Origin of the sequence: Dyadobacter sp. CY326 (assembly GCF_021390515.1) — a bacterium.
Classification (GTDB): Bacteria; Bacteroidota; Bacteroidia; order Cytophagales; family Spirosomataceae; genus Dyadobacter.
The window spans coordinates 230,686-346,028 of record NZ_JAJUXI010000002.1 but is presented as its reverse complement, the minus strand read 5'-3'; the positions used below and the strand labels follow the sequence as shown (position 1 = coordinate 346,028).

The window sequence follows — 115,343 nt, the reverse complement described above, 5'->3', positions numbered from 1 at the left end:
ACCGAAATCCATGGCATCATAATACCCGGGAACCATCCTGGGTATTATGTATTTACCCTCTTTTAAGTTGTTCTGAGGGGGCGTAAATGTTACAAGAACCTTATCATCCTTGACGTTTAACAAATCTATTTTATAATGATAGTTAGCGGTTTGCGGCTGTGCCGCTAGTTTGATAGATACAGCCAGTAGGACAATAATGTGTCTAAATTTTTTCATGTATTCGCTTTCAATAATGGTTAAGAAGCGCAGTCATTGTTTTAAATTCCCAAATAAGCTGTTATTATAGTCCTTAATAGATTGCTGCACATCTATTGAACTTAAATTCTTTATTTCCGAATGTTGACATTTCTCTGCCGCATTCTCTTTCGGGCAACTATTTTCTGTGACGGCCGGGGATTCATCAACATTTTCCTCCGAAGGTGCCCGACAATCTTTTTTTAAGTCTTTCATAACGAATTAGCTAAGCATCATATCGAAGATTATGGTTTTTCATGACTAGATATTTGCAGACCTAAAATTCAAATCCCAGCCGCAGCGTCACCTTGGGCGATTGCTCAACGATCCGGTCCGCACCAGCTGATGGATTTTTCGTTTGTGTATGTGATCCTAAACTGATCAATATGGATGGGAGTAGGTGTTTGGGATTATTGCGCCGGTACAGGTGTATTGAGTAATTGCTGTTCCCATGCATAAGCTACGCCAGTTGCTCCAAGTATGCTCGATCATCAGACCGGCCAGCTGGGCAGCTGTATCCAGCCGCGCCCAATCCCTCTGCCATTCAGATGTGACTGCTATCCAGTTAATGGGTGTAATGCCATGCTGTACCATACGCCGAACCGCCATGTCGTGCGCTTCCGCTGTAACCGCCCCGCAGGCATCTGTTACAACAAATACATCATAGCCTTCGGCGGCAGCCTGGATGGCGGGCATCGCCACGCATACCTCTGTCCATAAACCGGCAATGATCAGCTGCTTGCGGCCACTTTTTGCCACAAGGTCTGTTACGGCTGGGTCCTGCCAGGTATTGATCCAGGTACGGTTGATGGGTTTTTGCTCTGGAAATACATCCTGGATCTGTTTGATCAGGAACCCGCCGCGTTCTTCAACAACTGTGGTCAAAATGGTTGGCACGTTAAAGACCTTTGCAGCTTTTGCTAGGCCTGCAACAGCGTTGATAATCATAGTAGGCTCGTGGCTGTGCAGGTTAGCGAACTGGAATGGCTGGTGATCGATCAGCACAACGATACTGTCCTCAGGACGCAAAAGTGCATCAAGACCTTTTTTCTGAATGTTTGACATAATTTGATAGTTTATAAATGGATACTCTATCTGTGTTAGGCAAATGTCACATACTCGTTTGCTCGGAACGATGATATTTGTTTAATAAACTGGTAGACATTCGTCTATTAAATTTTTGTAGACATTTGATCCTACTGAGCCGACATTTTGTAAAGCCCTATTTATTAGACTCTTAGGGATTATCTCAATATTCCTGATTGATTTAAAAATTCATTTTAATTTATCTTTACACGACCATCCACAATGTTTAATACGTAATAAAACCGGGGCTGCCGATGTATAATGCATTTTTTGATTATCTGAAAAAATACAGCTCCAAACCACTTTCGGGCGAGGACAAGGCGATGATCAGGCGAAACTTTACGCCGTTACGATTGAAGAGAAAAGAATACTTTTTGCAGGCCGGCGATATCTGCATGGACTACGGGTTTATTGTCAAAGGGTCCATGCGTATGTACTCAGTAGATGATAAGGGAGTGGAACATGTCGTCAGACTGGGCCTGGAGGAATGGTGGATGGGCGATCGGGAGAGTTTTTTTAACCGTACCCCGAGCCGGTACCATATCGACGCCCTGGAACCTTGCGAATTGCTTATTGTCAAAAGGGAAGGGGATGCAGAGCTGATCAGTAATATTCCTGCGTATACTGAAATGGAAATGAAGCTGTATCAGGCTGCGGAAATGGCAATTAACAGGCGCCTTACTTCGGCCTTAACGGGCAATGCCGGCAAGCGTTATACTGACCTTATGGAACGTTACCCGGCCTTTGCCGTTCGTTTTCCGCAACACATTATTGCCTCTTATCTTGGCATTAATAAAGATACACTAAGCCGTGTCATCCGCAGTAATAAGCTTACATAACACCACGGTTACTTGCTCCTCTCTCAGATAAAATAGACTTTTATCTACTTCATTTTTCAACAAATGTCATCTTTTTGATTGCTGCCCGCTGCGGAGATTTGCATACCAATTATTAGAACGATCTGCATGCGGGGCTATACCGGCCATGCTTTGCCTCTTCGCTCTTTTAATAAAGTGGAAACAATCAAAATTATGGATGTCTACGAATATGCTAACGGGGAAGTAACCATCCTCTGGAAACCCAAAATATGTATTCACTCGGGCGTTTGCGTTCGGACGCTTCCGAATGTTTATGACCCGAAGGCGCGTCCCTGGATAAAGCCGGAGAATGCTGCCAGCGATGAATTGACGGCGCAAATCGCCAAATGCCCCTCAGGTGCACTCAGTATCAAAGGAGAATCTTAAATGATTTATCAGCAAGAAAATGGAAAGTACAAAAGTTGTTTTTACAGGGCACGCCCGTGGCGAGGTGCAGCTATTTTCGGACGAGGCTCAGATAGGTAAAATGGATCTTGCCATGATGGAAGGTAGGCTAACAGTGTTTCATACCGAGGTTGACAAGGCGTTCGAAGGCCGGGGTTTTGCAAAACTCCTGCTGACCGAGCTGGTCGGCTACGCCAGAGAAAAAGATCTGAAAATCATTCCACTTTGCCCGTACGTGAATGCGCAGTTTCATCGCCATCCCGGGGAATATGAAGACGTGTGGTTCAAAGACTGGCATCAATGAAATACTTATTGGACCATCCTGTTAAGGGGATTATTGGCAGCAAGAAATTCCTCGCCAAAATACATTGGCGAAACGGTGTACTGATCACCGACGAGCCTGAAAAAGTTGGCGGTCAGGACCTTGGTCCCGATCCTTATACGCTGCTGCTCTCCGCTCTGGTGTCATGTACGCTGGCGACATTAAGGATGTACATTGACCTTAAAGATCTGAACATCCCGGAGATCAGTGTTGAAGCGAACATGTTTCAGAAGATTTCGAATACAAGGACGGTTATCCATATTATACGCCACATAGCCGTTCCGGGAGCCGCAGATGAGGCTCTGCAGCAGCGACTAATCCGGGTAGCAGAGAATTGCCCAGTCTCTAAGATCTTAAAAGGAAGTATCGAAATCAATTCAGAATTCGGGACATCGGCATTGGTAATCACAGAAACGCCTTAAAAATACAGATCCGGAGATCAACCATTCAACGACGTGATCCCGCAGCACAAAGATGGGTTTTTTATCAGTTCACTTTTAGCATATCAATTTTGACCGGAAATGCATGACAACCTGCTTTTTATCCTGGCACTTCTTTTCGCAGCTATGCTGCTGGTCATGCTCGCACAAAAGTTACGTATAGCTTATCCGATCTTTTTGGTGTTGGCCGGATTAGGCATTGGCTTTATTCCTGGCATACCGTTGTTAAAGTTGGAGCCCGAACTGATTTTTCTCGTTTTTTTGCCCCCATTGCTGTATGAAGCTGCGTGGTATACCTCTTGGAAAGAATTTAAAAAGTGGAGCGGCGGCATTGCCATGCTGGCTTTTGGATTGGTATTCATCACTTCGTTCGTCGTCGCGTATGCCGCCCATTCCTTTATTCCCGGATTTACATTGGCCTTGGGGTTTTTGCTCGGCGGCATCATTTCCCCGCCGGATGCGGTAGCTGCTACTACGGTCTTAGAGGGACTTAAAGTACCGCGCCGGACTATTACAATACTAGAAGGCGAAAGCCTGGTGAATGACGCATCCTCCCTCATAGTTTTCCGATTTGCACTAGCGGCCATACTCACCGGAGCCTTTTCCATGCAGCAGGCAACCGGGCAATTCTTTTTGGTTGCGGGCATGGGGATCGTTGTCGGCCTGGCTGGTGCGCATGTCATGTATGTAATCCATCGTTTTATGCCCACGTCGCCTGCCATTGATGCCACGTTAACAGTAATGACGCCTTACATCCTGTTTCTATCGGCAGAGCATTTCCATTTTTCCGGCGTGATGGCCGTCGTGAGCGGAGGCTTGTTCATGTCTTTCCGTGCGCATGAAATGTTTAAGACTGGTAGGACAAGGGTGAATATGACGGGGGTATGGCACACGCTTATTTTTGCACTGAATACCCTGGTGTTTATCTTGATAGGGTTGGATTTGCCGGAGATCGTGCGTGGCCTTGGCGATGTATCCATGGCAGAGGCCATCAAATACGGCATTTTTATCAGTTTCATTGCAATTGGGATCAGGCTTTTGTGGGTATTCTGTAGCGTGCATATTCTGCGCTGGTTCAGCGAAAAGGAAAAGTTAAAGCCATCGCCGGGCTGGAAAAATCCACTCATCATTGGCTGGGCAGGCATGCGCGGTGTGGTATCACTGGCAACGGCCTTATCCATACCGCTATACATGAGTGACGGAAAAGCCTTCGCTCATCGCGATCTGATCATCTTCATCACCTTCGTGGTGATCTTTGTTACCCTTGTTTTTCAGGGACTGACCCTTCCAGCAGTTATCAAATTAACCGACATTGGTGAGCTTGACCCGATACTTCCTGATCATGAACAACATGCTGGCATCAAGCTAAGGCTGGATACCGTGGCGCTGCAGCGGCTGAACGCGCGACACACCTTGGCTAGCGGCAATAGCCTATTGAAAGGTTATGCAAAAAAACTTGAACGCGAAATTGAAGGACAACAGGAGTACCTGAGGTCTGTCGAAGTATGTATCAACAGGAACATTGAAAGGGAGGAATTTCAGCAGGTAATGGCCGATATCCACGATCATCAGCGAAAAGAACTATCTAAAATGAAAAACGAAAAAGTCTATACAGACGAAGCGATACGCAAGGCGGAACAAATGCTGGACATCAATGATTTGCGTGTATCTGAAAGTCCGCTTTGATCGGAATATCATTTTAAATTATAAACGATGAGCAAAAAGAAAGAACAGGTCAAATTCCTTAAAAAAGGTTTCGCAGCCGTCGTTAAGGCTTTGCGAAGGAGAAAAATAAGAAAACGCTTACATGGTATTCATTGGCGGCCTTGCGATCTTAATTGTAGCCTTTTTTATTGCGATGAGTTGAACTTGTCACGGTAGACAATTGTCGACGTCATTTTTTATCATATCTCATCGTCTTCCGACGTTTTTCGATAGCATTTTTACATGGTGAATCAATACAACAGTTAGCTCTGCTGACCAGAGATAACTTATAGCATTTTAATGTCAAACCCGAGAATTTAACAAAATACATTATGAAAGCAGCAGTATTAAACGAGTTCGGGTCGGTTGAAAAGTTTGAAATATTAGATGTCACAACCCCAAAGCCAGGATCTGATGAAGTACTTGTAAAAGTGCTGGCAACATCAGTGAATCCGCTGGATTTTCAGGTCCGCCGGGGGGATTACATCAATGAATTGCAGCTTCCGGTCATTACCGGGCACGATGTGTCCGGGGTGATCACTGAGATTGGAGCAGGTGTTAAAAATTTTAAGATTGGTGATGAGGTGTATTATACTCCCGAAATTTTCAACGGGCATGGAAGTTATGCAGAATATCATGTGGCTAAGGAATCCATAATCGGTATCAAACCGAAAAACGTAAGCCATTTAGAAGCTGCAACATTTCCTTTGGCAGCCGGTACTGCCTGGGAAATGCTTTATACCAGGGCCCAACTTAAGATCAATCAAACGATCTTGATACATGGTGGTGCAGGCGGCGTCGGAATACCCACCATTCAAATAGCCAAGGCTATGGGCGCGACCGTTTACACGACAGCGAGAACAGTGCACCATGCGTTTCTCAAAGGGTTGGGAGCGGATCATACCATTGACTATGAAAAGGAAAATTATATCGATACGATCTTAGATCTGACAGATAACAAAGGCGTGGACGTTGTGATCGATACTATTGGCGGTAACACGCTTTCAGACAGCGGTAAGATTTTAAGTCAAATGGGACAGGTTATAACATTAGTTGACATTGAACAGCCGCAAAACCTGATACACGCGTGGGGGAAAAATGCAACTTACCATTTTGTATTTACTAGGCAGAGCAGAAATAAATTGGACGAACTTACAAAGCTGATAGAGGCCGGGAAGCTGAAACCTGTATTAAACAAAGTTTTCCCATTATCGGAAATAGGCAATGCGCACAGCTTGCTTGAGTTTAGGGACAGTGATAAAGATTTTTATGGAAAGATCGGTGTAGAAATAGGCAATTAAACAGTTATTGCGTAAGTATCAGATATGATCAATCAAGATATTTTTATAATGGCGAACAAAGCTTTGGCGGAAGGAAACTACGTCGAATTTCTCACGTACTTGAATTTATAAAGGCCATCCAAACATAGGTTGGTCATAACAAGCTTGATATAATCCTGTTTCAATATGAATGTAGATAATAAGGCCGTATTATTAAAAGCAAATGATGCTGTGGCCAAAGGAGATAATGAAGGATTTTTGTCGTTTTGTGCCGAGGATATTCAGTTTGAATTCGTCGGTGATAAAACTCTCCAAGGAAAGGATGCCGTCCGGGCATATATGAAAATAGCATATGTGGAGCCGCCAGAGTTTAATGTTGAACATTTAATCGCCGAAGGTGATTTCGTTTCAGCAATTGGAGAAATCAGCATGAAGGACGAAGATGGAAAAAAAATTAACTACTCCTACTGCGACGTCTGGCGTTTTCAGGATGGCAAGATGGCTCAGCTGAAAGCATTCGTCATCGAAATTCCATAGACATTTCACAAAAGCACCCCGTTTTATCTTCCTGAATTGTTCTCGCTACACGTTCATTACAGCACAGCGACCAGCTAGTTTAGGTTTACCTTGGTATTGATACCTCCCCTCGCAATTGAAACAGCATATATTTTCCCGATTTGCATATACAAAATGCCTGTTCGAATAATATATTTTTTCTCGTTTGCCCGCCGAATTACTTTTGTTTCAAATAATAAACATTTAAAATGAAAGTATTAATTCACTTACTCGTCATCCTGTTCATTGCGTTATTAGCAGCATGCTCCAAGCCATCTTATTTTGGAAAAACCTTTTCACCAACTGAAAACGTAGATATCTATCTCGATAAGACAGATGTAAAAAGAAATCACATTACGATGGGTTCTACTAAGCTTGCAAAAGGGTTCGGTTCAATAGACGCTGCGCAGCAAAAAGTGATTGAGCTGGGTAAGAGCAAAGGTGCGGACGGCGTAATTATGAATCTTACCGAAGAAGTGGTATCTACCCAGCAGAACGGCACAGCAGTGGCGTCCAAAACGAAAAAAGAGAAAATTATGGCTACCAATTCCTCATCAACAACGGATATTAAGCAAAAAAGCATTGTAGCCACATTCATTAAATACGAATAGGATGTTAAAAGCGGCCTTGAACTTTTTTAAAGTGAATTACAGGCGGTTAGCATTCTTAGCCTTGTTCTCTCTACTGGTTTATGGTTCGTTTTTTTTGCTTTCGTACGTCGTAAATCCTGCGCAGACCGCACGGAACTTTGCTGGTCGCACTGGTTTGCTTTTCAATACACTGATCTTTGTTATTGAATCGGTAATTACCCATTATATTTTAATTTTCGTAGTGATCCTTCCTGCGATGCGTCATCAGCGTAGAATTCGCGTCGCTGTGATTATTGGGCTGGTGTTCTTTATAGTCAAGTTTGCTTATGACTACATTTTCTTTTTGATGGAGCGAGCAGAGCAAGCCCGCAGCATGACCGATTCTTCTCCGGCTGGTTTGCCCGAAGATAGCATGAGATGGGTGCTAGTTATATCTTATGTATTTGTCCTGGTTACGAGCTTTTCTGTGGCATTATTGGTTGAATGGGTTCATAAAGACAAAGAGCGAATTATGCTGGAAAAAGAAAAGACCGAGGCAGAACTCAAAGCCTTAAAGCACCAGATTAATCCTCATTTTTTGTTCAACTCATTGAGCTTTATTTATGGAAAGGTCATCAAACTCGATAAAGAAACTGCGGATTCAATTCTGATGCTGGCTAACATTATGAGATACGCGTTGGGAAAAAGTGCCAATATCGATGGAACCGTCAATATTGTCGATGAATTGGAACATTTGAAAAATGTAATTGAGATCAATCAGCGTCGTCATAATCACGGGTTAAATATTCACTACGATGAACAAATTGACGACCAGTCTATTAGCATTGTTCCACTGGTATTGATCACACTCGTTGAAAATGCTTTCAAACACGGTGATCTGCATGACCCCGCCAATCCCTTACGGATCAGAATTAACACATCCGTAGATGAATTAACATTTGAAATCAACAACAAAAAGGGAAAAGGAGTGAAAGCACTTTCAAATGGGATTGGCCTTCATAATATCCGTCAGCAGCTTAGCTTGACTTACGGAAATCGGTCCAAGTTCTTAATAGACGAAAGTGAAACGCATTTTAATGTGTCATTAAAGATAACACTTCCAGCATGATAGATTGCATTATCATTGACGATGAACAGCATGCCATCGATTTGTTGAAAGAGCATATCAGTCATGTGCATTTTTTGAGATTAGTCGGCACGGCAACAAATCCTATTAAGGGTTTAGCAATGATTGGTGATCTCAAACCAGGGCTTGTTTTTCTGGATGTTCAAATGCCAAATCTGACGGGCATTGAAATATTGAAGCTGATCAGTAATAATTGCCATGTGATTATGACTACTGCTTACAAGGAATATGCTCTTGAAGGATTTGAGCATGCCGTAGTAGACTATCTATTAAAACCAATCCCTTTTTTAAGGTTTCTAAAAGCGGTCAATCGTTTATGGATCATTCAAAATAACGTTCGCCCGATTAGTGATCAGGATCATTATGTATTTGTAAAAACTGAACAAAAAGGCAAGCTTCTAAAAATTGACTCCCGCAGAATTACCTATATCGAAGGCCAGGGTAATTATGCCACAATCCACATGAATGATCAGCGCAAGATTACGGCCTATTTGAGATTAAAGGAGCTTGCTGAACAACTTTCTTCAATGGGATTTGTACGGATACACAAATCATTTATTATTTCTCTAAGCCATTTAACTGCCATTGAAGGCAACATGGTCCGCATCATAGATGAAGAACAGCCTATTACAATTGGCGAAGCCTATCGAAAGGAGTTTTTTGAAATGATCAATGCGAAGTTACTTTCCATGCCTCCGAATAATTCAATCGAGTAATTTAATCAAATAAGTATTTAATGAAACGAAGTAATCTTTTTGCGGTAATTTTTACCGTCTCATTTGTGCTGCTTTTTAGTTGCAAAGAGATCATGGATCATCCGGTTAATCCGGATTTACCAGAAGTGATTCCCACGCCTTGTGAAGGCATTAGTCCTTCAAATCTTTGGCTTTTAAAGCAAATCAGTGGTTGGAGTAAAGGGGCCATAAGCATACTTAGTAATGAGGAGGCTGGGAAGCTGGGCATTTTCGTTGCCATGTTCAGTGAGGAAGATTCTGAAAAACAATATTTTGGTGTGAAAGGGGAGTATACTGCTCAATTAAAAAAGACCTTTAAAAATCTGCAAGGTTTCTGGGACATTAATTCAGACAACATCCTTATGGTTGCAGCACATGGCACCATGTTGCAGGACCGGGATAAAGTGATAAACGTGTATCAAGCAGAATATGGATATAGTTTGGAAAAGGCCAATAAATATGCTGACTCGCTGGCTACCTTGTTCAAGACTTATCCTGAATATCTCAACGGAAATCATCCTTTTTTCACTTTTAATGCATACGCCCATCAGCAGAAAAATTATCCTGTTGTTGGTCAGGTTAAGGATAAAATCGTTTTTGGAGATGCGCTTTTGCAGCCTTTTGATGCGCTTGGCTACGGAGATATTGCGCCCCAGGCTATTCTGGCCCATGAATATGCGCATCACATCCAGTATGATTTGGGAATAAAAGATTATAGTATCCCACTAACCCCGGCAGGTAACCGCCGCACCGAATTAATGGCCGATGCATACGCAGCTTACTTCCTCTCGCACTCTCGGGGAGCAGCTATGGAGTGGAAAAGCGTGCAAAGAGTCGCGGAGGTGTTTTCGAATCTTGGCGATTGTGATTTTGAAAGCGAGCTGCACCATGGCACTCCTGTTCAGCGAAAAGCTGCGACCGAGTGGGGATATGACCTGGCCAAAAATGCAGAGAAAACAGACCACATTATAGGCAGCCGGGAATTTGCGAAATTGTTTGATGCAGAATTAAATAATATAGTAAAAAAATAATCTTCATCTCCCTTTCTTTCACTACTGCATTTCCACCCGAAGTACATCACTTTTTAACATTTTTATCAATTTCAATTCAATTTATTTTAAACAAATATCCACATGAAAAATATAATGATTGCCCTGTATATGTTTACAATTAGCTACGCGGCAAGTGCACAATACGACCCTGCTTTTAGATTCGGAATCAAAGCAGGTGCTAACTTATCCAATATCAATGGCAGTAACGATTTAAGTCTTTCACCAGGTGGTAATGCATTCGATTTTAGGGACAACGATAACCGTTCACTTGGGTTCGCGGGAGGAGTTTTCTTCCGCTTTGGTAAAACGTTCTATATCCAGCCAGAGATCTTATTGTCCCAAAAGGGAGGCAAATTCAATGTATATGAGGATGGTGTATTAAATGATGGGAAAGTGGACGTGCGTTTTTCCAACTTTGATGTTCCTGTCCTTTTCGGGGTGCGCATTGCAAGGTTTGTTCGCATCAATGTTGGTCCAATGGCATCGCTACGATTAAATAAGAATGGTAAAATCAGCGATTCATTTGATGATATAACAGGGGAGAACTCAAAAGCTGAATTTAAAAACCGATTAGCATTTGGTTACCAGGCTGGCGTTGGTCTTGACCTTGGAAGATTGAGTTTAGATGTACGTTATGAAGGCAATTTCACTAATATTATGAAAATTCATTTTGCTAATGCAACAACCGCCTCGCAATTTGGTAAAAAGAGCAACCTGTTTCAGGCAACACTAGGCTTTACCATTCTTTGATTTACGATTTTTGAAATTAGGCGGCAATGTGTGATAAAGGTTGGAGACACTTGCTAGAATTTAGCCTGAAAATATTGAGATTGGATGAAAAGCGTATATAGCGTACAGTGATTTTTAGTTAAATTCGTATGACATAACAGCGATTAAATGTTTCAGAAACTGATTAGTTACATTGAGGGATATTCAGGTTTACAAGTAAATTGCTTGGAATTCGAATTGATCAAAAGTAAATTCCAAGCAAAAACCCTACGCAAAAGGCAATACTTGTTACGAGCAGGTGATGTAGCAAAGTACTCTGCGTTCATCACAACGGGAGCGATGCGCCAGTTTTGCATTGATGAAAAAGGAAACGAGAAAATCGTACAGCTTTATATTGAAAATTACTGGGCAGACGACCGCGCAAGTTTAACTTCACTTGATCCATCGGAGTACAATATTCAAGCATGGGAAGACACTGAAATGTTGATTATCTCACCCAAAGATATCTATGAGCTTAAAGATAATATCCCTGCGATAGCACAAATGCTAAGAGTAATGGATGATAGGCACGTTATTGCTTTGAACAAAAGAATAAATTCAATGATATGCACCACAGCAGAGATGCGGTACCAGGAATTTGAAAGAAACTATCCGCATTTTTTACAGCGGTTCCCACAGCATTTCATCGCGTCGTATTTGGGAGTTACAAAAGAATCATTAAGCAGGCTAAGAAGACAAAGCTACGTTTAGTATCCGGTCGGCCTTTAAAAAAACAGCATATTTACCTACAATGTTTTAAGTGGCATTTTTGGCGTTCCATATGACTGCGAAGTTGCTGATGCCTTCGGCCCGCGTAATTTCACAATTTTAATTTTTGATCGGGACTGTCAAGATGTCGGTTTTCTTCAAGCTTTTATTAGTTTATTTTGCCAATTTGTACCTGGCATTTAAGCCTGTTCAGTTCTGTAACTATTGTCAAACATGCTAATTAAAGTAATGGAAATTCACATGTTTTGCGCGGTCTTGCCACCGTTAACTTTTATGCGACTGGCCATGCAGCAGCAAAAAAATGGTATAGCGAATTGTTAGGTGTTCTAATCACTATCTCCGCCAAGCCAACAATGCGCTTCCCATAATGAGCGGATAAAGCTCAATATCCGCGCTATTTACTAAAGAAGATATCTATCCTGGCCTAAGAGCGCTTGTTTTAAGTCACTATATTAGCGGACGATGATAACAATGGGCACCTTATAGGCGCCGAAAATTTAAAAATTTTGTGCGAGCTTTCAGGCACAGTCGATAGGGGACACATCTTTTTGCAGGAGAATGGAGCTTATGTTTTCTTTCAAAACATGAGATCAACATATTAAAAGTTATGCAAAACAGACGCGAATTTTTAAAGAAAGCCGCAGCCGGTTCGCTTGGTATGGCAATAGGAGGGTCCGCTTTTGGTTTTAGTGCCAAAAGTTATAACCGTATCATTGGCGCCAATGAGCTCATAAGGGTTGCCACAATTGGTGTCAACAGCCGCGGAAAAAGCATGGGGGCTACTATTGCCGGACAGAAAGGCGCGGAAGTCGGGGTCGTTTGTGATGTGGATGAACGTGCCATTCCGAAGGCTATTCAAGCCATTATGGATGCTAAACAGATACAAACACCGAAATCGGAGAAAGACTGCCGTAAAGTGCTGGAAGATAAATCTATCGACGCGATCTACATTGCCACACCTGATCACTGGCACGCTCCATTGACAATTATGAGTTGCCAGGCTGGAAAGCACGTGTATGTGGAAAAACCATTAAGCCATAACCCCAGAGAGGGCGAATTGGCGGTTGAGGCTGCGCGCAAATACAAGCGGGTGGTTCAAATGGGCGCTCAGCGCCGTTCGGCTCCCATCCTGACGCAAGGGATCGAAGAATTGCACAAAGGGATTATCGGCAGGGTGTATCTGGCCAAAACCTGGTATACCAACAAACGCAAGGCTACTATATTAAAACCGGGTCCTGTGCCTTCCTGGCTTGATTACGATCTCTGGCAGGGCCCAGCCCCAAGAATGGCTTACAAAGAAGGTCTGATCCACTACGACTGGCACTGGTTCTGGCACTGGGGAACGGGCGAGGCGCTCAACAATGGCACGCATGAAGTGGATGTAGCACGTTGGGGACTCGGCGTTGACTTTCCAACCCGTGTAAGCTCTATCGGCGGAAGATATGAATTCAAAGACGACTGGGAAACGCCTGATACGCAAGTAATTGCTATGGACTTTCCGGGCCGCATATCGCTGATTTGGGAGTCAAGAAGTTCTAATGGACGAAAAATCGAAGGGCTTGACCGTGGTATCATATTCTATGGGGAGAACGGAAGCCTTGATACGGGCGGTGACGAATATGCAGTATACGACCTGGACGGAAAGCTGGTAAAAGAAGTGAAATCACAGGAGAAAGCTGATGTGCAGGGACGTAACCTGGCAAGTCCGAGCCTGGGTATGGACAGTCTGCACGTGGCCGATTTCCTGGATGCGATCAAGAACGACCGCCGTCCAAACTGTGATGTGGAACTGGGATACAAAAGCGTTGTCTCTATGCAGCTCGGCAACATTGCCTGGCGGGTAGGCCGAGACCTGAAAATAGATCCACAAAACGGCCATATCGTGGGTGACAAAGATGCACAAAAACTGTGGTCACGAGAATATGAAAATGGCTGGAAACCAACTATTTAATTCTAACTTCTAATGTGACATTTGTGGCCGGAGAGGCAGAAGTCTTTGCGGAAGCTGAGGCAATTTTGAGGAAATTCGCAGCAAACACAGTGTTAACTGATGAGGATAGCGGATGGGCAGTAGCCTCAACCATAAAACGGTGTTGAAACTGATGAAGGGAATGAAACTTAAATCGTTGATTCGTGCCAAAAAGTACAGCTTTTACAAAGGCCAGACAGGCAATAATCATTCATTATAATTCACGTGTGGATTCAGTGACGAATTCTCTGCACAATATGCATTGTGCAGAGAATTTTGTCATTACCTAAATAGACATTAAGGCTGATCTTCTGAATTGACGGCTGAAATATCGGTTACGTCGCCCCAGCCACCAGAAATAGGTTTGGTAACGCCTGTTTCATCTACGCTGTATAACGTGGCCTGGCTAACAACCAGCAGGGTTTTGCCCGTGCATGTTATTTGCGCGTTGGACGAAAAAGTCGTTGTTCCGTGTTGGACAATGTCGCCATTCGTTGGGTTCACTTTGTAGAGTTTCCCATTCGGCTTGATGACGTAAAGCCAAGCTTTCCAGCCTACCATTTCGGTAACACCGCTGTATCCGTAACCCATAATGCTGTTGTTTTTACCATCAGCTGAAATAATGTGCAGCCGGTCTCCCACAACCGCATAAGGAAGGCCAAATGCGTAAGCCAATGCGGTTCCGCCGGTGAAAAAAGGTCCGGTAAACTGCTGTTTAATACAATTCGTAGCTTCCGTTTTCCATACGATCCCGTCTTGCAAAGTGAAGACATTTCCTTTATAGTAAGTCATGCCGATCACCGGTCCCGTTCCGGAAGACACGTTGTAACCCCAACCGGATTTCGACTTAATCTGCGTCACCTTATTGCCTTGTGATAAAAAGAATTGCGCTCCCAGCGCATATATTTCACTCGCACCGGTATAAAGTGTTGCCAAGGGCGCATTTTTACCCGTTATCGCGTCTCCCGCCAGGATGCCGTTGGGTGTAACAGCAAACACATTGGAATACATGGCAGTAATACATTTGGCATCGCTGATCGACAGGTGGCTCCGCTGTACGGTGAAAGGCTTATTATCCAGCGTTGTCATGACAGGCTGCCCGTTTTGCGAGTATGCGTATGAGTCGAGCATCATGATGGAGCCAAAATCGAATGGGCCGTATTTCCTGTTATCGTATCCCTCATCGTCCAGGATTGTGAAGTTTGGTTTTGCGGCTTCGGCAACATTGTTGAGGTTAACCTTCACATTGGCATCCCGGTCGTAGCGGGTATGCTCGTGCAGCAAGCCTGCTGTGTGGCCGATCTCATGCAGAATTGCACCCTTGGTTGGGAAAAAAGGAACGCCTATGAATTGCTGACCACCGATGCGGCCGATGGAAGAAGAGTAGCCCCGGCTGCGTGTAAATGTCACATAACTGGTCTGCACAAATTGATATCCCGGAATGTCAGCAAGTGAACGGCGGCGTATAAAGCGCAATGGCGTAGCAGCTTCCACATCAGAAATCGCTGCAAGAATGGCGCTGTCGTCTGAAATGCTTGGATCTACCGTGTACTGGATTACGTTGTTGGGCCAAAGGGAATGGATCTTGGTAAAGGCCTCAGTCCGTGCGCCAGCACTTTGGCCGAGTTGCTCCGGAGTCAGAATGATGTCGCCTTCAAACACAGCCTTACCATCGATTTCGGAATAGGTTATTTCTTTGCCAAAAAGCATTCCGCGTTTTGTCATGCCGGTTTCCCCAGGATAAGCGGCTTCCGGTGCTAGGGCATTTACTTTTGCGTGGGCCGCCGTGCCGACTGCATTTTCAGGCTCCGTTTCCCGGCAAGAAGTGAGATAAAGTGTCGCACACAATGCGATTGTTGTTTTGACTAATAGATGTTTTGTTTTCATGATTACCTGCTTTTTTAAAATGATTTAGTTTCAAAGAATGTCACCCACATTCGAATGATCAAATCTAAATCGAGCACGTGGAGTAAGCCGGAGATAATCGGTGAACGGAGGGTTAAAATCGCTAAACGTAAGGCATCGCTTTGATAAAACCCGTTTTTTGGCTTATTGGACTTCAGAAAATACTGTAATCCATATTGTTACAAATTAATGTCAAGCTATATTAGGGCAATTCCATTTGTTGCGAAAACAGGCCTTATGTTGAACGCGATCCAATGCTCAGATTGGTGCGAGACGTAGATTAGAATATTGATCGGAGACAGAAATTTATAATAAAGCAGATCCGCAGGCCGCAGCAAAGCAGACGGCACATAAGCAAAGGAAGAATGGGCAGTAAACGCTAAAACTTAGGTAACCACCCTTTCAGTCGCCCCTGAAAAGCAAAACACCTGATAATCAATCGATTATCAGGTGTTCGTACCCAGAGCCGGGGTGGAACTTACTTAACTTATAAACTTGAAGAATGGTCATAAAATGAAAGTAACTTTTTAATTTTAAGTTAGTTATGAGATTTTGGTTTGATGTAGCCATTAAACTATATTAAGATGAACATGGTACTTATTAAGAAAAAGTGTTAACCATAGTGTTAACCGATTATCTTTGTAAGGTTTAACCCCAACATTGATATGGCTATCAGTAAAAACGTTAGATTTTACATTCGTAACAAAAAGGCGACTACCCAACAACCTATTTATTTATCCTATTTTTTAGCTAAAAAGAGCCGTCTATTTTATGCAACAGGCATTAAGGTTCATCCTAAACATTGGGATAATAAACTAGATAAGGTTAAAAATATCGCCGTGCCTATCTTGACGGTAGACAACAAACACGCTCATGAAATAGCACAATGCCAACAGGCTACAAAAGACAATGTAAATCTTTATTTAAGTTATCTTAGAGACGTAGTTGATAAAGCTTTGTCCGATGCAATGGTGAAACACATCTCACCGACAAAAGAATATCTTGAGCATTGCTTGAACGTTTACATCAACCCGCCAAAGGTTGAGGAGGCTATTGGCTTTTTTCCTTTCGTCGAAAAGTTTATTAATGATCTTGAAACCGGTAAGCGGTTACTGGATGGAAACAAGATTGCAGATCCTAAAACGGTGCAGCGCTACAAAACAGCAAAGAACAGCCTGTTTGAGTTTCAGGGACAAATTGAGAGAGTGTTAGTTTTTGACGATTGGACTGAGGAGCTTTGGAATGAGTATACCTCCTACCTGACTTTCATAAAGAAATTCAAGATTAACAATATCGGTTTTTATCAAAAGCAATTAAAAATACTTCTTAAAACAGCCCGAAAGGCTAGGCTTTATACCGTTGGGGAATGGTTGGATGATGCCAAGATTTTGGCGGAAAGTCCTATTGATGTTTATCTCAACAAGAAAGAACTTGAATTGATTGAGAATTATGACCTTGCCGGAAATGACAGGTTAGACCGGGTAAGAGATTTATTTTTGATTGGCTGCAATACCGGGTTTAGGATTTCCGATTGGAAGCAGGTGAAGCAAGAGAATATCAAAACTACATTGGCGGGCAATGATTACTTAGAGATCATGCCAGAGAAAGCCCACGCCACATCGCCGTCTACACCATTACTACCCATTGTAACACGCATACTCGAGAAGTATAGCGGTGTGCTCCCGGTGATCAGTGAGCAGAAGTTTAATGATTATATCAAAGAGCTTTGTAAACTGGTTGGCATTGTTGAACTAGTTACTACTAGGCATAATATAGCCGGGAGGATTAAGATTGAAACATTTCCTAAACATACTCAGATCAGCTCCCATACAGCCCGGAGGAGCTTTGCAACCAACATGTATTTAGATGGTATGCGTTCACAATTGATAATGAAAGCAACCGGACACACTACCGAAAAGAATTTTATAAAATATTTAAAGCTGAACAATTCCGAAGCGGTTGACGCAATGGTGGAACATAAACTAAAAGGCTGATGGAAAAACGACTTGTGTTGGAAAGTCATTTAGAACCTTGCTACCCCTTTTTTGGGAATAACGGTGAGGTAGTTTTTTATAATGTTAAGGAGAATAAGGCTTTCAGGTTAGAGAATTTAGAATTTAAGCAAGGCGGCGAAGTCGTTTATCCTGAGTTAATCACTTTTGGGGTTGGCACTTTAAAGTATGCTATTTATTGGTGGGGAAAGCCTAGCGCTTTTGAAGAAGTATTTGATGAGCATCATCAATGGTATGAAAATAAGATGTCAGAGCTGCAAAAGAAGTATAGAGAAATAAAAGAATCGAAATTTAAAGAATCAGGAGTATTCTTTGAAAAGAAGGGTATGATTTCTTATCCAAACATCAATGATGCTGATTTTTTGCAGTTTTTAATTCGTAAAAATCCGCCATCCTTGCAGATTAAGTTAGAGGGTATCGAAGTAAAAAGTATTGGTGCCCAATTGTTGAAAAGTCTAACAATTATTTTTAGTGATACTTTTTTTGGTGAATCCTTGAACCTGAAAATGTTTGCAGAATACTCTATATACAAGGAAAATCAATTTAATGAAATGTTGAAGGATATGGAGGTTGAGCAAAAGCCGCCAATGTCAGCAGAACCAAAGCGAAAAGCACAGGCAAAACACTATGTATTATCCTACCTATTTGAATGTCACGCAACCGGCGAGGTACCTATTAACTTTGGGAATAAAAAAGATCTGGAGCGGATTGGAAACAGAAAAATGGGCGCGGGCAAAGGGAATACATTTTATAAAAACTACAATATAGTTGCCAATGTAGACTTAAATTCAGAACGTAAACTGATTGACCTTGCGGGGGTGGATTGGCGTACAATTATCTTATCAATTTCAACCAATCCCGAAGAGGTAGAAAAATACCTAAAAGTCAAAGGTTTATAAATAGGGGGAAAATAGGGGGAATCCCGTAAGCGCCCCGAAAAATGCCCCCTGAATTTTGTGCATATTCTAATCAACAAAGATTATGCACAACCTAGTATTAAGTCCGATTGATCCTGAAAAACTTATTGGTAGTATTTCGGATCGTGTAACCGCCAATGTCATTAAAGCCCTTGTTCGCCTAATACCTCCCACCACCGACCCGGAGCAGTATATAGACACGAAGCGAGTATCCGCGCTGCTTGGCGTATCCAGTGTCACCATTTGGGATTGGGAAAAGAAGGGAATTTTGAAGTCCTACAGGATCGGAAACCTCAAAAGGTTCAAGCTATCCGAAATTATGGCAGCTCCAACACCTATCAAGAGAAAGGGGGGAGGAAATGGATTTTAAACCGCAATTCGATCAACTGGATAAGGCCAAGACGTTTATTCGTCACCGTCAGGAACTCGTCGCAACCTTTGAGCCAGTCAAACATGGAGATATTTTGAAACAGTTATTAGAGCAACTAAAGCATTTAGACTTTGAACTACTGGCATTTCCAGAAATGAAGAGCTTGTTAGAGCAGATTACAGAAATTGAGCAAAAACTTTTAAGTCAGGACGGCAGTATCAAAATAGATGCGGCGTTAGACGCTGACCGCGAGCAATTGAAAAAACTACAAAAAATTGTCAACAGCTATAAGCTCAATACAAAACACTATCAAATATTATCCATTGAGAATTTACTGTTGGTCGCTGACGGAAATAAATGGGGAATCTGTAGGAACCATAACTTTATTTATCTGTTTAACGGTGCTTATTGGTCAGAAATCGATAAAGAAGCGATCCAGGAGTTTTTAGGGCAGGCAGCGGAGAAGATGGGGGTAACAAAGTTTTCCGCGCGGTATTTTCAATTCAAAGAACAGCTTTTTAAACAGTTTATAGGGGCTGCATACTTGCCAACTCCTCAACCCCCAAAGGATCTGGTTTTGATTAATCTTAAAAATGGGACTTTTGAGATTAGCCCAAAACGGAACCTTCTGAGACAGTTTAACCGGGCTGACTTCATTACTTATCAGTTGCCGTTCGATTATGATCCAGATGCGAAAGCTCCGCAATTTGCGAAGTACTTGGATCATGTATTGCCAGACAAGGAAAGGCAACTAATACTTGCCGAATATCTAGGTTATATATTTATCCAGCCTTCCACGTTGAAACTGGAAAAGGTACTATTGCTATATGGAACCGGAGCAAATGGTAAATCAGTTTTCTTTGAAGTAGTCACTGCTTTACTGGGATCAAAAAACGTCAGCAATTTCACTCTGCCAAGTTTGACCAATGATAACGGTTACTATCGTGCGAAAATTTCCAACATGCTTTTAAACTACGTAACGGAAATTAACGGAAAGTTGGAGGCAGCCATGTTTAAACAGCTTGCGTCAGGGGAGCCGGTTGAAGCTAGATTACCATACGGAGAGCCATTTACAGTGGATAAGTATGCAAAGTTAATGTTCAATTGCAATGAATTGCCCAGAGACGTAGAACAGACAAACGCATTTTTTCGGCGGTTCCTGATAGTACCTTTTGACGTAACTATACCAGAAAGTGAACAGGATAGGGAATTGCCGTCTAAGATAATAGCAAATGAAATGTCAGGCGTGTTTAATTGGGTGCTTTCGGGACTCGAGAGGTTGCTAAAACAAAAAAGGTTTTCTGACTGTGAAGCAGCTCGCCTCGCCGGGGAAAACTATAAGCTCCAGTCAGACAGCGTAAAGTTGTTTCTTGATGAGACAGGATACCAAAAAAGTAGCGACACGCAAACGCTTATCAAAGAGCTATTCGCGGAATACCGGAGTTTTTGCATAGAGGACGGATATTTGCCAGTAGGAAAACCAAACTTCATCAAGAGATTGCAAAGTTCCGGGGTGTTGGTTGAGCGGAAAATGATTGGGAATGTTGCGTACTTGAAGAGGTGATAACATCCTTTTTGATTAATAAAGTTTTTTCTACTGCTACATACTTTGCATGTTTTTCATAGCTCGTGAACACATAAAGATTGGATTACCCAAAATACAATATTATCCGAAAATTATGGGACAGTACAGATACAGCCTTGAAAAAGGCAGCAGGAAATTTATTTGCCCTGAATGTAACAAAAAGCGGTTTGTCCGCTATCTTGATAACTCAACTGGTGATTACATGCCAGATCAATACGGCAAGTGCGACCGTGCGGACAGTTGTGGATATCACTTAAAGCCGTCGATCATTAGTGAGTGGAGATCGCCTAGACCGAAGCCGCGTAGAAAGCAAGAACTAGTATTCATTCCAGTTGAAGTTTTGGAGAAGACTTTGAAGGGGTACGAGCAAAACGCATTCCTTCAAAATCTAATAACGAGAGTCCCTTTCACTTTTCAATCGGGAGACGTAGAGCGGGTAACCGGACTTTACTATTTAGGAACTGTTTGTAAAGGATACAGAGCCGGCGCAATAACTTTTCCATTTATCGACGGGGATCATAATGTAAGAGCTATTCAAGTAAAGCAATTCGACAAAGAGAACCATACGACTAGCACCGACTTTATCCATTCTATTATCGAGCGGTACTTTCAGCAGATAGGGAAGGCATTGCCTAATTGGTTAAAAGCCTACCGAGATAATGATCTAAAGGTATCTTGCTTGTTTGGCGCTCACTTGCTGGAAAAGTTTCCCTCTAATCCGGTTGCCCTGGTGGAAGCTCCAAAAACTGCTATTTATGGTAGTTTGTACTTTGGATTACCGGATAATCCTAAAAACTTCCTTTGGTTGGCAGTGTATAACCTTAGTAGCATTAATTACGCAAAATGTAAGGAGCTGCAAGGCAGAAACGTTTATTTGTTTCCTGATTTATCCAGAAACGGGAAATCCTTTGCGCTTTGGAGACGTAAAGCAGAGGAACTGTCTCAGCAAATGAGCGGAACTACCTTTGTCGTTTCTGACCTACTAGAAAAAAACGCGACAGAGGAACAGCGGTGTAAGGGGCAAGATCTGGCCGACTATTTGATAGAGTTAGACTGGCGTGAATTTCGACGCGGCTATGAAAAATATGAAAATGATGTAGCTCCTGAGACATCTTTTTTTATCGCCGATAGTAAGGTGGGCGGTGTCTCTTTAGATAGAATCGATGAACACCAAGAAAACCATGAACGGTTAGAATCATCTCTTTTTTCGGCTGATCCGTTGCTCACTTCTGTGCGTGAGAGATTTAGTGTTAATGATTATCGCCTCTGGTTTAATTCGATACAGGGAGTTTCAAACGAAATTAATCTTATGCCGGGAATTAAAGTTTATGACGCAGCAGCCTTTGTAACCGGCAGGCTTAACCATATTAAGGCGTTTGAAGGATGTAGAGAACAAGGAAACCGAAATTTATTTATTTATCAATTACAGCTTCTCAAAGACAAACTTTTAGAAGGTGACATGGTCTTTGGTTGATTACTTTTGCTGTGAAATATCAGTGAAGATAAGTCGATCGATTGCTCAGTGCCATAAGAAAACAACAGAGAAATACAGGAGATATGAGGGGAAAGACGAATAATCCAAACGGCAGGCCGAAAGGCGTACCCAACAAAAAAAATGCAGAACTACGGGAAAGAGTAACCGCGTTGATTGAAAATAATTGGCCGAAGGTTCAATCTGATTTAGATCTACTTGAGCCAAAGGATAGATTGGCATTTTTAGAAAAGCTGTTTAGCTATACTTTACCGAAGCTGCAAAGTGTTCAAATGGAAATTGATAATCAGCGCGAACAGCAAGAAAGTGTCGTTGTATTTGCTATACCAGATAATGGTAGGAACGTCGACTTTAAATCTTTGTCAGATCAAGAACTCAGAAATATTGTCGCCGCGGGAGAGAAACACCTGAAAATTGGAGAAGGTGAAAGTCATTAACCATGTCGGGGAATTTCGTTGCAATTTTGACATAATACATGGATAGCCGGGGCGATGGTTGCCGGAAAGTAGGCATTACACTTTTCGTCCTCCCCTCCGCCGTAATCGAGTGTCCTTTACAATTACTTTTGACGCGAAGCTCGTCCAATACCATTCCGAGTCAGTAAAAATAGTAACATTTTAAGCACTTATCTTAGGCAGGTTGACGGTGATCTCCCGACGTTCATTCGAATTGTCTCACGACCGTTTGCGCCGGTAGCTTTTAATAAGCAATTACCGGCAAGTAAATAGTCTTCACCAAATAATAAATGGATTACCTTGATTGGGCGTAGTGGACTTTCTTTGCAGATCTTTTATTATTCGGCTAAACTAAGTTGAAATTGGCGCAATGATGTATGCAAACCTCTTATTCCTTCTAATACTTGGAGCAGCCTTATTGATCGCAGCCGAAAAGATTAGCCGTTACCTAACAATATCTATTCCCATTACATCATGGCAGTATGCGGAAGCTTCAATCGTAGAAACCGAGCGGGACCTTTCTTGTGATGGGTGGATTAGTGTTAGCATAGTTCTTCTTGTCCGCCCGGAATCAGCGCGGCATTTCGTTGCAGAAGCTTCTTATCGCTACCCTAATGATATCAACCTTGCCATTAAGCCCGGTGAGATAATCTTTGTCAAATTCAATCCACAAAACAGGAAGGAGGTGATTTTAGAAATGAATATCACTTCTTTCCTAGCAGTCTCTCAACCTCATAGCGATCAATGTTAGCCCGATTTTTCTTTTGTCCCTGGATGCGACTTTGGATGAACGAAGTTAAGTCTAGGGTTTTGTCTGGGAACAAATCGCTGTAAAGATTTTGAAGCTCGTGAATATACTCCAAACCGACTTCTGTGAATTTCTCAGCGAAGGGCAGGCGAACGGACTTGACACGGAGTAAGTAATCGCCGGTAGTAGCATGTCGAACTTCAAAACCTAATTTGGTATCCCCATTTGACACTTCCTTGAGATCAACTACGCCATTTGTAAGAAGGTGGTCCATCCTTTGGCCCACTACCTTGAATCCAGAATTTTCAGGATCAAACAAAGTTGGAGTAAGGTTTGATAAGGGCAGCTCGTCTAGTTCTCCGGTTTCGAGATTTCGGAACAACATATGTTGTCGGTCATTTGGCGACTCAAATGCCAAAAGTTGATAAAGATATGAACTGCTATTGCCATTATATATAATAGACCGTCGTAGCAAGTTGCCCACGCGCGGTTCGCTAAAGTTTGTGTATCCGAAAGTTGCCATATCAAAATTAGCTTTTCTCATTGTAATGATTTTAGGGTAAGCGCAATCTATCCCATTTTGTACCATACATTCTAAATACCATTTTAGGGGTCTTGGCGTCGCTAAATTCAATATAGGCTTTCTGCCGATTTAAAACAAAGGGAATGATCCCTGAGATACAAAATTGATGGGCAATATGTAACAGTCCCGATAAGAGATCGTAGTGGCATGATTTTAGCACAAATGGCGGCATCATCATCGTCAATTTACTGTTATGAACAAAAATGGAGAAGTCATTATTATTGAAGACAATCAAGACGATCAGTTTTTGTTCGAGACAGTATTTGATACACTAGACTACCCAAATAAGCGGGTTTACTTTAAAGACGGAGAGGCGGCATTAGAATATCTACATAAACCGGGTGTAATTCCCTTCCTGATTCTTTCTGATATAAACCTTCCGAAACTAACCGGGCTTGAATTAAGGGAAAAGCTAAAAACGGACGAAGATTTGAATTTAAAGTGTATTCCCTATCTTTTCTTTTCGAGTGAAGCCAATCAACAAATGGTTATGGACGCGTACAGTCTTTCAGCACAGGGTTTTTTCGTAAAGCCCAAGGCAATTGTTGAGCTAACAGATGTAATAAGATCCATGATGAACTATTGGGGACGTTGCGCTGCGCCAAATAACTTTCGCTAGCGTATCTTTGAAAAAACCAGCGTTTGGCATTCTTAAAACAGCGACATTTGAGCTGGCTGAACGCCTCCTGGATTGTTAAGATCTTCAAGCTCTGGATAGAATACATGGTATGGGTCTTCGCCGGTGAATTGGAACTTCTGATTGATTGAAAAAGCGTCCATGTGCTCCTCCGGAAATTGGAAGCTAGCCAATTCAGTGATTCTATCTTGGGGCAGATTCTCCATCATCCACTCCCACGCAAGTTGGTCAGGCAAGATAGTTGGCATTCGCTTTTTTGAATTGTGGATCTTCGCTGTCAAGGGATTCGCGTCGGTGGTAACCATTGCCAAAGTATCCATCGTTTCTCCTGTATCTTTATCAGTCCAAGTATTCCAAATTCCCGCCATGTAAAAGTATTCCCGGCCCTTAACCTTTATAGCAAATGGAAACTTGTCTGGTGTCTTTAATAGCTCACCGGTGCGCTTGTTAGTCCGGTAGATATGATGCCATTCGTAGTATTGATTCGAAATAATCAGGCATCGTCTTTCCAGGGCCGCATCACGGAAAATTTTTGGCTTGTTGGTTTTCGGATTAATCCAAAACAGTTCTTCTCCGCGCGCATTTTCGGTGTCATAACCAGTTTGATACGTACCGTCCTCCTTCTTATATCCGTTTTCAAACTTTTTGAGCTGTTCTTGGGTTTCAATGCCTTTCGGGACAAAACCCCAGCGCATCTTTGCAATATCAAAGTCTGTATTATCAAGATTCGGTTTCAATACAACCATCTGCGGAGACTCAGGCCCAAGAACAGTCGGACGTTTCAGCTCCGGGATATTCGCGATATATTTTTCGAGCTGCATCAGCTCGATATACTCCGCTTTGGTTACCTTTTGACCGTTGTAGTAGCACATATTATTCCTGTTTTTGCTGCTTCTGAAAGTACTCAACAATTAATCGACCGATTGGCAATGCTTCCTCCTGCCTCCCTTCCGGGATCGACATCCAAACTTTCTTGCCACTATAAACAACCGACCTGCTCATAAAGAGCCTCGGCCTTCCGTCGGAAAAGCTTACTTCAAAGACTTTTCTTTCTTGCTTTGAATGAATTTTGACGGCTAGCTTCAACTCGCCCCAATTAATCTCAAAGTCGTCCGGTAAAACTATCATACCTTAAAGGTTTGCACCTAAAGTATAAAATAATTTTATACGCTGAAATTTTCGGGATCTTTAATAACCCGCAGTCGTTCGATGTTCGTTTCGTGTGAGATGCCTTGATGAAAACGTACGTTAAATTTTGGCCGATGCTCGCTCGGTTTGTAGGTCGTACAGGTTATAACGTGGCCGCGAAGATACTTACTCATGCCGCTAACGATGTATAGGCCCTGGGGAACGGAAAACGGCGACTCGTCGAATTCTGGAATCTGATATCTAATATATCGTCTTGCAAGATCTTCGTCCAATCGAATCAGGAAGAAATCAAACGATGCTTTAATAGAAGTAAATATCGTATTCCTGATCACTTCCAGCTTGACTTGTCGGTCATAGGTTGCTCCAATCTTTACGCGGCGCGTCGTCTTCGCAGTGGAATATGGATTTGTATATTGCTGTACATAAGTCGGACAGTCCAGGCAATCAACCGTCATTCCATTTTCAAGAAATACCACATCGTCAAGCCGTATCTCACTGTCTCCAAAATAATTTCTTTCCCAATGTCCCATCTCACCTCATCCATTTAACGCATGTATTGATTTCCCATTTGTCTGTATATCGGAAGGTGATGGCATAGCTCGCACCATCGATGTACATAAGATAAAACGTCCCCAAATATTGCCGGTTTGCTGGCGCGACTTGGTTCAAATACGCTTGCGCCTGAGACAAAAAGAAGTCTTTTTTTTGATGATCTGACATATGCATTTTTAGTTTGATGATGTTATTAGTATCTCGAATTTGACATCAATAGTATCAAATTATTGCTCATATGTCAAGTAGCCCGAATATCTAAAGGTTGCGAATCTGCCTTCATGTCTCAAATTCATGGATGTTTCGGCGAAATTATTTTCAGTCGCGCTGCTCGCAAAATTCCTTTCTTTTACGGAACTTACAGTGCGAATTGAGGTTAAGAATTTCATTATGAATGTCTTAAAACAAGATTCTTATGGCACCAAAGATTTTCGTCGGAGTCGATATCTCAAAAGTCACGATGGACTTGGCAATCTTAACGCCAAACCAGCCAATCCGGTCATTGAAGATTGACAACACGGAAGATTCGGTTCGCAGATGCCTTAAAATGCTTAGGGAGGAATATGGGTTTAAATCCCACGAAATAATCTTTTGTGCTGAAAACATGGGCATTTACTGTGACTTCCTAATTAAGGCACTGAAAAACATTCCAATATGTTTGGAATCTCCTTTGCAAATCAAGCGCTCTCTGGGCATCACCAGGGGCAAGAGCGACAAGTTAGATGCGGTAAGGATCGCAGAATACGCAAAAAAGCACTATTCAGCGTTGAAGTTTTGGGAACCTCCTAGGGAGTGCATTCAGCGGCTGCAAAGGCTCGAAGCGCTCAGGAAGAGGTTAGTCAAGATTCGACCGATGTTAACAAATGGAAATAAGATTCGATCGCATTTCCTTGGAGCAGACGAACGATATGCATTTGATAAGCTTTTTGAGAAAAGTCTGTCAGCAATAAACGAAGACCTCATCGCGCTCCGTCGTGAGATGGAATTGATAATTGAGGGTGATGAGAGGCTTAGTTCTCTTGTATTGATTATTACTTCAGTGCCATGTGTGGGTAACGTCATCGCTACTCAAATTATCATCCATACCAACGAATTTAAAAACATAAGTTCGGCCAAGAAATTTGCTAGCTACTGCGGAATTGCCCCATTTGACTGGTCATCAGGCACCAGTTTGAAAGGTAGATCCAAGGTTTCCCACATTGCCAACAAAGAGATTAAAGCAAGCCTGCATTTGGCAGCAATGAGATGTATTCGTCAGAAGGGAAGCGAACTAAGCAATTATTACATACGAAAGCAGAAAGAGGGGAAAAATAACATGGCGATTATCAACGCAATGCGAAATAAGTTGATCCATCGCATTTTCGCATGCGTCAACAATTACAGCGTTTATAAACCATTATGAGATGGGCGGCTGATGTTCGAGAGTACTTTTTTGCGATAAGGAAAGACCTCTGGTACGTTGCAGTTTACTTGGGCAGCGCAACGAAGATGTGATTTACTAAGATCTACAAAAGGAATGACCTAACGAAGGTTCTAGTAGTTACGGAGTTGCCGGCCGACCATCAATTATTTAATGTATAGTGCGTGACTATTCACAATGTATACCACGTTGAAGTTCTTGAAAGATATGGGCGGCCAATGTTCAAAAATACTACAGAAAGTAATAGGTTAATGACCCATCGTATTTAGAAGTTTACTTGAACAGCGCAATGAAGATGTAATGTATCATCAGCCAAAAAAGGACTGACCTATTTTCCTTACTGATAATTATGGAGTTGCGGGCCGCCTTTATTAAACAGGTTTTTGGCGTGATTTTTTAAAGATGCAGAAACCGTCGGATTTCTCTTAAGTTGGCAATTGACATCGTTCTGTTACGAATGATGCTCTACGGTGTAGGTCTACCCTTCCGTTGCCGTTATTGATCAGTCAATGTTCTTTGATACTTCCAAATAGCATGATCCAATTCGCGAATTGTCAAATCTTGATGACCATACTGATTTTTTAATATAGTCACCAAAGACGCAATAAGAATAATAGCATGCTTGACTTGAATAGTTTCATAAGAGAAATGGTGCCTCAGAAATCGCATAATCATCCGATCCGGTTTGACGAGGTTGTCTCTGCCAGCTAACATTAAGAAGTATCCCAAGGAAATTCCTGATCGTTGTCCAGGGATACCCGCGTTATCTCGCTCAAGAAGGCCAAACCAATTTACACTACTTTCATTGTTGCGATCCATAGTTAAGCTTTGAAATCTTAGGTCGAGATCTTGGAACGTATCAATGCTATGATTACCAAGTATTTTCAACCAAAGCTGTACAGCCTCAGCCTTTAATATTCCTCCTCTGCTTGAAGTCCTTTGCCTACTTTGAAAAACTTCCTCTGCGAGTTTCTGCGGCTCTATCTTGCCGTAGCTGCTATTAAAGGTACTGACCATGTACTGGTCAGCCGGTTTCGGGAAAGGAGAACCATATTCTCGATAAGTGGCAATTTTGGATTGAGCACAAAATCTGTCCACTACGCGGATAACACCAGTATACTTTACTCCAATTGAAAAAACAGAATCAATAACACATAACGGAAGGCTTTGATAGAAATAGCTGGTACTCAGGATTGGCGCTACTAAGTCTAACTTGTCATTGCAGGCTTTTGCAACCTTTTGAATTTGTTATTCTGATAATAGCATAAACTATTTACCAATTTTGTTTTTGAGGGTAGATACATTCATGAAGTCAAGTTAGGCGAAACACTACTGAATAGAATTTATTTTAATACCAGTTTGAACAAATTCAGTATTCACCTAAGGCGCTCTCGTTCAGTATCGTTGCAATCCAGTATAAAATAATTCCGGTGACCAATAGAATTATTAATAAATTGGGTCCTTTATTTATTTCTCCCCTATGTCTGAAAGTCAAAAACGAATACTAGAACAAAAACTCTGGAGTATTGCCAATATCCTGCGTGGAAAGATGAACGCGAGTCAGTTTCAGGATTATATATTGGGTTTTATCTTCTACAAATACTTGTCTGATAAGCTTGTTAATGAAGTAAACGAACTGTTGAAGCCGGACGGGATCACTTACTTTGATATCGATGAGAATACGGAAGAGGGGCAGGCGGATCTTGAACACATCAAAGAAATTGCGATTGAAAAATTGGGGTTTTTTCTGAAACCTTCTGAATTATTTGAATCTCTTGCCCAAAAAGGAAGTGCTACCCATGTCACACAAGATGAAGGGCACGATGTCTTTATCCTGGATGATCTGGAACGTGTTCTGAAAAACATTGAACGAAGTACACTTGGAACGGATTCGCAGGATGACTTTGATAATCTTTTCTATGATATTGACCTCAATTCAACCAAGATAGGCAAGTCTGTTGATGAGCGTAATAAGGTCATTGTAAGGATTCTTACGGCTCTTGGGAAGATTGATTTTGATTTGGGCAGTACTGATTCCGATGTACTGGGTGATGCGTATGAATACTTGATCGGGCAGTTTGCAGCCGGAGCCGGACAAAAGGCCGGGGAGTTTTATACGCCTCAGCAGGTATCAACGGTTTTGGCTAGGATCGTAACAACAGGTAAGAAACAACTGAGATCGGTTTATGATCCTACTTGTGGTTCGGGTTCGTTGTTGTTGCGTGTAGCGAAGCAGGTCGATGAAGTAGGGCATTTTTACGGGCAGGAAATGAACCGTACTACCTATAACCTTGCGCGGATGAATATGATATTACACGGTGTATCGTATTTACAATTTGATATCAAAAATGAGGATACGCTGGAACGTCCTCAGCACCGTGATCTGAAATTTGAAGCGGTAGTTGCCAATCCGCCGTTTTCCGCTGATTGGAGTGCAAGCCCACTGTTGATGAACGACGACCGTTACAGCCAGTTTGGAAAGCTTGCACCAAAGGGAACCGCTGATTTTGCCTTTGTACAGCATATGTATTATCAGTTGACCGACAATGGTATTATGGCTACCGTATTGCCTCATGGGGTCTTATTCCGGGGCGCCGCTGAGGAACATATCCGTAAACATTTTATTGAGGAACTTAACGCCATTGACGCTGTAATTGGCCTGCCTGCCAATTTGTTTTATGGAACGTCAATTGCAACCTGTATACTGGTATTGAAAAAATGCAGGGAAGACAACGAACATATTCTGTTCATCGATGGCAGTAAGGATTTTGACAAGCAGAAAACACAAAACTACCTGTTGCCTGAACATATAGACCGGATTGTCACTACGTACCAGCAACGCAAGGCAGACGACAAATATGCACATCTGGCGACGCTGGAAGAGGTGCGCGGTAACAATTACAACCTCAATATTCCAAGGTATGTAAACACCTTTGCGGAACAGGACATTTTAGACTTGGATGTTATTGCTGATGAACTGGTACAGATCAATAACGAATTAGCTGAGACGGAAACCAGCATATTGCCTTTTTGTAAAGAACTTAACATTAAAGCCCCTTTTTAAGCAATGGAGAATTTAGTACCGAAGTTGAGATTTCCTGAGTTTGAGAGTCCTTGGGAGCAAAAAAAATTGGGAGAAGTTCTTCAAAGAATGCAAAGTGGGATTTCCCGAAGGTTAAGTGATACTGACATTGGATATGCTATATTGAGATCTAATAACATTTTTGAGAATAAAATTGTTTTTGATGATTTGAAATACTGGTACCTAATTGATGATCAAGGTGTTGATCTTAATAAGTTTATTTTGCAAGAAAATGACATTCTTGTAAACTTTATAAATAGTCTAGCTCAAATAGGGAAAGCTGCATTGTTCAAAAACAGAATTAATCGTGATGTAATCTATACCACTAATCTGCTGCGATTAACTTTTAAGAATGAAATATTTCCAGAATTTATAATATCGTTGTTTTATACAAAAGTTTATCGGGATTTTGTGACTTCAATTACCAAGCCTGCTGTGAATCAAGCTAGCTTTACCACAAAAGAATTTCAAGGATATACAATCAACTTTCCCTCCCTCCCCGAACAAACCAAAATAGCCGAATTCCTAACCGCCATTGACAAGCGGATTGAACTGCTTACCGCCAAAAAGGAAAAGCTAACCCTTTACAAGAAAGGAGCAATGCAAAAGATTTTTAATCAGAAGATTAGGTTTAAGCAGGATGATTGTAGGGATTTTCCAGAGTGGACGCCTTGCAACGCGGGAGATTTATTTGCAAGTGTTACCAACAAAAATCATAATTCAGATTTGCCAATTCTCGCAATCACGCAAGAACACGGAGCCATTCCGCGAAATTTGATTGATTATAATATTAGCGTTTCAGAAAAGAGTGTTGATTCGTATAAAGTGGTGGAAAAGGGAGACTTCATTATTAGTCTTAGATCCTTTCAAGGAGGTATTGAATATTCCAACTACTTAGGTATTTGTAGCCCCGCATATATTATTTTGAAGCCCAAGGTAGCAATTGTAGATCAGTGGTTTAAATACTTTTTCAAAACAGATAGCTATATTGTTCAACTCAATGAGAAATTAGAGGGAATCAGAGATGGAAAAATGATCAGTTACAAATATTTTTCTGAAACAAGAATCAATCTACCCTCTTTGAAAGAACAGACAAAAATATCTGAGTTCATTTTGTCTATTGACGCCCAAATCCAAAAAGTAGAGCAACAAATTATCCTCAACCAAAACTATAAAAAAGGCTTGTTACAGCAGATGTTTGTGTAAGGTCTTGAAAGTAACATTATGCGAACCCAATCGGAATTAGCCCTCGAGGAAAGTCTTGTTGCTCAGTTGGTCGAGAACGGTTACAGCCGCGTGACGATCCGTGATGAGGATGAAATGATAGCCAACCTCAAAACACAGCTTGAAAAATACAACAACCGGACTTTTACCGATGCGGAATTCAAACTGATATTCAACCACCTCACCAAAACGACCAACGTTTTTGAAAAGGCCAAAATCCTGAGGGATAAGTTTTCTTTCAAGAATGCAGATAATGAAACCGTGTACGTCAGTTTCCTCAACATGGAACACTGGTGCCAGAATGAATATCAGATAACAAACCAGATCGCCGTTGACGGCAAATATAAAACTAGGTTTGACGTAACGATACTGGTAAATGGCTTGCCACTTGTACAGGTTGAACTCAAAAAACGAGGTTTGGAACTTCGCGAAGCATTCAACCAGATAGACCGCTACAAAAAACATGCGTATAGTTTCGGAGCAGGGTTGTTTCAATACATTCAAATTTTTGTAATAAGTAATGGAGTAAACACCAAATATTTTGCACCGTCCAAAACACCAGATTTTAAATTTACCTTTTACTGGACAGACGAGAAGAATAGGCGAATTTCTGACCTGCAAGCTTTCGCAAAGGAGTTTCTGGACAAATGCCACATGTCCAAGATGATCACCCGTTACACGATCCTGCATGAGGGCGACAAGGCTTTAATGATCATGCGTCCATATCAGTACTTTGGAGTGGAGCGGATTATTGAACGTATCAAGAACTCCACAAAGAACGGCTATATCTGGCACACAACCGGATCAGGAAAAACGATCACCTCCTTTAAAGCCAGTCAGATTTTGTCACGGATGCCAAAGGTTGACAAGGTGGTTTTCTGTGTAGACCGCGTTGACCTGGATTATAAAACCTCATTGGAATTCAATGCATTCAGTCCCGGTTCGGTAGACAGTACCGACAATACGAAAAAACTGGTAGAGCAGTTTGCTGATCCGAATGTAAAACTGATCGTTACGACAATTCAAAAACTCAATACCGCCATTACCCGCGAGCACCACCAAAAGACAATGGAGGTGCTGAAAGATAAAAAAGTGGTATTCATTTTTGACGAATGCCACAGGAGTCAGTTTGGCGACACACACAAGCGGATCAAGGCGTATTTTACCAATCACCAGATGTTCGGCTTCACGGGAACGCCGATCTTTGAAAAGAATTCAACCAGCCACGCAGGGAAACGGGAAACAACCGCCATGCTTTTTGATGAGCGTTTGCACGATTATGTAATCACGGACGCCATCAAGGATCAGAACGTATTGCCGTTTTCAGTGGAATATACAGGCCGTTATCAATACAAAGATACCAGCCGCGCCAATTTGGATATTGATGTGCATGCAATTGATACAACGGAGCTTTTAGAGAGCGAGGAGCGGCTCAATAAGATTGCCAACTACATTATTGATATCCACAATTCAAAGACCTACAACCGCGCTTTTACGGGAATGTTCTGTATCAGTAATGTAAAAACTCTGATCAAATATTACGACATATTCAGGAAACTGAAAAGTGAAGGCAGGCATGATCTGAGAATGGCAACGATTTTCAGCTATACCGCCAACGAAACACCGAACGAGGACAGCGGAGAAATTCCGGAGGATGATCTGGATTTCAGCAATGCGAAAGCGGACATCCATACGCGGGAAGTACTGGATAAATACATAGCGGAATACAATAAGGAGTTTAATACATCATACTCCACCAAAGACAGCAAATCCTTTAACGATTATTACAAGAACGTTGCAAAGCGGGTGATCGAAAAGGAGATCGATATTCTTTTTGTGGTGAATATGTTCCTGACGGGTTTCGACAGCAAGAAACTGAATACCCTGTATGTTGACAAGAATTTAAAGTACCACGGCCTGATTCAGGCATATTCTAGAACGAACCGGATCACCGGGGAAAAGAAGTCACATGGGAACATTATTGTTTTCCGTAACCTGAAACAAGCCACGGACGACGCCATAGAATTGTTCTCTACACTGGACGCAAAAGAAACGATCCTGATTGAGCCTTATGAAGATTACGTCATTAGGTTCAATGTGGCGGTCTCGGCACTGTTGAATATTGTTCCTACTGTTAGTTCCGTCGATTCGCTTATTACGGAAGAAGACGAACTTGCATTTGTGAGAGCTTACCGGGAACTGCTACGTATTAAGAACAGCATGAGCACATTTGTTGATTTCTCCTTTGATGATTTATCAATGGATGCACAAACATTCGCTGACTACGGTTCCAAGTACCTCGACCTCTATCAGAAGACAAAAACCGAGACAAAAAAGGAATCAATCCTGGATGAGGTCGATTTTCAGTTGGAACTGATTCGAAGAGACGAAATCAATGTTTTATACATCCTGCGATTGCTGGCTCAGAATCGGACAGGCGACGAACAGTCCAGAAAGAAACGCGAAACTGAAATTTTAAACCTTGTCTCATCCGATCCGATACTGAGCACCAAACGCGAGCTGATAGAGAAATTTATACTGGAAAACTTGCCAACTGCATCGGAAGAAGATCTGGAAAAGGAATATGACGAATTCCTCAATGCAGAGAAACGTATTGCTTTCGAACAGATTACCGAAGAGGAGAACGTCAATCCTGAGCTCTTGCAAAGGGCAATCGATTCAATCGAGTTCTCGGGTCGTTTCCCGACTAAGACGGAACTGGTAGATACTTTGAACGAAAAACCGTCATTCCGTCAGCGGGCTTCAATTGGAGAGCGGTTGTTAGTGAAGTTGAGGGATTTTGTTGGGAAGTTCTTGGAAAGATAGAGAAACACGTTGCGGACTAATTGTGAGACTATAAATCCTTGGCTTCAAAATTTTTCAAATTTAATTCTGATATACAGACATTTGAAGAACCGTACTATGATTTCTATGATTGTGGGTCACTGGGTTCCTGCCATTCGAAGTAGTCTTTTGGGAAACCTTCTGTGATGTCAATTTCGTTTTCTGGATCAAAGAAATCCTGTGGGATATTTTTTACCAGTCGATATCTTCGGATCAAAGCTTGGTCTTCCCATGCTTTACCTATCGGGTTCTGGCTGTTGATGAAAAGTAAGGCTTGTTCATGGGTACTGAGTTGTGCTCTGATAGTTTTTACATATTCATACTTATCAATGTCTATCTTTTGATTGTCTACATAAGCAATGGCCTGTAGTAGGTGACGGAAGTAGTGTCCCAGCCTTGACTGATGCCCCTCAAAAGGGGTGTATTCTAATTTGCGTTCGCTTTTGTTCTCAGCCTTTACCTCATGGCTGCTAAACCTATCAATAAGCGCTTCCGCAAATTCATTGCCATATTTGACCAAAGCCTTCCTCAGCATTCTTGAAGAATTTGGGCCGACACCAATAAAAAGGACGTAGTAGGATATAGCAAATACTTCCTTACTAGAAAATTCCAGCGATAGTGTCTCCGCGATCTGTTTAACAATTTTTTGAATCAATCGGAATTCTCTAATCATCAAAACAAACAGTTTTTTACCCGAATATTTTTCTGCTCCAAATTCTGTGACATTATCCCTGTGCATTTTTATAAGCTCGAAATATTTGTTTTCGAATTTTTCAATGTGCGAGGATTCTCTTTGATCCCTTAGTGTCGAATAAAGTAAAACCACGCTTATCAGAGTGAAAATTGTACCGATGAAGCCACCAACAAAGTCTCCCAAGTGAGCCGCATTCTCAGCATTTACCGTGTTAGTTTCCCGGTATACGTCAGCGATAAAAATCAAATTGATGGCTAACAGGCCGCCAATGATAATCACGGTTTCGATGACGTGTCTTCTCAACCAATTAGGTTTCTCATAGACTTCATAAACTTTCTCATTTATAGAATCCATTTTCCTGAGTATTATGGGGAAGATTAGTTTACACTGATTATAAGACCTTTTGCAGAAAAATGTTAACGCTAGTGTTAACACTACAAAACAAAAAAGGTGCAAGCAATTGATATACAACTACTTGCACCTTCAAAATGTACCCAGAGCCGGAGTCGAACCGGCACGAGTGTAACCTCATTGGTGTTTGAGACCAACGCGTCTACCAATTCCGCCATCTGGGCATTGATCTTCTCTTGTTGGGAGTGCAAAAGTAGGGAGAAAAATATATTAAGCAAGCTAATGTTTGAAAAAATTAAAAGGAAAAGTATGGCTCCTTTTGATCTTCACTCTAACGTGCTTATTCATAGCGTAATGCTTCTATCGGGTCCAGTCGGGATGCCTTGATGGCCGGATAAATTCCCGAAAGCACGCCTACGACGATGCAAACAATAATGCCCATCGCCATCCAGATCCAGGGAATAACAAATGAGCCGCCTGAACTGATTAGGCCGGAAATGACATTGCCAATGATAATGCCTAAAATTAACCCGGCAATGCCTCCCAATATACAAACGACGATTGCTTCGGTTAGAAACTGAAAGCGGATAACGCTTGGCGTTGCACCCAATGATTTGCGGATGCCGATTTCGCGGGTGCGTTCGGTTACTGAAACGAGCATAATGTTCATTAACGCAATGGAAGCGCCGAGCAGCGTGATAATGCCAATCCCGAATCCGCCAATGCGCAGATAACCGGTGACATTTTCAAAATCTTTGGCAATGGCATCTGCGCGATCGATGGTGAATGAATCTTCCTTGCCCAACGCATCGTTGCGAATCCTGCGCATGATACCGCGCGCTTCTTCTACAATAAAATCGCCATCTGAAATGTTTGGCGCGGAAGCGGTGATGCTGTAAGTCAATGCGCGGTTTGCGGCAAGTCCGCGGCCATTTTCAAGCGGGATTATAATGATCCGGTCAGCATCATTTTGTCCGCCCAGCGAACCTTTTTTTTGCAGAACACCCACAACTTTATATCTGCTGCCCATGAACGTAACGTCCTTATTAATTGGGTCAATGCGTTCAAAAAGCTTCTTTGCAATTTCCTGGCCCAACACAGCAACATTAAGCGAATTTTCCATGTCGTTTTTATCAAGATTCCTGCCAAAATCAATCTTATAGCCGTTAATGCCCAGATATTGCTCGTCAGACCCAACCACGCTGCTGTTTGGATTTGTTTTTTTGGAAAGATAATTGATTTGAACTGCTCCGCCTATATCAGCTGAAAGTGAAGCAGTTGCATTGTAGGATGCTTTGAATTTATCCGCGAAAGTGAGTGCTTGTCTGTAAGTTACTGCCGGATATTGCTTGCTTCGCCGTCCGCCGTTTCTGAAATTATCGTCCTCTTTATTTTTGACTGTAAATGTGTTGGCTCCAAGATCGGCAAAACTGCTGTTTACCGAACTTTGAATGCCTTCAATGGCGGTCAGGATGCCTACGAGAGATGTAATGCCGATGGCGATTATGAGCGCGGTGAGCACGGTTCTGAGTAAATTGCTCTGGATGGAGCGGAGGCCTTCGTCAATATTTTCCCGGATGTCCATTGCTGTAAAGATTGTGCACCATAATATGCATTCTGTCGTTATGACAGTTGCCTGCTGATAATTCAGGCCAGTCGGTGCCTGGTTTAATTTCGGATACTTTTAAATTCTTTATATATTTAATAAATCCGGCTGCAAAGGACCTGACAGACATTAATATACATACTTTTTGTAAAGCTGCGCATGAAACGTGAAAGAATCAAACCAGTGATACGCTTGTTTATCCCGCTTATCATTTTTTTAACAATATCATTTCAAGGAGTTTCCAACAAGCTCTTGATCCCCATGGATGAGGGCCAGAAGAACCATTTGAAGGCCTATGGAATCTCTTACTGGATTCTGAATAATTTTGAAATGGAAATGGATTGGCTGCTAAATTATCGGGGCGGCAGTTTCATGATCGCTTATAATCAACAATTTGCTTCCGAAATGACCGTACGCGGGGTAAGTTTTGAGGTGATTTCGGACGGGCAGGCGGGGCAAATATTGAATCAAATTAGTGCGCCGGACGTGAATATGGACGCGGTTAAGCTGCAAAAAGCGCCCAAAATTGCTGTTTATTCGCCAAAATCTAAACTTCCGTGGGATGATGCCGTTACATTGGTCCTTACTTATGCCGAAATTCCTTATGATGTTATTTATGATGATGAGGTTTTGAATGCCAAGCTGCCTGAATATGACTGGCTGCATTTGCATCATGAGGATTTTACGGGCCAGTTTGGAAAGTTTTATCAATACAAAGATTTTCCCTGGTATCGCGAGCAGAAAAGGGAAGCCGAAGAAACGGCCAATAAATATCAGTTTGCCAATGTGCCGCAAATGAAGCTGGCCGTTGCGAAAAGGATTTCAGAGTTTGTTTCAGGTGGCGGCTACATGTTCGCCATGTGCAATGCAACGGACACGTTTGACATTACACTTGCCGCGGAAGGACTGGATATTGTAGAAGCGATTTATGACGGAACGCCTGCTGATCCAACTGCCAATGGTAAACTTAATTTTGATAACACATTCGCATTCAAGGACTTCAAGACGATCACTTATCCTTACGAAGTTGAATTTTCAGACATTGATAACCAGCCCGAAGAGCGCAATTTGACCGAGAATAATGATTTCTTCTCATTGTTTCAGTTTTCCGCCAAGTGGGACCCGGTTCCAAGCATGCTGACACAAAATCACCAGACGATTATTAAAGGATTTTTGGGACAAACCACTGCTTTTAAAAACCGAGTTATCAAGCCTGAGGTGATCATTTTAGCAGAGAATAAATCTGCAAAAGAGGCGCGTTACATCCATAGCACGCATGGAAAAGGATTTTTCACATTCTACGGCGGCCACGACCCGGAAGATTATCAGCACCGCGTAGGAGAGGAGCCAACGGACCTTAATCTGCATCCGAATTCGGCCGGTTACCGGCTAATTTTGAATAACATCTTATTCCCGGCTGCAAAGAAAAAGAAGTTGAAAACTTAGTTTTTGTGGGTTCAATTTGGGGCGATTAAATGGACAGCGTTTACCGCAGAATATTTAATCTCTAGCTTTAAATAAATGTAACTGGCTTTGCGATTCGGAATGTGTTTATTGAAGTCAAACACATGCACGCGCAAACCCATGCAAAGCAAAATTACAGGCGGAGGAACGAAACCTTAGTTTTCTGCAAAAGTGCTTAAATTCTGCCAGAACCTGTTCGCCGAGTATTTTGATCTGGCTGAACTGTCGTTGAAGACCGAATTTGAGATTGTAACGGCATTCGAAGTCTTTGAGCATTTAGCCGATCCACTTAGCGAAATTGAGCAGATTCTGAGGCTTTCCGACAATGTTCTTTTTACAACGGAGATTGTCCCTGATGATATAGAATCGTTTAAAAATTGGTATTACTTGTCTGCGGAGACAGGGCAACACATCTCATTTTACAGCCTCGATTCTCTCAAATATTTGGCAAGGAAATTTGGCCGTAGGTTTTACTCAAATGGAACGACGACCCACGTATTCACCAATAGAACATTGCAATCTGATCCTTTCGTTGCCCCGGTCATTCGAGAGCCTTTCTTCCTGCGCAAGGCGCGGAAATATGTGAGACGACATGATCAAAAGGGAGAAATTCAGATGGACAGCTTGATAGGCCAGGATTGGCAATTTGTGAAGGACAAGCTTAATCAACGTTAATCTGCGCTAGATTTTTCGAATTTTGATAGCGAATGCGTTTGCAGGATTGGTGACGATCAATTGTTTAATTTCTTCATAGCTGAATCCCTTTGATTTCAAAAGCGGCAGCAGCTTGTCAGGAATTGTCGTATAGCCTCTGAAATCGCCGCCGTTCGGTTCGCCGGGGCGAAACCAGCCCGCGTCGTGCGAGATGAGAACTTGCTTTAAGAGATTCTGACTTTTTAAAAATAGTATTAACTCCGCATTTTTCTCCACATTCTCATCACTGATCCCATCCAGACTGATCCAGCAACCCTTTTTGCCCAATTTAACAAATTCTTCATTCGACCCGTTTGCATGGACCCAGACGAAAGCGGTCGGGCTGACGCCATTCGCTTTTAATATTTCAAGCTCCTGTTCCGCTGGAAGCGCAGGGCCAGTATGAGAGCAAATTGTGAGTCCGGTTTTGAGATGTGTTAGGGCAGCTGCGTGAATTAGTTTTTGATGGATTTCCGACAACGGACCGCCATTGACGCCTGTTTTGATAAAGCCCGGCTTTATGGAAGTTCCGTCAATGCCATTTTCAAATTCAGCAATCCAGCGTTTCGAAAGTTGCTCGGCGGTTTCGGTGAATGCGAATGCTGGTAAATATTTGTTGTCGGAAGCACCGTAATAGCCGGTGTTCGTTAATAGATTCAAACCCGATTTTTCAGAAAGCTTTGTTAGCAAAGCCACATCCCGACCAATGTATGCAGGCGTACATTCAACGATGCTTTGAAATCCTCTCTTCTTGATCTCAAGGAGATAAGGAAGCACTTTTTTGATCACCTCATCATGATTCCAACGATTAGGTGAAATCTTATCAGCACCAATAAAATCAACCAGGACATGCTCATGAATCAGCGTTTTTCCAAGGTCAGCAGTGTTGATCTTACCATTGACAGAATTTGTAAAAGGCGCTTCAAAGGAAAAATTTGTCAAAAAAGGCAAACCCGCGCAGGCAGCAACGAATTGTCGACGGGAGAATGTCGAGGCGGATGGCTCAAAGTTGGCTACTTCCATCTTCATGACTTTGCAGCTTCAACTTTTTCTCCGTAATCGCGCGACTGCCCATCTTTTGGCAAAACCGGAAAAATGAGTCATTATCAGTCATCATTTGGCGGAGCCTTTCGCCAGGAGTCTTCAATAACCACAACTGAGTTTGAAGCCCTTTAATGTGTTCAGGAGTGTCAGTCATTGCTCAAAAGATTGAATGTTTTCAGATTAAGCGTATAAATCCACCTTTTAATATATGACCAGTCAAGGGTTTTCAGTTCAGATAAGTTCCGGATATCTTCGGCTTGAATTCCAGATTGAAGATCTTGTATCCAAATTAACTTAGAAAGGAGCAGATCCTCAGGGGTAACTACATAAATGCTTTTTCCGAAATAATCTAGCTGTATTTTCCTTTCGAACTCATGCTTACGAAAAGTTTCGTTTTTAAACTATAAAGTCAGCCTTATAGCCCGATTCATGATCAATAATGTTAAACATGCCATGATTTAGAGCTGCTTCCATTACTGATTCCCTGTTGCGATAATAGCCATTTGCGAAACTGCTGACAAAGAAGTCGACGTCCTTTGGCAATAAATGTATTACAAAATCGAAATCTCTCGTAGCCCTCGGGACAATATACAAACTCATGGCAACACTGCCTGAAAGCATATACGGGATGTTCTTACTATTAACAACATCAATGATTTTGTCAAAAAAATCAATCATAGGCTTTCTACTCTACCAACACAAATGGCGTTGGACTGAAAGAAATGATGAAGATAATCAATGCGCAGATGCCGAGGATGATGCGAGGGGTGTCTAGCGGTTCGTTTTCGTCCGTATCGGGGTGACGGATGCCCAGGAAACGGCCCAGAATGAAAACAAATGGCAGAAAACCTGTTGACCCTTCCCATTCGGGGCGAAGGTAGGAAACGGCAAATTGGCCGACAACCACAATAAGGGCTAACATCAAGCCGGTTGCCGGATTGTCGCTGGCCCTTTTGAAACAGATGTACAAAAAGTAAATGTACATCGCCAGATAAAACAATTGTTCGTAAAAAAGCTCGTTACTGCCTGTTGCAAATGAGTCGGCGGTGAATAAACCAAGGCCGGCATAAAAAGCAAATAATCCGAAAAGGATAGGCGCAACAATATCAAATTTCTTCTTGCCGATTAAACCGTAAAGAATGTGCCCGCCATCCAATTGGCCAATGGGAATAAGATTCAATGAGGTGAAAAAGAGCGCCAGATATCCTGCGAAAATGTATGGATAATGGATCATTTCGTATTCGTGCGGCAGGCGAGCAGGATCTGCAATGTAGGTTTTGAACAACCAAAAAAGAATGTTATCGCCCAATGCGATGTTTCCTGCGGCATTTTCGTAAGCAAATTGCGGGTAACTCAGTCCAAATCGTGCATATTCTGGGTGAACAGAAAAAATATATTCGGGAGGTGGCAAGTGTGTAAAGCCATACCATAAAACGACCAGCGCCGCAATAAAACCAGCCAATGGTCCGGCAATTCCTATATCAAAGAATTTAAGTCGCGAGCGAACAACAGATTTAATGCGAATAAATGCACCCATTGTTCCAATGCTGTTGGAAATCCCGAACCAAAGTGGAATGTAAAAGGGAAGCGTAACTTTAACCTGATGTGCCCGAGCCACAAAATAGTGGCCGAACTCATGGATTGTCAGGATCGCAAGAAAAGGAATTGAAAATTGAAAACCCTGCAAAAACTGCGGCCAGCCCAGCAATTTAACACTTTCATCCGTTACAGGTTTTTCGGCGCCGGCACCCGCTAGCATGTAAGCGAAATCATAAACGAAAGCGAATATGTTGCCAAACATCCACTCAGCCCCGGCCATCGTTGTTGTGATGACTGTAAGAATAAAAAGGACGGCCTGAATGATGTAAGTGCGTGTGCTAGACTGCATATTCTTTGAGATATTCCAAAATTGTTGTTGGCTTTTGGACGTGGATCGTGTCGATTCCGAGTTTCGCAGCTGCCTCGATATTATCTCGATTGTCGTCCAAAAACAGGGTTTCTTCCGCTGCCAGACCTGCTTGTTCCAGCACTGATAAATAAATTTGCGGGTCAGGTTTCATCAAACCCATTTCATAGGAAAGGAAAACTTTTTCAAAAAGGTCGTCCAGCTTTTCTACACCGGTGGACGCTTCCAGGATTTTGTTGACTTGCGTAATGTGAATGGAGCTGGTGTTGCTCAGTAAAAACAAACGATAATTTTCGGAAAGCTTTTTGAGCAGCTCAACCCTTTCAGGAGGCAGATCGAGCAGCAGACTGTTCCAGGCCGTGTCAATGGCCTCATCAGAAAGATCAGAAAAGTCCAGAATCTTTCTTACATAATTCCGAAAGCCCGCCTCATCCAGTTGACCCGTTTCAAATTGTCTGAAAAGTGCATTCTCGCTAAAAATCGAAAGTATTTCAGCCTGTTCCCTGCCACTTAGCTCAGCAAATGATTTGGACGCAACCGGCACATCAATGTTGAGAATTACATCGCCAAGATCGAAAATGATGTTTTTTATCTTACTGTTCTTCATTGCTTCCGTTTATTCAACAACCACACCCATTGCACAGAACTTCTCAATACGCTGGTCTATTCTGTCCTGATTGTCAATCGCAGTCAATTCATTGATATTTTCAAGAATCACTTCTTTCAGCTTTTCGGCCATCCAGTGATGATCTAAATGCGCGCCACCAAGTGGTTCCGGGATAATGCCGTCGATCAGTTTATTCTTTTTCATATCCTTGGCTGTGATTTTCATCGCCTCGGCCGCCTGCTCTTTAAAATCCCAGCTTCTCCAAAGGATCGCTGAACAGTTTTCAGGAGAAATTACTGAATACCAGGTGTTTTCCAACATCAAAACCCGGTCGCCAATTGCTATGCCCAATGCCCCGCCGGATGCTCCTTCACCGATTACGATGCAGATAACTGGCACTTTCAGCATAAACATTTCTTTCAGGTTTCTTGCAATCGCTTCACCCTGTCCGCGCTCCTCTGCCTCCATGCCTGGAAATGCTCCCGGCGTGTCGATAAGGGTGACAATGGGTTTGTTAAATTTCTCCGCAAGCTTCATCAAGCGCAAAGCTTTGCGATAACCTTCCGGATTCGGCATTCCGAAATTCCGGTGCTGTCTTTGTTTGGTATTCCTGCCTTTTTGCTGTCCTATGAGCATAAATGATTGTCCGCCTACATTCGCAAGTCCGCCAATAATAGCCGGATCGTCCCGCACTTGGCGATCTCCGTGCAATTCAATAAACTCATCACAGATCAGCTCAATGTAATCGAGCGTGTACGGACGGTCGGGGTGCCGCGAGAGCTGCACGCGCTGCCAGCGGGTAAGATTTTCAAATATGTCCTTTCGAAGATCTGTAATATTGTTTTCCAATAAGGAAATGGCTCCGGAGAAGTCAACGTTATTTCCTTTTGCCAATGTTTTCATTTCTTCGAGCTTGCGTTCGAGCTCGGCCATAGGCTTTTCAAAATCCAGGTATGTTCTCATGTTCAGGTTCTCGTTGGTGTTGGCTTAGGACAGCTTAAAGTTCGTAAGTGCGTCCGCGTAAGGGTATTTCTACCGTTTTATAGCCATTTTCATGAATTTTGCTTTGGAAGTCAGCCATGCTTTGCTGCTCTCCGTGCACCAGAAAAATGCCTTTCAGCTTTTCCGGATCTTGTAATTTGATAAATTTCAATAAATCATTCTGGTCTCCGTGGCCGCTAAATACGTCAATTTTTTCAATATTAGCCAAGACCGGCAATTGCTTTCCACGAATTGAAATTGTATCCTGACCATTCAAAAGCCGCCATCCAAGCGTGCCTTCCGATGCATAGCCCACCATCAGAATGGTTGCATAAGGATTTCCTATATTGGCCTCCACGTGCTGTTCAACACGCCCACCCTGCACCATTCCCGAAGATGATATAATAATGCAAGGTTCGTTGTAATTGGAAACGGCCTTACTGGCATCCGAGCTTTCGAGATAAATCAGGTTATCAAAGTCGAAAAGCATGTCATTATCATCCTGAAAAGTCCGTGCTTCTTTATTAAGCATTCTCACATGACGCTGGTAAACTTTGGTGCTGCTGTGCGCCAGAGGGCTATCCGAGAAAACCTTTAATGATGGAAATGAATGATCCATGTAGATTTTGTTCAGCGTATAAAGCAAAGCTTGCGTCCTGCCCACGCTGAACGACGGAATAATTAACCGGCCCGGAATGTCAATGCAAGTCCGCTTGATCACATCAGCCAATGCATCAACGGGCGATCCCTGATCCTCATGAAGTCTGTTGCCGTATGTCGACTCGCATACCAAATAATCCACTTGCGGAATTTCCTGCGGATCGATCAGAAGCGGATAATTGCTTCGGCCAATGTCACCAGAGAAGCAAATTCTTTTTTTCTGGCCGTCTTCGTAAACTTCCAAAACAATGTGCGCTGCACCGAGCAAGTGGCCCGCTGCGTAAAACACGATCGTCACATTATCGGCAATGCGATAGCGCTGCCCGAACGCCACAGGAACGAAGTTGTCCAATGCTTCGGTTACGTTTTTCTCAACGAAATAGTCCATCGGAACTTCGCGTTTTTTCTTGCCACGCTTCTTGGATGATGTGCTGGCGCGAGCATTAAGGCGTTTTTGGTGCAGATTGGCAGCATCTTTCAGTAAAAGCGAAGTAAGCGCTAATGTCGGTTCGGTACAAACCACCCGTCCCTCAAAACCATATTTATAAAGGTTAGGGATATTACCCGAGTGGTCAATGTGAGCATGTGTTAAAAGTACAGTATTGATTAAACTTGCATCAAAAGGAAATACACTTTTCTGCTCCTCATACCTGGTTTTCTTACCGATCTCATCTAAGTCAAAGTCAGAGCCGCAGTCAATTAAAATTCGGTAATCGTCTGTCTCTAAAAGAAACATGCTACCTGTAACCTGCTGCGCAGCTCCCCAAAATGTCAATTTCATACGTTGGAAATGGGGTGTATCTTACAAAAGTACCAAAAAAGCGGCTGAGAATTGGAGATTACTTACTAGTTTAGATTTGGTATCTACACTTTGCGGGAAAGCCACACTTCTAAATTTAGCATGAAATTCTGTCCGTTTTTCTTTTTTCTTTTTTTCTGTTGTTGTGCCAATGCGCAATCGATTGACAGTGTTGCATTAAATAATTTTCAGGATGCTGTGCTGGAACTTGAAAACAGCGAATTGATGCGCAGCGGTTCCTTATCTGTCAGTGTAAAAAAGGTGAAGGAGGGCAGCAATGTTTTCGCTTTAAAAGCCGAGCGCTCGTTGCCATCTGCGTCCACATTGAAGCTTGTCTCCACTGCAACAGTTCTCGCGCTTTTCGGCGGTGACTTCAAGTTTCAAACATTTCTGGAACACGACGGCGTCGTCCGGAACGACACATTATTAGGCAATTTATACATTCACGGCACGGGTGATCCGTCATTGGGAAGCGATCGTTTTAAAGGTTATCCCGCAGCAAATGAGCTCATTATCCGCTGGGTTGCCGCCGTAAAAAAAGCAGGCATTCGTTACATAAAAGGGAAAGTTATTGCAGACGCTTCCTTTTTTGACACGGAAACCATCGCCAGCACGTGGATTTGGGGCGATATCGGCAATTATTATGGAGCCGGTGTGCAGGGACTTAATTTCAATGAGAATTTATACAAAATCAAATTCAAACCCGGTGTTGAACCTGGCGATCCGACAACATTTCTGGGCATCGAGCCCGCCATTCCCTATCTGACTTTTACAAATCAGGTTACGACGGCAGAAAAAGGCTCGGGCGATCAAACGATTGTTTACAGCAGTCCGCTGGGCAATGCAGTCGTGCTCACCGGCACGATTCCGGCTGGTCCAGCTGTGTTCTCGGTTAAAGGTTCAATTCCCAATCCGGCAGAATATGCGGCATTTGCATTGAAAACAAACTTGCTTGCATCGGCCGTTAGCGTTGGCGAAAACCCGATTCCCGAGTCGGGATCACCAGTTGCAAATCCAAATCCAAAGATTGTTTTAGACAAATATGACTCTCCGCCATTGCGCGATTTATGTCAGCAAACTAATTTTTGGAGCATTAATCTTTATGCAGACACATTCCTCAAACAAGCAGGAAAAAGACTAGTGGGAAAATCCGCATTTGATGATGCTGCGAATGCAGTAACCGGCTATTGGTCGGGACGAGGAGCGGATCTGAGAGGTTTTTACATCAAAGACGGGAGCGGACTTTCACCATCGGCCTCCATTACAACGCATAGCCTGACGGACATTTTGAATGTTGCCAATAAAGACGTCAGTTTCAATGATTTTTACAAAAGCATTGGCGTTCTTGGCGTAAATGGCACTGTGCGCAACCTGGCAAAAGGCTCCAAAGCAGCAGGAAACATGCATGTAAAAAGCGGGTCCATTGAAGGGACCCGCGCTTATGCTGGCTATGTGACGTCCAAATCAGGCTCGCTTTTGAGCTTCTCGATCATAGCGCACAAATATCTTCCGGGCAGCAACCGCGTCATCACCGACGCGTTGGTCAAGATCATGGCGCTGATGGCGGAATTGTAGTTTTAAGCCACTTTTTCAATCACCAGATTGTGATTCGTGTAAATGCAAAGGTCAGCCGCAACGGTTAATCCTTCACGCACAATTTCTTCCGCAGTCAGGTGCCCGGCATGTTTTTTCAAAGCCTGCGCAGCCGATAATGCATAGTTTCCTCCAGACCCAATGGCCGCAATGCCGTTTTCAGGTTCAAGCACGTCGCCTGTTCCCGAAATAACCAGGATTTCTTCCTTGTTGGCAGTGATCATCATTGCTTCTAACTTTCGCAGATAACGGTCTGTCCGCCAGTCTTTTGCAAGTTCAATGGCCGCGCGTTTCATATTGCCGCCATATGCATTCAATTTCTCCTCAAACTTTTCAAGCAATGTAAATGCATCCGCGGTTGACCCTGCAAAACCCACCAGTATTTTTCCGCCCATCAAGGTCCGGATCTTTTTGACATTGCTTTTTGCTACGGTGTTGCCCATTGTAGCCTGCCCATCAGCCCCCAGTGACACAGTTCCGTTGTGAAGCACACCCAGGACGGTCGTAGCGTGTATTTTTTCCATAATGCTTAAATATATTCAATGTAAGTCCGCCTAGAAGTGGGCAGTATTTTATTTGATCCGTTTAAAACAAAAGTGCCAGGTCGCAAAACCTGACACTTTGTACATTTATTATTTCTGCGATGTTACACCAACATACTCATCGGCTCTTCAAGCAATTTTTTGACAGTTAAAAGGAACTGTGCGCCCAATGCGCCGTCCACTACGCGGTGGTCTGCCGAAAGCGTCACTTTCATGATGTTTTGCGGATAGACCGTTCCATCTTCTTTGAAAGCAGCTACTTTTTTAATCGCACCAATGGCAAGGATACAGGAATCTGGCGGGTTGATGATCGCCGTAAATTCATCCACGCCGAACATTCCTAGATTGGAAATCGAAAATGTATTTCCTTCCCAATCCTTTGGCTGCAATTTCTTGTCTTTCGCTTTTCCGGCCAGGTCTTTTACTTCGCTGGAAATGGTTGAAAGCGTCTTCTTGTCAGCATCGCGGATTACTGGCACAAGCAAACCTTCGTCCACTGCCACAGCAACACCCACATTTACATAATTGTATCTTCTGATCTTATCTCCCAACCAGGCGGAGTTCACTGCCGGATGTTGTTTCAATGCAACCGCACAAGCTTTGATCACCATATCGTTGAATGAGATCTTCGCCGGGCTCACTTCGTTCAGCTGCGGACGCAATGCTATCGCTTTGTCCATCACAATTTCCATTGTAACATAGAAGTGCGGCGCTGTGAACAAGCTGTCGCTCAGCCTGCGTGCAATCGTTTTACGCATTTGTGAGATCGGCAGATCTGTAAAGTCGCCGGTTGCGGGCGCCGCAGGAGCATTGGATGCGGGAGCGGGCTGTTCAGTTTTCGCAGCAGTGGCCGCAGGAGCTGGCGCAGCGGTTGCAGGAGTTTCGGTCTTGGCAGCCGGCTTGAATTCGTCCACATCGCGCTTCACGATGCGACCGTAATCGCCGCTTCCTTCAATCTGGCTTAAATTGATTCCTTTTTCGTCTGCAAGGCGTTTTGCCAATGGAGAAGCTTTGATCCGTTCGTTTGAGTCAGCAACCGAAACAGATTTGTCTTCGCCATTTGAAGATGCTTGCGGTGCAGCTTTACCTTCGCTCGACGCGTCAGTGCTTGGCGCTTCTGCTCCGCCGTTTTCACGCGCAAGTAACGCTTCCACATTCGCGCCTTCCTCGCCGATTACAGCAATGATGCCATCCACAGGAACAGCCTCACCGTCTTTAATGCCTATATATAGAAGCGTTCCTTCTTCGTAAGCTTCCAGCTCCATAGTGGCTTTGTCTGTTTCAACCTCCGCCAATATATCGCCTGATTTCACTTTATCACCAACCTTTTTCTGCCAGCCAACCAATGTTCCTTCTTCCATTGTGTCGCTCATTTTGGGCATTCTGACAACAACGGCATTGATTTTTTCAGCTGAGGCAGCCGGAGCAGCGGGCTTTTGAGCTGGTTCCGGAGTAGCCGTTTCAACAGCGGCTGCCGGAGCGGGTGCAGGCTTGGCTTCCTCATTTGCAGGCGCATCAGCGCTCGCTGTTTTTGCAGCGCCGTTTGTGCTTCCACCTTCAAGCAATGATTTATAATCTTCGCCCTCAGAGCCAACAACAGCCATAATGCCGTCTATTGGAACTGCATCGCCTTTGTTAACACCAATGTATAGAAGAGTGCCGTCATAATAAGATTCAAGATCCATCGTCGCTTTGTCGGTTTCAACTTCCGCAATGATTTCGCCTGATTTTATTGTATCGCCTACTTTTTTGTGCCATTCTGCGATAACACCTTCTTCCATGGTGTCGCTCATCTTGGGCATACGAATTACTTCTGCCATATCGCTTGTTAAGGTATTTTAGTTTCTTGGTCTACAAACTGGATTTTAGTCAAAATTACAATAAAACGCGGATAGGTTAGACCTTTCACTTCATAAAAATGACCGGAACAGCCCAGGGCTGAACATTTGGGAATTAATCAATTGATTTTCAACACGGCCATAAATGCCTCTTGCGGAATTTCAACGTTACCGACCTGGCGCATGCGTTTTTTACCCTTTTTCTGTTTTTCGAGCAGCTTCCTTTTACGGGAAATATCGCCACCATAACATTTTGCCAAAACGTCTTTCCGCATTGCCTTAACGGTTTCGCGGGCAATGATTTTTTGACCAATGGCAGCCTGAATCGCAATTTCAAACATCTGACGCGGGATCAGTTCTCTGAGTTTTTCACAAAGTTTCTTGCCCCATTCGTAAGATTTGGTCCTATGCACAATTGCAGAAAGTGCGTCAACGGGCTCGCCGTTCAACATCACGTCCAGTTTCACCATTTCCGATTCCTGGTAACCTGCAAGTTCGTAATCCAGCGAAGCGTAGCCGCGGGAAATGGTTTTTAATTTATCAAAAAAGTCAAAAACAACCTCCGCCAACGGGATAAGGAATTGCAGCTCAACCCTTTCAGAGGTCAAATAAACCTGATTTTTCAAGATTCCCCTCTTATCCATACACAAGTTCAGGATTGGTCCAATGTAATCGGACTTTGTAATGATCTGTGCATTAATATAAGGCTCTTCGATCCACTTAATGTGGTTAGGTTCAGGCATTTCGGAAGGAGCGCTAATGTTTAGCAACTGATCTTTGGTGTTAATCACGCGGAATTGAACTGAAGGAACGGTCGTAATCACCGTCATGTCAAATTCACGCTCTAACCTTTCCTGAACGATTTCCATATGCAGCATTCCCAGGAAGCCGCAGCGGAAACCAAAGCCCAGTGCGGCAGAAGTTTCAGGCTCCCAAACGAGGGCCGCATCATTCAATTGCAGCTTTTCCATCGCCTCGCGCAGCTCTTCAAATTCGCTGGTGTCGACAGGATAAATTCCTGCAAAAACCATGGGTTTTACCTCCGAAAATCCGACGATTCCTTCACTTGCCGGCCTGTCTATATGCGTAAAAGTGTCGCCAACTTTCACTTCCTTGGCAACTTTGATCCCAGAAATCAGGTAACCTACATCGCCGCATTCCACCACTTGCTTGGGAATTTGCTGTAAACCAAGTGTTCCGATCTCGTCGGCAATATATTCTTTGCCCGTCGCCATAAATTTGACGCGGTCGCCTTTCCTGACACTGCCGTTTTTAACGCGGAAAATAACCTCGATTCCACGATAAGAATTGAAAACAGAGTCAAAAATCAATGCTTGCAAAGGTGCCGCTGGATCACCAACCGGTGCAGGAATTCTTTCAACAATGGCATTCAGAATCGCCTCGATGCCGATTCCTTCTTTTCCGCTGGCGGGAATAATGTCCTCCCGGTTGCAGCCAAGCAGGTCCACCATTTCATCTTTGATTTCCTCAGGCATTGCACCCGGCAAATCGATTTTATTTAAAACCGGAATGATAACCAGGTCATGGTTAATCGCCAGATAAAGATTGGAAATTGTCTGGGCTTCTGTTCCCTGAGATGCGTCCACAAGCAGCAATGCACCTTCGCAAGCCGCAATGGAGCGGGAAACTTCATAAGAAAAATCGACGTGGCCGGGCGTATCGATCAGGTTAAAAGTATATTCTTCTCCTTTATATGGATAAGTCATTTGAATCGCGTGGCTCTTGATCGTGATGCCGCGTTCCCTTTCCAGATCCATGTTATCAAGCAGCTGAGCCTGCATTTCCCGCTTGCTTACTGTATTTGTAAATTCCAGCAATCGGTCTGCCAACGTGCTTTTCCCGTGGTCAATATGGGCAATAATGCAAAAATTACGGATTTTCTTCATGAAAGTAGTTACTGTTCCAATGCGCCGCTCGTAAAAATCTGAGGCAAAGCATCTGCAAAATTACGAGGGTAATTAATATTTCAACAGCTTTTCTCATTGAAGTTCAAACTTAAAGCGAAGGTGCAAGGGAATTCCATCGCATCGAAACGGCTAGTCCATCGAAACCATTGCTTTAATCACACCATTCGCCGGATCAAGCCAGCCTTCGAATTCGTCCTTAACCTGTCCAAAAGCGACTCGGTGCGTGATATAAGTCGTGGGATCAATGCTGCCGTTTTTCATGCTGCTGATAACGTGCTCGAAGTCAACGCGCGTGGCATTTCGGCTGCTCATTAGTGTGGCTTCCCGCTTGTGAAACTCGGGGTGACTGAAACTAATATCGCCTTTTTGAAGCCCTACAAGCACATAACGACCGCCATGCGCGAGATATGTGAAAGCATTGTTAATGGCCCTCAAATTCCCCGTTGCATCCACGATCACCGCCGGCATATCGCCATTTGTAATGTCATTTAGTTTTTCCAAAACATTGTCCGCCAACGCATTAACGGTGTGCGAAACGCCTAGCTTTTCATGGCAAAAGGCCAATCTTGCATCATTCACATCAAGGGCGATCACATTTGCGCCTGCGATTTTAGCAAATTCAATTGTCCCCAATCCAATGGGTCCTGCGCCTACAACCAGCACATTCTCTCCCGGCTCAACATTGGCCCGACGAATCCCATGCGCACCAATCGAAAGCATTTCAACAAGCGCCAGTTCGTCAAAGCTCAACCCGTTTCCGTGCACAAGCGAGTAGGAGGGGACAGACAAATATTCGGACATTCCGCCATCGATATGCACGCCGGAAACGCGAATGCTCGTACAGCAGTTTGGTTTGTTGTTGCGACATGCAATGCATTTTCCACAATTGAAATAAGGAATGAATGTCACGGCTTCGCCCACATTAAAACCCTCAGCTCCATCTGTTTCAACAATTTCGCCCGCCAATTCGTGACCTAGAATGCGGGGATAATTGAAGAAAGGCTGCGTTCCTTCAAATGCATGCAGATCCGTTCCGCAAATGCCGATCCTTTTTATTTTTAAAATGGTGTGACCCGTCGAAAGAACCGGCTTTTCTGCTTGTTTGTAGGCAAATTCGCCCGGCGTTGTGCAAACTAAAACTTCCATGAATGAAAGGAATTAACGGAATTTATTCGTTGAGAAAATCAGGAATTGGCCAATGCGCGATCAAGATGCACATAACCGCCATCCACATAAATGAGCTGTCCCGTGGTGTGACTAGAACGTTGCGACAACAGAAAAACGGTCATATTGGCGATTTCTTCGGCCGTTGTCATCCGGTTTTCCAATGGAATGTGCGCTGTGATGGAAGCCAGTTTTTCTTTTGGATTGGGCAAAGTTTCAATCCATCTTTCATACAGCGGCGTCCAGCATTCGGCCACAATAACCGAATTGACGCGGATGCCGTATTTTAATAGCTCCACAGCCCATTCACGCGTAAGTCCGTTGCGCCCGCCATTGGCCGCGGCATAGGCAGATGTGCCTCCCTGGCCCGTGTCGGCCGTTTTTGAACTGATATTGACAATGGCTCCCTTGGAAGCTTTCAATGCGGGCAGTGCATGATGCGCCATCAAATAATAATGGACAACATTCTTATGCAATGATGCCATGAAGCGCTCATAATCACCACTTTCCAAGCCTACGCCATCGTTGACTCCAGCATTGTTGACAAGCCCGTCAATGCGTCCGTATTTTTCAATCACCGCCTTGACGGCCGCTTCACACGCGGCTGGTTCGGTGAGCTCCGCAACCACATGAGAAGACGCAAAGCCCTGACCAGCAAGCTCGTCCACCACTTTTTGATTGTCTTCCGCATTGCGGCCAATAATCACGGGGATCGCGCCTTCGCTCGCCAGAACGTGCACAATTCCTTCGCCAATTCCTTTGGCTCCACCCGTTACGACGACGACCTTATCTTTTAATTGTAAATCCATAATTGAAATGACTGACATTGCAACGGTTAATGGGAAGCACCCAGCGTCACATTTTTGATTGAATTATTTTTTATTGCAAAATAAAGAACAACAAGGAAACAGATCGCAGGAACAATGTAGGCAGTCTGAATCGATGAAACGTCGGAAACCTGTCCCATAATCACCGGAAAAACGGCTCCGCCCACAATGGACATGATCACCAGTGACGACCCGATCTTGGTTTTTTCCCCTAATCCGCGAATGCTTAATGCAAAAATGGTCGGGAACATGATGGACATGAAAAACTGAACGCCTACCAACGCGTAAACTGCAACCATGCCTTCGGTGAGGACGGCGAGGATCAGCAAGGCCACATTAATAACACTGTAAAGTGCCAGCAAACGTGGTGGAGCCACAAAACGCATCAGATATGTGCCAATGAAACGGCCTATCATAAAGCTCAGAAATGCGCCAGATAAAACGTAAGCGGCTGTTTTTTCATCAATTCCGGCAACTTTGTCTGAAAAACGGATGAAGAAACTGCTGATACAAACCTGTGCGCCGACGTAAAAAAATTGCGCTATAACGCCCAAAATCAGGTTTTTTTCATCCCAAATAGAACCGCTAACCTTTTCAGGCGAATCCACTTCGTCCTGGATTTCGGGAAGCGACGTGCGCCAGATCATTAATGCGACAAACAATACAACAATGCCAATCACCAGAAAAGGCAGCTGCACCGAAGAAGCTTCTGCATTCAGATAACCATTGAGCTGCTCCGGCGACATGGCCTGTTGTTCCTGCTCGGTCAATGTTTTGCCCGAAAGAATGAAAGTCCCGCCCATCAACGGCGCAAGAAATGCGGCAAGACCATTAAATGATTGTGCAAAATTGAGCCGCTGCGTTGCCGATTCGCTGTCTCCCAGCACCGTAATGTATGGATTCGCGGCCGTTTCCAACAATGTTAACCCACTCGCAATGACAAAAAGCGCAAATAGAAAGAATCCGAAATGCCTTAATTCAGCAGCCGGATAAAACAGGAATGTTCCGAAGGCAAACAGCAACAAACCCAATGTAATCCCTGCTTTATAGCCAAACCGTTTCATGAAAAGCCCCGCGGGCAATGCAATCAGAAAATAGGCAATGTAGGAAGCGGAGTCAATGAGTGCTGATTGGAAGTCGCTGAGCTGACAGGCTTTCTTTAAATGCGGGATCAGGATTGGGTTTAAATTCAGGGCAAAGCCCCATAGGAAAAACAAAGAAGTGATCAGAATAATAGCCAGCCGCGTTTTACGATCGGTCATAGAGGTCAGGAGTTAGTTATCAGTAACAAGATATAGTAACACCTTTTTTCGGCTTATCTACTTAAACCGCGCCGATTTTCTCCTCCGACCTTGATGCGTCAGCGGACCTTTAATGTATGCAGCACAAATTCTTTTTTTCTCCTTGAAATCTCCACACGCGAGCCATCACTGAGCATCATGTATTGATAATCATGGCTTACACTAATAATATGAACCCGGTTAACAAGGTGCGATTTATGCGTCCGGATGAATTTATAGGGCGTGAGCATGTCCTCAAAAATTTTGAGTGTTTTACTGGCAATCAAAACTCTTTTGTTGATCAGATGAATTTCCGTGTAATTGCGGTCTGCATGCAAACGGATCACCTGCCGAAGCGGAAACAACTTAACGCCTTCCAGGGTCGGAAGGGGCAGCCTGAATTCCGTGACGTTTTTTTTGCCGATCATGGTGACCGTATTTTGGACGAGCAGTCTCTTTGGGCGATCTGAGGCGCGATTGACCAAATGCCTTTGAATGGCTTCGCTCAACTCACCCGCATCGACAGGTTTGAGCAGATAATCCAATGCATTGAAGCGAAGTGCCTTAATGGCATACTGATTGTCGGCTGTGATGAAAATGATGTCAAAAGCTGGATTTTTAAATGTCAGCAGCAATTCAAAACCACTCTGACAGGGCATTTCAATGTCCATTAACACAATGTCCGGCTCGTAAGTCAGCAAAATCTCCTTCGCTTCTCGTCCCGAAGCTGCAAACAGGACCTCCGATATTTCGGGAACGGAATTCATGATCATGTCGTGCAGCTCAATCCGCGCGCTCAATTCATCATCAATAACCAAAACTCTTATCATAACAGGTGGCGGGGCGTTTCTAACGCTTGGGCCTCAGCGTGCATCCCAAACCAAAATATTGGTTATTGGAAAAACAGCTCCTGTCTGATGAATAATCGGTTGGGGTGGTTGATTTTAAGGTTAATGCTCGGCAGGATAGCCTAGTGGTTTCTTTTGAAAACTATAAATTAAATAAAACAAAGCTGGCAGGATAAAAACGCTCCCGATCAGCAAGGCAAGACCAAGGGCTTCCATGGTTTTTTCCTGTCCGCGATGTTCAAGCAGCGACAAATAACCGCCGCCTTTCAGAATGACAATGTTGGGAAAATGTTTGTAAGTCGTTGTCAGCAAGATCATCGTAACTTGAAATCCTGCCAAAGGACGAAGCAGCGCCAGTTTTCCCTGATAAAGCAGTGACCACATCCAAACGAGCGAGAGTGTGGCAGAAATGATGGCAATGCGTCCGACCCAATTGCCAAAAACCCATTCGAGTAAGGGAATATGTTCAATATAAGCGGCTATAAAAACCAGAATGCCGCAAAGCACAGCTGCGATATTGAAAAACTGCGCCTTATGCGCGAACCGGAGCCGATCCTGGTCATTTTTGGTTTCACCAATGAGATAAACCGACGCCAGAAAACCACAGATCGCAACCGTAAACAAGCCAACCGAAACGGAAAACCAATGTAGCCAGCTAAAAATATAGGCGGACAAGAATGTGTCCGCAGCCGGATCGATGTGCCCCGAAACGGCGCTTCCGGCAATGATGCCTAAGAATAACGGCGTAATAAAGCTTGAAACCGCGAAAATCGTGTTGTAGAGATATTGCATATCATCTACCACCGCATCGTAATGCCTGAAAGTGAAGGCGGTCCCGCGCGCAATGATGCCCAAAAGCATGATTGTCAGCGGGATATGCAGGTGTATGGACATGGTGGAATAAATTACGGGAAAGCCAACAAACAGGATCACAATGGCAATGATCAGCCACATGTGATTGGCTTCCCAGATGGGTCCGATGGCTCCATATAATGTTTGCCGCGTAACGTCTTTGTTCTTGCGCGAAGTAAAAAGCTCAATAATGCCAGCCCCATAATCTGCTCCGCCGAGGAGGAGATAGAGGAGGATTGAAGCCCAGAGGAAGGTTATGACGATGTAGAGCATGCAATTTTGAATGACTGAATGATTGAATGATTGAATGATTTAATGAGTGAATGAGTGAATGACTGAATGAGTGAATGAGTGAATGAGTGAATTTGCGGGGGCTTGTGCTGAATTATTTTATTCTGCTTTGTCGTAGAGAGTTCCTACCATTTTGATTTGTCGGTAAAGCATGAATGCTACTATGATGGCTAGGGAAATGTAGACGGCGCTGAAAAGGTAAAACGAGTAGGCGATGCCGGGCATTGGCGTGACGGCATCGGCTGTGCGCATTACATTATAAATGATCCATGGCTGTCTGCCGACTTCGGTTACTGTCCAGCCCGCTTCGACGGCTATAAAACCCAATGGCGTTGCGGCGACGAACAATTTTAAGAGCCAGGGACTGGTCAGCCATTGTTTCTTTTTCCATAAAGCCAGAAAGTAAATCAATGCAATAAGCATCATGGCCATGCCCATGCCGACCATGATTTGGAATGCAAAATGCGTGACCGTCACAGGCGGGTGGTTTTCTTCGGGAATCTTATCAAGTCCCGTCACTTCCGATTTGAAATCGCCGTGGGCCAGAAAACTCAAAAAACCGGGCAGCTTAATCGCATAATCGACTTTTTTATTCTCTTCATCGGGGATGCCGCCGATGATTAGCGAGGCCGAAGATTCTGTTTTGAAATGTGCTTCCATGGCAGCAAGTTTGGCAGGCTGACGAATAGCAACATCTTTGGCAGAAATGTCTCCGCTCAGTGGTTGTAAGATGGCTGCGACGCATCCAAATATGGCCGCGATTTTGAAAGATTTTGTATGAAAATGAATGTTTTTACCTTTCAGAATCATCAATGCATGCACACCGGCAACCGCAAATCCTGTTGCGACAAAAGCTGCAAGAGTCATGTGTAATGCTTGCGAAAACCAAGCATCATTCAGCATTGCCTGGATCGGGTCGATGTTGAGATATTTTCCGTCAACGAAATCGAAACCGGCCGGGCTGTTCATCCACGCATTGGCCGCCACAACGAGAATGCCGGAGAGCAATCCGCTCACGCCGACGATGACGCCGGTGAACCAGTGAAACCATTTATTGAATCTGTCCCAGCCATAAAGGAAAAATCCCAGTGCGATTGCTTCAATAAAAAATGCCGTTCCTTCCAACGAGAACGGCATTCCGAAAATGGGGCCAGCGTGTTTCATGAATTCGGGCCATAAGAGGCCGAGCTCGAAGGAAAGCACGGTTCCGGAAACTGCGCCCGTTGCAAAGAAGATCGCAACGCCTTTGCTCCAAGCTTTTGTGACATTTTTGAAAACAACATTATCGGTTTTGAGCCAGTAATAATGCGCTACGGCCATAAAAAACGGCATCACCATGCCAATGCAGGAAAATATAATGTGGAAGCCCAGCGACAGGGCCATTTGTGATCTGGCAGCTAAAAAATCGTCCATCTGGAATTATTTTACTAAAAAATAGGAAGCATTCAGAGCCTCCGGCAACCCAAAAAAGAAGCCATCCAAAGCTAGCGAAGGAATGTTTGACTAACCAGTTTTTGTTGGAAAAAGGATCACGGATTTATCAACTGGATCTTGAAGAATAAGTGATTGTGATAAATAAAAATTAGTAATTTTACTAATAATATAAATTTAAGGTTTGCGATATGCTGGGAATAATTGAAGACTATAAAAATTTGCGAAGTCATTTAGGAGTCCTGATTGACAAGTCGGGCTATAAAAATGCTTACATCGCTGAAAAAGCGGGCATTCCTGCTCCTAATTTCTCACAAAAGAAAAAGCGTGGAAACTGGTCTGTGGAGGAGATTGAAAAAGTATTAACGGTGATTGAGAACCAGGAGCTTGAAGATATTTTTTTATTAGAAATATTGAAGGATCGTGATAAAGGAGACACCATCACTTTCGAGCAGTTCCAAAAAGAAATGGGATGGAACTAGTCGTTGAAAAAGCATTTGTTAAAGAACTAAAACGTTGTCCGGATTACATTCAAAGGCAGGTTTCAGTTGTTCTAAATAACATCAAAGCCGTCCAGAATATCATGGACATTCCCGATTGTTCATTGATTCAGGGAAAGGGAAATAAGGAATATTACCGCATCCGTGTCGGTGGTTACCGAATCGGCCTGAAACATCAAGAAGGCACCATTAAGATCGTCTCTATCATTACAATCCAGTCTCGCGGAGATATTTATAAAAAATTTCCTCCAAAATAATCACTTCCGTTGCTTCTCAGCCAAACGTCTTTTCACAATGTCAGCCGGATATTTCAGGGCCAGCTGGCGGATTTCGTAGGTAAATTCTTTGAATGTTTCTTCCCAAACTTCGGCTTCGCCGGGTTCGTATTCGTAAAAACCGTGGGAATTGGCGACGCCGCGGCCGCCTTCGCGGACGACTTTGTCGATAAGCTCGGGGACTTCTGTGCTGTTATTTAATGTGGGAAGCAGGTTTTTCATCACGGTGTGATAAGCCGGAACGCCTGTCAGATCCATCCAGCGAAAAACGCCGACCATGGTCATAAAGTAACCCGCATTATTCCGGCACGAGCGGTCGATGTCTTCGATGGTCGCATAACCGTTCTCCACCAGGCTTATGGCCTCGCGATACATTGCGTACATGAGGCGGTTGGTGATAAATCCGGCAATGTCTTTTCTAACCAGGATAGGCTCTTTGCCCCATTTGTACGAAAGTTCGTATAAATATTCCCCATTCTTAATGTCGGTGTCGTCCCCGCAAATCACTTCCAAAAACCGGGTCGTATGCGCAGGCTCGGTCCAGTGTAAGCCCAGAAAACGTTGTGGATGAAGCGTCAATTTTTGCAACTGACTGATCGGGATCGCAGATGTGTTGCTCGAAAGCAATGCATCCGGCGTAATCACGGCTTCTACTTTTTTATAGACCGATTCCTTAATGTTAATGTCCTCAATCGTGCATTCGTTAACCAGTTTGCAAGGTTTCAATGCTGCGTAGTCTTCCGTGATGATCAGGTTTTTGAAATAGTGATCTGCATTCTCGGTAATAAGCCCTTTTTCCAAAGAATTTTCCAAATGTTCCCGAATCCGCCTCTCCGCGTGAAGCAAATCCGCACTGATAGGGGCGATTGCAATCACGGGATGCCCTGCAATCAGCAAGCACGTGACAATGCTGCAACCCATTAAGCCCAACCCAACTATGCCGACCGGTATTTCATTTGGATTCATTGCAAAAACATTTTGTGAATGGAAGATGCTGATAAAAGGGCAAGGCGTGCGCTTCCTACTACAAACAAAAAACCCCGAAAACTCAATTCCGGGGCTTTTAACCATATTTATCGTTCTAGTAAACTAAGTCAATCTGACCAAGTCCATCAGACTTTGGCCTATCGCGACCAGCTGTCTACTTCACTTTCCACTTCTTCACGGGTCTTACCTAGTTTCTTTTGAAGTTTACCAAGAAGCTCGTCTTCTTTTCCATCTTCATATAACAGGTCATCATCAGTTAAATCTGCATATTGTTGTTTGAACTTACCTTTTAGCTCATTCCAATTGCCTTTTACTTGTTGCGTGAAAGCACTCATGACTTTTTCTATTTAAATTTAAAAAGTTGCTTCGTTTGAAGCATTGAACTGAAAACAACAGAGCAAAGACCGTACCAAACTGTTTTCAGCGTCCAGAAAGGGCCTTTTCATTGATCTGTCCAAAGTTTTGCTTGGAAAATCTTACACAGATTGTGCAATGAGCTTATCAAGTCGGACAATGCCCTGCACCATTGAGCGCACAGAATGGTAATTTACTTTCCACGAATGGCTCATGTGTTTCCAGATCGGCTCGCCCTGACGCGTCAGCAATGGCAGCCATTCGCCCACTTCATGGTGGATCATTTTATCAAAAACGAAACGGTGGGTTGCATCATAAGCCTTCAAATATTTTTCATCACCATAAACACGATAAGCGTCCAGCATCCCGATAATCACCTCTGCCTGCTGCCAAAACTCTTTTTCACGGTCATAAACCTCGCCAGCGTGCGAGCCTTCCACATACACGCCGCCAAATTCCCAATCGATGCCGTGCTCAACCGCGTGGTCATAGGAGGCCAAAAGCTGATCTTGATAAGCATTATATGGCACACCCGCAATGTCGAGCGCGTGCATGAGCAACCATGCAAATTCCACATTATGCCCGTAACTCGTGTTGTCTTCGGCCGAACTTTTCATCCCGTCTTCCGGAAAACGGTCCCAGCCCCAGATAATGTCAAATTTGATCTGCGGCGCCACTGTCCAGTCTGCCCAAAACTGCGGAATGCCCGTTTTATATTGCGGATGCATGATTTTGTGCAAAAGCAACTCGATAATTTCCATTAGTTTACGCTTATGCACTTGTTTTTGGCTCGCTTCATATAATGTAGTGAAAGCCTCCATCAAATGCATGTGTGCATCCAAAGTTTTGCGGTCACCTCCTGCGGGGCCATTGCCTTTCAGCTCCCAATTGCGGTGAAACATTTCAAAATAACCGCCATAATAAGTGTCTGCACCATGAATTTGTAATAAATCAAAAACCTTCTCGGCATATTCCAACCCGCGCGGATCGCCCGTAGCCAATGTGTATTCTGCAAGGCTATAAATTGCAAAACTGTGTCCATAAACGATTTTTTCGTCAATCTTCACATTGCCTTTCCGGTCCATAAGCCAGTAAAAACCGCCGTGTTCCTCGTCCCACATTTTATTGATCAGGAAATCGACACCGTGGCTTGCAATGGCAGCATAACGGCCGTCGCCATAACCCGCTCGGTGCGCCGAAGAGAATGTAAAAACCGTCCTGGTTTGTGCAATAAGTGATTTTTCGTCTTCTCCCGAATCGTTTCCTGCATTGTCAAAATGCGTGATGAAACCGCCGTTTTCTTTGTCGACGCACCGACTTTCCCAAAAAGGAAGCAGCTCGGTTGTTAAGTGGTTGTGGATTTCGTTTCGGTAACTTTTTAATTGGTCAAGGCTCATTTCGGTCACTTTATTTATGTCCCGCGAAGGGTTGTTTTGTTTAAATTTCTCCTATTTAAGGCTGGTCGTTACTATAACTACTTAAAGGAAAAAATGGACTACTTGCCCGATATTTGCAAATGCTGAGACATACTTCGTTATTCGCAAAGAATTCAATCATCTGAAAATATTATGAGCAATCCTGAAATTGTAGAGATCCTGGAATTAACCGCCAAATTGATGGAACTGCATGGTGTGGACCCTTTCAAGATCAAGGGATATTCCATCGCGGCGTTTTATCTGGATAAATATAAGGATGGTGAGCTTCAAAATATGACCGAGCAGGAGCTCGTCAAATTGCAGGGAATTGGCAAAAGCACGGCCGGCAAGATCATTCAGATTGCCAAAACGGGCACATTTCCCGAGTTGGAAGAACTGCTCCGCAACACGCCGCTGGGTGTGATGGAAATGTTCAATATCAAAGGAATTGGGCCCAAGAAAATCGCCGTGCTCTGGCAGGAATTGGGCATTGATAACCTCCACGAACTCGAACTGGCCTGCCTGAACGGCTCGGTTGCGAAGCTCAAAGGTTTCGGTGGAAGCATCCAGCAGAAAATCCTTGATTCACTCGCTTTTCTGAAAGATCAGGCTGGCAAGTTACGCATGGACAAAGCCGAAGTGATTGCTGATATGATCATTAAGGAGCTGAAAAAGAGCTTTGACCAGGTGGAAGTCGCAGGCGACATTCGGCGCAGGGCAGAAATTGTAGATAATATTAAAATCCTTGTTGGAACGGATTCACCTGCTTTGCTGCAAACATTTATCAGTGAAATTGAACTGCTTGTGCAGGACGAAAAGCGCTCGTCGCCATTCGTGTGGCGTGGCAATGTGCAGGATGTTGCGGTGGACATCGAAATCGTTGCGGCGAAGCCGGAACGTGTTGTTAATGAGTTGTTTATCGAAACCTCTAATGCGTGGCATTTAGGACGTCAAACCTCATCGGGCGGCACAATTTGGCGACAAGCCCATTATGAACCGGCTGAAAATGAGGAGGCGATTTACCAAAAGGCGGGCTTGCCTTACATTGTCCCTGAAATGCGCGAAGGCGCAGACGAGTTCACCTGGGCCGAAACACATTCTTCTGACGACCTCATTACATGGGATGATCTGAAAGGGATTCTGCACAATCACAGCACTTATTCCGACGGCCAGCATACATTGGAACAAATGGCGCTTTATTGCCGGGAGCTTGGTTTTGAATATTTGGGTATTGCCGATCACTCACAAACGGCGACTTACGCGCAAGGTTTGAAGATTGAGGACGTCATTCGCCAGCATGAAGAAATCGCAAGGCTGAATGCGAGGTTTGCCGCAGAAAATCCGGATAAACCATTCAAAATTTTGAAAGGAATTGAGTCCGACATTTTAGGCGACGGCTCACTGGATTATCCGACCGAAATCCTTGCTTCCTTTGATTACATTGTCGCTTCCGTGCACAGCAACCTGACTATGACGCAGGAAAAGGCAACAACGCGCTTGCTCAAAGCCATTGAAAACCCATACACGACCATCCTGGGCCATCCAACCGGCCGCTTGTTGCTTTCAAGAGAAGGTTATCCAATAGACCACAAAACCATCATCGACGCTTGCGCCGAGCACAAAGTCGTCATCGAAATCAACGCCTCCCCCTGGCGCCTCGACCTCGACTGGCGCTGGATTTCCTACTGCATCGAAAAAGGCGTTCTTCTGAGCATTAACCCCGACGCCCACTCCAAAGAAGGTTATTTCGACATGCACTACGGCGTAGCAGTCGCCAGAAAAGGAGGTTTGACGAAGGATATGACTTTCAATGCTTTCGGATTGGAGCGGATGGAGGAATATCTGAGAGAGAGGCCGGTTAAATTATAGTAATTATTAAATAAGTTATAATCAAATCGCTTAGTTATACTATTTTAATGTTTGTTATGTAAAATAGTATAACCAAACAGCTTTTCAGGTTTAAGTTTTCATCCAGACGTTCTTGCTAATTTCACGCTGATAAAAATATCTGATAAGCGACATTTTGAGCTCTTTTCATACATTCTCCCCAATTTTATCTCTCACAAAATCTTAATCTCACTTTTCGCCTCAAAAATTTCCTGCGGTAAATAAGCGGTGATTCCCGTTTTTAAGGCATCGATCAGCCTTGTTTTCATTTGTTCGCGGTTTACGAGGAGGCAGACTTCGCGGGCGGGTTCGGGGAACTGGAAGCTTCGAATGTGCTTTTTGCGTTCTTCGGAGAGCTCCATGACGGCCATTTCGGGCAGAATGGTGATGCCGCCATTTTTTTCTACCATCCTGATCAATGTCTCAATGCTCCCTGAACGGTAACTGAAACTGCTGCCAAACTGGCTATTGCGGCTCAGTTCACAGAGTCGCTGGATTTGCGTGCGGAAACAATGTCCTTCTTCCAAAAGCCAAAGTTCATTGGGCTCAATGTCAGCGGGTAAAATGTATTTTTTAGCATATAAATCCGTGCGCTCCGAGACATATGCGTAAAAGCGCTCCTTATACAATGGAATCTCCTGCAAACTGCTCTCTTCCGATAATGAAGCGATCACCCCAACGTCCAGATTGCCCAGTTTGAGCTCGGAAATGATGCGTTCGGTGATCATTTCCGAAACATGCAGTTTAATGTCGGGATAATTGGAAATGAAGGGATTAACAAAATGTGGAAGCAAATAAGGCGCAATGGTTGGGATAATCCCGATCCGCAATTCGCCCGATAAATCACCATTATAGTGCTTGGCAATCTCATTCATACGCGACGCTTCGCGCAAAATCGTTTTAGCCTGATCAATAATATTGCGTCCAATGGCTGTCGGCACTATGGGCTGCTTGGTGCGATCAAAAATCTTGACCGATAATTCTTCTTCCAGTTTACGGATCATCATGGACAGGGTTGGCTGCGTAACATTGCAATGCTCAGCTGCGTGCACAAAATGCCGGTAATTGTCAACGGCAACAATGTATTCCAATTGCTGAATATTCATCGAGAGGAAATTTCGTCAATAGATAATGTCTATGCAAATTTAAACATTATCATCTAGATCGATTCTTTTTCTAATTCAAACGGCTCACTTTCTCTTACTTACTAAATCCTAATTGCATTAAATTGTTATTAAACTAAGTTTTATGATGACGAACCGGCATGATATTTGGACATTATATTCACATTAGTCAATTATTCTATCGCTCACATTAATCAAGAAGGCAATGAAAAACTTGAAAGCATTGATTCTGGTTGCTTTTATGGCTGTAACCGCGCCTGTGTTTGCCCAAACTGCAACACCTGCAAAACCGGGAACAACCAAAACGACCGTGTCGACCAAGCAAACCGGAAATGACAAAACGACCATTAAGGTGAAAGCCGACGGCACACCGGACAAGCGTTATGCGGAGAACAAGAAACTCAAAGCAGATGGCACGCCGGACAAACGTTACAGCGATAACAAAAAATTGAAAGCAGACGGCACGCCTGATAAACGTTACAAAACCACCAAAGCAGATTCGCTAAAAGCGGCTAAGAAGCAATAGATCAAAAAAATAGCGGAAATGTTTTCCGCAAAATTAGGGTAAGCGCCCGACTGGTTGTCATTCCAATGAACAGCCTCAGTCGGGCGCTTATTTTTTATCAGTAATCAATCATTGCAATGAACGTAGCCATCGCGGATCACGTAACATTTTTAAGCAGGGATCGGGAAGCGGAGTTTGAGAAGGTTTTCAAAGCACATTTCAAAGGCCTTCATGCTTATGCCCGCACGATTTTAAAGGACGATATCATGGCAGAGGAAATGGTGCAAAACGTTTTTTGCAGACTGTGGGAAAAGACAGACCATATCGAGATCCGGGAGTCGGTCAGCGGCTATTTGTATCGCTCGGTTTACCACGAAAGCCTTAATTATATCAAACATTTAAAAGTCAGGGACGCGTATCAAACTTACGCAATTCACCAAATGGAACACACCAATAACACCGCTCATCACCTCGAACTGACTGAACTTGAACAGCGTCTGGACTGCGCGTTGCAGGAATTGCCTGAAAAATGCAGGACAATTTTTCAAATGAGCCGTTTTGAAGAATTGAAATACCATGAAATTGCCGACCGCCTGGAACTGCCGGTAAAAACAGTTGAAAACCAAATGGGCAAAGCGCTGCGACTTTTACGTCTCAAACTGGCTGACTTCCTGCCCGCATCCTTTCTCTTATTTTTCCTAAGTTAATCTCTGTCAGCCATGCATAAAGAACTGAATTACAACATAGACGACCTGCTGGTCAAGTCCTTACTGGACGAGGCGAGCGTCGCAGAACAGATCGAGATTAACCAATGGTTGTCCGACAGTGACGACAACCAGCGTTATTTCGAACATTTTGAATTGATCTGGAACCAGAGCAAACAGCTGGCCGCACAAAGCCAGATCGATGAAAATGCTGCCTGGGAACGTTTCAAAAAACGGACGCAAAAGTCGAGTGAAGAAACGCAGGTTATCCCGCTCCACAAACCAAAAAAATCATTTGCATTTCTCAGGGTTGCCGCCCTCATCGCTGCGACTCTGGGTGCCGGCTGGCTCGCGTATTTGTTTTTAGGTCAAAATGCTGAAAGTCAATTGTTAACCATTCACTCGGGATCGCAAACTGTGACCGACACATTGCCGGACGGTTCGATTGTGATTTTAAATAAAAAATCAAGCATTGCTTATCCAGCCACATTCACTGGTGCAAAAAGGGAGGTGACATTAACGGGTGAAGCTTTTTTCAAAGTCACCAAAGACAAGACAAAGCCATTCGTTATCACTGTTAACGATATGACCGTGAAAGTTTTAGGGACCAGTTTCAATGTCAAAGACAATGCAAATAAAACGGAGGTTATTGTAGAAACCGGTTTGGTCGAGGTCGCGAAAAACAATGAGTTCGTCAGACTTAGCCCGAAACAAAAAGCAACGGTTGTTAAAACCAAGCCAGCGCTGGTAAAAGACGATGCGGAGGATGAATTGTATAAATATTACCGGACAAACAAATTGGTCTGCAACGACACGCCTTTGTGGAAACTGGTGGAAATCTTGAATGAGACTTACGACACGGACATTGTGATTGGAAATGAAGCGCTGAGCAACAGGCCAATCAACACAACATTTGAGAAAAAGTCGCTGGACAGCACATTGGCAATCATTAGTGAAACATTGACGATCAAAGTTGAACATAGCGGACAGCGGATCATTTTGAAATAGCGCTTATCTTTCGGAATGAATCGGACTTTTACCCTGCACAAAACACTGAAACTGGTCATAACATTGATATTAATGCCCTGCGTAGCCTACACGCAGGGTATTTTGAGTAAAACCGTGACCATAACGGTGCAAAATCAGCCGGTTTCAGAAGTTTTGAAATCGATAAGTCAGCAGGGGAAATTCTATTTTTCATACAACAGCGACATTATTTCCAGCGACAGTCTGGTCAATGTCAATGCTAGTCAGAAAACGGTTAAGCAGCTTTTAGACCAACTATTCAACAACAAATATCAATACAAGGAGAAAGGTGATTATTTGATCATCCTGGCCGCCGCGAAGGAAAAAGTTTTCTATGTCGATGGACATATTTTTGATCTGGAAACGGAGGCGCCCGTGGATTATGCCAGCGTTTATTCGCGACAGTTATTGGTTTCGACGCTATCCGGCGACGACGGCCGTTTCAGGTTACGCATCAAGGACAGAAGTTTGCCGATAACGTTGACAATCAGCAAAGTAGGTTACGGCGACACAACCATTGTGATCAATCAGGAAAGCGGCGATGTACGAATCCGCATTGCTCAAAAAGCCGTTGATCTTGACCCGCTCATTGTCCGTTATTCCGAAGGCGAATCCACGTGGCTGGGAAGACTTTTTCTTTCCGCAAGGCTCCGGACGCAGAGCCGCAACATTGGTCGTTTTTTCGTTGCGCTGCCTTATCAAGCTTCCTTAACACCGGGTTTAGGAACACATGGGAAAATGAGTGCACAGGTTGTCAACAAGTTCTCACTCAATTTGTTAGGCGGTTACACAGCTGGCGTTGACGGCGTCGAAATAGCCGGAGGTTTCAATATTTCCAAACAAGATGTCCGTTACGCGCAAATCGCCGGGGCATTTAACATTGTTTCCGGGACCGTCACCGGCGTGCAAGTTGCAGGTTTTCTCAACAACATTCTCGACTCGCTCAATGGCGTGCAAGTTTCGGGATTTGCCGGAATGGTGAGGCAAAATATTGAGGGCGCACAAGTGAGTGGATTTATGAGCAGGTCTGCCAAAACATTGCATGGCGTGCAAGTTTCTGGCGCATTGAGCCTAACCGGAGGCAACTCCGATGGCGCACAAATTTCTGGTGTTTACAACCATGTTTCCGGGAATTTTAATGGCGTGCAAGTAGGTGGCGCGGCCAATGTGGTTACTGAAAATCTTTCGGGCGGGCAGATCAGCGGCGTGGCAAATGTTGGTAAAAATGAAGTGCGCGGATTTCAATTGGCATTCATTAATGTGGCAAAGAGGCTTCATGGAACGCAGATTGGCATCATTAACGTTGCGGACAGCTCCTCGGGACTGAGCCTTGGGTTGATTAATATTATCAAAAAAAGCACTTCCAACATTTCGCTTTATGCGAATGACATTGTTCCCGTCAATGTGGCGTGGAAAATGGGCACACACAAGTTTTACAGCATTCTCATGGCCGGTGCAACAACTGGCAGCGAAAAGCGCACCTACACATTCGGAGCCGGAATTGGCTTTGAGTTTTTGCCTTTCAAAAAGGTCGGTTTTTTCACAGAGATTACAAATCAAAACGTTTATACGACCAGCTGGGAACGCATTCCCATGCTTTATCGCTTGCAAACGGCAGTTAATTATAAACTAAGCAAACGCCTGATGCTCTTCGCTGGTCCCGCATTCTCAGTCTACAACAGCGACGGCTTCCAGCCCGAGAAAGGCTACAAATCCTTCCCGCCCAAAGGTTACCCCGACTTCAAAATGGGCAACAAAAACATCTCCTCCTGGCTCGGCTGGCAAGCCGGCCTGAGCTGGCGCTATGGGAAGTTATAGTTAGCGATATGATTCAGATCGTTCAATAATCTGCATTAGTTGGGGCATATTACTTTTCAACCATGCAGGCAAATGCTTTTTCGTAAGGGACGATATTACTCGGTCTTCGAGCGTGAGAATATGGATTGCGTTGGTAGAACTGTTGTCTATAATGAGCAGCCTGTCAATTAGTGCAAGATTTCGATCCAATGATTTAATATTCCCAAAGTAGTTTTCGTAAATATGGGCTGGTGCAACATGGTGCCCGCCTTGTGAAACTCGTACAGCAACTCTCTGTAACGATACATTCACATCATCAAGAGCTAGAAAAACCATATTGATTTTGTATCCTGCCAGCCTAAACTGCTTTATAGTTGACCAGGAATGCTCTGAGCTAAAATGTCCCTCATAAGCAAAATCTTGATTTTCAATTATTGCACTATTGACTTGATGTTCAAAGATATCTTGCAAGTCATGTTCTGCTTTCTCGCGGGCATATTTGGGCACTTTAATCTCCTTATAATGCTTGTCCAATAGCTGATAGAATAACTTATCACCATCAAAAATGGGAAAGTCATTTGGTTTCGGAATAAGTGAATTGGCATTTGAAGATTTTCCAGCACCGTTGGGTCCGGTGATCACGAAAAGATCAGGCATACTGGAATGCAGGAAGTTTGTGCTTTTTCCTGAGGTATTTTATTTCGTTGATTTCCAGCGTCCTAACTTCAACGATTGTTTGCAAGTTGTCTGCCAGCGCCATGATCTTCATTGACCCATTTGGAAACTCGTAAATGAAACCTTCCGAAGCGATTTTTGAATCGTGAAGCATGAAAGGAAAGCCTTTTTCAAGTGTTTCTACTCGAAGGTTTTTTAAATGCTCATTCAATAGAGATTCTTCCCTAGTACTCATTTGTAAAAATTATAGTGTCATGACAATAGTCAAATCTAGCAAAATTAAACATGTAATGAAAGTGAGACATTCTAGAATGTACTATGTTCGTTAAGATCGGCTCAAATGATTTTTTCTCCAAACTTTTTAGGGTGAGCCCGCACCATGTTGTCGGTAAGTTGCATTCAGCAATTTAAAATACATTCCATGAAAAATTTAACAGTTTCTTTGGCTAGGCTAGCCTTTACAAGCATTTTTTTGTTTGGCGTATCATTCGTTTCATTGGGTCAAAAAGACAGCACGTCGACAGTGCATTTTGGCTTCATTTATCCGCTTAGCACCAATGGCAAGCATGCCGCTTCCTACACCAATCGCTTCTCACTGCATGCCATTGCAGGCTTGTCCAAAGCAGAAACCGGCGTTGCCATTGCTGGGGCGGCAAACGTAATCAAACAGGATGCATCGGGATTTCAGATTGCCGGCGCCGTGAACGTGATCGGGAATGATGCGAAGGGCATTCAAATTGCCGGAGCTGCGAATATTATCGGAGGCAATGCGAGTGGAATTCAAATGGCCGGATTCTCGAACGTCATTAAAAATGAGGCAAAAGGCGCTCAGATCGCTGGATTTATGAATCTCTCGGGCAGTTCTGGATCTGCGCAAATTGCAGGTTTCACTAACATCACGCGGGAAGATGCGAAGGGATTGCAGTTGGCAGGATTTCTCAACAAAGGCAAAAATGTAAATACCCAGATTGGCGGCGTTGCAAATGTGGCAAAAACGGTGAAAGGCATTCAATTGGCTGGTTTGATCAACATTGCCGACACCAGTGATTATCCTATCGCCATTTTTAATTTCATCAAAAGCGGTGAAAAGTCATTCGCGGTAACGATTGACGAAAGCATGACGACCATTGCGTCGTTCCGGTCGGGCGGCCGCGTGTTGTATGGAATCGCGGGCGTGGGTTATAATTTCAAGGATAGCAAACGCGATTTATATGCCATTGAAGCAGGTCTGGGTGCGCATATTCCGGTTGCTAATCATTTCAGAATCAATGTTGAAGCAGCAAGTCAATCGCTTTCAAATTTCAAGAAAACTAATTATTTCAAAAACACGCTTCGCATTATTCCAGCTTACAAAATCGGCAACAAGCTCGAAGTTTTTGCCGGACCAACAGTGAATTACGTAAGTTTCAAACGGGAGGACGGTTATGATTTTGTCAAAAAATACATTTGGAAAAATGACAGCTCGAAAGATTTTCAAGGAGTCCATTTCGGGTTTAACACGGGCATTCAACTGATTCTTTAATGCGCGAAATTGCTCACCTAGGCTTAGCACTTTCAATTTTCTTTTAACCCTCCAAGACAAAGGAGCGATGCCGATGGCGCCGCTCCTTTTCAATGTTATGCGGACAAGCCGCAATGTTAGCAATGCTTAAAACAAACCTTTTGCTTTTTCCAATGCGGTGTCCAGGCCACTTGCATCCGAGCCACCCGCAGTCGCGAAATAAGGCTGACCGCCTCCGCCTCCGCGAATTTCCTTTGCGAGATCTTTGACAATCTTACCCGCATTTAAGCCCGTTTCCTGTACAATATTTTCAGCAATGAAAACCGAAAGTTGCGGTTTTCCAGCAATTTCCGCTCCGAAAACGGCGATCAAATTTTCAACCTGATCGCGCAGCTCATAAGATAGTTGCTTCAAAGATTCAGCGCTCGGCACATCCACTTTTTCGACAATCAAATTGAATGTGCTGTGCTTCTTCACATTAGCGATCAATTCAGATTTCAGCGTCCGGATCTTTTCATTCTCAAACGAAACGATTCTTTTTTGCAAGTTTGTTCGCTCATCCAGCAAACCCTCAACGGCTTTCACCAGATCGGTCGGGTTTTTAAGCAGATCTTTGATTTTATTCAGCGTTTCTTCCTGCTGACGCATAATTTCCAAAGCTTTCGCACCGGTAACCGCCTCTACACGGCGCACGCCAGCCGAAACAGAGCCTTCCGAAATAAACTTGAAAACACCGATTTTGCCCGTTGACGGCGCGTGCGTTCCACCACAAAGTTCGAATGAATACGCAGGATCAAAAATGATCAAACGGACAAAGTCACCATATTTTTCACCAAAAGTCGCGGTCGCACCTTGCTCCAACGCTTGTTTGATCGGCACATTTCTTCGTTCGTCCAGTCGAATGTCTTCACGAATTTTCTGATTCACACGATCCTCAATTTTCACCAACTCCTCATCCGTCACTTTTGAAAAGTGTGAGAAGTCAAAACGAAGCACTTCATCATTCAGGAATGAGCCTTTTTGTCCGATATGCGTTCCCAAAACCTCACGCATTGCAGACAGCATCAAGTGCGTTGCGGTGTGATTTGATTTAATGCGATCGCGGCGCGTTTCATCAATTTTCGCAACGATAATTCCGGCACGTTGCAGCGCGTCGTCCAGGTCCTTATCACGTGAAATGTGTACGAAAAGATCATTTTCCTTCTTAGTATCAACAATTTGGATGACTTTTTTGCCATTTTCCAAACCATTGTCAATGATCAAAACACCCGTGTCGCCAACCTGCCCGCCCATTTCTGCATAAAAAGGAGTTCGATCCAGCACGATATGATATTCTTCACCCGCTTTGGTCTTCACTTTCCGATATTTTATGATGTGGCTGTGCGTTTCTTCGAAGTCATAACCGAGAAATTCAACCCCGTCAGCCTCACGCAATTCGATCCAGTCCGTTGCCTCTTTGGCTGCATCCTGACGCGAGCGTTTTTTCTGTTCCGCCAATGCATCCTGAAAACCGGTCTCGTCAATTTGAAAACCTTTTTCACGCGCAATAAGCGCCGTGAGGTCAACAGGGAAGCCAAAAGTGTCACTTAATTCAAAAACTTCCTGTCCCGCGATGACACCAACACCCTTTTCTTTAAGTGAATTAATAATGACATCGAGGCGTTTCAAACCAGATTCAAGCGTTCTCAAAAAGCTTTTTTCTTCTTCCAGAATCACACGTGTAACAAACTCTTCCTGCGTTTTCAATTCTGTGAAAACATCCTTGAACTGATCGGCAAGCACGGCCACCAGTTTGTAAAAAAACGGCTCCTGAAAGCCCAGATAAGAATAACCATAACGCACTGCACGACGCAATATCCGGCGAATCACATAACCCGCTTTTACGTTGGATGGCAACTGACCGTCAGTAATTGCAAATGCAACGGCACGGATGTGGTCCGCAATCACACGCATTGCAATATCGGCAAACGGTTCAATTCCAGCACCATATGTCTTGCCGGAAAGCGTTTCAAGGACTTGTATTGTATTTTGAAAAACGTCTGTGTCGTAATTGGAAGTCTTGTTTTGCACAGCCATACACAACCGCTCGAAGCCCATGCCCGTGTCCACATGCGTAGCAGGAAGTGGCACAAGTGAGCTGTCGGCCTTCCGCTCAAATTGCATGAAAACGAGGTTCCAGATCTCCACAACCTGCGGGTGATCATTGTTAACAAGCGATTTTCCCGAAATCTCAGCAACTTCCGAAGCAGGACGAAGATCAATGTGGATCTCCGAACAAGGACCGCAAGGGCCCGTGTCGCCCATTTCCCAAAAATTGTCCTTTTTATTACCAAGAATGATCCTGTCTTCTCCAACAATCGGCTTCCAAAGATCCCACGCCTCCTGATCAAAAGGAACACCATCTTTGGAATCGCCTTCAAATACAGAGACATAAAGTCTGTCTTTGGGCAATTTGTAAACCTCCGTCAGCAACTCCCACGCCCAGGTAATCGCCTCCTTTTTAAAGTAATCTCCGAAAGACCAGTTTCCCAGCATTTCGAACATGGTGTGGTGATAAGTATCAAAGCCAACGTCCTCTAAATCATTGTGTTTTCCTGAAACGCGCAGGCATTTTTGTGTATCCGCAATCCGCCGCGAAGGTGGAGTGCCGTTGCCCAAAAAGAAGTCCTTAAACTGGGCCATACCCGAGTTATTAAACATCAGAGTAGGGTCATTCTTGGCCACCAAGGGAGCCGAAGGGACAATTAAATGCTCTTTACTGCGAAAAAAATCAAGAAAAGCCTGACGTATTTGATGCGAGGTCATTGTATAAATTTTGGTCATTACACTCTATAAAACAGGCGGTAAAGGTAAGGAAAGGCAGACGTTTTGAGTATAAACCCTGACAAAGTTTCTTATTTGTTAAATTCGCAGATCTTCCGGTGCAGTGTTTTTAAGACGCTTTTGCAAATTAGCTTTGTGGATTTGGTAGCAAAGGGAATGAGCCTTTTGAATTAATTAAGCGCTTGAAATGAAACCGTTTTCAGAGTTATCGGCAGAAGAGTTAGCGATGGAAAACCTATTCATTAGATGGGTCCGGTTTCCTGATGATCCACCTATCAGGTCGTTTTGGGAAGGATGGATCGTGAAATATCCTGCCATGAAGGACACAGTCGCGCGAGCCCGGGAGCTTGTATTAATGGCTTCGGATTGGAGAACTGATTCGCTTTCAAGTCAGGATGTTAATTCAATTTGGGGCAGGATTCGGAATTCGCTTGAAAGTATCAAGGAGCGTGAGTCGGGACAGCCGAGCGCGTATAGCGAGTCCGTTAAGCCTAGCGGCATTGTTGTGGGGGTGATTTCTATGGTCGTAATTATTTTGCTTGCCTTCGTATTTTTTTCTCTGATTCGCTGAGTCCGTTCTGTTCTGCAAATTTTCTCTCTTTCGTTTTGGTAATAATACAAATTGGCAAGTTTAGCTCGGTCATCTTTGTGACTGTTTTTATTACTCAAAATAGGTTTTCTACAATTAAATATTTGATGAGCCCTACATTGGCAACGTTCCCGATAACGTTTGCATAAATAAATTCTCTGTTTTCTTTCCGCATTTCTCAGCTTATTCCTATCCTCGACCATTCATTTCAATTGCATTATCTTAACAAATAATGTAGTTATTGGAATTATTCAAAATCGTTGCCCAGACTTCATCGCTGCTTACTTCCAATTCGCCAGTTAACATCATTATACCTATAAGTAACCAATACACTTGTAACCGACGATTTACACTAACATTATTTTTATAAAAAATATAACTTTTTTTAAGGGTAACCTTAGAAATGGTCGTCCAGCAATTAACAGTCAGAACCTACAATTTCCATTAATGCGTATGAAAAGAAAATTTACTTTTGCTGGTCAAGGCGCGCTGCGCTGGACCATGGCAGCAATGATTGTGTCCGGCCTCTCAGGCCCGGCATTCTCACTGAACCGCCCGAATGTAACCCACGTTTTCCCGATCGACAAAACGGTGTCCGGGAAAATCACGTCATCAGAGGACAACACGCCGATTCCCGGCGTGTCGGTTGTGTTGAAAGGAAGCCGCAGTGGAACAAACACAGATGTTGACGGACAATTTAAGATTGACGTGCCAGATAATGGCGCGATACTGGTGTTTTCATCCGTAGGTTTCATCACGCAGGAAGTTGCGGTAGGCGCAAAAAGCGTTGTAGATATCAGGCTGGATGCGGATATGAAGTCGCTTACAGAAGTTGTGGTCGTGGGTTATGGTAGCCAGAAAAAAAGTCAGACAACAGGGGCGATTTCTTCGGTAAGCTCAAAGCAAATCAGTGAAATGCCGATTACAAACATTGGCCAGGCAATGCAAGGTCGCGTTGCGGGTGTGGACGTTTCGCAGTCGGGAAGTAAACCGGGTTCGGTTCCAAAAGTTTTGATTCGTGGTCGGCGCTCATTCAATGCGGGCAATAACCCATTGTATGTTGTGGATGGAATTCCTTTGGCGGGTGACCGGAATGAATTGATGTCTACACGTCCATTCGACTTTGTGTCAGGTGGTTATGAAGATATGAATCCCAATGATGTTGCGTCCATGGAGATCCTGAAAGATGCAACGGCCACTGCGATTTATGGTGCGAGAGGAGCCAATGGTGTTGTTTTGATCACAACCAAAAGAGGCGAAGCCACCAAAGGCAAAACGACCATCAGCTACGACACTTATGTGGGCGTAACGGATGCATTGGACAAGATCCGCTTGTTTTCAGGACCAGAATTTGCGGAATATATGCGCGAGTCGCGCCGCGGAATTGCTGCGGGAAGTCTTTACAAAGATGCCAATGGAAATCCGGTGCCAACCGGCCAGGTGGATGCATTTGCAGATTCCAAATTGTTTGAAGCAGTGGAGCTGGACGGAATTAAAAACAACCGCACGACAGATTATCAGGACATGATCTTGCGTCAGGGCTTCCAGCAAAATCATTCAGTGGGTGTGCAGGGTGGCAACGAAAAGACGCAATTTTACATTTCAGGCGGGTTTTTTAGGGATAAAGGAATTTCAGAAGGACTGGATTACACAAGAACTTCCCTTCGTGCAAACATTGACCATAACATCAACAGCCGGGTTAAGGTGGGCATTTCCTCTTATTTAATGTATTCGGTTAGAAATGGTAAAGATCTGAATCCCTATTCGTTTACATTGAATCAAAACCCATTAGGAAAAGCGTATGACGACAATGGCAAAATCATTTTTGCGCCAACAAACGACGCACTTTTGACCAACCCACTTGCTGAAATCGTGCCAGGAGCGCAGGTTGACGAACGCAAAAAATACCGGATCTTCAACAGCATTTACACCGAAGTCAAGATCATTGAAGGGTTGAAATATCGGATCAATTTCGGTCCGGATTTCGCAGTTGAACGCGGTGGACGCTTCATTGGTGCACAAACCAATGCGAGAAAAGGCGGCGATCCGCAGGCTGCCATTTACAACCAATATGGCTTCAACTGGACATTGGAAAACATTGTCACCTATAACAAAACATTCGCAGCGAAACACAATTTAGGCATCACCGCACTGCATTCTGTTCAACGCGAAAACTTTGAGGCTAACACCGTTTCAGTTCAGGGCATTCCGGCTGAAACGCAGCAATTTTACAATGTGGGTAACGCAAGTGCGGTTCTTGGAGTTGGTAGTGTGCTCATTCCCTGGACATTGAATTCCTACATGGCGCGGATCAATTACGATTACAACGACAAATATTTGGTAACCGTTACGGCTCGTCGCGACGGGTCCAGCCGATTTGGGGAAAATACAAAATACGGAACATTTCCCGGTGTTGCTTTGGGGTGGAACATTTCCAACGAGCCGTTTATGAAAGGCGTTTCCTGGCTTGACCTTTTAAAACTGCGCGTAAGTTACGGATCTGTGGGTAACCAGGGCGTTGCACCTTATCAAACGCAGGGATTATTGGGCAGGACAATTTATGCTTTTGACAACACGCCGGCTTACGGACAACGCCCGAACACAATTGGTAATCCTGATTTGAGATGGGAATCTTCCGCGACGAAGAATGTGGGAATCGATTTCAGCTTCCTCAAAGGGCGCGTTCAGGGATCACTTGAACTCTATGAAACAAACACGACGGATTTGCTGCTTTCGGATCAGTTGCCGGCATCCATTGGTTTCAATGCGGTTACGCGTAACGTGGGCGAGACCCGCAACAGGGGAATTGAGCTTGGCGTTTCGACGATTAATGTTAACACCAAAAGCGGTTTCAAATGGACCACTGATTTCCAGTTTACCAAAAACACAGAAGAAATCATTTCCTTATATAATGGCGCTGTGGATGATTTGGGTAACAAATGGTTCATCGGCTATCCGCTCTCGGAATTTTTTGATTACAAAAAAGCAGGAATCTGGCAGACTAACGAAGCTGACGCTGCCAAATCATACGGAAGTCGCGTCGGTCAGATCAAGGTTGCTGACGTAAACGGACGCGGTTCGGACGGACAATTGACTGGTCAACCTGATGGAAAAATCAATGCAGATGATCGTCAGAAACTGGGCTCGGATGTGCCGGATTGGAGCGGTGGGATTACCAACCGTTTCAATTTCAAAGGATTTGACTTTTCATTTTTTATATATGCGAGACAAGGACAGATGATCATCAGCGGTTTCCACCGAGATAACAACGCGTTGGCAGGCCGTTATCAGCAAATGTATGTGGATTACTGGACGCCGAACAATCCAACCAACGAATTTCCGCAACCCAATAAGGATCAGGAGTTTCCGGTTAACAATCAGGCGATCATTTATTACGACGGTTCATTCGTGAAAATCCGGAACATCAACTTCGGTTATACTTTCACCAACAAATTGACCAAAAGACTGGGCCTCGAATCGCTGCGTTTGTTTGCCAGCATTCAGCAGCCAAAAATCTGGTCAAAATACCGCTCGAAATACAATGGTGTGGATCCTGAAACTTCGGAAACAACAATCGGATCGGGCGTAACACCTGCAACGCGTGTTTCCACGGTCGGACTTAATGTGAAGTTTTGATCCATGCTGAAAAGTCCTGGTAACAACATTTAATTTTTAAGAAGATGACATTCAGATACATTAAAAAAACATATAAATACATTGGCCTTGCGGCGCTTATGCTCATGGGCCAATCATGCAGCGACTTGCTCGATGAGGAAGTGATTTCGAGCATTGGCAACGACTATATCAACACGCCAAAAGGGTTTGAAGATGCTGCAAAGTCGGCCTATTCTTCGTTGCGCAACTATTATGGAACGCAGCAAGGGCTGACCATGACTGAGTTTGGAACAGACCTTTACGCAACAGGCGCCGATGGCGGTTACAAAGGTTTTCACTTTTACGATGCGCAGTTGCAGCCAACTGTGGACTATTTGGCAACGATATGGGACGAGACTTATCGCGGAATCAACGTTTGTAATGCCGTTATCGAGCGTGCGCCCGCAGCGACAGTCGCAGATGCTGTTAAAAAGCAGCGCGTGGCGGAAATGAAGTTTTTACGTGCACATTACTATTTTCTCCTGTTGCAGCAATTTGGAGAGGTCGATCTGAGATTGACCGAAACAATTTTGCCAACCAAGAAAACTTCCCGCGCACCGGAATCGGAGATTTACAAGTCGATTATTTCTGATTTGGAATCTGCCTTGCCGGATCTTGAAAACAAAGCAAAAGCAACGGATTATGGACGCGCCACGAAGCCGGCAGCGGAGCATTTGCTCGCGAAAGTGTATTTGGCAAAAGGAAATTCAAGTTCAAAAGCGGCTGATGATTATGCCAAAGCTGCAACCTATGCATCCAATGTGATCAATAATTACACATTTAAGTTACTGCCAGATTTCGCCAGCGTTTTTGATCAGGCAAATCAAAATCATGATGAAGTTGTATTTGCGGTTCAGTATACAACAGATCCACTAACTAACGGAACGGGAAACAGCTTGCACCTTTATTTTGGAATGCAATATGACGTGCAGGCCGGAATGGTTCGTGATATCCTGAATGGTCGGCCTTTCAAAAGGTTGCGTCCGACGCAATACACGCTTGAAACCGTGTTTAAAGACCGCGTTAATGATTCTCGTTACAAGAAAACTTTCAAGGACACATGGATTTCCAACAATCCGGGCAAGTTTACAAACGTGTTTGACAACTCAAAAACAGAGGTGACTTTCAAAGCAGGCGACACGGCCATCTTCATTCCCGGTTATGAAATGCCATTGGCCGAAAGAGCGAAAAAACCATATCAGGTTTTGGTGCCAAGCCGCTATGACGAAGCCTTGTTTCCAACGTTGAAAAAATTTCTTGATCCATTGCGTCCAGACCGCACTTATGAGCCGGGAAGCAGAGATTACATGTGTTTCCGACTCGCAGACACCTATTTAATGTTGGCAGAAGCGCAATTACTGACCGGAAAAGTTAAAGAGGCAACCGAAGCTCTTAATATGGTGCGCCGTCGTGCAGCATTTCCAGGCAAAACGGCCGCAATGGAGATTAAGCAGGCGGATATGAACATGGAGATGCTCATGGAAGAGCGTGGGCGTGAATTGCTGGGCGAGCAGACGCGCTGGATGGATTTGAAACGCTGGGGCAACCTCGTAGAACGCGTGAAAAAATACAATGCACAAGCTGCTCCGAATGTAAAGGCAATTCACCTCGTGCGGCCGATTCCGCAAACGCAGATTGACCGGACAGAAGGTGGAGCCGCGGCATTCCCTCAGAATCCTGGTTATTGAGCATAACAAAGATTAATGTATATTCCCATCATGTCAAAAGCGAGGTCTTTTGCATGATGGGAATAGTTGCTAAAAGCGCATTCCGGTTGTAAGGGTAGAGCCCGCAAAATGTCGTTCATTAGAGTAATGTGCGCCATGCGAAGGAGGGTTGTTACATTCATTATTTATCCAATTCAGTTCTTTACAAATGAGAAAAAACAGGTTATCGCTCGCAATTCTGCTGTTAACAATGACAATTTCTGTGGCAGATGCGCAAAAATCAAATGATGGTTGGGAGAATCTTTTCAATGGGAAAGACCTGACTGGCTGGAAGCAATTGAATGGAAAAGCCAAATATGAGGTGAAAGACGGCGCCATTGTCGGGACTTCCGTGACGGATACGCCCAATTCGTTTTTGACGACGGAAAAGGATTATGGCGACTTCATTTTTGAATGCGATGTAAAAGTCGATAACAAGCTGAATTCCGGCATCCAGATCCGTAGTTTGTCCACACCGGATTATCAGAACGGCCGTGTGCATGGTTACCAGGTCGAAATTGATCCGAGTGACCGCGCTTATTCGGCAGGCATTTATGACGAAGCGCGCCGCGGCTGGCTTTATCCTCTGGATTTGAACCCGGAAGGAAAAAAGGCTTTTAAAAAAGATGAATGGAACAAATATCGCATTGAAGCCATAGGAAGCTCCATCCGCACATTTCTGAATGGCGTTCCTGTTGCGCATGTGATTGACGATATGACGCCGAGCGGATTCATTTGTTTGCAAGTGCACGCCATTGGCAGTAAAGATCTGGAAGGCACGCAGGTGAGCTGGAAGAATGTAAGAATCAAAACAAAAGATCTCAAACCAAGTCCTGCGAGCAACATTCGCATTGTGAACCTCATTCCCAATTCGCTTAACGAAGCGGAGAAAGCGCAGGGTTATGCATTGCTTTACGATGGAAAGTCCGCGGATCAATGGCGTTCTTACGGCGGCACCGATTTCCCAAACAAGCGCTGGACTTACAACGACGGCACAATCACGATTTCTAAATCTGACGGTTCGGAAACTGGAAATGACATTGTTACCAAAAAATTATTCGGCCCGGCTTTCGAGTTTGAATTCGATTTCAAATTGACCGAAGGTGCGAATAGCGGGGTGAAATATTTTGTTGATCAAAAATTCAATTCAGGAGGGAAATCAGGCATTGGATGTGAATATCAAGTGCTTGATGATGAGAAACATCCGGATGCTAAGCTAGGCAAAAACGGAAATCGGACCATTGCTTCTTTTTATGACGTTATCCCGGCCGACAGGCCAAAGAATGCAGTAAAGAAAATAGGAGAGTGGAACCAGGGCCGCGTTGTTGTGCAGAAGGACGGGACGGTTCAGCATTTTTTGAACGGTTATAAAGTGGTTGAATATGTGCGCGGCTCGCAGCAGTTCAAAGAATTCGTTGCCGAGTCTAAATTCAAAGGTTTTGAAGGCTTTGGCCTTTCACAGCAGGGCAATTTGCTTTTGCAGGATCATGGAGACAATGTTTCGTTCCGCAGCCTGAAAGTGCGGGAGACGAAATGATTCGCTGCTTGGAAAAAAGACTTGATTTTTTAAGTAGATAAATCCAAGCAAGACATTTACAACTGATTGCCCGTGGATTTCGGGCGCCATTTAGCAGAAATTAACTTTTTACCATCAATATTATGTCAAGCAGAAGGGAATTTATAAAAAATGCAGCGCTGGCTTCGGCGGGTGTTGCTGTGGGTTCAAATGCTTTCAGTGCATCCAGTTATCGCAAAATTTTAGGTGCAAATGACCGCGTGCGCGTTGGGATAATCGGTTTTTCAGATCGTTTCCGCAGTTCGCTTGCGCCAAGTTTCTCTGATCACGCAAAAGAACTGAATTTCGAATTTATGGGCGTTTCCGACCTCTGGAACCGCCGCCGCGATGAGGCTGAGGCGTTCATGAAAGGAAAACCTTATGCCGCCGCTGAATTTGCAAAAGCCAGAAACAATGAAGAATTGCTGGGACGTAAAGATGTGGATGCAGTAATCATCAGCACAGCCGACTTTCAGCACGCATTGCATTGCGCGGAAGCCGTGAAATCGGGTCGCGATGTGTATGTTGAGAAACCATTTGCCGAAACATTGGAGGATGCGAAAGTTGCGTTAAAGGCAGTTGAAGCGTCCAAACAAATTGTACAGGTTGGCTCGCAGCGCCGCAGCGCACCAAATTACTGGGCAGCTTATGAATACATTAAATCAGGCAAATTCGGCGACATTACAACGGTTGAAATGACCTGGAATGTAAACCAGCCGGGCCGTTGGAGGCGTAAGGAACTAGTTTCGCAAATCAGGAAAGAAGACACCGACTGGGATCGTTTCCTGATGAATCGTCCGAAAGTTGAATGGAACCCGCGCTATTATCTTGAATTCCGCTTGTTTTACCCATATTCTTCCGGAATCCCGGGTCAATGGATGGCCCATCAAATTGACACAGTGCACTGGTTCTCGGGACTTGACGCACCAAGAAACGTTGTTGCCAATGGTGGAATTTACACCTGGAAAGACGGTCGCACGAATGTTGATACATTCAGCGCAGCATTTGAATATGGACCTTTTGATAACAAGGAAAAAGGCTTCCAGGTGATTTACTCCTCCCGTTTCAACAATGAGGCTGGCGGCGTGAAAGAATATTACTACTCGAATGGCGGGATGATCAATCTCGACACCAATAAAATTACTCCTGAGGGCGGATTGAAGGAAAAAGATGCCAAAGGAATGGGTCTGCAAGCAAATTTGCTTCCTGAAATGGCTTTGAAAACCGGTGATAAAATCGCCACCGACGCCAACACAGGGGCTGATCCGATGACCTCCCTGCACATGCGCAACTGGATGGAATGCATTCGTAGCCGCAAGGAAAGCAATGCGCCAGCTCGCGTTGGTTTCAACCATTCGGTGGCAAATATCATGGCTACGCAAGCTTTGCATACGGGCAAACGTGTAAGCTGGGACCCAAAGAAAAAGGAGATCGTTTTAAGCTAGTTCAAATAAAACATTGTGAACGTGAATGTTATAACAAAGGGCATCGCAGCAACCGCATTGACTGTTTTGGCGGCAAGTGGGGTGGTTCAGGCTCAGAAAGTGGATTTGGTAAATAATGAAAAGGACAAGAAAGTTGAGGTTAAAATCGACGGAAAACCTTTCACCGCGTATTTCTATCCTGGCGAAGACAAGCTGAAAAAAGCGGTGCTTTATCCGGTGCAAACCGCCAGAGGGACGCTGATTACAAGAGGCTGGCCGTTGGACCCAAGACCAGGCGAGCGCGTGGATCATCCGCATCACGTCGGGATATGGCTTAATTATGAAGATGTAAACGGCAATGATTACTGGAATAATTCCGACGCAGTGGACCATGCGAAACGCGCTTACGGAACAATCATTCACACCGGCATCAAATCCATTAAAAGCGGAAAAGATAAAGGTGAACTCACCGTAACGGCCGACTGGAAAGATAAAAACGGCGTGCTGACGTTACAGGAAACCACAACCTATCATTTCAGCGGCAAAGGCGACCAGCGCATCATCGACCGTTCGACAACGTTGACAGCTATGCTCGACGAAGTGGCCATGCCTGACATTAAAGATGGCATGTTTGCCATTCGCGTAGCGCGTGAGTTGGAGTTGCCTTCTAACAAGCCCGAAATTTTTACGGATGCAAGTGGCATTGCAACGAAAGTGCCTGTTATGAACAACGAAGGCATTACCGGAAATTACCGCAACAGCAATGGCATCGAAGGCGAGGCAGTATGGGGCAAGCGCGCAATCTGGTGTAATTTGACAGGGAAAATCAAAGACGAAAACATCAGCGTCGCGATGATTGACCACCCAAAAAACGTAGGTTATCCAGCTTACTGGCACGCGAGAGGTTACGGTCTTTTTGCAGTAAACCCGCTGGGAATGAAGGCGCTAAGTGACGGAAAAGAAACGCTGAACTTCAAATTGAAAAAAGGCGAATCCACCACATTCCGTTACAGACTCGTCATCGCCTCTGAGCATTTAAAAGACGAAGCAATCAACGCCATCGCAGCGGATTACGCCAAAACGAAATAGCATTTAAGTGAATACCAAAGGCAAAGAGCCGCAGGAAACTGCGGCTCTTTTTGTTATTATTGCAGAATATTACACACTATGTCTTCATGAATTCGGAAAATTATAAGGTCGATCAGATAGACCCATTTGTCTATGAGTTTAATAGCAATGGTAATCGGGGTAACATCCCAATAATTGTTGTGTTTACGCCAATGAGCGACTCTACTTTTAATTTAGGTTTTGGAGTTTGGAAAGCCGACACAAACTATGCTGATGATTTGACAGAAACCAGAAATGGCGATGCCGATAAGATTCTTGGAACGGTTGCCCAAATAGCGTTGGACTTTCTTGAAAATCGCCCGCTCGCAAAAATTTACGCGACTGGCAGCTGCGCCAGAAGAACAAGAAAGTACCAAATGGGAATTAACAAAAATCTATCTTTTTTAAATGAAAAATATATAATTCGAGGCTTGGTAACGGATAGAACGAAGCGTACTACTTTTAATCCGTCGTATCCTAATTGGCGTGATAACTGGCAAGATGTACGATCAGGAGTCAATTACGACGCGTTTTTGTTATACTTAAAATGATTTGTATTTTTGCTTATACTAACTAAATACACTATGGACACAGCATTTGAAAAAAGTAAGAAGCATGAGGCTGAAAGATTTTCAGCCAAAGACATCGAAAAGATAAAAGCTCATTTTGAGAAAAAGGCCGAAAAAATGAAAGCATTTTTGGAGGCGTATCCTGTACCAAAAGAGTTGCTCAAAAAGTAGGGTTTTGATCCGTTACTTACTCGGTCTAGAGCATTGCAGGTCAACCATATCTGAATTGAATTTTATAGTCGCTTCCTATCAACCTTGGGAACCTGCCTAACACCATGCAAGACAAATCACGACGGAAATTTTTGCAAAATGCCGGATTGGCGACCATTGCGTCCATTTCACCATTGGCGGCCGAGCCGGAAAGAGTGAAGGAATTGTTTATTCATCACGTTTTTTTTTATTTAAAAGATCACAACAATGCCCAGGATGAGGCGAAACTATTGGAGGGATTGCACAAACTCGCAAAGGTCCCGACGATTCAATACGTCCACATTGGTAAACCGGCCGAGACGAATAGATCTGTGATTGTGAGGGATTATACATTCTCATGGATGTGTTTTTTCAAAAATATAATCGAAGAAGAAATTTACCAGACACATCCGATTCACTTGGATTTTATTAAGGAATATTCACACTTGTGGGAAAAAGTGGTTGTGTATGATTCCGTCGGGCCGAAGAAAGTTGGGTAGTAAAGTGCGGCATTTTCTGCTTTTAATTTCAAACGCTTTGATCCGACTTCCAGCAATGCAGCATTTTTGTCTTTCTCGTAATTACGTTTCCCTTTTTCTCTGCGCGATTTTCGCGACTTTTTCACACTCACTTCTTGCACAAGACGCAGAGCCCATTCGCTTAAATCAAATTGGTTTTTACCCAAATGGCCAAAAGATTGCGGTTGTGCTTGGTGAGGAACCTACTGCTTTTGAACTGAAAGAGGCTTCATCCGGGAAAACGGTTTTCAAGGGCAAGCTCAGCGAGCCGAAAACCAGTCAGCATTCAGGAAAAACAAGTCGCATTGCGGATTTTTCGAGTGTTACCAAAGCTGGGAAATACGTTCTTTTTGTGCCTGCCTTGCGCAAGTCGGCGCCACTAGAAATAAAGGAAAAAGTCCATAAGGAAGTTGCAGCGGCCTCATTGAAAGGGTTTTATTACCAAAGAGTCTCCACTAAATTACCCGAAAAATTTGCTGGAAAATGGGCCAGACCAGCTGGTCACCCGGATGACAAAGTGCTTATCCACGCCTCTGCTGTGTCGGAAGGGCGGCCCGAAAATGCAGTAATCAGTTCACCCAGAGGCTGGTATGATGCGGGCGATTACAACAAATACATTGTCAACTCTGGCATTACAATGGGCACATTGCTCTCATTGTACGAAGATTATCCTGCGTTTTGCGAAAACTTTACAACCAACATTCCAGAAAGCAATAACGGCGTTCCTGACCTGCTGGATGAAGCGCTTTGGAACTTACGCTGGATGCTGACCATGCAGGACCCTGCCGATGGCGGCGTTTATCATAAGCTTACGAACCCGAGATTTGACGGAATGATCATGCCGGACGCTTGCAAGAATCCCCGTTATGTCGTGCAGAAAAACACCATTGCAACATTGGATTTTGTGGCAGTCATGGCGCAATCGGCCCGGATTTTTAAGAACTTTGAAAACAAATTTCCAGGATTGGCTGACTCTTGCGTTACCGCCGCGGTGAAAGGCTGGGAGTGGGCTAAAAAAAATCCCGGCGTCCTTTATAATCAGGATGAGATGAATAAAAAGTTTGATCCGGATGTGGTAACGGGCTCCTATGGCGATCGTGATGCGAAAGATGAATGGGTTTGGGCAGCAGCAGAAATGTATGCACTTACGAAGAAACCAGAATATATGCAGGGCATTGCATTGGAGGCCGATCAGCCTGTGCCGCTGCCAACTTGGAGCCAGGTTAATACACTGGGCATTTATACTTTGCTTAGGTTCAGCGATGAGCTTAAAGCAGACGCGAATTTAACCAACAGTCTGAAAAAGAGCGTTATTTCATTTGCGAACAACTTACTTATAGATTTGGAAAAACAACCTTATCAGACCGTTATGGGCAAAGTTGCAAAAGATTATTCTTGGGGAAGCAGTTCGGTTGCAGCCAATCAGGGCATTGCATTGCTTTATGCATTTAAATCGACCAAAGATCAAAAATACTTGTTGGCTGCCCAGGGAAATCTGGATTATCTGCTCGGCAGAAATGCGACTGGTTATAGCTTTCTAACTGGTTTTGGCACAAAACGCGTCATGCACCCGCATCATCGTCCGTCTGTTGCGGATGGAATTGTGGACCCGGTTCCTGGACTGTTATCCGGCGGGCCCAACCCAGGTCAACAAGACAAATGCACGACTTACACCAGCAAATTTGCCGACGAATCATTCACGGACGACGACTGCTCGTACGCTTCGAATGAGATCGCTATCAATTGGAATGCGCCGTTCGTTTATCTATCCGCTGCCATTGAAGCGCTCGCCGAGGCGAAATGACGTTTTCTATTTTGTGGATTTGACAGGAACGGTTGGCGGCGTTTCGTTATAGCCCTGATTATCCGTCATATTTTCTTCCTCCGATTCCTTTGCCGCATCTTTCGAGAGCGTTTTGGATGGTTTTTCTGAATCGTGATCTTGTTTTACATCACCTTTCGGGCCGCCGCTTGTTGGTGAGCCGCCTTCGACGTTTTCTTTATCTGGTTGCGTTTTCATAATCAATGAGATTTTAAGATTTATGTTCAATTTCCATTCCCGACGCATAAACGTTTTGTCTGTTCCTAAAATTCTACACATAGAAATGGCATGGCGAGTATCAGATCTTGTATAAATTAGACTTTTGTTAATCTGTAAAAGGGGATTTTTATCAAAATGGAAATTGAAAAGCTAACGATTCGGGAAGTGAATGTTGCCGACAGAGCCGTAATCTATGAAATGATATGCGCGCTGGAAAACATGAAGATGGACGTTGCAGGGTTCGATTTTGCTTTTGATACAAACATTAAAAATCCCAACATCCGCTATTTCCTTGCCGAGTTCGATTCACAGCCCGTGGGCATGGTGAGCTGCCATATTCAGCCTTTGCTTCACCACGCTGCACTTGTTTCAGAAATTCAGGAGATGTTCGTGAAGCCCGAATATCGTTCACAGCAGGTCGGAAAAGCATTAATGCAGCACGTGATGGCGTATGCGAAGCACATGGGCGCGATCCAGATGGAAGTTACTTCGCGCAATATCCGCGAGCAGGCGCACCGGTTTTATCAGCGTGAAGGGTTTGAGAAATCGCATGTAAAGCTTGTCCGATATTTTAATAAAGGCCAATAAAAAAACCACCCAATCAAGCGATCAGATGGTTTCTGCATTACCCTAAACCTTCAACTGCCATTAATAAATTAGTATCTGTCTCTGCGGTCGCGCGCCCAGCCTTCGCCGCGGCGTTCACTCATTCTGCGTGTGTCTGCCATTAATCTTTCAAGATCTTCGCGAAGGATTCTGCTTTCTTTGTTTGACAATCTGCCGCGATGGCTGTAATCCCTTTCGCGTTCTTCGATTCGTTCGTATCTGCTCATTAATGCATTGGCTTCGCGCGATGAAAGTGAACCTCTCTGGATTCCGGCTGCGATTTGCTGACGTGCTTCGCGCTGCAAATAATTGATCTCCGATGAGCCGCCCTGGCGATGTTCACCTTGGTAACGGTCGCGGCTGCTATGGCGCGTGCTGTATTGAGCTGATGCACTTGTGAAACCTAATGCGATAAATGCGACGGCAAAAAATATCTTTTTCATGACCCACAAATTTTAAAGTTCATGGGTTAGAGGCCGATAAATGACATAGGTTTAAAAGGCGCTTGTTAATGATTGTTAAGCGTAAAAGCAGCTTTTAAGAAATGCGATTGGGTGTTGATATCAGCGAATTAGCTGGCGGAAATGGCGCGCCTGATGGCTTCCTGCGCTTCTGCAAGAATTTCTTCGACCTTTCTTCCATCGGGTTCAACGCCGGGCAAGACGGTCCAGGAAAGATGGGAAAATGATTTGAGGGGGAAAATGCCTTTGGGATTGAATGCGCCCGTTCCGCTGATGGCGACCGGAACGACCAACGCATCGGGAGCGCGTTTGAGCAATGTTGCCACGCCGCCGGGAATAAATGGTTTCATCACGCCGTTTGCAGAGCGCGTTCCTTCCGGAAAAATTATGACAGACGTTTTTTCCTCGAAAGTCAACTTCCCGAGCCGGGCAATTTCTGTAACGGCCTGCTTGCCATCTTTCCGGTTGATGAGGGCAGCACCGCTTTTTCGCAAATTATAAGAGATGCTGGGAACGCCTTTTGCAAGCTCGATTTTTGAGACAAAACGGGGATGATGTTTTCTCAAAAACCAGATAATGGCAGGAATATCAAATGTGCTTTGGTGATTGGCAACAAAAATAATAGAACGGTCTTCCGGAAGATTGGCGAGGTTTTTTAATGTAATGCGTGCGCCTGTCAGATATAAACCGAAGGTTAAAAAGAAGTTGAGATAATCGACGACAACCTTGTGAACCTTTTTACCAAAAACATTAAATGCAATAACCTGAAAAAGATGAAAAACGAGCAGGGATAAGCCAAAATGAATTAAGTAAATAGCACTCAGAACATAGTCAACGATTTTTTTCATTCGGGTTTTTTGTGCAAAAATAGTTTAAAACTGCCTTGAATATTCTAATTTTTGAGCTTCGATATGATGAAAGTCATTCGAAACTTACATTAAATTCGCGTAATTTGTAAATTAACAAACAGAGCTTTAAATATAAATATAATGGACACCGCACTTTCAGCTGAAAGACTCGAAGTCATGCAACATGTAGGAAAAGACCTGAATGTGCTTATGGCGGAATATTTGAAACCCATCGAAGAAAACTGGCAGCCTTCGGACTTTTTGCCCGATTCCAGTGATGAAAATTTTTTTAGTGAAGTAAAATTATTGCAAGAAAGCTGCCGTGAGTTGCCTTACGATTACATTGCCGTGCTGATTGGCGACACAATTACCGAAGAGGCGCTTCCAACTTACGAATCTTGGCTGATGGACGTAATCGGCGTGGATCAGGTGAATAATCCTTCCGGCTGGTCGCAATGGGTGCGTGCCTGGACGGCGGAAGAAAATCGTCATGGCGACCTTTTGAACAAATATTTATATCTGTCAGGTCGGGTTAACATGCGTGCAATGGAGGTTTCTACGCAGTTTTTGATCGCCGATGGTTTTGACATTGGAACGGATCGCGATCCTTACCGCAACTTTATTTACACATCTTTTCAGGAGCTGGCAACTAATGTTTCGCACAGAAGAACGGCGACGCTTGCCAAGAAATTTGGAAATCCGCATTTATCCAAAATTTGCGGTGTGATTGCAGCCGACGAAATGCGACACGCAAAGGCATATAAAGATTTTGTTCGCCGGATTTTGGAAGTTGACCCTTCCGAATTGCTGCTTGCACTGGAAGATATGATGCGTAAAAAGATCGTCATGCCTGCTCACTTCCTGCGCGAATCGGGTGTGAAAATGGGCGATACATTCTCGCACTTTTCTGATGCAGCACAAAGATTGGGCGTTTACACAACCAATGATTACATCGAAATCCTCGACAGTCTGTTGGTGGAGTGGGAGATAGGCTCTGTTCGTAACATTAATGAGCAAGCAGAGAAAGCAAGAGATTATTTGATGGCGCTTCCAAACAGATTAAAGAGAATCGCAGACCGGACAAGAATCCCGGAATTGCAATATGAATTTAGCTGGATCAGCTAACGAACGTCCGGCTGAGCGCAGATCAATTTGACTGCGCTCAGTCGGTTATTTAATGAGTAACACGGTTCCTTCGCGCTTCATGACCCTTCCTTCGCTGGACACGCCCTCAATTGCCCAAACATAGGCACCCGAAACGACGGCTTCACCCTTAAAAGTGCCATCCCAGCCTTTATTTAATTCTTTTGTAAAAAAAACGAGCTGTCCCCAGCGGTTGTATATTTTGAAATAAGACAGGCTCGAAATTTCATTCACGACCGGAATGAGCACTTCGTTTTTGCCATCACCATTTGGAGAAAATGCAGTTGGGACATTCAAGTGTTCGCGACGTCTCACGCGGAGGTTAACCGTCCCTTTTCCCGCACAACCCATTCCCGATGTAATTTCGATCGTGTAAGTTTGGTCGGACTGCAATGTGGCAGTGGGGCTTGGGCTCGCGGGATCACTGAGCCCATCCGGAGGCGACCACAGGAATTTGCCATCGTTGAGGTTTGTAACCTGCGGCGAGGAAGCAATGAGTTGATAGGGAACATTGTAATCAATGGTCGCGTCAGGCGTCACTTTCACTTCAACAGGCGGGGCAACGCGGATCGTCACTGTGTCACGCGCATTACAAACGCCCAACGAAGCATTGACCACATATTGCGTTGTTATTGAAGGTCTTGCGACCGGATCTTTGGCATTCGGATTATCCAGGCCTGGCTGCGCTTCCCACGCGAATGTTTGGGCGTTACTGTTGGTCGTAAGCACAACCGGGTCGCCTGCGCAAATGGTGGTGTCCGCAATGGTCTGAACATTGATGTTGCTTGAAAATTCAACCTTTATCGGTTTATTCACGACACAACCGTTGACGTCTTTTAAATAAACTTTATAATCGGCAGGCATTAACTTGAAAACCGCATCTGCCTGATAATTAACAGAATCGATTGAATATTGATAGGGTAGTTGTCCGCCTTTTCCGCTAATTGTAAGCGTTCCCTCGCTTGTTTTATCACATGAGCCCGGCACAAGATCAGTGGTCAAACTCAGATCGCTGACTGACGCCTCTTTGATGTTGATAATCTCATTATTGCATTTGAGATTTGTGATTTTGAGCGCGACTTTCTTAGGGCCTGTGGTTTCCCAATTTATTAGAAATGGGCCCATTCCCGATCCGGAAATGATTTTTGCGCCGTCAAAATCCCATTCAAAGCTATATCCGTTTCCTGGAACCGGAATGGTTCCGGTGTATTTTATCTCCACATTCTGGTCCTTTTCGCAAACGGCATACGGAATGATAGCGAAGTCTGCATTGGGATTAATGTTGGCTGTAAAGCAGATTTCGTTAAACGATTGTTCAACATCGCTTTTCGCAAGAAACTGGTTGCTGAAAGACAAATAGCCAAAATTAGCCCGCCCGGACTCACACGAAACAGATTGATCATCTCGGAAAATATAGATCGGCGTTCCCGGCTTTCCCACATATCTTCCGTCTTTATCATTGTAAGACGCAAAAAGCATGTTATCCACATAGACATCCATAATCCCCGTCTGCCCGTTCCGGGTGAAGGTCAGGAGATAGTAAGTGTTGGTGTTGAAAAACGGGCAAGCGCCCGCAATGCCATAAGGATAAAAGTCAATGCAGCGATCTTTGGAGCCGTTTTTGTCCTTGAAATAAATTCCCTGATCTGATCCGCCATTGGAAAAATCAATGATTCGCGCCCACGTTACACCCCAGTCCGTAGGTTTGATATACATTTGAATCGTGTAATTATCCGTAATTGCGCCTTCTGTGTTGGGATACATTAATCCCCAGTTCAAATTATTTTGATACACAGTCCGTTGCACGCCGCAGGGTAAAACGTCACTGACGAAGGTTCCATCCGTGGCAGAAGCAGGACAGCTTCCCAATGCTGTGACTGGCGTAAGGGCCGGTCCGCATTCGGGTTGTGCAACTTCCAATGTCTTGTAAAAACGGTAAGTGTGCTTTACGGCCTGCCCAAAGAGAGCGGGCATTTGAAAGAGTGTGCAGAAAAAAACGAGGAGTAGTTTTATTTTCATAGTCAGCCGAGGCCGGAAGTAAAGGAACGAGCGTTAAGCGAATTTCACTATAAACGGTTAAATGTGTGATTTATGTCGACTTAATTTTAGCAAAAGCCATGTTATTATTTGACATTAAAATTACGCGAAATCCGACTCATTAGATGTCCGGCTGCATTAATTTAAGGAGGATCAGGTCATAAAAAAACGAGGTCACTATTCGGGACCTCGTTTTATGCAAATATATAAAGGAAGTTTACAGGTTAAGCGCCTTGTTCACCCCATCCTTGATCATCAGATTTTTGCGTGGACTCAGATTGTCGCGCAGCAACTTCCTGAATGGCTGGACTGTCTTCACTGCCGCCACCCGGCCATTCGCAACGACTGGAACGCCCATGACTTCCAATGCTTTATGAAACAATGTCTCATTTTCATCTCCAAAAGGAGCATACGGAACCTTCGCATCTTCCACGAGATAATTTGGCGTCATGCCGTCCACGGTTCCGTAATCCGACTGGTCGTTGGCGTTGGCCGTTTGCCCGAGCATGACATAAGCACCCCATTTCCAACGCTCTTTATCATCACTAACCAGGGAGCCGAAAAGGTTTTTGCCAGCAGTGTGCTCACCAATCGTTATGACGTCCATGTAAGGTTTCAAGCCGTTGATAACCAGTTCACTAGCCGACGCTGTTCCGTTTGAAGTGAGGACAAAAACGCGGTTCAGGTTGCTGCCAATGTTGTTGCTTTCTGCCTGAAAAGTGTAATTCAAAGCATTGGCACCGTTGGCTTTTTGCCAGTAAGCGATGTATTTATCATTCCATTGTTCCTTGTAAAATATTTTGGAAGCTGAAATGTTTTTACCAATCAAAGAGGCCAATGTATTTGCAGAACTAATGTATCCGCCGGAATTCAGGCGCAAATCCAGCACGAGTTCGTTCACACCTTTTGCTTTAAAATCTGCAAAAACCTGACGCAACTCATTGTCATATTTGTTTTCATCCGCTGCACTGCCAGGCACAAATTGCGTGTAAACCAGGTAACCAATCGTTTTTCCTAGTGCGGGTTTTGAAATCACAGTTGAAAATGCAACCGGATCTTCGCTCACTTCTGCTTTCGTGATCGAATAAGTGGTGTTGGTCGCGACAATCTTCGTGTCTTGCAACGCACCCAGCGTCACAGTTACACTTTCATTATTACTAAGCAAAGCGATATAATTGGCCTCAGTAAGCTGCGTGCCATTGACTTTGAGGATAATGTCACCTCTTTTCAAGCCCGCAGCGGCGGCAGGACTTCCTTTTACAACATAGTTTAAAAACGCCGCAATATTAGACTTGCCGTCGTCAATATAAGAAAGTGAATAACTGATCCCGAAGATTTTGCTTACGCCATTGAATTCATTTTGCAGCGCGTCAATATCATCTGTCACAGCCGAAAACCGGTCAACGGTTTCGCGTTGGTAAACCAGTTTTTCAAAATAATCATAAGGGCTTTGCGAAGCGTCCAGGCTGGATTCGGCAGGGAGATTTTTATACCAAAAATATGCATCGTCCATCACCTCATAAAGCCACGCATTCACCGCTTGTTTATCTGCAACGGACGTTGTATCGACCGCGGTTAAAACGTCAGGCTCAACATCTTTTTGCTTGCACCCCACCACCAACACCGCAAACGAAAGCGCGTAAAGAAGGCTTAACTTTTTAAAATATAACATATTAGCAGGTTTGTTGAATTAAGTTGTTTAACGAACTATACTGCCATTACGTATGTCATGAAAGCTTTGTGGCGCGGGTGGAGGGTTAAATGCAGGGTTTAAAGTGAAATTTAATAGAGATTTAATAAGTGGAGATTTTGATTAAATTTACAGCAAGTGTTAAAGTGAAGATTTATGGACATCAAGCAAATCGTAACAATCGACAATGACATACTCGGAGGCCAGCCCGTTTTCAGCGGAACCCGCGTGCCAATCGAATCGCTTTTTGATCATTTGGAAGCCGGTGTTTCATTAGATGAATTCCTTGATGACTTTCCAACGGTTAGTAAGGAGCAGGCAATCGCATTACTGGAAGTTGCCAGCAAAATAACGTCGTCAAAGAATATAGCCGAGCTTTATGAAGCTGCTGCTTGACGAAAATTTGCCCAAAAGACTAAAAGAAGATTTTCCCAACCACGAAGTATTTACGATCCGTGATATGGGCTGGAATGGCGTGAAAGATGCGCAATTATTAGCCTTGCTGAAAGCCAATGGATTTCATGCGCTCCTTACTTTTGACAAGAACATGCGTTACCAGCAAAACTTCAAAAATTACCCGGTAACCGTTTTTGTCCTTTCTGCAAAAATCAATTCCTACGCTGAGCTCACAAAATTATCGCCACAGATCAGAAGTTATCTAAAAAAATCAAGACTTCCTCTGGGACCCGTGGCGATAAGTGAAATGTAGCTTGTATTAAATCCCAGTCAAGTTTTTGAAGAACTTCCGGGCGATGATGGCGTATTCTAGTGGATTGGCTTTGGCGGGGTCTTGTTCGGCTTCGAGGACGATCCAGCCTTGGTAATCGCTTTTTTTGATAATGTTGAAAAGCGGTCGAAAATCGATGCAGCCTTCGGGGTCGCCAGGAACTGTGAAAACACCGCTTTTTACTGCGGTAAGAAAGCTAAGCCTCTCTTCGTGAACACGTTGCAGAATGTTTGGACGAACGTCTTTTAAGTGAATATGCGCCGTGCGGCCGATGTATTTTTGAAGCGCAATGGCCGGATCTTCACCGGCAAAATGGAAATGTCCGCAGTCGTAGTTCAGGAACACATTTTCTGGATCAGTTTCATTAAGCAAGCGATCTGTCTCTTCAATGGTCTGAATGCAGGTTCCCATATGGTGGTGGAAAGCCAGCTTCATGCCGCGATCACGGGCGATCTTTCCCAGTTCATTCAACCCAAATGTGAAGCTGTCCCATTCTTCTTTCGTGTTTAACATTCCTTTTCCTTCAAAAACCGGCACATTCATTTGTCCCTGGCAGCTGTTTCCAGTTTCGCCGCCGCCAATCACTTTTGCGCCCATTGTTTCCAAAAAGTCTAGCAATGTTGTGAAGTTCTCGCGGTTCTCGGCAAATGTTTTGGTCGTGAGCTCGTAACTGTTCCATTGGTTGCAAATCTGCAATCCTCTCAATTCCAATGCTTTTTTCAAAACATTCGTATCGCGGGGAAATTTGTTACCGACTTCACAACCCGTAAAACCAGCCAGCGCCATTTCACTGATGCATTGCTCAAATGTATTTTCACCGCCCAATTCGGGCATATCGTCGTTGGTCCAGTTGATGGGCGCAACGCCTAATTTTATGTTGTCGAAATTCATGGCTTACAGGAAAATGCGCTGTTCTTTTTTGTTTGTTTTATATGTTTCAAATGCCTTTTGCACCGTCGGCGAAGTGGAAATCTCAGCAATCGGCACTTCCCACCAGGCATTGTAACCTTTCACGGTGCGGTAGAGGCTTGTTTCAATGTAAATGACCGTTGTTCTATCGGCTGTTTTGGATTGAGCTAACGCGTTTTCCAGTGATTCACGATCCGTCGCTCGAATGACATTTGCACCTAAGCTCTCCGCATTTTTTGCCAAATCAACCGGTAAAAATTCGCCCGAAAGCTGTCCCGAATTTTCTTCCCGATATTTATACATTGTGCCAAAGCGTTCACTGCCAATGCTTTCTGAAAGTCCGCCAATGCTGGCATAACCGTTATTATTCAAAAGTAAAATTGTGAATTTAACGCCTTCCTGAATGGAAGTAACGATTTCGTGGTTGTTCATCAGATAACCGCCATCGCCGCAGATCACGTAAATTTCCCGCGTCGGATCGGCCATTTTTGCGCCCAAACCGGCTGCGATTTCGTAACCCATGCACGAGAAACCATATTCCAGATGGAAGTTTTTCGGATCAGTGGCGCGCCATAGTTTGTGCAAGTCGCCCGGCGCACTGCCTGATGCATTGATCATCACATCGCGGTCGTCCATGAAGCTGTTCAACGTCCCGATCACAACGGCCTGATCAATCGGCGGAACCGTGCTGTTGCCTTCGGCATAAATTTGCGTCACTTCATCGTCCCACGCCTTGTTCATTTCCGCAACACGCTGGCGATAATTCCGATCAACCTCATAATCTCCCAAAAGTGCGCTCAGTTCGTCCAAAACAGCTTTTGCATCCCCAATCACAGGCAATGCAGCGTGCTTGAAGGCATCGAATTCACTGATGTTAATGTTGATAAAATGGACATCTGGGTTCTTAAAAATGGACTTGGAAGCCGTCGTGAAATCGCTGTAACGCGTCCCAATGCCGATCACAATGTCGGCTTCGTTGGCAATTTCTATGGCATATTTTGTGCCGGTTGCACCCAGGCCGCCAATGCTGTAAGGCGCATCATAACGCACCGCACCTTTTCCGGCAAATGTCTCACCAACAGGAATCCCTGTTTTGGTTGCAAAGCTGTCCACAACGCTGCTGGCATCGCTATATATGGCGCCCCCGCCCGCAACGATGACTGGATTTTTTGAATTTTTAATCCATTCGGCCGCCTTTTGTAATGTTGTCAGATCGGGGCGTGGCCTGCCTACGTGCCAGACTCTTTTTTGGAAAAGCGATTCCGGGAAATCGTAAGCATGCGTCTGCACGTCCTGCGGCATTGACAATGTTACTGCGCCCATTTCCGCCTGCGAAGTCAGCACGCGCATCACTTCGGGGAGGGAATAAATGAGCTGCTCAGGCCGATTAATGCGGTCCCAATATTTGGAAACGGGTTTGAAACAATCGTTAACCGAAATATCCTGTGTAGAAGCACTCTCCAATTGCTGCAAAACAGGGTTAGGCTCGCGTGTCGAGAAAATGTCGCCAGGCAAAAGCAAAACAGGCAGCCTATTAATGGTCGCCAAAGCTGCGCCAGTGATCATATTCGTGGCGCCTGGACCGATTGAAGTCGTACAAACAAATGCGCCTAGCCGGTTTTTGACCTTTGCATAAGCCACAGCCGTATGCACCATTGATTGCTCATTCCGGCATTGATAATAGCGAAAGTCAGGATTTTCCTGCAAAGCCTGGCCTAATCCTGCCACATTACCATGCCCGAAAATCCCGAAACAGCCGCCGAAATATGGCTGCTCAATGCCGTCGCGCTCAATGAACTGGTTCTTTAAAAATGTAATCGTAGCCTGCGCTACTGTGAGTCTTCTGGTCATTTTTTGAATGATTTTGCTTGAAAATATCAGGCGTTAACCAAGCTGAAATCGCCCGCTTTGTCCGTGCAACCGAACAGATCGAACTTTTTGAGCATAAATTTTTTGTATTCTTCCATAAAGATTTTCCCCGGCGTGGTCGGCGCAAATTCCTCAGGCCGGTCGCGGAAAAATTCCCGGTTTACCATGGTCCAGAGCAGACGTGTGTCCGTCGCAATGTTGATCTTGCAAACGCCCAGCGGGATTGCTTTTCTAATCTCATCTTCCTGCACGCCTTTCGCATCCGTTTTCAGATTTCCGCCCGCAGCATTGATCCTTTCCACGACCTCCGGAATCACATTAGAACCGCCATGCAGCACCAAAGGAAAGTCTGGAAGGCGTTCCTGAATTTCTTTCAAAATGTGAAACTGCAAACCTTGTCCGCCTGAAAACTTGTAAGCTCCATGACTCGTGCCCACCGCAATGGCCAGACTGTCGCAGTCCGTCGCTTTTACAAAATCCTCAACCTGCTGCGGATTGGTATAAAATGAATGTGCAGCATCAACCGTGAGATCATCTTCAACACCCGCCAAAACACCTAATTCCGCTTCCACGCTAATATTTTTTGCGTGGGCACGGTGAACCACTTCTCTTGTTCGGGCAGCATTTTGATCAAAGTCATCATGCGAAGCATCGATCATGACCGAAGTATAACCGCCTCGTTCAATGGCCTCGAAAATGTGCTCTTCAAAACCGTGATCCATGTGAATGGCGAAAGTGACATTGGGATAGATCCTCGCCGCCGCCGCGATCATTGACAAAAGCATATCAGGATGCGCGTAATCTCTTGCAAAAGGCGTTGTCTGCACTATAAACGGTGCATTCGCTTCCTGCGCCGCTGCAAACAGCCCGTGAATTTCTTCCATGAAAAACACATTCACCGCCGGGATCGCATAGCGGCCGTAGCATTTCTGGAAAAGTTGTTTTGTTGTTAAAAGCATAATTTTTTACCAGAACACGGTGTACAATGCCGCAATCACCCCGCAGATCACAATGGAACCGACGACAAAACTTCTGCCCGGCTCGAACATCGTCCGGTCGATTTCCAGCCCTTTCGGATTGTGCTTGCTTTTCGGATCAGCCAATGTCATAATGACGATCACTGCGCAGAGAATCAGGAAAATGATGCCCATACGGTCCAAAAATGGAATTTCAGGAGCCAAAAATTTGCCTGCCGTTGAAAGCGGGATGGTTAGTAATGCAGCAGTGAGCGCCGCGGCGGAAGTGGTCCTTTTCCAGAACATTCCAAGGATAAAAATCGCAAATACACCCGGCGTGATAAAGCTGCTGTATTCCTGAATAAACTGGTAAGCCTGATCCAGCGCACGAAGCTGCGGCGCAATGATGACGCCAATCGCCATAGCGACATAAATCGTGTAGCGGCCCATCCGAACCAGTTGCTTTTCGCTCGCACCTGGGTTAATGTATTGTTTGTAAATGTCGAGGGTAAAAATCGTTGAAATACTGTTCGCTTTTCCCGCAAGAGAAGCCACAATCGCTGCCGTTAATGCTGCAAAGGCCATTCCTTTCAATCCACCGGGAAGCAAGTTGAGCAAAACGGGATACGCATGATCTGGTTTCACAGCGCCAACGCCATCCAGCATTTCCTTTTGAAACATGCCATTTTGATACAAAACATAGGCAGCAATGCCTGGAATAACGACAATAATTGGAATGAGCAATTTTAGCACGGCAGCGAAGAGAATTCCTTTTCTTGCCGTTTTTAAATCTGCTCCCAAACTGCGTTGGATAATGTATTGATTGCAACCAAAATAAGCCAGGTTGTTAATCCACATCGCACCTATGATCACAGAAAGTCCCGGCAGATCTTTGTAGAAAGGATTTTCTTTGGGCAAAATCATGTGAAAATGTGAATCGGCCTGTTCTTTAAGCAAACTCAACGCATTAAAAATACCAGGTCGGTTAAAATGTGTTGAAACCAAATCCAAGGCAAGATAAGTGGTTGCTAACCCGCCCAAAACCAGCACGATAACCTGCACAACGTCTGTATAACCAATCACTTTCATTCCGCCGATTGTAATCACGACGGCAAAAATCCCTAAACCAATGATTCCCCATGTAAAGTCAAGACCGGCAGTTACTTCCAGTGCCAATGCACCTAAATATAGAATTGAAGTCAGGTTGACAAAAACATAAAGTAGCAGCCAGAAAACGGCCATAATCGTCGCTACGGTGGGATTATAGCGCTCCCGCAGAAACTGCGGCATGGTATAAATCTTGTTTTTGAGATAAACCGGCAGGATAAAAAGCGCCACTACAATCAGCGAAGCCGCCGCCATCCATTCATAAGAAGAAATTGCCAAACCAATCGCAAAGCCAGAGCCGGACATGCCTATAAAGTGCTCTGCCGAAATGTTTGAAGCAATAATCGACGCACCAATCGCCCAGAACGTCAGCGACCCCTCAGCCAAAAAGTAGTCGGTCGAACTGACTTCCTTCGAACTTTTCTTTTTGTAAATCCAATAACCATAAGCAGAAACACCTATCAAATAAATAAAGAAAACAACATAATCCAGCGATTGCAAACCGGTATTGGACATTCGGGTAAAGGGTTAGGTAAAATTGGCGTTCAGATTTCTCTACGAATTAACTTAAACCGTTGCAAACTGCAAAACCTCCTCCACTTTCACGCTACGGCCTTCTGTGAGCGACTTCATGGCAGCGATTCCAATGGCAGTGGCCATCAATCCGTCATGCGCGTCCACAGGTGAAGGCTTGTCTTGCAACACGCAATCAATGAACGATTTAAGGCAAACGCGATAGGCGGTTTCGTATCTTTCGAGGAAGAAATGCAGCGGCAGCGAAATATGCCCGCCATTGCTGTCGAAATGCACGAGCGTGTCGGATGTGTTGTTTTCGGCCTTCGCCATGCCCTTTGATCCGAAGATTTCAAGTCGCTGATCATAACCGTAAACCGCCTTTCTGCTGTTGTCGATTACGCCAATCGCACCATTTTCAAAGGTTAACACGATCACGGCCGTATCAATGTCACCGAATTCCTTTATTTCGGGATGAATCAATGCATCGCCTTTTACAAAAACTTCCTTCACCTCGCTGCCAACAATGTAACGCGCCATGTCAAAATCATGGATCGACATATCCAGGAAAATGCCTCCTGAAATTTTCAAATATTCCACTGGCGGAGGCGCAGGATCGCGGCTGGTAATGCGCAGAATGTGCGGATCGCCTATTTTATTGGCTTCCACCAGATTGCGGACATTGGTAAAATTAGCATCGAAGCGGCGGTTAAAGCCCAGCATTAATTTTACATTGTTCTCATTTACAGCCTTTTCCGCAGCCTGAATGGCTTCCAATGTTACGTCCAAGGGTTTTTCACAAAAAACGTGCTTTCCTTTTTCGGCAGCGGCCACCGTGTAAGGAACGTGAAATGGAGTAGGGGAGCAAATGATGACGGCCTCAACATCCGGATGATTTATCACGTCATAAGCGTCTGTCGTTACGTTGGTAACGCCCAGATTTCGCGCAAATTCGTGCGAAGCCGGCGACAAGTCGGAAGCGATAATTACTTCCGCATCGGGCATGTGGTGAACGAGGTTACTCAGGTGTATCTGTCCAATCCGACCCAGGCCAATGACCCCGGTCTTTAATTTTCTAGTCATTTTTATAAATAGGATGAATGTTAATGTTCGCTTGGACTGTCGTTAAAATTTCCGGTTCCACTCTTTCAACCACCGCTCAATCACCACTTTCGTTTGTGTGAAAAATTCTACTGCGTGTTTGCCTTGTCCGTGCAAGTCGCCGTAGAAGCTTTCTTTCCAGCCTGAGAAAGGGAATTGCGCAACGGGAGCGGCCACGCCAATGTTGATCCCAATGTTCCCGGCTTCTGCTTCATGACGGAATTTTCTTGCATTAGAACCGCTGCTGGTGAATATGCAGGCCATATTCCCATATTTACCCGCATTGATAAAACGGATCGCTTCGTCAATGGTGTTAATGTGCACCAAGCTCAAAACCGGCCCAAAAATCTCGGTTGTTGCAAGCTCACCATCTAGTGGAATGTCTTCGATAATGGTTGGGTTAATGAAGTTACCCTGCTCATACCCAGCCACTTGTGCATTGCGACCATCAACAAGCAATCTTCCGCCTTCGCTTAGTCCTTTATCAATTAATGTTTGAACTCTTGCTTTGCTGTCAGCCGTGATCACCGGGCCCATTTGCACATCGCTATCTAGTCCAAAACCTGTCTTTCTGTTTCTTGCTGATTCAACCAGACTTTCTGTAATTTCTTTGTGCTCACCGACTGTAATAATGGTCGAAGCGGCCAGGCATCGCTGTCCCGCACAACCGAAAACGCTGTCGATAACAATTTGAGAGGTCATTTCAATGTCCGCGTCCGGCAACACAATTACCGGATTTTTTGCGCCGCCTTGTGCCTGAACGCGTTTTCCGTTCGCGGCGCCTTTGGTATACACATATTTGGCGACATTCGATGATCCAACGAAGCTAATTCCCTTGATTGCAGGATGTTCCAGAATTCCGTCAACGACCTCACGCGCACCTTGGACGAGGTTAAGAACGCCTTTTGGCAAGTCGAGCTTTTCCATCAATGCCACGATTTTCGTCATCGTTAGCGGCACTTTTTCAGATGGCTTAATGATGTAACTATTCCCGCAAGCCAGCGCATAAGGCAGGAACCAAAATGTGATCATTCCGGGAAAGTTGAATGGCGCAATGCATGCACAAACGCCCAGCGGCTGACGGATCATGTATTCGTCGATGCCTTTGGCAATGTCCTCAGAAAACTCACCTTGCATCATTGCAGGCATTCCGCAAGCGTTTTCCACATTCTCGATCGCACGCACCATTTCAGCTTTGGCTTCGATAAATGTTTTGCCCGATTCCAGCACGATTGTCCTTGCAATGTCGTCTGTATTGTCTTCCAGCAGGGTTTTTAGTTTAAATAAATATTGCACGCGCTTTGAAACCGGCGTGCTTCTCCATTCCTGAAATCCTCTGGAAGCAGCTTCCGCAGCATCTTCGACATCCCGTGCATTTCCATAAGGCACCTGCGCAAGCACTTCCTGGTTAGCAGGGTTCAGCACATTCTCGAAATGATCCGAATGGCTGTCGACCCACTGTCCATTGATGTAATTCTGTAATTTTTCCATTTTGTATTTTAAAAAGTATTTGATCAAAATTTTAGGCGCGGCCGGTTTGAGACTTGGTAAGCGCCACAGACTTGCTAAGTCTCCAAGACTTAGCAAGTCTTACGCTCAAAGCCCACCATAGCCGGCAACAAACGCATCAACCTCGGTTTTGGTCGGCATAAAATTGGCGCAGCCTTCTCGCGTCACAATAATTGCCCCGCAAGCATTGCCCATTCTCACACTTTGATAAAGGTCCCAGCCGCTTAGCAAGCCAAAAGAAAATCCGGCACAAAACGCATCACCTGCACCCAGCACATTCACAACTTCAACAGGAAAACCCGGCACTTTAACTTCTTCTTTTCCTAGTTGAAATATGGACGCGCCATCTTTTCCGCGCTTCACAACCAATGTTTCCACACCGGAAAGCATGATTTCCTGAATCGCGTTTTCAATGTTGCCCCGAATTTCAGGAGCAGAAATTTGCTGGTGCTTGATGAGTAATTGCTCCTTATCAGTAAGGAATGTGGCTAAAATTTCTTCCTCCGTCCCGACTACAATGTTAAAACTGCCCAATGCAGCGCGGATGGTCACGCCAAACGCTCTTGGATCAAACCATTGATCGGCACGGAAATCAATGTCCAGCAGGCGGGTAACATTGTTTTTCTTTGCCAATTCCAAAGCATAAAACATGGCAGTCCGGCTTGGATCTTTGCTGAATGCGGTTCCGGAGAAGGCTGCGGCTTTAAACTCTGCAAACGGAATGGCGTCAACGTGGTCAATGTTCAGATTAATGTCTGCACAGTTTTCACGATAATAAACCAGGGGGAAACGATCCGGCGGCTCAATGCCCAGCACCACGGCAGAGCTTCTGGTGCCTTCAATCGTTGGCACCCAATCCGTGATAATGCCTTCTTGGTCGAGGAAATGTTTGATGAAATTCCCAACCTGATCATTGCCTATGCCTGTCAGAATAGCGGTTTCCAGGCCGAGTCTGCGGGCTCCGGTGGCAATATTGAGCGGGCAGCCGCCGACAAAAGCATTAAATGCTTCGATTTTTTCAAAAGGGCTCCCCACATTGGCCGAGTACAAGTCGATAGACGAGCGGCCGAGGGTCAGTAAGTCGTATTTGTTCATTGCGGAGATTTGCACTGTGTTAAATCGGAGCGGAGCCGATTATCCATTCATTTCTGCGGTAACCAATGGTAACCTTGGATCAGAGCCTTTCCAGGTTCCGTAAATCCAGTCGTGATCGGGGTCGGATGTGTTAGCCAGCGATTGGTCGCTGCCGGCCAGGAAATTGAGATAATAAACATGGTAACCATGTCCGGCAACAACGGGGTGATAACCTTTTGGAACCAAAACGGCCTCATTATGATGCACGCGAATGATCTCGTCCAAGGATCTGTCTTCCGTATAAACTTGTTGAATGGCGTAGCCCTGTGGTTTATCGATTTTGTAAAAATAAATCTCCTCCAAATTGGCTTCAATGAGATTGCCATTTTCATCTTCCGTTCGGACATCATGCTTATGCGCAGGGAAAGAGCTCCAATTACCGGAAGGCGTGTAAACTTCCACGCACACGATTTTGTGACAATCAAAGCCGGGCTCTAACAAGCTGTTAATCTGGCGATTTGCATTGTCGCCACCACGATATTCAATGGCAGCTTCTTCCGGGCGCTTCATGCGTGGCGGATGATCTTCGTCCGATGCCACGCGGCAAATCGCAATGTCTGTTCCGGGCGATTGGGCAGTTAATGTATAATCTGTATTTCTCGACAAATACATGGCATGGCCGATTCCGCTGAACACATCCTTGCGACCATTATTCGTTTCCCAGGTCTGTCCTGCCGCTTCTACTTTGAAGTTGCCACCGAGCAAAACGAAGCAATATTCGTAGCCACCGGTGTTTCCTGAAATTTGTTCATTTACATCGAGTATTTTAGCCTCGAAGTTCAGGTAAGTCCAACCCGCTTGTTCGCTTGTAAGGGAATGATAGGTTTTTTGGTCAGGCGCAGGTTTAATCAGCAGGTCACTCATTGTGGAATTGGATTACATTTGCACAATGATAGTGTTGTATAAATTAAACACAAAATGTAAATATGTTTATATTGAATGCAAACGTTTGAAAAAATTTTAAAGATTTAATTGCCATAATTATAAAATGAATTCCGCCCGACCCGTAACCATAAAAGACATTGCCCGCCGTTTCCGGTGCTCCCCGTCCACCGTTTCCCGCGCCCTGAACGACCATCCCGCCATCAACGAAGACACCCGCAAAAACATCCAGGAATACGCCCGGGAAGTGGGTTATCAGCGAAATGAAGTGTCGCTTAGTTTACTAAATAAAAAGACAGCCTCGCTCGGCGTGGTGGTTCCGACGATCAGTAATTATTACGAAACCGCTGTGATTGACGGGCTTCACACCACATTACAGCCGATGGGTTACACGCTCAACATTTGTGTTACCAATGAGAATTACGCATTAGAAAAAGAATATTTGTCTAAGCTCCTTTCTAACCGCACCGAAGGGATATTCTTGTCCGTGTCACAGGAAACGTATAATTCAGGCTATTACGAACATTTGGAACACGTAATACAAAGGAAAACACCACTCATCTTTATTGACCGCGAATACGAAGATTTTGAAACCAGCCGAGCCACCGTGGATGATTATCATGGAGCATTTGCCGCAGTCGAGCATTTAATCAGCATTGGTTACAAGCACATTGCCCATTTGAAAGGGCCCAATGGACTGACAGTCAGTGAACAGCGGTTCAAAGGCTATGCTGATTGTTTGAAAAAATACGATATGGCCGTCCGCGAAGAATTCATTATCAACACCAATTTTAATGTAGAAAGCGCCATTGTTCCCACCAAACGCTTGCTTGATATGGCTACTCCGCCGGACGCGATCTTCGGGGTGAACGATCAGGTCGCGATCGGGGCCATGCGGGTGGTCAAACAAAAGGGGCTCCGAATTCCACAGGATGTCGGCCTGATCGGTTTTGACAATTCTCCCATCTCCGCATACACATTTCCTTCCCTAACCACCGTAAATCGCCCCGGTCGCAAAATCGGCATGGAAGCATCGCGGTTGTTTTTGAACCAGGTCAACGGTGCAGAAGACTTTAAGCATGAGAGCATTGTGCTGCCTTCCGAGTTGATCATTCGCGAGAGCTCGTTGCGGATTTAAAAATTTTGAATTTATTGTGACCATTCGTTCGAAGTGACGTCAGATAATGGATGCGCTATTGCATCATAGTAACTTATAAGTTACCTTTATCATGACAAAGATTAGGAACGTTGTTGCATACAAGCACTATTTCAAAGAATTTATCGATCAACAAGCGCCCAAGATAAAACAAAAGATTTACGGGGTGCTTTTGGCAATTGAAACATTGGAACGAATTCCTGCAAGCTACTTAAAGCATATCGAAGGTTCAAAAGGACTTTACGAAGCACGCATTGGGCTGGGTTCTAACATTTGGAGAATTTTCTGTTTTTTTGATAATAATAAGCTTGTTATACTTTTAAACGGTTTTCAAAAAAAGACAGAAAAAACTCCTAAAAGGGAAATTGACAAAGCAGTGAGATTAATGCAAGAATATTATCACACTAAACATAGCGACAATGGACATCACGACTTGGGATGAAATTAAAGATGAAGTTTACGGTAAAGTAGGGACAGAATGGCGGGATCAGTTGGATAGAGATTTTGAGAGCTTCAAAATTGGATTGCTTTTAAGAAAAGCTCGTGAAGATAAGGCGCTTACACAGGCGCAGCTCGGTGAGATCATCAACAAGAAAAGAGAATACATTTCCAGAGTTGAAAATGATGGAAGTAACCTGACGCTTAAAACACTTTACGATATTGTAGAAAAAGGGCTCGGAGGGAAGGTAAAGATTGAGCTTGAATTTTGAGCCAAACAACCCAGCGCGTAAACCCTGGGTTGTTCGGTAATATCAGATCAAACTCAATCAATAACCCTCATTCTGCTTCAAGTAACCTTCGTCGCGGGACGCTCCGTCGATTGCTGTCTGTGGAATCGGGAAGATTCTTTTTTTGACGTCTGAATTGCTCTTTTCAGTCCATTTGCCCTCGTATTTTCCGAAACGGATCATGTCGCTGCGGCGGAGCATTTCCCAGTAGAATTCAAATCCTCTCTCGCGAAAAAGCAGGTCGAGGTTCATGGTGGTTAATGCGGGCGGAGGCGTTGTGGCTGTTCTGGAAGCTCTTACCAGGTTTACGTCGGCTAATGCAGCTGCTGCGTCGTTGCTTTTGCGCAATTTTGCTTCGGCACGCATCATGTAAATGTCGGCCAGACGAAGGATTACAATATCCGCGTCGCCTTTGTTACGACCAGTATTTGACTCAGTGCCGAACTCATATTTTTCTACACGAAATCCGGTGTCGTGGTTGCTTCCAGCCGTTGTGAAATCGATTTTTTCGGAAAAATTTACAGCCAGGTCCGGCTTATTACGCGTCACGTAAGTCAGCTTTCCAACTTTAAGTCTCCCGTCCGGGCACCTTACAAATGCGCCGTTTACGCGCAAAGCACCATATTGCTGTCCTCTCAAAATCCCGCGATTGATCTTGTAATCGGCATCATTGATGCAAGTATCGGCCTTATTGGAATACACCGACATATTTTCCTGATAAAAACGCGGATCGCGTTTGGGGTCAACTGCGCCGTAAGCTTGCACCCATGTTTGGTAAAAATCAGAAGTAATTGCAGGCCCGTCCGTTCCGTTTGCCGCGGGGTAAGCGGCCAAGGGAAATTGATCTCCGGAGATGGAAAAATATGCCAGACGATTGTGACCATTAACGTCAGCGCGCTGGTCGACAGCGAAAATCAACTCTTCGTTCGTATGGTTTTTATTTCCAAAAATTGCGAAGTAATCTGGTGACAATTTTGCCTGGCCTGACGCGATAATTTTGTCCGTATACTGGATCACTTTGTCCAAATCTCCCGTATTAAATTCAATGGTCGGGGCGTAAACGTTACGGTAAACAGCGGCATTCAGATACAAGCGAGACAACAATCCCCAGACCGCTGCCTGGTTCAACCTTCCCGGGCCCACAGCCGATTTTGGCTGCACAATGGGCTCAATGGCAAGCAGTTCGCTTTCAATGTATTTTACAGCTTCATCACCACGAATAATTACGGAAGCAACATTTGGATCATCTTTCACGAAGGCAACGCCGAACATATCAAGCATAAGCATGTTGTAGTAAGCCCGCATGCCTCTCGCTTCGGCAGCATACACCGCCGCATTTGCAGATTTTGAATCCTTCAAACCGCTGATTGCAGTAATACATCTTGAAATAGACTGTGCCAAGGTGCCCCAGGTTGCATTCACATTCGGGTCCGTTGCGGTTGTATTGTGCTGATGCAGTGCAAGATAGATCCCGTTATCGCCCCAATCTGTTCCGCCGCGGTAAGGCAGGATGGCTTCATCAGTGGAGATCTCATTCAGCGCAAAGTAAGTCGTGTGCTGAAACAAATTGGGAAGCAACGCGTAAACCGGAGCAACAAGGCCGTTTGCGGCTTCGTCAGGAGATAAATTTGCTTGAAGGGTTTCGTCTAAAACCTGCTCTTCAAGATCCGTGCAGCCATTTGCAACAAATAAAAAACTGGCAACGGCAAATATGATGGATAATTTCTTTTTCATCTTTTAATGTTTAAAAACCAATGTTTAGACCAAAAAGGATTGTTTTAGCCTTCGGATAACTCAGATAGTCAATCCCGTAAGAAGTGATGCCGTTCACAGAGCGGTCGTTGTTCACTTCGGGATCATAACCGTTGTATTTGGTCCAAAGCGCGAGGTTTTGGCCAGTTACAGACAAGCGAACCGTTTGAACCCATTTGTTAATGCCAAGCTTCGCCGTGTTCAGATTGTAGCCCAATACAAGGTTGTTCAATCTCAGATAAGCACCATTTTTCAAATATCTTGTCGAAACAGGCGCAGAGTTATTAACCGATTCGGCCGCATCGGCATAGGCTTCCGGTGTTACGTTGACGCCTTTGGACAGTTTTAGCTTATAAAAGTTAGAGTTGGCCGTGTTGTCATAAACCTTATTTCCGGCAACGCCATTGAAGTTGGCTGTCAGGTCAAAACCTTTGAAAGACAAATTGCCATTGAAATTATACATGCGCGTCGGAAGAGCGGTTCCTGCGGCAATGCGGTCCTTATCCGTTACAATTCCGTCACCATCTGTGTCGCGGAATTTGCTGATGCCTTTTTCGTCAAAACCAATAAACTCTTTCAGGAAGAATGTTCCGATCGGCTCATTATTAATGTAACCGTTGATCGTTGCCGAAGTCAGACCGGAGCCTTGCGCAGCGCCCGAAGGAATCACAGAATAAGGAGAGCCGGTTACATCATTTTTGATGAAAGTAATGTTCCCGCCAAATGAATAGCGAAGTCCGTTATCCAGCGCATTGCGATAATTTAGGTCGATTTCAAGGCCCTGGTTTTTGATTTTCATATCCGGCACGTTGGTCCAGAATGTTCCAGCCGGCTGAATAGGATCGGCAGGGATCACTTCGAGCAGGATTTTTTCAGAAGTTTTGGTAAAATAATCCACTTCACCACTTAAAGCTCCTTTGAACAAAGCAAAATCAAGTCCAATGTCGGTCTGCTTTGAAACTTCCCACTGAATGTTCGGATTTGCTAACCTTGTGTTGGTTGTTCCTGCCGGATAAGGGCCGCTTGGCGTCAAGGGATAACTTGTGGTTCCCGAAACGACTGACGTAAAACGTGCCTGAGTGATTTTTGAAGGGATTTCCTGGTTTCCGGTTGATCCCCAGCCCGCACGCAGCTTCAAATCTGAAAATGGAGACGACTTCATGAATGGTTCTTCCGAGATCCTCCAACCCAGTGAGAATGAAGGGAAATAACCATATTTGTTGTTCGCACCGAATTTTGAAGATCCATCCACACGAAGGGTCGCAGTGGCCAGATATTTGTCTTTAAAACCATAATTCACCCTGCCAAAAAACGATTGCAGCTCATTAATTGTGGCATAACCCCCAGGCTGGTTCAAAATCAATGTCAAATCCTGCCCGAGGCCTGGATTGTAAATCGGCTCAATGTCTGAAATAGGGAATTTGTTAATGCTGAAATTTTTTCCGGACAGCGAAATGTGCTGGTAAGAATGTCCGACAAGTGCGCTGAAACTGTGCAGCTTGTTGTTAACTGTGTAAGTCAAATAGTTCTCAATCAGCCGGTTGGTGTTTTTCAACTGATAATTTTCCAAACGGCCGATTTCAAAAGGAACTGTGTTTGGCAAAGTCTGGCGATCTTGGGTCGCAGTCGAGTTATCAAGTCCGAAATTCAGTTTGTAAACCAATCCTTTAATAATGGTTACGGATGGAGAAATGGAAGCCAAAACGCGGTTTGTGCTCAAAAGCTCCTTGTATAACTTCAAGGGGATCAATGGATTCGTCCCATCCTGATATTGGAATGGCGTTCCATCTTCATTGTAAGGAGCGTAAGTCGGGTTTGCTGTAATTGCGCCGCCAATCATGCCCTGAATGTTCGGCCTTTTGTTTTTGGTGTTGGTTGCATTCAGGTTCACATCCAGCGTAACACGATCATTAAGCAGTTTTTGGGACAAATTAATGCGCCCTGTGTAACGGTCCTGCTGGCTTCCTTTCAAAATTCCCTGCTGCTTTTGTGTTCCAAAAGAGCCATAATAAGTCATTTTGTCCGTTCCACCGCCAACAGAAACATTGTGGTTGTGCGTGGTTGCTGTGTGGGAGATTTCCTTTTGCCAATCTGTGTCAGCACCGCCGTTGATGACCGTCCCGCCCAGGTTTGCGGCTTCTGTCAGAAACTCAGGACCGGAAAGCACATCCAGCGGACGAGCCATTTTCGATAAACCCAAAGACCCGGAATAGGTTACGCTTGCCTGACCCGACTTGCCTTTTTTAGTCGTGATCAAGATAACACCATTTGCACCTCTTGCACCATAAATTGCTGTTGCAGAGGCATCTTTTAAAACATCGATCGATTCAATATCCTGCGGATTCAGGAAATTCAGTGGATTTGTGTCACCGCCCGTTCCGCTGTTGTCAAGCGCCATGCCGTCCACCACAAAAAGCGGTGTGCTTCCCGTACGAACGCCACCTGGACCACGAACCGTAATGCTCGTTTTACCGCCCGGCTCGCCCGTTGCAGACGTTACATTCACGCCCGAGACTTTTCCTTGCAGCAATTGCTCAGGCGAGTTGATGATCCCCGTGTTGAAATCGGTGCTTTTCAATGATTTCACCGATCCGGTAATGTCCTTTTTTACGGTTGTTCCATAACCGACAACAACAACTTCGCTCAGATTTGAAGCCGCCTCTTTCAATTTTATTTCAATCGAATTGTTGTTCGTTTCGGTAAGCAGAAAGTCATTGAGTGATTGTTTTTCAAAACCAATGTAACTGAATTCCAGATTGTATTTTGTTCCGGTTTGCAGGTTAGCAATTGAAAAAACACCGTTTCCATCTGTTGTTGCGCCTTGTTTGCTGCCGCCTGCCACGTCGGTTACCACCACCGTAACACCCGGCAAACCTTCCGTTGTGCCATCTGCGAGGACTTTTCCGGTAAGCGTCACTTCTTGTATGGCAATCATGTCTGTTCCAACATGCTCCGACGGGCCTTTCCAAACCGGATTGCCCGCGACCGCCATTGCATGCAGGCCGCATATGGCCGTTGCTTGCAAAATGCACGTTCTGAGTTTTCCGGTTTTGACTAATAGAGTCAAAGTTTTTCTCATGAGATTAATTATTGGATTAATTGTTAGTAAAAAATAGATAGTGGGTTTGAAGCGAGCGTTATCGGCTTTTGTATTTTGGCAATACAAGATTGCAATTGTATTTTAAAAATATTAAATAGAAATTACCTTATAGCAATTTCAAACGTTTGAAATTCTATGCAAACGTTTGAAAAAATATAAAGAATTAATTGGATGATTCAAGGGCACAATAAAACGCAGATAACCACGACCATTTGCACGCAAAAGTCGTAGTTATCTGTTGTTAAGGAAACTAATGAGTTTTAAGGAATTGTTAAATCGCCCGTTTGCTTGTTTTACACGTCCTGGCGCAAAACTTCCAGCGGTGGGCGGTAGAGGATGCCGCGGCTGTTGATCAGGCCAATGAAAACCGTCATCATCGACACGAATAAAAATATAACAATTACAGGAAGCACTTCCGGCCGGAACTCGGCTTCGAAACTGAATTTGGCGAGTAACCAACTTCCTGCCAGGGAAAGCAAAATGCCCGTTAATGCGGCCAGAGCGCCCAGAAAGAAATATTCTAATGCGGTGATGGCGAAGATTTGTTTACGGCTCGCGCCCAACGTGCGCAGCAGCACACTTTCCTGTAAACGTTGGTATTTACTAATTAATACTGAGGCGATCAGGACGATGAGCCCGGTAAGAATGCTGAATCCTGCCATAAAGCGGATCACAAAGCCTATCTTATTGAAAATGTCGTCTAAAACCCTCAGGACCAGCGCCAGATCGATGATTGAAATGTTAGGAAACTGCCTCACAATGGCCCTTTGGAAAACCGCAGACGTTTGCGGATCAGGCACGTGCGTGAGCATAACGTGAAACTGAGGCGCTTCTTCGAGCACGCCGGTTGGGAAAATGACAAGGAAATTGGTCTGCACTTCGCCCCAGTTAACCTCCCGGAAGCTGGTCACGGTTGTGTTCATCATGGTTCCTTGCACATTGAAAACGAGCGTGTCCCCAAGTTTGATCCGGCTGCGGTCGGCAAAGCCTTCTTCCAATGAGATGGGAATCAGGCCATCAGCGGGTTTATAAGTGCCTTTCCACTGGCCTTTGGTCAGCTTTTCGGAAGAGCTCAGTGAATCACGAAAAGTGACACGATATTCTCGGCCGAAAATGCGACGCGATTGTTCGGCTGTCGTATCTCCTTCAAAATCAGCAGCCGTTTTGCCATTAACCTCCTCCAATCGCATGTTTACAATCGCCACATTTTGGTTAACCGGCACATGCTGCGCTTTGGCCAGTGCGAGCACCGCTTCTTTCTGGCTTTCCTGAATGTCGAAAAGGACAATGTTTGGCTGGTTGCCGCTCGACGATAATTTTACGCGGTCGAGTAGGATGGTTTGGACAAAAAACAATGTGCAAACCAGCGCTGTTCCCAAGCCAATGGACACAACCAAAATCGCCGTCTGGTTATTGGGACGATATAAATTAGCCAGTCCTTGTCGCCACAAATAACTCCACGACGTCGGGAAAAACTTACGAACGAGCCACATTAACAAACTTGCAGTCGCATATAAAATGACAAACGAAGCCAAAATGCTTGCCGTGAAAATGAGCGCCTCAATCCACGTCCGCATTTGCAAAAACGAAAACCCGAACACAAAAAGGACGATCAATCCGTATAAAAGCCAGGTCAGCGGATCTCTGTCATTTTTTAAAGAATCGAGCGAAACGCGCAAGACATTCAGCGGGGAAACTTTGCGGATGGAAACGAGCGGAGGCAATGCAAACAAAATGGAAATCAGCACGCCAATGGCCAGGCCTTGTCCAATAGCCAGCCAGGAAATGTCCGTTGTGAGCTCGAAAGGCAGGAAGTCCTTGATAACAATGGGCAAGAATTGCTGAATGGTCGTCCCCAAAATAGCGCCTAAGACAGAGCCTATGACGCCAATTCCGACAATTTGAATCAAATAAATTAGAAATGCCTGCGAAGCTTTAACGCCCAGACACCTTAAAATAGCAATGGAATTGAGCTTCTCGCGAATGTAAATGTGGATCGCACTCGCAACACCAATGCAGCCGAGCAATAAGGCGACAAACCCGACTAACGCCAGAAAACGCGTCAGATCACGAAATGATCTTCCCGTGTCTTCTTTTTGTGATTGAATGGTTTTGTAATCCAGATCACCCGCCTCAAAACGTGGTTCTAGTCTTTTGGCCAGCTTCTCAACGTCTGTTGTTTTTGGGAAAAGATAATAATAACGATAAGCCACGCGACTTCCTTTTTGCATCAGGCCGGTTTGTGTCAAATAACGCATTGGAATGTAAACGGAAGGCGCAACTGTGCTGGTAAGTCCAGTTGAACCGGGCGCTTTTTCCAAAATTCCGGCAATGGCAAACGTCACATTCCCGATCTTGATCGAGTCTCCCACTTTTGCCTGATATTGAAGCATAAGCGTCTGATCGACAAGTGCTTGCTGACCGTTTCGGAAAGTTTTCTCAGCAGAAACCGGAATCGTTTCGAATTTTCCATAATAAGGAAAGTCGCCATCCAATGCTTTCACCTGCGCAAGCCGGTTTCCGCCGCTTTTGGCAAAATAAACCATGGAAGCAAAGCTTCTTTCCTCGGACCGGATCTTGCCCAGAGAGTCAACGAGCGCTTTGGCTTTGCCCTCAACCGGCTTCCCGGAATATAATGCGAGGTCGGCGCCGATCAATGTTGCTGCTTGATTATCAATGTTCAGCCGCAAATTATCACCGAGTGAATAAATGGCGACGAGCGCGGCAATGCCGAGAATGATGGAAGATACGAACAGAAAAAGGCGGGAGCGGTTTTTCCGGCTATCACGCCAGGCCATTTGCAGCAACCAGCGGAAATTAATGTTATTCATTTTGTTGTGATTTTGACGGCTGATGATGCGATTGACTTGCTAAGTCTTAAGACTTACCAAGTCTTAAGACTTAGCAAGTCAAAGTTATTCAACCAGCTTGCCGCCTTTGATGCGAATAATCCGTTGTGTTTTTGCAGCCAGTTCCAGATCGTGGGTTACCAAAACCAGTGTTGTTCCGGCTTCTTTATTCAGATCAAAAAGCAGTTTTACGACCTTTTCGCTGGTTTCGGCGTCGAGATTTCCCGTTGGCTCATCGGCAAAAAGGATCTGCGGCTTGTTAGAGAATGCGCGCGCAAGGGAAACGCGCTGCTGCTCTCCGCCCGAAAGTTGGGTGGGATAATGGTGGCTTCGTTCGCCGAGGCCTACTTTGTCAAGCAGGTCGAGCGCGCGCGGCTTGATATTTTTTTCGCCCCGGAGCTCCAAAGGAACCATTACATTTTCAAGCGCCGTCAATGTCGGCAGCAATTGAAAATTTTGGAAAATGAAGCCTACATATTGGTTTCTGACCGCCGCAAGCTGATCTTCGCTAAGCCCATTCAGCCTCGTGCCATGTAATTCAACATTGCCCGACGTGGCGCGATCCAAACCGGCGCACAGGCCCAGTAATGTCGTTTTTCCACTTCCGGATGGCCCAACAATCGACATGGTGGAACCGGCAGTGATTGAAAAATTGATATTGTCTAAAACGGTCAGGGAACGGTCGCCACTTTTATATATTTTACTAACCTGTTGCAGATCGAGTATGGTATCCATCAATTGTTTATAATTTTATGTTTTCCGCAGTGCCAAAACAAGGCAATTTGATTTACTCCAATTTGGCTCTTTTGGATTAACGTTGCACATAAATATAGGCTAAACGGCGTTTAAAACTAAATGAACGGCCTTTGCCTCAACATTACTTACCCGTTGATCAATATGAATCGCTTTCGCTTTATGCCTCAACTGCTGCTTTTAATGGCAGTTTTAATTTCTTGCAATAACGAAAAAAAGGAGACTGTGGAAACGACGGATGCTTCCAAAACGGCTTCAAAACCAGCAACATCCGCTAAAAAAACGATTGTTTTCTTTGGGAACAGCTTAACGGCCGCTTACGGTCTGGATGATCCGTCAAAAGGCTTCGCGGGCTTGATCCAG

General features: G+C 44.4%; 105 protein-coding genes and 1 tRNA gene (2 of these 106 only partly in view). 54 read left to right on the top strand and 52 right to left on the bottom strand.

Annotation, left to right across the window (positions count from 1 at the left end; all coding sequences use genetic code 11):
- The 3 genes from LZG73_RS02060 to LZG73_RS02050 form a co-directional block, all read right to left on the bottom strand.
- Positions 1–216, bottom strand: the 5' end (the start) of a protein-coding gene (locus LZG73_RS02060) for a peptidase M61 (RefSeq protein ID WP_233845833.1). 1,314 nt of this gene lie to the left of the window's left edge; 216 of the gene's 1,530 nt are visible here — the first part of the coding sequence; its start codon is at positions 214–216; its stop codon lies beyond the left edge, outside the window.
- A 33-nt stretch (positions 217–249) separates the two neighbouring features.
- Complete coding sequence (locus tag LZG73_RS02055) at positions 250–450, bottom strand: hypothetical protein (protein ID WP_233845832.1); 201 nt, start codon at positions 448–450, stop codon at positions 250–252.
- A gap of 165 nt (positions 451–615) precedes the next feature.
- Complete coding sequence (locus LZG73_RS02050; RefSeq protein WP_233845831.1) at positions 616–1,299, bottom strand: hydrolase; 684 nt, start codon at positions 1,297–1,299, stop codon at positions 616–618.
- A 275-nt stretch (positions 1,300–1,574) separates the two neighbouring features.
- Between LZG73_RS02050 and LZG73_RS02045 the strand changes: the two genes are divergently transcribed.
- The 14 genes from LZG73_RS02045 (at position 1,575) to LZG73_RS01980 (ending at position 13,833) form a co-directional block, all read left to right on the top strand.
- Positions 1,575–2,159 carry a Crp/Fnr family transcriptional regulator gene (locus tag LZG73_RS02045; RefSeq protein ID WP_233845830.1) on the top strand — a complete coding sequence of 195 codons (585 nt, stop codon included), beginning with the start codon at positions 1,575–1,577 and terminating at the stop codon, positions 2,157–2,159.
- A 174-nt stretch (positions 2,160–2,333) separates the two neighbouring features.
- Positions 2,334–2,564, top strand: a complete 231-nt coding sequence (locus LZG73_RS02040) for a (4Fe-4S)-binding protein (RefSeq protein WP_233845829.1) — start codon at positions 2,334–2,336, stop codon at positions 2,562–2,564.
- Positions 2,565–2,583: 19 nt separating this feature from the next.
- Positions 2,584–2,886, top strand: coding sequence for a GNAT family N-acetyltransferase (locus LZG73_RS02035; protein WP_233845828.1), 303 nt, complete (start codon positions 2,584–2,586; stop codon positions 2,884–2,886).
- The gene (locus tag LZG73_RS02030; RefSeq protein ID WP_233845827.1) at positions 2,883–3,326 is read left to right on the top strand and encodes an OsmC family protein; all 444 of its coding nucleotides are present in this window, start codon (positions 2,883–2,885) and stop codon (positions 3,324–3,326) included. The genes LZG73_RS02035 and LZG73_RS02030 overlap by 4 nt, the downstream gene beginning before the upstream one ends.
- Positions 3,327–3,425: 99 nt before the next feature.
- Positions 3,426–5,030: a Na+/H+ antiporter gene (locus LZG73_RS02025; protein WP_233845826.1), complete on the top strand. Its 1,605-nt coding sequence runs from the start codon at positions 3,426–3,428 to the stop codon at positions 5,028–5,030.
- 350 nt (positions 5,031–5,380) lie between these two features.
- On the top strand, positions 5,381–6,349 hold the full coding sequence (locus LZG73_RS02020) for a zinc-dependent alcohol dehydrogenase family protein (RefSeq protein ID WP_233845825.1): 969 nt from the start codon (positions 5,381–5,383) through the stop codon (positions 6,347–6,349).
- 165 nt (positions 6,350–6,514) lie between these two features.
- Positions 6,515–6,865 (top strand): nuclear transport factor 2 family protein, encoded by a 351-nt coding sequence (locus LZG73_RS02015; protein WP_233845824.1) that lies wholly within the window; start codon positions 6,515–6,517, stop codon positions 6,863–6,865.
- Positions 6,866–7,092: 227 nt separating this feature from the next.
- A complete protein-coding gene (locus tag LZG73_RS02010; RefSeq protein ID WP_233845823.1) occupies positions 7,093–7,494 on the top strand; it encodes a hypothetical protein in 402 nt (133 codons plus the stop codon).
- Position 7,495: 1 nt separating this feature from the next.
- The gene (locus tag LZG73_RS02005) at positions 7,496–8,581 is read left to right on the top strand and encodes a sensor histidine kinase (RefSeq protein ID WP_233845822.1); all 1,086 of its coding nucleotides are present in this window, start codon (positions 7,496–7,498) and stop codon (positions 8,579–8,581) included.
- On the top strand, positions 8,578–9,315 hold the full coding sequence (locus LZG73_RS02000; protein WP_255696996.1) for a LytTR family DNA-binding domain-containing protein: 738 nt from the start codon (positions 8,578–8,580) through the stop codon (positions 9,313–9,315). The genes LZG73_RS02005 and LZG73_RS02000 overlap by 4 nt, the downstream gene beginning before the upstream one ends.
- Before the next feature lie 20 nt (positions 9,316–9,335).
- The gene (locus LZG73_RS01995; RefSeq protein WP_233845820.1) at positions 9,336–10,364 is read left to right on the top strand and encodes a hypothetical protein; all 1,029 of its coding nucleotides are present in this window, start codon (positions 9,336–9,338) and stop codon (positions 10,362–10,364) included.
- Positions 10,365–10,466: 102 nt separating this feature from the next.
- Positions 10,467–11,135 (top strand): porin family protein, encoded by a 669-nt coding sequence (locus LZG73_RS01990; RefSeq protein ID WP_233845819.1) that lies wholly within the window; start codon positions 10,467–10,469, stop codon positions 11,133–11,135.
- 147 nt (positions 11,136–11,282) lie between these two features.
- The gene (locus LZG73_RS01985) at positions 11,283–11,864 is read left to right on the top strand and encodes a Crp/Fnr family transcriptional regulator (RefSeq protein ID WP_233845818.1); all 582 of its coding nucleotides are present in this window, start codon (positions 11,283–11,285) and stop codon (positions 11,862–11,864) included.
- Between the two features lie 625 nt (positions 11,865–12,489).
- Positions 12,490–13,833, top strand: a complete 1,344-nt coding sequence (locus LZG73_RS01980; protein ID WP_233845817.1) for a Gfo/Idh/MocA family protein — start codon at positions 12,490–12,492, stop codon at positions 13,831–13,833.
- A 315-nt stretch (positions 13,834–14,148) separates the two neighbouring features.
- Here the strand turns inward: LZG73_RS01980 and LZG73_RS01975 are convergent, their stop codons facing one another.
- On the bottom strand, positions 14,149–15,738 hold the full coding sequence (locus tag LZG73_RS01975; protein WP_233845816.1) for a M12 family metallopeptidase: 1,590 nt from the start codon (positions 15,736–15,738) through the stop codon (positions 14,149–14,151).
- Positions 15,739–16,421: 683 nt separating this feature from the next.
- On the opposite strand from LZG73_RS01975, the gene LZG73_RS01970 reads away from it, so the two are divergent.
- The 6 genes from LZG73_RS01970 to LZG73_RS01945 all read left to right on the top strand — a co-directional run bounded on the left by LZG73_RS01970 (position 16,422) and on the right by LZG73_RS01945 (position 22,569).
- Complete coding sequence (locus tag LZG73_RS01970; RefSeq protein WP_233845815.1) at positions 16,422–17,750, top strand: site-specific integrase; 1,329 nt, start codon at positions 16,422–16,424, stop codon at positions 17,748–17,750.
- Positions 17,750–18,667, top strand: a complete 918-nt coding sequence (locus tag LZG73_RS01965) for a hypothetical protein (RefSeq protein ID WP_233845814.1) — start codon at positions 17,750–17,752, stop codon at positions 18,665–18,667. The genes LZG73_RS01970 and LZG73_RS01965 overlap by 1 nt, the downstream gene beginning before the upstream one ends.
- An 82-nt stretch (positions 18,668–18,749) precedes the next feature.
- A complete protein-coding gene (locus tag LZG73_RS01960) occupies positions 18,750–19,055 on the top strand; it encodes an AlpA family transcriptional regulator (protein WP_233845813.1) in 306 nt (101 codons plus the stop codon).
- Positions 19,045–20,619, top strand: coding sequence for a phage/plasmid primase, P4 family (locus LZG73_RS01955; RefSeq protein ID WP_233845812.1), 1,575 nt, complete (start codon positions 19,045–19,047; stop codon positions 20,617–20,619). Before LZG73_RS01960 ends, LZG73_RS01955 begins: the two co-directional genes overlap by 11 nt.
- Before the next feature lie 115 nt (positions 20,620–20,734).
- On the top strand, positions 20,735–22,114 hold the full coding sequence (locus tag LZG73_RS01950; protein ID WP_233845811.1) for a DUF6371 domain-containing protein: 1,380 nt from the start codon (positions 20,735–20,737) through the stop codon (positions 22,112–22,114).
- 83 nt (positions 22,115–22,197) lie between these two features.
- Complete coding sequence (locus tag LZG73_RS01945; protein ID WP_233845810.1) at positions 22,198–22,569, top strand: hypothetical protein; 372 nt, start codon at positions 22,198–22,200, stop codon at positions 22,567–22,569.
- A 722-nt stretch (positions 22,570–23,291) separates the two neighbouring features.
- Here the strand turns inward: LZG73_RS01945 and LZG73_RS01940 are convergent.
- Complete coding sequence (locus tag LZG73_RS01940) at positions 23,292–23,879, bottom strand: hypothetical protein (protein WP_233845809.1); 588 nt, start codon at positions 23,877–23,879, stop codon at positions 23,292–23,294.
- Positions 23,880–24,111: 232 nt separating this feature from the next.
- Between LZG73_RS01940 and LZG73_RS01935 the strand changes: the two genes are divergently transcribed.
- Complete coding sequence (locus tag LZG73_RS01935; RefSeq protein ID WP_233845808.1) at positions 24,112–24,537, top strand: response regulator; 426 nt, start codon at positions 24,112–24,114, stop codon at positions 24,535–24,537.
- A gap of 32 nt (positions 24,538–24,569) precedes the next feature.
- Here LZG73_RS01935 and LZG73_RS01930 read toward each other — a convergent pair whose 3' ends face one another.
- The 4 genes from LZG73_RS01930 to LZG73_RS01915 are packed head-to-tail and all read right to left on the bottom strand — an operon-like array spanning position 24,570 to position 26,424.
- Positions 24,570–25,427, bottom strand: a complete 858-nt coding sequence (locus LZG73_RS01930) for an SOS response-associated peptidase (RefSeq protein ID WP_233845807.1) — start codon at positions 25,425–25,427, stop codon at positions 24,570–24,572.
- A 1-nt stretch (position 25,428) separates the two neighbouring features.
- Positions 25,429–25,683: a hypothetical protein gene (locus LZG73_RS01925; RefSeq protein ID WP_233845806.1), complete on the bottom strand. Its 255-nt coding sequence runs from the start codon at positions 25,681–25,683 to the stop codon at positions 25,429–25,431.
- Between the two features lie 35 nt (positions 25,684–25,718).
- Positions 25,719–26,234, bottom strand: coding sequence for a hypothetical protein (locus LZG73_RS01920; protein WP_233845805.1), 516 nt, complete (start codon positions 26,232–26,234; stop codon positions 25,719–25,721).
- Position 26,235: 1 nt separating this feature from the next.
- Positions 26,236–26,424 carry a hypothetical protein gene (locus LZG73_RS01915; protein ID WP_233845804.1) on the bottom strand — a complete coding sequence of 63 codons (189 nt, stop codon included), beginning with the start codon at positions 26,422–26,424 and terminating at the stop codon, positions 26,236–26,238.
- 247 nt (positions 26,425–26,671) lie between these two features.
- On the opposite strand from LZG73_RS01915, the gene LZG73_RS01910 reads away from it, so the two are divergent.
- Positions 26,672–27,658 (top strand): transposase, encoded by a 987-nt coding sequence (locus LZG73_RS01910; protein WP_233845803.1) that lies wholly within the window; start codon positions 26,672–26,674, stop codon positions 27,656–27,658.
- A 513-nt stretch (positions 27,659–28,171) separates the two neighbouring features.
- Here the strand turns inward: LZG73_RS01910 and LZG73_RS01905 are convergent.
- The gene (locus LZG73_RS01905) at positions 28,172–28,693 is read right to left on the bottom strand and encodes a hypothetical protein (RefSeq protein WP_233845802.1); all 522 of its coding nucleotides are present in this window, start codon (positions 28,691–28,693) and stop codon (positions 28,172–28,174) included.
- 463 nt (positions 28,694–29,156) lie between these two features.
- Between LZG73_RS01905 and LZG73_RS01900 the strand changes: the two genes are divergently transcribed.
- The 3 genes from LZG73_RS01900 to LZG73_RS01890 are packed head-to-tail and all read left to right on the top strand — an operon-like array spanning position 29,157 to position 34,808.
- Positions 29,157–30,740 carry a type I restriction-modification system subunit M gene (locus tag LZG73_RS01900; protein ID WP_233845801.1) on the top strand — a complete coding sequence of 528 codons (1,584 nt, stop codon included), beginning with the start codon at positions 29,157–29,159 and terminating at the stop codon, positions 30,738–30,740.
- A gap of 3 nt (positions 30,741–30,743) precedes the next feature.
- On the top strand, positions 30,744–31,964 hold the full coding sequence (locus LZG73_RS01895; RefSeq protein WP_233845800.1) for a restriction endonuclease subunit S: 1,221 nt from the start codon (positions 30,744–30,746) through the stop codon (positions 31,962–31,964).
- Positions 31,965–31,982: 18 nt separating this feature from the next.
- Positions 31,983–34,808 carry a type I restriction endonuclease subunit R gene (locus LZG73_RS01890; protein WP_233845799.1) on the top strand — a complete coding sequence of 942 codons (2,826 nt, stop codon included), beginning with the start codon at positions 31,983–31,985 and terminating at the stop codon, positions 34,806–34,808.
- A 103-nt stretch (positions 34,809–34,911) separates the two neighbouring features.
- On the opposite strand, the gene LZG73_RS01885 is transcribed toward LZG73_RS01890, so the two are convergent.
- From LZG73_RS01885 to LZG73_RS01875, 3 genes are all read right to left on the bottom strand, one after another.
- Positions 34,912–35,874 carry a putative phage abortive infection protein gene (locus tag LZG73_RS01885; protein ID WP_233845798.1) on the bottom strand — a complete coding sequence of 321 codons (963 nt, stop codon included), beginning with the start codon at positions 35,872–35,874 and terminating at the stop codon, positions 34,912–34,914.
- Positions 35,875–36,011: 137 nt separating this feature from the next.
- Positions 36,012–36,095: transfer RNA gene (locus LZG73_RS01880), tRNA-Leu, on the bottom strand.
- A gap of 116 nt (positions 36,096–36,211) precedes the next feature.
- Positions 36,212–37,456, bottom strand: coding sequence for an ABC transporter permease (locus tag LZG73_RS01875; protein WP_233845797.1), 1,245 nt, complete (start codon positions 37,454–37,456; stop codon positions 36,212–36,214).
- 204 nt (positions 37,457–37,660) lie between these two features.
- Here LZG73_RS01875 and LZG73_RS01870 point away from each other — a divergent pair, with 204 nt between their 5' ends.
- On the top strand, positions 37,661–38,923 hold the full coding sequence (locus LZG73_RS01870) for an asparagine synthetase B (protein WP_409014309.1): 1,263 nt from the start codon (positions 37,661–37,663) through the stop codon (positions 38,921–38,923).
- A 189-nt stretch (positions 38,924–39,112) separates the two neighbouring features.
- The gene (locus LZG73_RS01865; protein ID WP_233845795.1) at positions 39,113–39,616 is read left to right on the top strand and encodes a class I SAM-dependent methyltransferase; all 504 of its coding nucleotides are present in this window, start codon (positions 39,113–39,115) and stop codon (positions 39,614–39,616) included.
- Positions 39,617–39,622: 6 nt separating this feature from the next.
- Here LZG73_RS01865 and LZG73_RS01860 read toward each other — a convergent pair whose 3' ends face one another.
- The 6 genes from LZG73_RS01860 to LZG73_RS01835 form a co-directional block, all read right to left on the bottom strand.
- On the bottom strand, positions 39,623–40,663 hold the full coding sequence (locus tag LZG73_RS01860; RefSeq protein ID WP_233845794.1) for a phosphotriesterase: 1,041 nt from the start codon (positions 40,661–40,663) through the stop codon (positions 39,623–39,625).
- A gap of 411 nt (positions 40,664–41,074) precedes the next feature.
- On the bottom strand, positions 41,075–41,356 hold the full coding sequence (locus LZG73_RS01855; RefSeq protein WP_233845793.1) for a hypothetical protein: 282 nt from the start codon (positions 41,354–41,356) through the stop codon (positions 41,075–41,077).
- A gap of 7 nt (positions 41,357–41,363) precedes the next feature.
- Positions 41,364–42,566, bottom strand: a complete 1,203-nt coding sequence (locus LZG73_RS01850; protein WP_233845792.1) for a site-2 protease family protein — start codon at positions 42,564–42,566, stop codon at positions 41,364–41,366.
- Positions 42,556–43,191 (bottom strand): HAD family phosphatase, encoded by a 636-nt coding sequence (locus LZG73_RS01845; protein WP_233845791.1) that lies wholly within the window; start codon positions 43,189–43,191, stop codon positions 42,556–42,558. The genes LZG73_RS01850 and LZG73_RS01845 overlap by 11 nt, the downstream gene beginning before the upstream one ends.
- Positions 43,192–43,200: 9 nt before the next feature.
- Positions 43,201–44,154, bottom strand: coding sequence for an acetyl-CoA carboxylase carboxyltransferase subunit alpha (locus tag LZG73_RS01840; RefSeq protein WP_233845790.1), 954 nt, complete (start codon positions 44,152–44,154; stop codon positions 43,201–43,203).
- A 34-nt stretch (positions 44,155–44,188) separates the two neighbouring features.
- Complete coding sequence (locus LZG73_RS01835) at positions 44,189–45,613, bottom strand: MBL fold metallo-hydrolase RNA specificity domain-containing protein (protein WP_233845789.1); 1,425 nt, start codon at positions 45,611–45,613, stop codon at positions 44,189–44,191.
- A gap of 120 nt (positions 45,614–45,733) precedes the next feature.
- On the opposite strand from LZG73_RS01835, the gene dacB reads away from it, so the two are divergent.
- Complete coding sequence (dacB, locus tag LZG73_RS01830) at positions 45,734–47,206, top strand: D-alanyl-D-alanine carboxypeptidase/D-alanyl-D-alanine-endopeptidase (protein WP_233845788.1); 1,473 nt, start codon at positions 45,734–45,736, stop codon at positions 47,204–47,206.
- Between the two features lie 2 nt (positions 47,207–47,208).
- Here the strand turns inward: dacB and hslV are convergent, their stop codons facing one another.
- The 9 genes from hslV to LZG73_RS01785 all read right to left on the bottom strand — a co-directional run bounded on the left by hslV (position 47,209) and on the right by LZG73_RS01785 (position 58,207).
- The gene (gene hslV / locus LZG73_RS01825) at positions 47,209–47,748 is read right to left on the bottom strand and encodes an ATP-dependent protease subunit HslV (RefSeq protein ID WP_233845787.1); all 540 of its coding nucleotides are present in this window, start codon (positions 47,746–47,748) and stop codon (positions 47,209–47,211) included.
- Between the two features lie 122 nt (positions 47,749–47,870).
- Complete coding sequence (locus LZG73_RS01820; RefSeq protein ID WP_233845786.1) at positions 47,871–49,586, bottom strand: pyruvate dehydrogenase complex dihydrolipoamide acetyltransferase; 1,716 nt, start codon at positions 49,584–49,586, stop codon at positions 47,871–47,873.
- 137 nt (positions 49,587–49,723) lie between these two features.
- The gene (lepA, locus tag LZG73_RS01815) at positions 49,724–51,511 is read right to left on the bottom strand and encodes a translation elongation factor 4 (protein ID WP_233845785.1); all 1,788 of its coding nucleotides are present in this window, start codon (positions 51,509–51,511) and stop codon (positions 49,724–49,726) included.
- Positions 51,512–51,661: 150 nt separating this feature from the next.
- Positions 51,662–52,678 (bottom strand): zinc-binding alcohol dehydrogenase family protein, encoded by a 1,017-nt coding sequence (locus tag LZG73_RS01810; RefSeq protein ID WP_233845784.1) that lies wholly within the window; start codon positions 52,676–52,678, stop codon positions 51,662–51,664.
- A 38-nt stretch (positions 52,679–52,716) separates the two neighbouring features.
- The gene (locus tag LZG73_RS01805; protein WP_233845783.1) at positions 52,717–53,505 is read right to left on the bottom strand and encodes an SDR family oxidoreductase; all 789 of its coding nucleotides are present in this window, start codon (positions 53,503–53,505) and stop codon (positions 52,717–52,719) included.
- Between the two features lie 26 nt (positions 53,506–53,531).
- A complete protein-coding gene (gene fucP, locus LZG73_RS01800; RefSeq protein ID WP_233845782.1) occupies positions 53,532–54,785 on the bottom strand; it encodes an L-fucose:H+ symporter permease in 1,254 nt (417 codons plus the stop codon).
- Positions 54,786–54,883: 98 nt separating this feature from the next.
- Positions 54,884–55,633, bottom strand: a complete 750-nt coding sequence (locus LZG73_RS01795; protein WP_233845781.1) for a LytTR family DNA-binding domain-containing protein — start codon at positions 55,631–55,633, stop codon at positions 54,884–54,886.
- A gap of 120 nt (positions 55,634–55,753) precedes the next feature.
- Positions 55,754–56,776 (bottom strand): cytochrome d ubiquinol oxidase subunit II, encoded by a 1,023-nt coding sequence (locus tag LZG73_RS01790; protein ID WP_233845780.1) that lies wholly within the window; start codon positions 56,774–56,776, stop codon positions 55,754–55,756.
- Between the two features lie 117 nt (positions 56,777–56,893).
- On the bottom strand, positions 56,894–58,207 hold the full coding sequence (locus LZG73_RS01785; RefSeq protein ID WP_233845779.1) for a cytochrome ubiquinol oxidase subunit I: 1,314 nt from the start codon (positions 58,205–58,207) through the stop codon (positions 56,894–56,896).
- Between the two features lie 209 nt (positions 58,208–58,416).
- On the opposite strand from LZG73_RS01785, the gene LZG73_RS01780 reads away from it, so the two are divergent.
- Both LZG73_RS01780 and LZG73_RS01775 read left to right on the top strand, forming a co-directional pair.
- Positions 58,417–58,707: a hypothetical protein gene (locus LZG73_RS01780; protein ID WP_233845778.1), complete on the top strand. Its 291-nt coding sequence runs from the start codon at positions 58,417–58,419 to the stop codon at positions 58,705–58,707.
- Positions 58,698–58,982: a type II toxin-antitoxin system RelE/ParE family toxin gene (locus tag LZG73_RS01775; protein WP_233845777.1), complete on the top strand. Its 285-nt coding sequence runs from the start codon at positions 58,698–58,700 to the stop codon at positions 58,980–58,982. Before LZG73_RS01780 ends, LZG73_RS01775 begins: the two co-directional genes overlap by 10 nt.
- Here LZG73_RS01775 and LZG73_RS01770 read toward each other — a convergent pair whose 3' ends face one another.
- The 3 genes from LZG73_RS01770 to LZG73_RS01760 all read right to left on the bottom strand — a co-directional run bounded on the left by LZG73_RS01770 (position 58,983) and on the right by LZG73_RS01760 (position 61,738).
- Positions 58,983–59,966, bottom strand: a complete 984-nt coding sequence (locus tag LZG73_RS01770) for a 3-hydroxyacyl-CoA dehydrogenase family protein (RefSeq protein WP_233845776.1) — start codon at positions 59,964–59,966, stop codon at positions 58,983–58,985. It abuts the gene before it with no gap.
- A 158-nt stretch (positions 59,967–60,124) separates the two neighbouring features.
- Positions 60,125–60,322, bottom strand: a complete 198-nt coding sequence (locus LZG73_RS01765; protein ID WP_233845775.1) for a CsbD family protein — start codon at positions 60,320–60,322, stop codon at positions 60,125–60,127.
- Between the two features lie 141 nt (positions 60,323–60,463).
- Complete coding sequence (locus LZG73_RS01760; protein ID WP_233845774.1) at positions 60,464–61,738, bottom strand: AGE family epimerase/isomerase; 1,275 nt, start codon at positions 61,736–61,738, stop codon at positions 60,464–60,466.
- A 171-nt stretch (positions 61,739–61,909) separates the two neighbouring features.
- Here LZG73_RS01760 and LZG73_RS01755 point away from each other — a divergent pair, with 171 nt between their 5' ends.
- Positions 61,910–63,625 carry a DNA polymerase/3'-5' exonuclease PolX gene (locus tag LZG73_RS01755; RefSeq protein WP_233845773.1) on the top strand — a complete coding sequence of 572 codons (1,716 nt, stop codon included), beginning with the start codon at positions 61,910–61,912 and terminating at the stop codon, positions 63,623–63,625.
- A 191-nt stretch (positions 63,626–63,816) separates the two neighbouring features.
- Here LZG73_RS01755 and LZG73_RS01750 read toward each other — a convergent pair whose 3' ends face one another.
- Positions 63,817–64,749 carry a hydrogen peroxide-inducible genes activator gene (locus LZG73_RS01750; RefSeq protein ID WP_233845772.1) on the bottom strand — a complete coding sequence of 311 codons (933 nt, stop codon included), beginning with the start codon at positions 64,747–64,749 and terminating at the stop codon, positions 63,817–63,819.
- Positions 64,750–64,972: 223 nt separating this feature from the next.
- Between LZG73_RS01750 and LZG73_RS01745 the strand changes: the two genes are divergently transcribed.
- The 4 genes from LZG73_RS01745 (at position 64,973) to LZG73_RS01730 (ending at position 68,820) form a co-directional block, all read left to right on the top strand.
- Positions 64,973–65,293 carry a hypothetical protein gene (locus LZG73_RS01745; RefSeq protein ID WP_233845771.1) on the top strand — a complete coding sequence of 107 codons (321 nt, stop codon included), beginning with the start codon at positions 64,973–64,975 and terminating at the stop codon, positions 65,291–65,293.
- A 116-nt stretch (positions 65,294–65,409) separates the two neighbouring features.
- Positions 65,410–65,979, top strand: a complete 570-nt coding sequence (locus LZG73_RS01740) for an RNA polymerase sigma-70 factor (protein WP_233845770.1) — start codon at positions 65,410–65,412, stop codon at positions 65,977–65,979.
- A gap of 12 nt (positions 65,980–65,991) precedes the next feature.
- On the top strand, positions 65,992–66,984 hold the full coding sequence (locus LZG73_RS01735; RefSeq protein ID WP_233845769.1) for a FecR family protein: 993 nt from the start codon (positions 65,992–65,994) through the stop codon (positions 66,982–66,984).
- A gap of 15 nt (positions 66,985–66,999) precedes the next feature.
- Positions 67,000–68,820 carry an LA_2272 family surface repeat-containing protein gene (locus LZG73_RS01730; RefSeq protein ID WP_233845768.1) on the top strand — a complete coding sequence of 607 codons (1,821 nt, stop codon included), beginning with the start codon at positions 67,000–67,002 and terminating at the stop codon, positions 68,818–68,820.
- Here the strand turns inward: LZG73_RS01730 and LZG73_RS01725 are convergent, their stop codons facing one another.
- Both LZG73_RS01725 and LZG73_RS01720 read right to left on the bottom strand, forming a co-directional pair.
- Positions 68,821–69,456 carry a zeta toxin family protein gene (locus LZG73_RS01725; RefSeq protein WP_233845767.1) on the bottom strand — a complete coding sequence of 212 codons (636 nt, stop codon included), beginning with the start codon at positions 69,454–69,456 and terminating at the stop codon, positions 68,821–68,823.
- Entirely contained in the window at positions 69,449–69,709 is a 261-nt protein-coding gene (locus LZG73_RS01720; protein WP_233845766.1) for a hypothetical protein, read from the bottom strand. Before LZG73_RS01720 ends, LZG73_RS01725 begins: the two co-directional genes overlap by 8 nt.
- A gap of 186 nt (positions 69,710–69,895) precedes the next feature.
- Between LZG73_RS01720 and LZG73_RS01715 the strand changes: the two genes are divergently transcribed.
- Positions 69,896–70,996 carry a hypothetical protein gene (locus LZG73_RS01715; RefSeq protein ID WP_233845765.1) on the top strand — a complete coding sequence of 367 codons (1,101 nt, stop codon included), beginning with the start codon at positions 69,896–69,898 and terminating at the stop codon, positions 70,994–70,996.
- Positions 70,997–71,122: 126 nt separating this feature from the next.
- On the opposite strand, the gene alaS is transcribed toward LZG73_RS01715, so the two are convergent.
- Positions 71,123–73,780, bottom strand: a complete 2,658-nt coding sequence (gene alaS, locus LZG73_RS01710; RefSeq protein ID WP_233845764.1) for an alanine--tRNA ligase — start codon at positions 73,778–73,780, stop codon at positions 71,123–71,125.
- A 205-nt stretch (positions 73,781–73,985) separates the two neighbouring features.
- Here alaS and LZG73_RS01705 point away from each other — a divergent pair, with 205 nt between their 5' ends.
- The 10 genes from LZG73_RS01705 (at position 73,986) to LZG73_RS01660 (ending at position 86,913) form a co-directional block, all read left to right on the top strand.
- Positions 73,986–74,369 (top strand): hypothetical protein, encoded by a 384-nt coding sequence (locus LZG73_RS01705; protein WP_233845763.1) that lies wholly within the window; start codon positions 73,986–73,988, stop codon positions 74,367–74,369.
- 471 nt (positions 74,370–74,840) lie between these two features.
- Complete coding sequence (locus LZG73_RS01700) at positions 74,841–78,023, top strand: TonB-dependent receptor (RefSeq protein ID WP_233845762.1); 3,183 nt, start codon at positions 74,841–74,843, stop codon at positions 78,021–78,023.
- A 44-nt stretch (positions 78,024–78,067) separates the two neighbouring features.
- Positions 78,068–79,729: a RagB/SusD family nutrient uptake outer membrane protein gene (locus tag LZG73_RS01695; RefSeq protein ID WP_233845761.1), complete on the top strand. Its 1,662-nt coding sequence runs from the start codon at positions 78,068–78,070 to the stop codon at positions 79,727–79,729.
- Between the two features lie 187 nt (positions 79,730–79,916).
- Positions 79,917–81,284 carry a DUF1080 domain-containing protein gene (locus tag LZG73_RS01690; RefSeq protein WP_233845760.1) on the top strand — a complete coding sequence of 456 codons (1,368 nt, stop codon included), beginning with the start codon at positions 79,917–79,919 and terminating at the stop codon, positions 81,282–81,284.
- Between the two features lie 122 nt (positions 81,285–81,406).
- A complete protein-coding gene (locus tag LZG73_RS01685) occupies positions 81,407–82,747 on the top strand; it encodes a Gfo/Idh/MocA family protein (RefSeq protein ID WP_233845759.1) in 1,341 nt (446 codons plus the stop codon).
- A gap of 30 nt (positions 82,748–82,777) precedes the next feature.
- Positions 82,778–83,815, top strand: coding sequence for a PmoA family protein (locus LZG73_RS01680; protein ID WP_409014308.1), 1,038 nt, complete (start codon positions 82,778–82,780; stop codon positions 83,813–83,815).
- Between the two features lie 86 nt (positions 83,816–83,901).
- Entirely contained in the window at positions 83,902–84,384 is a 483-nt protein-coding gene (locus LZG73_RS01675) for a DUF6934 family protein (protein ID WP_233845758.1), read from the top strand.
- Between the two features lie 33 nt (positions 84,385–84,417).
- Positions 84,418–84,573: a hypothetical protein gene (locus LZG73_RS01670; RefSeq protein ID WP_233845757.1), complete on the top strand. Its 156-nt coding sequence runs from the start codon at positions 84,418–84,420 to the stop codon at positions 84,571–84,573.
- Between the two features lie 104 nt (positions 84,574–84,677).
- On the top strand, positions 84,678–85,091 hold the full coding sequence (locus tag LZG73_RS01665) for a Dabb family protein (protein WP_233845756.1): 414 nt from the start codon (positions 84,678–84,680) through the stop codon (positions 85,089–85,091).
- 55 nt (positions 85,092–85,146) lie between these two features.
- Positions 85,147–86,913, top strand: a complete 1,767-nt coding sequence (locus LZG73_RS01660) for a glycoside hydrolase family 9 protein (protein WP_233846466.1) — start codon at positions 85,147–85,149, stop codon at positions 86,911–86,913.
- A 6-nt stretch (positions 86,914–86,919) separates the two neighbouring features.
- Here the strand turns inward: LZG73_RS01660 and LZG73_RS01655 are convergent, their stop codons facing one another.
- Positions 86,920–87,129: a hypothetical protein gene (locus LZG73_RS01655; protein ID WP_233845755.1), complete on the bottom strand. Its 210-nt coding sequence runs from the start codon at positions 87,127–87,129 to the stop codon at positions 86,920–86,922.
- 156 nt (positions 87,130–87,285) lie between these two features.
- On the opposite strand from LZG73_RS01655, the gene LZG73_RS01650 reads away from it, so the two are divergent.
- The gene (locus tag LZG73_RS01650) at positions 87,286–87,738 is read left to right on the top strand and encodes a GNAT family N-acetyltransferase (protein ID WP_233845754.1); all 453 of its coding nucleotides are present in this window, start codon (positions 87,286–87,288) and stop codon (positions 87,736–87,738) included.
- A gap of 68 nt (positions 87,739–87,806) precedes the next feature.
- Here LZG73_RS01650 and LZG73_RS01645 read toward each other — a convergent pair whose 3' ends face one another.
- Together LZG73_RS01645 and LZG73_RS01640 are read right to left on the bottom strand one after the other, a co-directional pair.
- Positions 87,807–88,199 (bottom strand): hypothetical protein, encoded by a 393-nt coding sequence (locus tag LZG73_RS01645; protein ID WP_233845753.1) that lies wholly within the window; start codon positions 88,197–88,199, stop codon positions 87,807–87,809.
- 128 nt (positions 88,200–88,327) lie between these two features.
- Positions 88,328–89,065, bottom strand: coding sequence for a 1-acyl-sn-glycerol-3-phosphate acyltransferase (locus LZG73_RS01640; RefSeq protein ID WP_233845752.1), 738 nt, complete (start codon positions 89,063–89,065; stop codon positions 88,328–88,330).
- Between the two features lie 141 nt (positions 89,066–89,206).
- Between LZG73_RS01640 and LZG73_RS01635 the strand changes: the two genes are divergently transcribed.
- Positions 89,207–90,190, top strand: coding sequence for an acyl-ACP desaturase (locus LZG73_RS01635; protein WP_233845751.1), 984 nt, complete (start codon positions 89,207–89,209; stop codon positions 90,188–90,190).
- A 45-nt stretch (positions 90,191–90,235) separates the two neighbouring features.
- Here LZG73_RS01635 and LZG73_RS01630 read toward each other — a convergent pair whose 3' ends face one another.
- Entirely contained in the window at positions 90,236–92,182 is a 1,947-nt protein-coding gene (locus tag LZG73_RS01630) for a gliding motility-associated C-terminal domain-containing protein (RefSeq protein ID WP_233845750.1), read from the bottom strand.
- Between the two features lie 280 nt (positions 92,183–92,462).
- On the bottom strand, positions 92,463–93,917 hold the full coding sequence (locus LZG73_RS01625; RefSeq protein WP_233845749.1) for a S41 family peptidase: 1,455 nt from the start codon (positions 93,915–93,917) through the stop codon (positions 92,463–92,465).
- Positions 93,918–94,091: 174 nt separating this feature from the next.
- Here LZG73_RS01625 and LZG73_RS01620 point away from each other — a divergent pair, with 174 nt between their 5' ends.
- Both LZG73_RS01620 and LZG73_RS01615 read left to right on the top strand, forming a co-directional pair.
- Positions 94,092–94,331, top strand: a complete 240-nt coding sequence (locus LZG73_RS01620; protein ID WP_233845748.1) for a DUF433 domain-containing protein — start codon at positions 94,092–94,094, stop codon at positions 94,329–94,331.
- Positions 94,315–94,644, top strand: a complete 330-nt coding sequence (locus LZG73_RS01615; protein ID WP_233845747.1) for a DUF5615 family PIN-like protein — start codon at positions 94,315–94,317, stop codon at positions 94,642–94,644. The genes LZG73_RS01620 and LZG73_RS01615 overlap by 17 nt, the downstream gene beginning before the upstream one ends.
- 6 nt (positions 94,645–94,650) lie before the next feature.
- Here the strand turns inward: LZG73_RS01615 and iolE are convergent, their stop codons facing one another.
- The 8 genes from iolE to iolB all read right to left on the bottom strand — a co-directional run bounded on the left by iolE (position 94,651) and on the right by iolB (position 104,624).
- Positions 94,651–95,553, bottom strand: a complete 903-nt coding sequence (gene iolE, locus LZG73_RS01610; RefSeq protein ID WP_233845746.1) for a myo-inosose-2 dehydratase — start codon at positions 95,551–95,553, stop codon at positions 94,651–94,653.
- Positions 95,554–95,556: 3 nt separating this feature from the next.
- On the bottom strand, positions 95,557–97,422 hold the full coding sequence (iolD, locus tag LZG73_RS01605) for a 3D-(3,5/4)-trihydroxycyclohexane-1,2-dione acylhydrolase (decyclizing) (protein ID WP_233845745.1): 1,866 nt from the start codon (positions 97,420–97,422) through the stop codon (positions 95,557–95,559).
- A gap of 26 nt (positions 97,423–97,448) precedes the next feature.
- A complete protein-coding gene (locus tag LZG73_RS01600; RefSeq protein ID WP_233845744.1) occupies positions 97,449–98,399 on the bottom strand; it encodes a class II fructose-bisphosphate aldolase in 951 nt (316 codons plus the stop codon).
- A gap of 6 nt (positions 98,400–98,405) precedes the next feature.
- Positions 98,406–100,019 (bottom strand): sodium/sugar symporter, encoded by a 1,614-nt coding sequence (locus tag LZG73_RS01595; protein ID WP_233845743.1) that lies wholly within the window; start codon positions 100,017–100,019, stop codon positions 98,406–98,408.
- Between the two features lie 51 nt (positions 100,020–100,070).
- Complete coding sequence (gene iolG / locus LZG73_RS01590; RefSeq protein ID WP_233845742.1) at positions 100,071–101,099, bottom strand: inositol 2-dehydrogenase; 1,029 nt, start codon at positions 101,097–101,099, stop codon at positions 100,071–100,073.
- A gap of 42 nt (positions 101,100–101,141) precedes the next feature.
- Positions 101,142–102,608, bottom strand: a complete 1,467-nt coding sequence (locus LZG73_RS01585; RefSeq protein ID WP_233845741.1) for a CoA-acylating methylmalonate-semialdehyde dehydrogenase — start codon at positions 102,606–102,608, stop codon at positions 101,142–101,144.
- Between the two features lie 105 nt (positions 102,609–102,713).
- Positions 102,714–103,721, bottom strand: a complete 1,008-nt coding sequence (gene iolC, locus LZG73_RS01580; RefSeq protein WP_233845740.1) for a 5-dehydro-2-deoxygluconokinase — start codon at positions 103,719–103,721, stop codon at positions 102,714–102,716.
- A 39-nt stretch (positions 103,722–103,760) separates the two neighbouring features.
- Positions 103,761–104,624: a 5-deoxy-glucuronate isomerase gene (iolB, locus tag LZG73_RS01575; RefSeq protein ID WP_233845739.1), complete on the bottom strand. Its 864-nt coding sequence runs from the start codon at positions 104,622–104,624 to the stop codon at positions 103,761–103,763.
- Positions 104,625–104,748: 124 nt separating this feature from the next.
- Between iolB and LZG73_RS01570 the strand changes: the two genes are divergently transcribed.
- The 3 genes from LZG73_RS01570 (at position 104,749) to LZG73_RS01560 (ending at position 106,508) form a co-directional block, all read left to right on the top strand.
- Positions 104,749–105,780, top strand: coding sequence for a LacI family DNA-binding transcriptional regulator (locus tag LZG73_RS01570; protein WP_233845738.1), 1,032 nt, complete (start codon positions 104,749–104,751; stop codon positions 105,778–105,780).
- A 91-nt stretch (positions 105,781–105,871) separates the two neighbouring features.
- The gene (locus LZG73_RS01565; RefSeq protein ID WP_233845737.1) at positions 105,872–106,240 is read left to right on the top strand and encodes a type II toxin-antitoxin system RelE/ParE family toxin; all 369 of its coding nucleotides are present in this window, start codon (positions 105,872–105,874) and stop codon (positions 106,238–106,240) included.
- On the top strand, positions 106,218–106,508 hold the full coding sequence (locus LZG73_RS01560; protein WP_233845736.1) for a helix-turn-helix domain-containing protein: 291 nt from the start codon (positions 106,218–106,220) through the stop codon (positions 106,506–106,508). Before LZG73_RS01565 ends, LZG73_RS01560 begins: the two co-directional genes overlap by 23 nt.
- A gap of 57 nt (positions 106,509–106,565) precedes the next feature.
- On the opposite strand, the gene LZG73_RS01555 is transcribed toward LZG73_RS01560, so the two are convergent.
- From LZG73_RS01555 to LZG73_RS01540, 4 genes are all read right to left on the bottom strand, one after another.
- On the bottom strand, positions 106,566–108,260 hold the full coding sequence (locus LZG73_RS01555) for a RagB/SusD family nutrient uptake outer membrane protein (protein ID WP_233845735.1): 1,695 nt from the start codon (positions 108,258–108,260) through the stop codon (positions 106,566–106,568).
- A gap of 10 nt (positions 108,261–108,270) precedes the next feature.
- Positions 108,271–111,357, bottom strand: a complete 3,087-nt coding sequence (locus tag LZG73_RS01550) for a SusC/RagA family TonB-linked outer membrane protein (protein ID WP_233845734.1) — start codon at positions 111,355–111,357, stop codon at positions 108,271–108,273.
- Between the two features lie 314 nt (positions 111,358–111,671).
- A complete protein-coding gene (locus LZG73_RS01545) occupies positions 111,672–114,209 on the bottom strand; it encodes an ABC transporter permease (RefSeq protein WP_233845733.1) in 2,538 nt (845 codons plus the stop codon).
- Between the two features lie 84 nt (positions 114,210–114,293).
- Positions 114,294–114,962 carry an ABC transporter ATP-binding protein gene (locus LZG73_RS01540; protein ID WP_233845732.1) on the bottom strand — a complete coding sequence of 223 codons (669 nt, stop codon included), beginning with the start codon at positions 114,960–114,962 and terminating at the stop codon, positions 114,294–114,296.
- Between the two features lie 201 nt (positions 114,963–115,163).
- Between LZG73_RS01540 and LZG73_RS01535 the strand changes: the two genes are divergently transcribed.
- Positions 115,164–115,343, top strand: the 5' end (the start) of a protein-coding gene (locus LZG73_RS01535) for an arylesterase (protein ID WP_233845731.1). 465 nt of this gene lie beyond the right edge of the window; 180 of the gene's 645 nt are visible here — the first part of the coding sequence; its start codon is at positions 115,164–115,166; the stop codon falls past the right edge of the window.

What these genes read in the sequence shown, in the direction of transcription:
- LZG73_RS02055 (WP_233845832.1), bottom strand. Translation starts at nt 450, where the DNA reads ATGAAAGACTTAAAAAAAGATTGTCGGGCACCTTCGGAGGAAAATGTT.
- LZG73_RS02050 (WP_233845831.1), bottom strand. Translation starts at nt 1,299, where the DNA reads ATGTCAAACATTCAGAAAAAAGGTCTTGATGCACTTTTGCGTCCTGAG.
- LZG73_RS02045 (WP_233845830.1), top strand. Translation starts at nt 1,575, where the DNA reads ATGTATAATGCATTTTTTGATTATCTGAAAAAATACAGCTCCAAACCA.
- LZG73_RS02035 (WP_233845828.1), top strand. Translation starts at nt 2,584, where the DNA reads ATGGAAAGTACAAAAGTTGTTTTTACAGGGCACGCCCGTGGCGAGGTG.
- LZG73_RS02030 (WP_233845827.1), top strand. Translation starts at nt 2,883, where the DNA reads ATGAAATACTTATTGGACCATCCTGTTAAGGGGATTATTGGCAGCAAG.
- LZG73_RS02025 (WP_233845826.1), top strand. Translation starts at nt 3,426, where the DNA reads ATGCATGACAACCTGCTTTTTATCCTGGCACTTCTTTTCGCAGCTATG.
- LZG73_RS02020 (WP_233845825.1), top strand. Translation starts at nt 5,381, where the DNA reads ATGAAAGCAGCAGTATTAAACGAGTTCGGGTCGGTTGAAAAGTTTGAA.
- LZG73_RS02015 (WP_233845824.1), top strand. Translation starts at nt 6,515, where the DNA reads ATGAATGTAGATAATAAGGCCGTATTATTAAAAGCAAATGATGCTGTG.
- LZG73_RS02010 (WP_233845823.1), top strand. Translation starts at nt 7,093, where the DNA reads ATGAAAGTATTAATTCACTTACTCGTCATCCTGTTCATTGCGTTATTA.
- LZG73_RS02005 (WP_233845822.1), top strand. Translation starts at nt 7,496, where the DNA reads ATGTTAAAAGCGGCCTTGAACTTTTTTAAAGTGAATTACAGGCGGTTA.
- LZG73_RS02000 (WP_255696996.1), top strand. Translation starts at nt 8,578, where the DNA reads ATGATAGATTGCATTATCATTGACGATGAACAGCATGCCATCGATTTG.
- LZG73_RS01995 (WP_233845820.1), top strand. Translation starts at nt 9,336, where the DNA reads ATGAAACGAAGTAATCTTTTTGCGGTAATTTTTACCGTCTCATTTGTG.
- LZG73_RS01990 (WP_233845819.1), top strand. Translation starts at nt 10,467, where the DNA reads ATGAAAAATATAATGATTGCCCTGTATATGTTTACAATTAGCTACGCG.
- LZG73_RS01985 (WP_233845818.1), top strand. Translation starts at nt 11,283, where the DNA reads ATGTTTCAGAAACTGATTAGTTACATTGAGGGATATTCAGGTTTACAA.
- LZG73_RS01980 (WP_233845817.1), top strand. Translation starts at nt 12,490, where the DNA reads ATGCAAAACAGACGCGAATTTTTAAAGAAAGCCGCAGCCGGTTCGCTT.
- LZG73_RS01975 (WP_233845816.1), bottom strand. Translation starts at nt 15,738, where the DNA reads ATGAAAACAAAACATCTATTAGTCAAAACAACAATCGCATTGTGTGCG.
- LZG73_RS01970 (WP_233845815.1), top strand. Translation starts at nt 16,422, where the DNA reads ATGGCTATCAGTAAAAACGTTAGATTTTACATTCGTAACAAAAAGGCG.
- LZG73_RS01965 (WP_233845814.1), top strand. Translation starts at nt 17,750, where the DNA reads ATGGAAAAACGACTTGTGTTGGAAAGTCATTTAGAACCTTGCTACCCC.
- LZG73_RS01960 (WP_233845813.1), top strand. Translation starts at nt 18,750, where the DNA reads ATGCACAACCTAGTATTAAGTCCGATTGATCCTGAAAAACTTATTGGT.
- LZG73_RS01955 (WP_233845812.1), top strand. Translation starts at nt 19,045, where the DNA reads ATGGATTTTAAACCGCAATTCGATCAACTGGATAAGGCCAAGACGTTT.
- LZG73_RS01950 (WP_233845811.1), top strand. Translation starts at nt 20,735, where the DNA reads ATGGGACAGTACAGATACAGCCTTGAAAAAGGCAGCAGGAAATTTATT.
- LZG73_RS01945 (WP_233845810.1), top strand. Translation starts at nt 22,198, where the DNA reads ATGAGGGGAAAGACGAATAATCCAAACGGCAGGCCGAAAGGCGTACCC.
- LZG73_RS01940 (WP_233845809.1), bottom strand. Translation starts at nt 23,879, where the DNA reads ATGAGAAAAGCTAATTTTGATATGGCAACTTTCGGATACACAAACTTT.
- LZG73_RS01935 (WP_233845808.1), top strand. Translation starts at nt 24,112, where the DNA reads ATGAACAAAAATGGAGAAGTCATTATTATTGAAGACAATCAAGACGAT.
- LZG73_RS01930 (WP_233845807.1), bottom strand. Translation starts at nt 25,427, where the DNA reads ATGTGCTACTACAACGGTCAAAAGGTAACCAAAGCGGAGTATATCGAG.
- LZG73_RS01925 (WP_233845806.1), bottom strand. Translation starts at nt 25,683, where the DNA reads ATGATAGTTTTACCGGACGACTTTGAGATTAATTGGGGCGAGTTGAAG.
- LZG73_RS01920 (WP_233845805.1), bottom strand. Translation starts at nt 26,234, where the DNA reads ATGGGACATTGGGAAAGAAATTATTTTGGAGACAGTGAGATACGGCTT.
- LZG73_RS01915 (WP_233845804.1), bottom strand. Translation starts at nt 26,424, where the DNA reads ATGTCAGATCATCAAAAAAAAGACTTCTTTTTGTCTCAGGCGCAAGCG.
- LZG73_RS01910 (WP_233845803.1), top strand. Translation starts at nt 26,672, where the DNA reads ATGGCACCAAAGATTTTCGTCGGAGTCGATATCTCAAAAGTCACGATG.
- LZG73_RS01905 (WP_233845802.1), bottom strand. Translation starts at nt 28,693, where the DNA reads ATGGTCAGTACCTTTAATAGCAGCTACGGCAAGATAGAGCCGCAGAAA.
- LZG73_RS01900 (WP_233845801.1), top strand. Translation starts at nt 29,157, where the DNA reads ATGTCTGAAAGTCAAAAACGAATACTAGAACAAAAACTCTGGAGTATT.
- LZG73_RS01895 (WP_233845800.1), top strand. Translation starts at nt 30,744, where the DNA reads ATGGAGAATTTAGTACCGAAGTTGAGATTTCCTGAGTTTGAGAGTCCT.
- LZG73_RS01890 (WP_233845799.1), top strand. Translation starts at nt 31,983, where the DNA reads ATGCGAACCCAATCGGAATTAGCCCTCGAGGAAAGTCTTGTTGCTCAG.
- LZG73_RS01885 (WP_233845798.1), bottom strand. Translation starts at nt 35,874, where the DNA reads ATGGATTCTATAAATGAGAAAGTTTATGAAGTCTATGAGAAACCTAAT.
- LZG73_RS01875 (WP_233845797.1), bottom strand. Translation starts at nt 37,456, where the DNA reads ATGGACATCCGGGAAAATATTGACGAAGGCCTCCGCTCCATCCAGAGC.
- LZG73_RS01860 (WP_233845794.1), bottom strand. Translation starts at nt 40,663, where the DNA reads ATGAAGATGGAAGTAGCCAACTTTGAGCCATCCGCCTCGACATTCTCC.
- LZG73_RS01855 (WP_233845793.1), bottom strand. Translation starts at nt 41,356, where the DNA reads ATGATTGATTTTTTTGACAAAATCATTGATGTTGTTAATAGTAAGAAC.
- LZG73_RS01850 (WP_233845792.1), bottom strand. Translation starts at nt 42,566, where the DNA reads ATGCAGTCTAGCACACGCACTTACATCATTCAGGCCGTCCTTTTTATT.
- LZG73_RS01845 (WP_233845791.1), bottom strand. Translation starts at nt 43,191, where the DNA reads ATGAAGAACAGTAAGATAAAAAACATCATTTTCGATCTTGGCGATGTA.
- LZG73_RS01840 (WP_233845790.1), bottom strand. Translation starts at nt 44,154, where the DNA reads ATGAGAACATACCTGGATTTTGAAAAGCCTATGGCCGAGCTCGAACGC.
- LZG73_RS01835 (WP_233845789.1), bottom strand. Translation starts at nt 45,613, where the DNA reads ATGAAATTGACATTTTGGGGAGCTGCGCAGCAGGTTACAGGTAGCATG.
- dacB (WP_233845788.1), top strand. Translation starts at nt 45,734, where the DNA reads ATGAAATTCTGTCCGTTTTTCTTTTTTCTTTTTTTCTGTTGTTGTGCC.
- hslV (WP_233845787.1), bottom strand. Translation starts at nt 47,748, where the DNA reads ATGGAAAAAATACACGCTACGACCGTCCTGGGTGTGCTTCACAACGGA.
- LZG73_RS01820 (WP_233845786.1), bottom strand. Translation starts at nt 49,586, where the DNA reads ATGGCAGAAGTAATTCGTATGCCCAAGATGAGCGACACCATGGAAGAA.
- lepA (WP_233845785.1), bottom strand. Translation starts at nt 51,511, where the DNA reads ATGAAGAAAATCCGTAATTTTTGCATTATTGCCCATATTGACCACGGG.
- LZG73_RS01810 (WP_233845784.1), bottom strand. Translation starts at nt 52,678, where the DNA reads ATGGAAGTTTTAGTTTGCACAACGCCGGGCGAATTTGCCTACAAACAA.
- LZG73_RS01805 (WP_233845783.1), bottom strand. Translation starts at nt 53,505, where the DNA reads ATGGATTTACAATTAAAAGATAAGGTCGTCGTCGTAACGGGTGGAGCC.
- fucP (WP_233845782.1), bottom strand. Translation starts at nt 54,785, where the DNA reads ATGACCGATCGTAAAACGCGGCTGGCTATTATTCTGATCACTTCTTTG.
- LZG73_RS01795 (WP_233845781.1), bottom strand. Translation starts at nt 55,633, where the DNA reads ATGATAAGAGTTTTGGTTATTGATGATGAATTGAGCGCGCGGATTGAG.
- LZG73_RS01790 (WP_233845780.1), bottom strand. Translation starts at nt 56,776, where the DNA reads ATGCTCTACATCGTCATAACCTTCCTCTGGGCTTCAATCCTCCTCTAT.
- LZG73_RS01785 (WP_233845779.1), bottom strand. Translation starts at nt 58,207, where the DNA reads ATGGACGATTTTTTAGCTGCCAGATCACAAATGGCCCTGTCGCTGGGC.
- LZG73_RS01780 (WP_233845778.1), top strand. Translation starts at nt 58,417, where the DNA reads ATGCTGGGAATAATTGAAGACTATAAAAATTTGCGAAGTCATTTAGGA.
- LZG73_RS01775 (WP_233845777.1), top strand. Translation starts at nt 58,698, where the DNA reads ATGGAACTAGTCGTTGAAAAAGCATTTGTTAAAGAACTAAAACGTTGT.
- LZG73_RS01770 (WP_233845776.1), bottom strand. Translation starts at nt 59,966, where the DNA reads ATGAATCCAAATGAAATACCGGTCGGCATAGTTGGGTTGGGCTTAATG.
- LZG73_RS01765 (WP_233845775.1), bottom strand. Translation starts at nt 60,322, where the DNA reads ATGAGTGCTTTCACGCAACAAGTAAAAGGCAATTGGAATGAGCTAAAA.
- LZG73_RS01760 (WP_233845774.1), bottom strand. Translation starts at nt 61,738, where the DNA reads ATGAGCCTTGACCAATTAAAAAGTTACCGAAACGAAATCCACAACCAC.
- LZG73_RS01755 (WP_233845773.1), top strand. Translation starts at nt 61,910, where the DNA reads ATGAGCAATCCTGAAATTGTAGAGATCCTGGAATTAACCGCCAAATTG.
- LZG73_RS01750 (WP_233845772.1), bottom strand. Translation starts at nt 64,749, where the DNA reads ATGAATATTCAGCAATTGGAATACATTGTTGCCGTTGACAATTACCGG.
- LZG73_RS01745 (WP_233845771.1), top strand. Translation starts at nt 64,973, where the DNA reads ATGAAAAACTTGAAAGCATTGATTCTGGTTGCTTTTATGGCTGTAACC.
- LZG73_RS01740 (WP_233845770.1), top strand. Translation starts at nt 65,410, where the DNA reads ATGAACGTAGCCATCGCGGATCACGTAACATTTTTAAGCAGGGATCGG.
- LZG73_RS01735 (WP_233845769.1), top strand. Translation starts at nt 65,992, where the DNA reads ATGCATAAAGAACTGAATTACAACATAGACGACCTGCTGGTCAAGTCC.
- LZG73_RS01730 (WP_233845768.1), top strand. Translation starts at nt 67,000, where the DNA reads ATGAATCGGACTTTTACCCTGCACAAAACACTGAAACTGGTCATAACA.
- LZG73_RS01725 (WP_233845767.1), bottom strand. Translation starts at nt 69,456, where the DNA reads ATGCCTGATCTTTTCGTGATCACCGGACCCAACGGTGCTGGAAAATCT.
- LZG73_RS01720 (WP_233845766.1), bottom strand. Translation starts at nt 69,709, where the DNA reads ATGAGTACTAGGGAAGAATCTCTATTGAATGAGCATTTAAAAAACCTT.
- LZG73_RS01715 (WP_233845765.1), top strand. Translation starts at nt 69,896, where the DNA reads ATGAAAAATTTAACAGTTTCTTTGGCTAGGCTAGCCTTTACAAGCATT.
- alaS (WP_233845764.1), bottom strand. Translation starts at nt 73,780, where the DNA reads ATGACCTCGCATCAAATACGTCAGGCTTTTCTTGATTTTTTTCGCAGT.
- LZG73_RS01705 (WP_233845763.1), top strand. Translation starts at nt 73,986, where the DNA reads ATGAAACCGTTTTCAGAGTTATCGGCAGAAGAGTTAGCGATGGAAAAC.
- LZG73_RS01700 (WP_233845762.1), top strand. Translation starts at nt 74,841, where the DNA reads ATGAAAAGAAAATTTACTTTTGCTGGTCAAGGCGCGCTGCGCTGGACC.
- LZG73_RS01695 (WP_233845761.1), top strand. Translation starts at nt 78,068, where the DNA reads ATGACATTCAGATACATTAAAAAAACATATAAATACATTGGCCTTGCG.
- LZG73_RS01690 (WP_233845760.1), top strand. Translation starts at nt 79,917, where the DNA reads ATGAGAAAAAACAGGTTATCGCTCGCAATTCTGCTGTTAACAATGACA.
- LZG73_RS01685 (WP_233845759.1), top strand. Translation starts at nt 81,407, where the DNA reads ATGTCAAGCAGAAGGGAATTTATAAAAAATGCAGCGCTGGCTTCGGCG.
- LZG73_RS01675 (WP_233845758.1), top strand. Translation starts at nt 83,902, where the DNA reads ATGAATTCGGAAAATTATAAGGTCGATCAGATAGACCCATTTGTCTAT.
- LZG73_RS01670 (WP_233845757.1), top strand. Translation starts at nt 84,418, where the DNA reads ATGGACACAGCATTTGAAAAAAGTAAGAAGCATGAGGCTGAAAGATTT.
- LZG73_RS01665 (WP_233845756.1), top strand. Translation starts at nt 84,678, where the DNA reads ATGCAAGACAAATCACGACGGAAATTTTTGCAAAATGCCGGATTGGCG.
- LZG73_RS01660 (WP_233846466.1), top strand. Translation starts at nt 85,147, where the DNA reads ATGCAGCATTTTTGTCTTTCTCGTAATTACGTTTCCCTTTTTCTCTGC.
- LZG73_RS01655 (WP_233845755.1), bottom strand. Translation starts at nt 87,129, where the DNA reads ATGAAAACGCAACCAGATAAAGAAAACGTCGAAGGCGGCTCACCAACA.
- LZG73_RS01650 (WP_233845754.1), top strand. Translation starts at nt 87,286, where the DNA reads ATGGAAATTGAAAAGCTAACGATTCGGGAAGTGAATGTTGCCGACAGA.
- LZG73_RS01645 (WP_233845753.1), bottom strand. Translation starts at nt 88,199, where the DNA reads ATGAAAAAGATATTTTTTGCCGTCGCATTTATCGCATTAGGTTTCACA.
- LZG73_RS01640 (WP_233845752.1), bottom strand. Translation starts at nt 89,065, where the DNA reads ATGAAAAAAATCGTTGACTATGTTCTGAGTGCTATTTACTTAATTCAT.
- LZG73_RS01635 (WP_233845751.1), top strand. Translation starts at nt 89,207, where the DNA reads ATGGACACCGCACTTTCAGCTGAAAGACTCGAAGTCATGCAACATGTA.
- LZG73_RS01630 (WP_233845750.1), bottom strand. Translation starts at nt 92,182, where the DNA reads ATGCCCGCTCTCTTTGGGCAGGCCGTAAAGCACACTTACCGTTTTTAC.
- LZG73_RS01625 (WP_233845749.1), bottom strand. Translation starts at nt 93,917, where the DNA reads ATGTTATATTTTAAAAAGTTAAGCCTTCTTTACGCGCTTTCGTTTGCG.
- LZG73_RS01620 (WP_233845748.1), top strand. Translation starts at nt 94,092, where the DNA reads ATGGACATCAAGCAAATCGTAACAATCGACAATGACATACTCGGAGGC.
- LZG73_RS01615 (WP_233845747.1), top strand. Translation starts at nt 94,315, where the DNA reads ATGAAGCTGCTGCTTGACGAAAATTTGCCCAAAAGACTAAAAGAAGAT.
- iolE (WP_233845746.1), bottom strand. Translation starts at nt 95,553, where the DNA reads ATGAATTTCGACAACATAAAATTAGGCGTTGCGCCCATCAACTGGACC.
- iolD (WP_233845745.1), bottom strand. Translation starts at nt 97,422, where the DNA reads ATGACCAGAAGACTCACAGTAGCGCAGGCTACGATTACATTTTTAAAG.
- LZG73_RS01600 (WP_233845744.1), bottom strand. Translation starts at nt 98,399, where the DNA reads ATGCTTTTAACAACAAAACAACTTTTCCAGAAATGCTACGGCCGCTAT.
- LZG73_RS01595 (WP_233845743.1), bottom strand. Translation starts at nt 100,019, where the DNA reads ATGTCCAATACCGGTTTGCAATCGCTGGATTATGTTGTTTTCTTTATT.
- iolG (WP_233845742.1), bottom strand. Translation starts at nt 101,099, where the DNA reads ATGACTAGAAAATTAAAGACCGGGGTCATTGGCCTGGGTCGGATTGGA.
- LZG73_RS01585 (WP_233845741.1), bottom strand. Translation starts at nt 102,608, where the DNA reads ATGGAAAAATTACAGAATTACATCAATGGACAGTGGGTCGACAGCCAT.
- iolC (WP_233845740.1), bottom strand. Translation starts at nt 103,721, where the DNA reads ATGAACAAATACGACTTACTGACCCTCGGCCGCTCGTCTATCGACTTG.
- iolB (WP_233845739.1), bottom strand. Translation starts at nt 104,624, where the DNA reads ATGAGTGACCTGCTGATTAAACCTGCGCCTGACCAAAAAACCTATCAT.
- LZG73_RS01570 (WP_233845738.1), top strand. Translation starts at nt 104,749, where the DNA reads ATGAATTCCGCCCGACCCGTAACCATAAAAGACATTGCCCGCCGTTTC.
- LZG73_RS01565 (WP_233845737.1), top strand. Translation starts at nt 105,872, where the DNA reads ATGACAAAGATTAGGAACGTTGTTGCATACAAGCACTATTTCAAAGAA.
- LZG73_RS01560 (WP_233845736.1), top strand. Translation starts at nt 106,218, where the DNA reads ATGGACATCACGACTTGGGATGAAATTAAAGATGAAGTTTACGGTAAA.
- LZG73_RS01555 (WP_233845735.1), bottom strand. Translation starts at nt 108,260, where the DNA reads ATGAAAAAGAAATTATCCATCATATTTGCCGTTGCCAGTTTTTTATTT.
- LZG73_RS01550 (WP_233845734.1), bottom strand. Translation starts at nt 111,357, where the DNA reads ATGAGAAAAACTTTGACTCTATTAGTCAAAACCGGAAAACTCAGAACG.
- LZG73_RS01545 (WP_233845733.1), bottom strand. Translation starts at nt 114,209, where the DNA reads ATGAATAACATTAATTTCCGCTGGTTGCTGCAAATGGCCTGGCGTGAT.
- LZG73_RS01540 (WP_233845732.1), bottom strand. Translation starts at nt 114,962, where the DNA reads ATGGATACCATACTCGATCTGCAACAGGTTAGTAAAATATATAAAAGT.